The sequence below is a fragment of the Secundilactobacillus mixtipabuli genome (assembly GCF_002217925.1).
Classification (GTDB): domain Bacteria; phylum Bacillota; class Bacilli; order Lactobacillales; family Lactobacillaceae; genus Secundilactobacillus; species Secundilactobacillus mixtipabuli.
In genome coordinates this window covers 172,321-274,675 of the sequence record NZ_BCMF01000004.1, presented here as the reverse complement: position 1 = coordinate 274,675, position 102,355 = coordinate 172,321, and the positions used below count along the sequence as shown (strand labels likewise).

Here is a 102,355-nt window from a genome sequence, read left to right as displayed (position 1 = left end):
TGTGCGGCATCAAGTGCCAAAAAACAGCTCGGCTTTGCTTCGCTATCACTTTAACAAAAAAAGTGGTGTATTCAACTCCGTCGAGCTGAATACACCATTTATATTAGTAAGTTTTGTGTTTAAAGTTGCCGACCACTTAAAAATGGTGTACACTCCTATACGTGGTCAACCACATATTAATTACACAAACATCAAAGGAGACAATTAAATGTCAAAAGTATTAGTCATCAAAGCACACCCATTCAACGGTGATAAATCACGGACAATTAAAACATTAGACACCTTCCTAGAAACTTATCAAGCAAAGAATCCTGACGACGAGATTGAAAGCTTAGATCTTTTCGCCACGAATTTTCCAGAACTGGATGGCAGTATGATGGCTGCTTGGGGCCAATTAGCCAATGGAACTGCCTTCACAGACTTACCTGCTGACGTTCAAAAGGTCATGGGGCAGTTTAATGATGCTTTAGCACAATTTAAGGCCGCTGATAAGTTGGTCATTGCGAACCCAATGTGGAACTTAAGTATTCCTGCTCAATTGAAGAGCTGGATTGATGCCATTACCGTGGTCGGTGAAACTTTCCGGTACACCGCAACCGGTCACGTGGCATTGTTGCCTGAAAAGCCATTCGTTCACATCCAAGCTGCCGGTGGCAAATATGAAGGTCAAGACCTTGGTACCCAATATGTTCAAGCTGCACTTGAATATCTCGGCGCTAAGCGGTTTGCTAAAATCGGTGTTGAAGGGATGGATCACTTCCCAGACCAAGCTGATCAAATCGTTGCGGCAGCGCAAGAAGAAGCAAAGACAGTTGCCTCGAAGTTCTAGAGTGTAAAACTGGGTGATGAGGCGCGCCTTTAAAAGTAGCTATCTACCCTGGCAAACATGATTAGATTACGTAAAATGAAAGATCAAGGATCAAATATAGCGCTTAAAATAGTCGGTGGTTTTCTTATTCAGAAAGCCATCGACTTTTGTTATGGAACAGATTCTATTCAGCCCCACAGTCTACTTATCAAAATGGTATTGAGTTATCCAGTTCTCGGACACTTCATTGAAATTTATTGAGTTGCACCACGTAGTTAAATTGTAGGTAGAATCTATTGGCTACAACAAATGAAATTAGCAGATGCAGGAATTAATGAAATTGGTCGTGCAAGAGCACTTTTTGTATTTCCTGAGATACAACTATGCTAGAATAAAAATAGTTTGGATGGTTGATGTGTTGACGGATATCAATAATGTAAAAAACATACTTAAAACCATTTTTAATAGACGAGATAAATGGCAGTTAAGTCATCGACGAAAAAACTTAATTGCACTTGCTGAGATGGGGATTGATGAGAAGATTGCTCTGGATACCGTTTATCAGGATTTAACCTATAGGGACTACAGTTCTGGTCCATTACCAGATGATCATCATCCACCGATTCCTGGAGAAGTTTGGATCTTTGGACTTAACATTTCAGATGAGTTATGTTATTTGAAATTTCAAGACCGCCCTAACGGCGTTGTTATGTGGACTTCATTACATCAGGCAGAATACCCACTTGAGTTTCCGTTTAAAAATAATGAGGAAGGAAGTGGTTCTAATGGCGCGTAAAAAAGAATTTTATAATCCAGAATTAGAAATTACCGAGATCTATACTGAAGTATGGCGTTCAGAGATAGTTAAAGTTAGAGATATTAACGATTTAATCGTCAGAAACCATTACTGGGAAGATGCTTCCGGTGAGCTATGGGGCGATTTTGATGACCCAATGGAAAACGTTAGAAATAGTTTTAATGCTTATCGTGAACGGCAAGGTTATCTGACACCGGATGATATTCGTACGTTGCGTCAAAAGTTAGGCTTATCTGTTAGACAGTTTGCTAATGAGCTTGGTATTGGCTCTTCCACTTTAACTCAGATTGAAAATAACCAACGTTTACAGGTGAAATATCAGGAAAAACTATTTAGAGCAGCCGAAATGTTTTATCAAAATGGTCAGTGGCAACAATTTGTTAATCAAGGCGAAAAACCTTTGATAATGAATGATTTAAATCAGGGAACCTATTATGCCAGCGAAGACGTGTATCAAACCCAAGAATTTAATCAAAACCTTTACCAATTTAAAGGGTCGTTAGGAGATGTGGCATAATGACGATGTTACAATTTAATGGTTATCGCGTAACGAAGATGCAGTATCAGCGAAATGACAGCTATCAAAGGGGAGAAGCCCCAATAAAATTTGATCCACAAATAAAAGCGACGGATAAAATCGATCAAAATCATATTGACGTGACACTTACATTATCTGTTGGCTCGCTTAATAATAAGGCGATTCCATTTCAGGTCCAGTGCGCAGTAGCAGGTCAATTTACTTATCATCCGGATGAAGATAGTTCCGGTATTGGCGTGGATAGTTTAATCCGCAATAATGCCGTTGCAATCCTTTATCCATATGTTCGGGCAATTGTGGCGACCTTAACGACGACCTCTAATGAGTTCCCAGGGTATGTCATGCCAACAATAAATGTGGCTGAAGTGCTTGCTCACCAGGATAATTAATAGGGATTTAAGCGTAATAAAAAAACCATTCCTTAATTGGAATGGTTTTTAATTTACATTGCTACATTGTTTTTAGATTAGCACAGATTTTATCTGCAACTTTCACAAAAATAGCCTGTTCTTCATCAGTCAGACCCTTGATCGATTGTTCTTCAGCAGCGTCACAAATTGCTTCAACTTGTTTGGCTAGTTTTAAACCGGCTGGCGTGAGCTGTACCAGCGTCACTCGTTTGTCTTGTTCTGATTTATGGGTTTCTGCTAGTCCAGCGTTAACTAACCGTCGAACTGATTTAGCCACAGTTGAATGATCAACCTGCATGGCCTCTGCTAGGGCATTTTGTGCCTGCTGACCGTTACGAGCGAGGGTGATGAGAATAGTATCCTGCCCAGGATATAAGCCTAAAGCGCGGATGTCCTTATCAATCAGTGATTCATGCGCATTAACGATACGTAAAGCTGAAGCGCCAACTGGATAGTCATCAAAAACAAGCATTATCATTTCCCCCTCGTTAGTTCAGTTGCCGACCACAAGAGTGTATCAAATTTCGGCTTAAATATCAATGTGATACTGGTTCTGATCCTTTGTGGTCGGGTGAGGTCAAAAGAAGCCCCAGCATTGTTTGTGCTGGAGCTTCTTAGGTATTGCGCTATTCTTCAAACTTACCCGTATCTTCATTTAACTGACTGCTAATATCATGGATTTGATCATAACGATAGGTGCTGTCGTATTCTTGAGTGTCTTTATCGTAGGCCTTGACCTGCAAAACATCCGTGTGCGGCCAGCTGACAACGTAAGTATAGTCATCGTAGTCAAAGCCGTATTGATCAGCAATGGCATCAATACCCGCTTGTTCGTCGCCGTGGTATTCCTCTTCGAAGTGACCATAGTTACTGTCACTTGGTGTTGAGTCGTCGGCATCTTTATTACTGTCACTGTCGTTATTATCATTAGAATCCGAATTTTGAGTAGCAGCATCCGTGCTGTTACCGCTATCCGGTGTTGATAAGTCGACTTTGATATTCTTAGACTGGGTCGACACTAAGTTCTTTGTGACTGATTTACCGTCAGCAGTGGAGCCGGAACTGGACAATTTGAACGTGTACCGGCCAGGAAACAGTGGACCAGCTTTATAAGAATAATGATCGTTGCTGGCAGTGGCAACGTTGAGGCCATTTAAGCTGATGGTTGCCTGATCGACATTTGTCTGAACAGTAGGGTACATTGCGACAACCTGCAGTTTATAAGCTGGGAAGAAGAGTAAATGATGGCCCTTAGTTACCAGCTTGAAAGTGCCATCGCTGGTTTGGTCGTTGTTCATTAAACTGGCTTTCATATCAGCGAGATAACGCTTATCCGAGTTCAAATAACTCATAAACGGGGCAATGGATTTTGAATTAATTTCCAAGCTAGGATCAGTCGTTGTCATGTACTTAACCGTCGCGTCAGTATCGTTGTCATGCATGGCGGTGATCATATCATCGACTTGTTTGGATTTACTGTATTTGCCGGCACCATAGAAGTAAGTACCGACTAGGATCAAAATAACTAAAATAATCAGACTGATCCAGATTTTCTTTTTACGGGAACCCTTTTTCCGCTTTCGGTTCCGTTTCGGTGCCTTTTTAGTCACGGTAGGATCAGTTTCAAGTGGTTCGGCCGGTTTTGAATCAGGTTCATATGTTGGTTTTACTTCATTATTAGTCGGCTCATTCGTACTGGTCGTTACGGGCTTTAAGCGATAACCGCAGTTTTGACAAAATACATCATCGGGACTTACTTTCGCCCCGCAATTTGGACATGTTGACATATTGCTCACCTCTGAGATTTAAATTGATTGAAGATGTAACGATAAGCATTAGGTAAAGCCCGGTTCCAGTACGGCCAGTTATGATTGCCAAAGTGGTCGACCTGATAGGTTGGTTTGATCTGATGCTGTTGCAACTGTTTAACAAATAGATTAACGTCAGCGATTGGCACCGTCGTATCAAGCGCGGTGGTCTCAATGTAAAAATGAGCTGGCGATTTTTCCTGGTTTAAGTAGTTCGCCAAATAACGGCTTGGCTGAGCTTGTTCAAAGACCCGCTGGTTAAAGGCGCCATTGATTTTAAAGGCATCCACTTGCGCATTAGTTTGCACGGTTGGTGGCACCTTTTGCCAGATGGCCGGTGAAATTAACGCGTCAACTGAAAAGAGGTGCGGATGGCGGAAAGTCAATCGCGCAGCACCATAACCGCCCATTGAAATGCCACCGATCGCCCGTTGTTTCTGACCGGCTAGCTGGTACGCTTTGGTTGCTTTAGGAATGAAGTTATTAATGATAGCAGATTCCATTTTCTCTTTAGTGGTATTTAAGTAGAATGAATTACCACCATCGGGGAAAATTGCAACCACGGGTAAATGCTTTTGAGCCACCAGTTGATCCAAATAAGCTTTGGACCGCGCTTGTGCAGTCAAATTGGTTTCATCGCCGTAAAGCCCATGCAGCATGTAGATGACTGGGAAATGCGTCCCTTGTTGCTTTAAACGGTCATAGTTCCGTGGCAAATACACGCGGTACCGCCAGTTTCGGTGCAGTTGCGAACTGTACATCGTCCGTGACAGGACGCGACTAGGTGCTGGTTCCGCGGTGGCTTGTTTTTGACGTGCAGCCGGTTTTGGCTTCTCAGACTGTTGGGTAGTCTGTTCCTGTTTTGAATGATTCTGGCCAGTTTGTTTTGCTGGTGGATTTAACGAATGCACCAGCCCGCCAAGGATTACCCCAATAATCACGATGGCGCTGACAACAACTACCCAGAGGCTTCTTTTCATGACTAATCCCCCTCATAACCCTGTCAAGAATCGAAAACTTAATATTAAGATAATTCTACGTGAATGATAAGAACGTTTCAAGACTAGTGGAAATAGAATATAATAGACGATTGTCTAATTACGGTATGAAACCGCTTTATTTACCATTGCCCATATCTTGGTTAATTTACGGAAAGAAAGTCAAAAAAATTTCTAAAAAATTATTACAATTTGAGGAAAACATAACGCCTCTCTGTGGGCGATGGAAACGTTATCGACTTTAGAAGATGGGAAAGGCATGAGTAAACCGGCCGACTTTGTGTATTAGTAAACGTGCATTTTGTTCTATAAGTGATATGATATGTCAGAGATAAGCTTTCTTTAAGTAAGCAGATTGATTTTATAAAGCTGGATGATTATGGCTAACGGATTGACTTTGCTGTCTTAAAGTAGTACACTCTGTAACCTTATGTTTATTTTATGATTCATATATGATACAGTATTCGGACAAAACTAATTAATGAGGGAGTAAACTAACATGAAAAAACATCTTTTAGGCGCATTTCTACTAGGATTAACTGTAGCAGGTACTTTGGGAACAGCAACGGCATTTGCTGATGATACGACACCCGCAGCTACACCAGATAATACACCTGCCGCTGCAGCTGATAGTACCAAGGCAACGACCAACGGTGATATCAGTTTTGGTGCAGGTACATTAAGTTTGAAGAATGTAACGGCTTCTGCATCGCTTCTTGATCAAAAGGGACTTTCAGTTAGTGACGTTTACTTAAATGGCGTCAATGCCAGTGCCCCGTTAACTGCAACGGTTGAGGACTTTCTTGGGAATGATGGTACTTGGACCTTGATGTTATCCCAGGATGGCTGGCAGGCAAGCAGTGCAAACTTGGATAAGACCGCCCAAATACTAAAAAATACTGGCACGCTGTCCATTGCATCTGATGAAGGTAGTAAAGCTAAAGCAAGCGATATTCCTGCTGATGGGACGGCTACAGAGTATGCAACGGGCTCAGATGTCATCACTGAATTACCAAGTAGGCTTACCTTTAACTTACCTAAGCAGACTAATGTTCAGACTGGGAAGTATACTAATACGCTAAACTGGTCATTAAACGATTCTGCTTCAGCCACTCAAGAATAGGTTAAAAGATGAAAAGAAAACGATTTTTAGAGAGTATCTTTGCGCTTGCAATGATGACCATGTTCTTCATGATGCCAAGTAAGGTTCATGCTGCTAGCAGTGGCTTTTCAGTCCAGCCGATGACGTCACAATTACAACGTGATAAGTCCGAGTCGTACTTTGACGTGATCGTGAAGCCCAATCAATCAACTAATTTAAGGGTGAAATTGGTCAATCACACGAAGCAAGCAGTTAAGATTAAAGTGGCTATTCATCCGGGCCAAACGAATAATAATGGGATCGTTGATTACAGCGGGCTACAAAAAAAGGATCGCACGCTTCGGTATGATTTAGCGCGGTATTTAAAGGGGCCCAAAAAGGTCACGGTGCCCGCAAATAGTACCCAAGTTTACACGGCTAAGTTAACGATGCCCAAAAATCAGTTACCAGGTTTAATGGCCGGTGGACTAACTTTTAGTCCAGAAAATTATACGACCAGTACGACGAAAAACGCTAAATTATCGATTACTAACCGGTTCAGTTATGGCATTGCCGTCATTACGCGTAATCGGAATCGAACTTGGCAACCGCAACTAAAGATTGGCCAAGCAAAGGTTACTCAGCAGCAGGCTAAGAACACTTTAGCCGTGCCGATGCAAAACGTGAAAGCGACCTTTTTAAACCAGCTTAAGGTTAGTGTAACAGCGACTAACAAGCGCACTCACAAAGTCTATAAGAGAACATCTGACGCAATGCAGATGGCCCCGAACTCACACTTCGACTACCAGGTTAAGTTACCAACGAACGTGGCAGCGGGGCATTACCGGGTGAAAACCACGGCATACTACGTGAAGGATGCAGCTGGGAAATATACTGATTCCAAGGGTACCCACTACAAATATAGAGGAACGCGCCAGTCTAACGTAACAGTGACGGCTAAGCAGAGTCGAGACTTGCAGAAAAAAGCAAGACAGGCACGTGGGGGAACCCCATGGTTTGTTTATGCGATTATTGCTCTGGTGGTCGTATTATTAGCCATCATTGGCACTTTAGTGGCACTTTTGTTGAGAAAGAAATCGAAAAAATAACTTAAAAGGGGGGCGAACGATGTTGAGATTGAGAAAAAATGATCTTCAGTACATTGTTGGCCCTCTTTGTCTTGTTTTTGTTCGGCAGCGGTCAACCGGTCAAAGCGGCCAGTTACGATGATAATACGTTGGTCTCTTACGGGATCCCAGACAATGTCGTTCAGGTCATGCTGAATAACAGTATGTATGCAGATGGTCAATCGCCAACGCAAAAGGGACAGACACCCGATCAATTTACGATTAAAAACGTTACGCAGCTAACAACAATTAGTCTGGCTAATCGCATGGGCGCCTCTCATTCGACCGCTAACAGTACGGTAGCTGATTGGGTTGCAAGTGGCACGGCTAATAGTTTATATGATATTAGTGCTAATGTGTACGCACAAAATACCGAAGACAAGGTTACTGGCGATAGCGGTAGTCTGGCAACCAAGGCGTTAGTCTTTGATGGTCACACGTTGACGGATCAGTATCACCCAGCGTTTAATATGTTGATGCAGATCGTTGCCTCAGCAAACAATGCAACAACAGTTGATTTGACGGGTGTGACTTCAGAGGTAACAGATACAACGTTGGCTCAGTCATTGATTAGCTTGTTCCAGACGCCCCGTTTGACGTCGATTAATAAGTTATTACTAGGTGATAACAATTTGACTGATGCAAGTCTTTATATAATGGGACAGACAGTCATGAATGTAACAGACGCACAGAACTTAACAAGTCTGGATCTATCAAACAACCATATTACTCAATTAGCTTGGGGGCGGAATTTTCCAATTACCCAGAAGCTTACCGATTTGAATATGTCTGGTAATTCGGTCAAAAAAATTACTGATACGTTAGATCACTTTCTCCAACCAATTGTTAATCATTACGGAACGGCTGACTTGAGTACCAGTGATTTGGATGCTGGTGATTGGAACACTATCGATTACATTGTTTCGTTGCTCAATATATCGAGTGGCGTCATCAAGCTGAGTGATTCTTCTATCAACGCTGTCGCTACATCAAATACACATAAATTGAATAATCAAGCGATTCAAAATGCAATCCCGCAACTGACTGACGCAACAATTGATGACTTATTAAACGATAGCAGTGTCAAGTTAAGCGATACGACCAAAGCTAAGTTACAGGACCAGAAGGCCATTAACCAAGGCGGTGGAACTTCAACTGCTGAAAACAGCGTGGCGGTTTCCGGTGAACTTGATTTCGGAACCAACGTTCTCAATAGTCTAGATTCAAGTTTCACTGCCAAGGATAGTTTGACCTTAAACGCAACTATTTTACCAGGTAGTCAGCTGACCGCTACAATGGACGACTGGAAAGTACAGGATGGCAGCTCATCATTTAAGGGGAATATTATCTTTCCCGCAAACAGTGCCTTTAGTGGCAATACGAATCTGAACGCCGATACACCGGCTGTTTTGTATACCAATAATGGTAGTGATCCTGAGAAGCTTTCATCAACGTTAACGGGGCTGACCCTCAAGATACCCGAAGATCAGCGTTCTGCTGTTCGGGCTAAGAGTTATCAGACATCCATTACTTGGCACGTTGATGCTCAGCAGTCAGCCAACCAACAATAATAAAAGCTGTTAAGTAAAATTCATGTGATTTTTACTTAACAGCTTTTTTAATTTTCTCATGAGATTTGGCCTGTGCGCTGTAAAATAGTCGATATTTGGTGTTAATGGTGCTTAAATAAGAACGAGATGGGGTGATGGTATGATGCCAAAGTTAGGTTTAAAAGCCAGTACATCGATGGCGCAAGTTAATGAGCGATTACAATACCACCCGGCAGTGTTTGAATTCTACACGGATGAGCACGATATGACTAAAAATGGTCTGACGCACTTAGAAGAAATGATCAAATATGTCCAGTCATTTGGGATTAGTCAGATTGTGATTCATCATCCGATGGCTTATGCTCACCATCATAATGAAGTTGCCGTTTCAGCACTGAAGGATCCGGCTGGCTATCAGTTCATGATGAGCAGCGCGGAAGCCTTGATCGAATTAGCGCGTAAACTAAACGTTCAGGTGCTGATCCACGGTGGTTATTCAGATAAAGAAGCAGTTGTTAATTCTTATGGGGATTTTGCAACCGCCCGGCAAGTTATTTTTGCGCGGTTAGATTATTTCCAGAAGATGGGTGGCGACCACGTGATGTTTGAAAATTCAATTTCGCCAGCCTTTGATTACGGCGATGAAACCATTGAAGAAACGGTTATAGCGCACCATTATCGGTTATGCTATGACATTAGTCACGGCTTTATTGTGCTGCACGGTAACAATGAAAAGTTAGTCAAAAGTATCGCTCGATTGGCACCGCAGACGGTTCACTACCACTTGGTTGACTCTATGGGTCAGCATCATGATAGTTTAGAGTTAGGTAAAGGCAAAATCGACTGGCAGCAGGTGATGAAGGTTATCAATCCTAAAGCTACCAGCATTTACGAAATTGATTTGGCGGATCAAAACGATAGTCGGGAAATGCGCGCCAGCCATGAGTATTTAGCGCAGCTACTGACAACTCAGCAAACACATTAGGAGGAGCTATGACACGCTGTGACTGGGCAGAAAATGCCAATGAATTAATGACGCACTACCACGACTATGAGTGGGGTGTGCCCACTAAAGATGAACGAGAAACGTTTGAGCTGATGACACTAGAAATGATGCAGGCGGGATTAAGCTGGCAAACCGTTTTGAATAAGCGGGAGCACTTCCGTGAGGCGTTTGCTGGTTTTGACGTGAATGAAATTGCTCAGTTTAACGAAGCTGACGTGGCCAGGCTGGTCAATGATGCAGGGATTATTCGTAACAAATTAAAAATTGCCGATACGATTCATAATGCTCGGCAACTCGTCAAATGGCATCGCGCAGGCAAGACGATGAACGCATATTTGTGGTCATTTGTTGACGGGCAGCCCATTATCAACCGCTACTCAACAGCAGCTGATGTGCCAGCACAGACACCGTTATCCCAGCAAGTCAGTAAGGCACTAAAGCAGGCGGGTTTTAAGTTTGTGGGACCGACGATCGTTCAATCTTGGCTGGAAGCACTGGGAATTTTAGATGACCATCTGGCTAAGTGTACGGTAAATCATTTAAGTGAATAATCAGCGTCAATCAAAACAGTTAAAATTTAGTGTTGTTCGGTGAGATTAATTGACCTTTTTGGATAAAATCAGTAGTCTATGACTAATAACTTTATTCCTAGGAGGTGTGTCTGTTTGCGTTATCAAGGATGGTTAACTTGGGTGACTCTCGGTTTAGCAGTGGCGTTCGTGCCAATGGCGGTAGATTCAAAACCGGCGCCGATCCAATTTGGCAGTCAAATCAATCAGCTAGTTGAACGCGTTGACCCTAACTTTAACAAAACGACTCAGCAGACACAGCAACGGGCAATCTCGACCAATGAAACGCCGATTGAATCGATTGTTCAAAATCGTCAGCTCTCGCGAACTTATTATTATCACTTTGATACGAATGTGTCGGCGAGTGCTAAAGCGGTCTTCGAGAATGCTGTCGCGGTTTATAACCAGACTGGGATTGTTAAATTAGTGCCTGGAACTGGAACGGATCGGCAGAATTCGATTACCTTCTTCGTTTACTCAAAACAAATGCCAAGTAGCGGGGGCACGACCATGATTGAATCAGGACATGGTGGGCCGCAAATCATCCAGCAGACTGGTTGGAACGCCTATACAGCTAATCATGCGCGGGCGGGTCTGAACGTTTACTATCCGGCAGCGGCAATTCGAAAATCAGTCGCCATTCATGAGTTAGGCCACGCGTTGGGGCTAGACCATAGTCGTTACCGCAATTCAGTGATGTATCCAGTCGATCAGGGCAATACCGCCTTATCAGCTGGTGATATTAACGCCTTAAAGACGATCTATGGTACGGGGGCGAAATAGGCATGCGCGAATCAATTAAGCAGCATAGCGAAAAATGGCTGGTTATTTATCATCTTATTGTGGCTTTATTGGCAATCGCTTCTAGCGTCCTTGCCATTTTGATGATGCTAAATATTAAGGTTGGCCTGGCTGGAATGGTTGCGTATCAAGTCTTATTGGCCTTCTTCGTGATTGATTACATCATCAGATTGATCTTTACTCAAAATCGAAAATGGTTCTTGATCAATAACGCCTTTGATCTGCTGGGCATTTTACCCATGCATCCCGCGTTTTCGCTCTTTCGGCTAGCAAGAATCTTTCGCATGATCCGAACACACCACCTCTTTTGGCGGTTGGGGATCTCTGGCAAATGGACCCGTGATTTTCACCGCTTTACGTATGATACTGGTTTTATTTACCTCTTTACGATCAGTGTGGTCATCATCTGTTTGAGCGCACTACTGTTTTCCATCGTGGAACACCAAACTTTGTCGGAGTCATTATGGTGGGCCATTACTACCGCAACCACGGTCGGTTACGGGGACGATTCACCACGAACGGCTTGGGGCAAGCTCATTGCGACAGTTCTCATGTTAGGCGGGGTCGGCTTTATTGGTTTGCTGACCAGTACAATTACCGATTTCTTCACGGATCGGACGGGGCAAGCGGATGAGCAACAGCAACAAAATGAAGCATTAACCAAGCAGATTCAGCAGTTAACCCGAGAAGTTTCACGGTTATCTAAGAAAGTTGATCAACTAAAAAAATAAAAAACAGCACAGACACTTCATCGAATGAGAAGTGTCTGTGCTGTTTTTATGTAGGCTGATTTTACTGGTAATCATTAATACCAGTGATGAGCTTGCCAGAACTTTTTAGCTTTGGTCCAAGAACCATAACGGCCACTGACATATTTGTTAGCGACTTTTTCTTGGTTAACCGGGCTGTAATTACCATGCAGGTAAGCCTTCAGTAGTTGATAACGACCGTAACAGTTACCGTTACGAGCCGAGTAGCTATACCGGGATTCGCGATAGGCGATCCAATTCTTAGCTTTTTTTTGAGTTGACGATAAGTTAGCGTTAATTTGTGCGATCTGTTTAGCTTGGCTAGCAGAAACTTTGGTTGAAGCTTGTGCCGTCGTTGTCTGTGACTGTGTACTGATACTTGATGTCACGTCGGTGCCCATTCCAAAGGCGAATCCGAAAATCAGTAACAATGCTGCTAGTTTCATTTTTATATTCGCTTTTGACATATCTTGAAAGATCCCCTTATTTGTTTTCACTGTTAAATAGCATACACGTGAAATGTTGCAGTTGTGTTAACTGATAATTACCAGGAGATTAAGTTATATGACAATCGTTAATTTCCTTAATGCTTTATTGAGCCAAGTTTCCGTTTATATACAGCAAAAGAGGTTCTAGACCGCAGTCTAGAACCTCTTAAATAAAAGACTTAATAATGGTTATTTTGATTCACCAGTTTGTGGATCAAACCCCTTTTCAGCAGCGCGTTCACGCAAACCAGTTTCAATATCTTCAAGTGAACGGTTACGAGTTTCAATCGCCTTCTTGTGTACGAACCAGATAGCGAATACACAGAAGAGCCCATAAACGATAAACAGACGAGCGATACCTTGGCCTTCAGGGTTGGCAACACCCTTAGGTTCGAAGGCAACCAATAAAACAGTAAAGGTTTCAGCAACACAGAAGTTAGCGAACCAGTTCACTGCGGCACCGAATGAGTTACCTAGCCCACGGATGTTCAGTGGGAAGGCTTCACCAATCATCAGCCACATGACAGGACCCCAAGTTGCTGAGAAGAAAGCGATGTAAAGGGTTAATGAAATAACGCAGACCCATGAACCCAAGTTCCCATTGCCAGCGTGTAATAGTAACATAGCAGTTGACATGGCGAACAGTGAAGCAGCCATCCCAATAGCACCACCGATCAGCATCTTCTTACGATCGACTTTATCCATGATGGCGACAGCTACAGCAGTAACGATAACGTTAAAGATCCCGATAACAATGTGTGATTGAAGGGCAAAGTGAGTGCTAAATCCAGCTGAAATGAAGATTGTTGGGGCGTAGTACAGAACGGTGTTGCAGCCCATGACTTGTTGCAAAATAGCTAACCCAACAGCCATTACCAAAACTGGCCGGGCAATTGGTCCAAACAATTCGCTCCAACCACCTGAAGGAATCTCAGCCTGAACTTTGATATCGTGTAGTTCCTTTTGAATCACATTTTCATCAGAACTGAAACGACGCAAAACGCTAAGTGCACCAGCTTCATCTTTCTTTCGAACAAGGAAACGAGGTGATTCAGGTAAGTAGATGGAACCAATCCAGAGGATGGCAGCAGGTACGGCTGCTAACCCTAACATCCAACGCCAACTGATACTTTCTGAAAGGTTTAAACCACCTTGAGGTGAGAACCATTCGTTAAAGACGTAGGCGAAGAAGATACCGGTCATAACCATTAATTGGAACAGCGACCCAACAGTACCACGCTTATCAGCTGGGGCAAGTTCGGCTAGGTAAGTCGGAATTAATGATGATGCGGCACCAACGGCAATACCCAAGCAGAATCGGAAGGAAACCAGTGAAATGTATTCTGGTGAAAAGGCAGAACCTAAAGCAGCAAAGAAGAAGATAATTGCTGCTGTAATAAGTAAGTGTCGACGACCAAACCTATCTGACAGTGGACCAATAAAGGCGGCACCGAACATGGCACCAATTGAAGTAGATGCTGTAAGGAACCCATATTGGAATGACCCATTTGCAATACTTAATTCGTGACCAATGAAGAGCATGGCACCGGAAATAACACCGGTATCATAACCGAAAAGCAAACCACCCAAGGCACCAAAGAAGTAGATGACGCTTATGGGCATGTGATGCTTAGTAGCTGCGTTTGACATAGACAAATCCTCCAATCAAGAGATAACACTTGTACGTTGCGGAAAATAATAGCAGTAAACGCTTACATAAATAGCGCTTTAAAAATGAGATAACACAGTGTGAGTGGTTGTTGATAGGTTGGTTTAAGAAAGCAACTAACCAAAAAGAGTATAACCACCTGTCATTTAAAATGCAAGCCCTTTCATAATGAATTTAAGAGGGATTCAGCGTCTTAAGCTGGAATAGTCAGTTGAAGTTATGATGAACGATTTTATGTAACTAAGAAAAATTCAGTTAAAGATAGCCATAAATACGTTAATCTGATTTACATAATGGGCAAAAGAGTTGCCTAAAATTTACCATAAAAAACTGGTGACCAGTCAAGAAAATACTAGTCACCAGTAAGTTTAGCGTACATTAATACCGTTATTCAGCGCTGATGTTAACTTCAATATTACCGCGAGTGGCTTTTGAATATGGGCAGATGGTTTCAGCAATTGCCATGTATTTTTTGGTTTCAGCTTCGTCCAAGCCTTCAATATGGCCAACAAGTTCAACACCAATGTGGAAGTCAGGGCCGTCTCCTTCTTGAAAGAGGGATACCTTAGCCCGAACGGTTGGTTCACCGGAGACACCTGCTTGTTGCAACGCGATGTCTAAGGCACCGTTAAAACAGGAAGCAAATCCCGCAGCAAAAAGTTGTTCAGGGTTAGTTGAATCCTTATCAACACCCGGAGTGCCAATCTTAAAATCCCATTTACGATCATTTGACCAAACTTCACCTGCACGGCCACCCTTATTCGTCATTGTTGTGGTGTATAGTTTTTTTGCCATTCGGATTACCTCATTTCAAGAATTAAGTTGTGTACAATTTAAATTATACTGATTTACATTAAAATTGCAATAAAAGCGCTTACTATTTTAAAGTTTTCTTTAAGCGGATTGGAAACTGCCCGGAAAGCTGGAAAATTTATGTCACAATCTTTAAGTGATACAATTAAATTAAGTACATTTTGAACAATTGTTCAAAATTAATGTGGAGAGGAAGGGATAAAACCGATGTTTTTATCAATGGAACACCTCAACAAAACATACAGTGGCGGTAAAGTTGCCGTGGAGGATTTTAACCTAGAAGTCGAAAAGGGCGAGTTCGTCTGCTTCATTGGGACTTCGGGATCCGGTAAAACAACGACGATGCGGATGATCAACCGGATGTTGCAGCAAACCTCCGGTACCATCAAGATCAATGGTGAAGATATTAGTCAGATGGACCCGGTTAAATTACGGCGAAAAATCGGCTACGTGATTCAAAATATTGGCTTAATGCCACACATGACGATTCGACAAAATATAACGTTGGTGCCACGGTTACTAAAGTGGCCGCAAGATAAGATGAATGAACGTGCCAAAGAAATGATCAAGCTGGTTGATTTACCAGAGGAATTCTTGGATCGCTACCCCTCTGAACTTTCTGGTGGGCAGCAGCAAAGAATTGGGGTTGTCCGCGCCTTAGCAGCGGATCAGGATATCATTTTAATGGATGAACCCTATGGGGCGCTGGATCCGATTACCCGTGAGTCATTGCAGGATCTGATTAAAGACCTGCAGACCCGTCTGGGTAAGACGATTATTTTTGTGACTCATGATATGGATGAAGCGTTGACGCTGGCAACCAAGATCGTTGTGATGGACGGTGGCAAGATCATGCAGGTTGCTTCTCCAGACGAAATTCTGCGCCACCCAGCAAATGAATTTGTTGAAAACTTGATCGGAAAAGACCGCTTGATTCAGGCACGGCCAAGTATTACCACCGTTGGTCAGGTTATGTTGAAGAACGTGGCCTCAATTACGCCAGACCGTTTATTGAAGGAAGCGCTAAAGTTAATGCATGATCGTCGGGTTGACTCACTGCTGGTGACTGACGACGGCGGTACGCTGAAGGGTTATTTAGATATTGAAGATATTGATTATAACTTTAAAACTGCTACAAGCGTAGGCGATGTCATGCACAATGACGTGTTCTACGTTAAATCAGATTCACTGGTTCGTGATACGGTTGAACGGATCTTGAAGCGGGGCTTTAAGAACGTTCCCGTCGTTGATAATCATAACCGACTCGTCGGCATCGTTACCCGTGCAGCGTTAGTTGATATTGTTTACGATGCGCTGTGGGGTGAAGAAGATAAAAAGGATGATAGCGAGGACACCGCAACTGCTTCGACAACAGTTGACCAAGGTGGTGACGCTAAATGATGCACTTTTTGGCCGTTTACGGCGTGTCTTTACTTGGTAAAACCTGGCAGCATCTCTATATTTCAGGCATTTCACTGGGATTAGGTGTGCTGGTGGCGGTTCCACTGGGTGTTGCGCTGACCCGAACGAAACGGACAGCCAACATCGTGGTCTCGATTGCTAGTATGTTACAGACGATTCCCGCGTTAGCGTTGCTGGCGTTCATGATCCCAATTTTTGGGATCGGTGCTAAACCCGCAATCGTTGCGCTGTTCATTTACTCACTATTGCCAATTTTACGGAACACCTACATTGGCATGAACGACGTGGACCCGACATTGAAAGATGCGGCAAAGGGTATGGGTATGACCAGTTGGCAATCCATCATCAAAGTTGAAGTGCCCTTAGCTGCACCAGTGATCATGTCGGGAATCAGATTGTCTGCGACCTATGTGATTGCTTGGGCAGCCTTGGCATCCTACATTGGTGCTGGCGGTTTAGGTGACTTTATTTTCAACGGCTTGAACCTGTACCGGAGTGACTTGATCTTAGGCGGTTCAATTCCCGTGATTATCTTGGCACTGGTGGTTGACTGGCTTTTAGGTAAAGTCGAAAGTGCGTTGACACCGCGGACAACAGAAGGATAGGAGGGAGAAACCGTGAAAAACATCAAAAGATGGCTGTTCATACTAGGCTTCTCCTTACTTGGTGTTATTGGACTAGCTGGCTGCGGCTTTCCTGGTTTGGCTGGGAGTGGCAACAACACGATTAGAATTGCCGCCCAAAATACAACTGAACAGCAAATTATGTCCTACATGATTCAAGATATGATTGAACATGACACTAAACTGCATACCACAATTATCAATAATCTGGGTTCAGCTAACGTGTCATTTAATGCGTTGAAGAATAACCAAGCGGATATTTCGGCCATCCGTTATGTGGGTTCTGATCTGACAACGATCATGAACCGTAACGTTGACCGTAATCCTGCGCGGGCAACTAGAACGGTAAAAGACTACTTTAAAAACAAGTATCATATGACTTACTTCGACTCATACGGTTTCGCTGATACGTACGTCTGGATGGTGACGCAAAAGACCGCTAAAAAGTATAACCTAAATAACGTGAGTGACCTTAAACCAGTCGCTGGAAAGATGAATGTCGGGATTGACCAAATCTGGCTGAATCGGCGAGGCGATGGCTACGACGGCTTCCAAAAGATGTATGGCTATAAGTTTGGCGCGGTTCACCCCATGCAAATCGGACTGGTCTACGATGCTGTTGCAGCGGACAAGATGGACGCCATTCTTGGTTACTCAACCGATGGCCGGGTCAACAGTTATCACTTGAAAATGCTAAAGGATGATAAGCACTTCTTCCCACCATATACCGCGAGTGCGGTCGCAACCAATAAAGTGCTGAAGCAGCATCCAGAACTCAAGCCTGTGATCAATAAACTCAGTGGCAAAATTGATTTGAAGACGATGCAAAAGCTGAATTATAAAGTTGACAATGACTTGATGGAACCGGAAGTTGTTGCTAAACAATATCTGGAACAGCATCATTACTTTGAAGGGAGTGGCGATTAATGGCAAATATGAATCTTTGGGAACAGCTGCTCTACTATTACGGCCATAATGGCGTATACGTGCTGTCTCAGTTTAACCGACACTTTCTGATTTCCATTTATGGCGTTTTATTAGCAGCTATCGTTGGTATTCCGATTGGAATTTTCATCGCGCACCACACCCGCTTAAATGGCGTGGTCATCGGGATCGCCAACGTGATTCAGACGATTCCTTCCTTGGCGATGCTGTCAATTATCATGATTGGGTTAGGTTTAGGGGTCAACACCGTTATCGTAACGGTGTTCCTGTACTCGTTGCTGCCAATCATTAAGAATACGGATGCTGGTATGCGCAATGTCGATCCGGCACTGTTGGACGCCGGAACCGGTATGGGAATGACGAGGATTCAGCTATTACGGCTGGTTGAACTGCCATTATCGATGTCAGTTATCATGGCTGGTTTGCGGAACGCGCTAGTCTTAGCAATTGGAATTACCGCCATCGGGACCTTCGTGGGCGCCGGTGGTTTAGGTGACATCATCATTCGTGGGACGAATGCCACGAATGGGACGGCCATTATCTTAGCGGGTGCGTTACCAACCGCGTTGATGGCGATTATTCTTGACCTAGTGTTAGGCTGGGTGGAGAAAAAGGTGGATCCAACGGCATAGAAGCAAGGTGCGGAAGCGGGCGCTTAGAGAGCGGAGTGTAAGTTAACTCTGGTAAAAATCCCGGGTTTGGATTTATACCAGAGTTGGCTTACATGCAGCTCTCTGCCCGCTGGAGCCCAATTAGGCTATGATGCCAAAAACAGCCATAAATCCTGAACCTGAATTTATGGCTGAAGTCCCTTACATGCAGCTCTCTGCTCGGAGAAGCCCGATTAGACATGGTTGCCAGAACGCTCTACTAATTAAATAAATAAATAAGGCAATTGAACTATTTGAATAGCTCAATTGCCTTATTTTTAACCCTTAAATCTTCTCAACACTCAAAATCTTTACCTGATAACTGCCATTTGGTGAACTAATGGTCACAGTATCACCAGTCGTATGGTCGATGAGCGCTTTTCCTATCGGCGATGACAATGAAATCTTATTGTGGTCAATATCTGCTTCCGGATTGCCCACTAGTTCAAAGGTTTCTTCAGATTGATCATCTTGGAATTGTAGGGTAACCCGTTTGCCGATTTCAATGACGGCGTTATCGGCTGGTTCATAAACCTGAGCGTACCGGAGCTGTTTTTCTAAATAACGGAGCCGGCTTTCCAGATGACGAAGATCACGTTTGGCCGCGCTGTATTCAGCATTTTCGGATAAATCACCCAACGCACGGGCTTCCGAAAGGGCCTTGATTCGCCCCGGTCGTTCCTTTTTAACTGCTTCGATTTCAGCAGCAATCTTGTCATAGCCAGCTTGAGTGACTTTGTTAAAGTACGGTTGCATACGAAAACTCTTTTCTACTCAATTTTTGCCCCAAGGACGTGTTCAAAGTGGCCTAACGCCCAGTCTTGTCCAGCTGGTGTTAAGGCTGCCACGCCATCCTTGTGGACAACGATGTTATACCCTAAATTATAAGCATCAACTGCAGTGTGCAGGACGCAGATGTCCGTGCAGACACCCACTAGATGAACGGTATCTACGTGACGTTCACGTAATCGGATGTCTAAATCAGTTCCCGCAAAGGCGCTATAGCGGGTTTTATCGTACATATAAACTTTTTCATCGTTTTGATGTTCTTCAAACCAAGGCTTGAGCTGACCGTAAAATTCCCGGCCCCAAGTTCCGCGAACATTGTGCGGTGGAAATAACTTCGTTTCAGGATGGTAAGGATCATTTGGCTTATGAACGTCTGTGGGCAAAATCACCCAGCTGCCGTCCGCTTCAAACTGATTGGCCAGTTTAATAATTGCTGGTTCTAGTACTTGACCCGGTTTACCACAGGTCAAAGCACCGTCATCATGGACGAAATCATTGGTGTAATCAATAATGAGTAACGCTTCGTTTGCTGCCATTTTGTGCCTCCGAAAGTTTAGTCAAATTGACGCAGAAATTCTGATAACTTACTCAGCCCTTTTTTCAAAGTGACTTCATCAGTACAATACCCTAAACGCGCGTGTCCTGGCAAGTCAAAACGCTCTCCTGGCACCAATAAAACACCGGTTTCTTTTAGTAATCGTAAGCAAAAGCTTTCGGTAGGCTCTGGAATGTCTAATTTGATACATGAAGTGGAAACTGCTTGAGGGAAAATGACACTGACTCTTGGCTCATCGGCGACCCAATTTTTGAAAATTTCGAGGTTATGCAAGACGATCTTTTGATTGCGTGCCAGTAATTGATCCCGGTGCTGGAGAATGTAAACGGCCAGAATATCATTCCAGACACCACCGCAAATCATGGTATAGTCGCGGTATTTGCGGAAAATATCAGTTACCGTGTTATTTGCGACGGTCCAGCCAATTCGGACACCTGGGAAGGAGTAACTCTTTGACAGAGAATTGGTTGCAATGCCACGATCGTATAGATCGACAATTGAGGTGAAGTTCTCCGGCTGATCTAGGGGCAAGTAAACTTCATCCACCAGAACGTAGGCGCCAACAGATTTGGCGATTTCAACGACTTGCTGCAAGAAGGTTTTATCCAGCAGGGTACCAGTTGGGTTATTCGCATTGTTTAAACAGATCATTTTGGTATTTGGCCGGACAAGCTTTTTGAGCTCCTCGATATCAGGATACCAGCTATCAGCTTCGTGAATGTGCCAGAGATCAACTTCGGCACCAAGTGATCGTGGAATATCGTACAACTGCTGGTACGAAGGGTACTCACTAATGACGTGATCCCCTGATTCAATCAAGGAGTAGAGTGCCAGATAGTTAGCGCCAGTAGCACCGTTAGTCTGCAGGACTTGATCAGGTTGAACGTGGTCGTAGAGGTCACTCACTAACTGTTTGAAGCTGGGTGATCCCTCAATCCAGCCATAGTTCATTTTAATCTGATTTAGTTGATCGTATAAATCAGAATCCTGGTCACCGTTCATGGCAAGGAGTTCTGAAATAGTCATTGAAGAAATGGTACTTTGCGAAATATCATATTTGGCAGATTTTTCCCACTGGTTAAGCCAGTTTTCCACCCCAAATTCTGCGATTTTCATAGGTTGTACTTCCTTTTTAATTATTTGAAATAAGCGATGATTTAGGCAAATAAATGTCTGACAACTCTGGTAATTCAAGGGAAAATTGAAAAACGACGTTGTTGACTCAATTAACAATAGTGTACAATAGAATGGACTTAGAACCAAAGGGGGGAGAACATTGTCGAGTGCAATCCGTAACAGAATGCAGTTACATCAACAAAATATCCAATCAGTTCTGGCTGAAGTTTTTAACCACCAGCCGATTTCAAGAATCGAAATATCAAGGAATTTAGCACTCAACAAATCCACGGTCTCCGCTCTATACAGGGACTTGAAGGAACAGGGCTACGTTGAAGAACTGGGTGAAGGTGACGCTTCAAACGTGGGTGGCCGTAAGCCGGTGTTACTGGCTATCAACAGGCGGTACGGTTACACCATGAACTTTGATTTCGGTTATCGCCATTTACACGTCATGCAAAACAGTTTGTCAGGCGATGTCTTATCTTATCGACAAGTAGACGTTAAGGGGTTAAAAATTAAGCAGATCCTCCCTCTAATCGATCATGAATTAGAAACTGCCTCGGCTAAAGATAACACGATTCACGGTTTACTGGGAATCAGTTTCGCCATTCATGGGACCGTTGATCAAAATCAGGTGACCTATTCTCCCTTCTTAGATATGGAACACGTGGATTTAGCAGACTACTATACGCAAAACTATCAGGTACCGGTTTTGCTGGAAAACGAAGCCAACGTTTCAGCGGTTTACGAGCGTGATTTTAATAAGGAAAACGACCACTTAGAAAACATGGTTTCGATTAGTATTCACCGTGGTATCGGTGCTGGGCTGATCATTGATCAAAAGCTGCATCGCGGTGCTCATGGTGAAGCGGGTGAAATTGGCCGATCAGTTTCCATTGATGGTAATTGGGATGGTGCGCCAAGAAAAGTCGAAGATTACTGTTCGGAAGATGCCATCATTAACCAGATTCAGGATGAAAAACAGGCCAGCAACATGACACGTGACGACGTTGTGCGGTTATTCAACGAAGGCGACGAGATTACTAAGACCGCACTGGATACTTTTGTAAAAAGCGTGGCAGGCATCATTTATAACGCAGCGAACAACTATGATCCAGATATCGTCTTCTTGAATTCACCTTTACTGGAAGTGTTACCGGAGCTGGAACCTCGAATTGAAGAATTCTACGCACAAATGGCACCATCAATACGTGTTCCCATCAAGCTGACACAGAATTCCCACCACGCGACCTTGCTGGGTGGCTGTTCCTTAGTTACCCGCGAAGCGCTTGGAATGGAAGATGCTAAACTTAATTTTAGTGCCCAGACGGCAACAATTTAATGAAATTCAGGGTCATCTACGGATGATCCTGAATTTTTTTTGCGGTTTTTAAGCCCGTTATGTAAGGGCTTACGCCGGTTTAAGCCAAGTTGGCCATTGATAAGGGCTTGTATTTTTTAATGTAAGCGCTATACTATGTCTTGTGAGTTGGTTGTTTGAACAAACTAATCTAAAATGATTTAAATTGAAAACTATTTAGGAGGCTTCTTCATGGCTGAACAACTATGGGACATGAACAAAATTAATTATGTTGGTAACTCAAATTTAGGTTCTGGTGCTGAATTTCATTATTACAACCCAGACGAAGTTATCGGTGGCAAGAAGATGCGTGACTGGTTACGCTTCTCTGTAGCATACTGGCACACATTTGATCAACGTTTGGTAGACCCATTCGGTGATGGAACAGCAGAACGTCCATATGACAAGTACACTGATCCAATGGACAACGCGTTAGCTAAAGTTGACTACGCCTTTGAATTTTACGATAAATTAGGTAATGACTTCCTTTGCTTCCATGATCGTGACTTAGCGCCAGAAGGGGACACATTACGTGAAACCAACGCTAACTTGGACAAAGTCGTTGACCGGATCGTTGAAAACCAAAAGACCACTGGCATGAAGGTATTATGGAACACTTCAAACATGTTCACTAACCCTCGTTTCGTTGCCGGTGCTGGTACTTCACCATACGCTGACATCTTTGCGTACTCAGCTGCTCAATTGAAGCATAGTTTGGAAATTGGTAAGCGGGTCGGCTCTGAAAACTATGTCTTCTGGGGTGGCCGTGAAGGTTACGAATCACTTTGGAACACCAACATGAAGCTCGAACAAGAACACGCAGCTAAGATGTTCCACATGGCTAAGGATTACGCTAACGAGATTGGCTTCGACGCACAAATGCTGCTCGAACCAAAGCCAAAGGAACCAACGACTCACCAATACGACTTTGACGCCGCAACCACTATCGCATTCATGAAGGAATACGATTTGGATAAAGACTTCAAGCTGAACTTGGAAGGTAACCATGCTAACTTGGCTGGTCATACTTATCAACATGAAATCCGGGTTGCCCGTGAAGCTGGTTTACTGGGTTCATTGGATGCTAACCAAGGTGACAAGTTGATTGGCTGGGATATTGATGAATATCCTTCAAACCTTTACGAAACAACCGCTGCAATGTACGAAGTTCTTGAAAACGGCGGTATCGGCCCTCGCGGTGGTTTGAACTTCGATGCTAAGCCTCGTCGTTCATCATTCGAAGCAAACGACTTGTTCTACGGCCACATTGTAGGTATGGATAGCTTTGCTGCCGGCTTACGTGTTGCTTCTAAGATGAAGGAAGACGGCGTTCTTGACAACATCGTTAAGGAACGTTACAGCTCATACAATTCTGGCATTGGTGCCGACATCGAAAGTGGCAAGGCAACCTTCAAGACCCTTGAAGATTACTCACTGGACAAGACCCAAGCTGAATTACGTGCCGCAACTTCGTCAGATCACTTGGAACAAATCAAAGATACCATCAACCATTACATTGTTAACGTTTTAGGCAAATAATGTGATTTAAAGAAGCAGCCAGTGGACCGATTGTCTGCTGACTGCTTTTTTATTGGTACAATTGTTATAAAGGAGCGAGATTATGAACGAATATGTATTAGGGGTCGACTTGGGCACCAGTGCCGTTAAGGTTTCAGCGATGAACCGTGATGGCGAAATTGTTGCCCAGCAAAGTTTCGACTACCCATTGATCCAATCGCACCCAGGTTACAGCGAACAAAATCCAGAAGATTGGGTTTCAGGAACGACGGTAGCAATCGTCAGGTTAATTTTAGACGATCACATCAAACCCGAGGAGATTTCAGGTATCAGTTTTTCTGGTCAAATGCACGGATTGGTTTTACTCGATGCCAATAACCAAGTTCTGCGACCAGCTATTCTTTGGAATGATACGCGGACATCTAAACAGTGTCGCGAGATTGAGGACAAACTGGGTTCAGAATTTGTCGATATCACGAAGAATAAGCCGCTGGAAGGTTTTACGTTACCTAAGATGCTTTGGGTTAAAGAAAATGAACCAGATATTTGGTCACAAGCCAAGACCTTCTTGCTGCCAAAGGATTACGTTCGATATCGGATGACCGGTAAGCTTGGCATGGATTACTCAGATGCCACAGGGACTGTTTTATTGGACGTTAAGGACGGCAAGTGGAGCCAAACAATCTGTGACGCCTTTGATATTCCAATGTCCATGTGTCCACCATTAATGAAGTCCATTGATTCAGCCGGCAACGTCACCAGCAGCTACGCGGTCTTCTCAGGACTGGATACCCACACGAAAGTCTTTGGCGGTGCCGCTGATAACGCTGCCGGTGCTGTTGGTGCAGGCATTCTGTCACCTAACATGGTGCTTTCAAGTATCGGGACTTCCGGTGTTGTGCTGAAGTATGAAGAAGATCCAACCGTTGACTATCACGGCGTGCTTCAATTTGAAGATCATGCCATTCCGGATTCATATTACTCAATGGGTGTGACCCTCGCTGCGGGATATTCACTGAATTGGTTCAAGCGGACCTTTGCCAGCGATGAATCCTTTGACGACATGGTGGCCAGTGCTGCTGACTCCGGCGTTGGCGCAAACGGGTTGCTATACACGCCTTATATCGTGGGTGAACGGGCACCGCACGCGGATGCTGATATCCGGGGGAGTTTCACTGGTGTTGACGGGACCCACAAGAAGTCAGACTTTGTTCGAGCTGTTCTGGAAGGCATCATCTTCTCGTTTAAAGACATCATGGATATTTACGACGAGAACGATAAGCAATTTGATACGGTTGTTGCTATTGGTGGCGGTGCTAAGAGTCCACTGTGGTTGCAAATTCAAGCTGATATCTTCAATAAGAAGGTTGTTAGCTTAACCAACGAGCAGGGCCCTGGTATGGGTGCTGCAATGATTGCCGCCGTTGGTTTGGGCTGGTTCAAGAACTTCCAAGAATGTGCTGAAAAGTTCGTGCATTTCGGCAAAACGTACCTGCCAAACCCTGATAACGCTAAGAAGTATGATCAGCTGCACAAGATTTACGCGCAGGTTTACGAGCAAACGAAGGGCATCAGTCAGCAGTTGCTGGCTTACCGGCGGGAGAATAACTAAGGCTTAGAACTTTAAAGCACCAGCATGGTCGTCTGTGAGCGACTATGCTGGTGCTTTAATATTGGCTGTCTTAGTGTGACACGGCATAAAACAGCACCCTCGCTAGGCTACGGCGAGGGTGCTGTTGTGTGTGTGAGTTGTATCATTTTTATTGACTAATTAATCCGTATAAGTTTAAAGTGTGAAGTTACCTGAACCGCCATTCAACTTAAACGTCTTCACTTCACCGTTAGCATGGAAGTTGACGGTTGAAGAACCCTTTAAGCCATCTGAAGTGACAGTTAATGTGTTTCCTTGACGCTGAGCTTTAACACTACCTACTGGCTTGCCCTTTTGATCAACAACGCGAGTAGTAGCGGTGTTGCCATCTGCTAGTTCATAGATGTTGATGTCAGGAGCCTCTGTGTAGTCGTACTGTGCGTGTTCAGCACCTGGGTGACGCAAGATAATACTGTTATCTCTTGCCAGAACAGGTAAGTTCAGCATGTCATAGTTTTCTGTGAACCACTGACCGTTTTTAACGTGGTAGCTCTTTTCGGTTAAAATGTTGGTCCAGTTGCCTTCCGGCAAGTAATAGGTAACGTCACCTTCAGCATTGAAGATCGGCGCAACCATCAATTTACTACCTAACATGTACTGCTGTTCAAGATGATAGGTATTGCGATCGTTTGCATATTCGAGGAAGAGTGGTCGCATTAATGGGGTACCAGTTTCATGAGTATTAACAGCTTCGTCAAAAATGTAAGGCATGAGTGAGAGCTTTAAGTTAACGAATTTGCGGGTATTATCCACAGCTTCTTCATCAAAGACCCACGGCACCTTGTACTGGCCTGAACCATGGTAACGTGAATGAGAACTTAAGAGGCCAAATTGTGTCCAGCGTTTGTAAAGGTCTGGCGTTGCTTGTTCTTCAAACCCACTGATATCATGAGCCCAGAAACCAAAGCCGGAAAGTAGGAATGACAGGCCGCCGTGCAGTGAATCAGACATTGACTTGTAACGGCTGAGGCAGTCACCGCCCCAGTGGACAGGGAACTTCTGAGAACCGACAGTTGCTGAGCGGGCAAAGACGACTGCTTGGTCAGCACCCTTTTCTTGCTTGATAATGTCGAAAACAGTTTGGTTATATTGATACGTATAGTAGTTGTGTTCACGCTTAGGGTCAGAACCATCGAAGAAGACAGCATCCTCAACGGGGATTCGTTCACCAAAGTCGGTCTTGAAGCAATCGACACCCATATCGAGGAGTGCTTTTAGCTTACCTTGGAACCACTTGACGGCATCGGGATTAGTGAAATCAACGAACCCGTTACCAGCTTGCCAAAGATCCCATTGCCAAACAGTGCCATTTTCACGTTTGATCAAATAGCCGTTGTCTCGAGCTTCTTTGAAAATTGGTGATTTTTGGGCAATGTATGGATTCAACCAGACACAGACTTTAATCCCGCGATCATGAATTTTCTTGATCAAACCTTCTGGATCAGGGAATTGATCACGATCCCAAAGCAAGGTCGACCATTCGAAGCCCTTTTGCCAGAAACAGTCAAAATGGAAGACATCGAGCGGAATCTTTCGTTCGTGCATGCCGTCGATGAATTTTAGAACGGTTTCTTCACTGTAATCAGTGGTGAATGAAGTTGACAACCAAAGACCAAACGTCCAAGCAGGTGGTAATGAAACCTTCCCCGTTAAACGGGTGTACTTATCAAGAACACCTTTAGGAGTGGGACCGTCGATCACGTAGTACTGAAGAGATTGACCTTCAATACTGAACTGGGTCCGATCAACGTTTTCTGAAGCGACTTCAAAGGAAACGGTCTCCGGCTGATCGACAAACACACCATAGCCTTCGCTGCTTAAGTAGAAAGGAACGTTCTTATAGGCTTGTTCAGAACCGGTACCACCATCTTTGTTGACAATATCGACCGATTGCCCGTTCTTAACGATGGCGCCAAAACGTTCGCCTAAACCGTAGATCAACTCATCAACACCCATTGAAAGCTGTTCTCTCATGTAGTGTTTGCCAGTTGACTTATCTAAGATCACGCCTTCAGCTTTTTCCATCGATTTAGTAATCGTCTTACCGTTACGTTGGAAATCAAGTTCGAAGTGACCCTTAAAGGGTGCTTTAACAGCTAAATCACCAGACTGATAAGTAATTTCCTTATCGCCAGTAGTGATTTTTACGTTTGGATGTTCATTTTCCAATTCAAATGAAGGCCCTTTTTCAGGCTGGTCAAAGTGAATCAGTTTAACACCAATCACACCTTCCATAGGGGAAGTGAGTTCAATGGTAGACATCCCGAGGTTTAATTCATCACCGCGTTCGTTAATGTATTTAAATGGGGCGTAAAGCGTTAATTGATCACCATCTTGCTTAACGTCGAAAACTTCTTTTGGCGACTGGATCTCATATTGAGGTCGGTCTAGCCAATAACCGTTCGTAAACTTCATGGAAATTGCACCTCTATTAGTTAGTTTAGAAATTGAACTTATTAATAATCGTGTTTAGTGTAACCGGATTCAATGACTTTGTCAACGCTTTCATCAAGTCAAAATATTTATTTTAGGCTATCCATAGCGGCATTATAGGAAGCCTTTCAAATGATAACGACTTTTAGAGCAAAGCATCTATTGACGTGTGTAAACGGTTACAGTATGATTTGATTTGAAAATTGAATTTATTGATAATCATATTCTGTTTAAATACGAGGTGTTCATTATGAGTCAAAACGTCTCACAGCCCGTAGAAGCGGCGACCGAACAAAAGAATCAGGTACCGTGGAAAGAGCGTTTTTCCTATAGTCTAAGTGATTTTGCGTGCAACTTATCCTTTCAAATGGTCGGCACTTACTTAATGATTTTCTATACTGATACATTTGGTATCAGCGCTGCAGCCGTAGGGACTTTGTTTCTAGTTGCCCGGATCGTCGATGCGTTTGATGGGCCATTCTGGGGGATCATGATTGATCATACCCATACTAAGTGGGGAAAGAGCCGGCCATATTGGCTATGGTTCTCGATACCATTTGCCGTTTTCTGTGTCCTGGTCTTCACGACGCCGAACTTGAGTGTTACGGGTAAAATTATTTGGGCTTACATTACCTATATTGGTGTTGATGTCCTGTATTCAGCCGTCAACATTCCCATCACGTCAATCTTGCCATCATTAACAAGTAACCCTCAAGAGCGTGTGACTTTGTCTACCATTCGTCAATTTATGGGGACTGCCGGGGCAACGATCATCACTGGTATTACGTTAGGGATGGTTGCTTTTATTGGCGGTTCAACCACCAGTAAACGTGGCTGGTTCATTTGGGCTTTAATCGTTGGGATTATTGTTGTGTTAATCTTTGCTGTCGTCTTCAAGAATACCCACGAACGGGTACAAACTAAGAGTTCACGTCAGTCTATTCCAATCAAAGAATCTTTAAAGGCCCTTAAGCAAAACTGGCCTTGGGCAATCATCATCTTTATCAACTTTATTTATTGGTTAGGGATGCAAACCCGTTCACAAGTTACGGTGTACTTCTTTAAGTACAACATGCATGATGCTGGTTTGGCTTCATTGGTACTGAGTTTACAGTTAGTTGCCTTAGTTGCCGTTGTTTTAACACCGTTGACTTCTAAATTGATCGGTAAGCGAAACACTATGTTAGGTGGGATGATCTTAGCCTGCGTTGGCCAACTTTTGCTGGACTTAGGTGCTTCACACCTGAGCGTTGGTATGATCGTCTTCGCAACTATCATCGGCTACCTTGGTACTGGTTACGTTTCAGGCTTGATTGCTGTTATGTTGGCTGACGCCGTTGATTACGGTGAATGGAAGAACGGTGTGCGTGCTGAAGGAATCGTCACTTCATTCTCAAGTTTCTCAGCTAAGCTGGGTATGGGGATTGGCGGTGCGATCACTGGTGCAATCCTTTCTTCAACGGGCTACGTTGCCAACCATGCACAAACCGCAACTGCTTTACACGGTATTGAAATGAACTATATTTGGGTACCGCTTCTCGGATTTGGACTATCCGCTATCGCATTATTGTTTTATCATGTAGATGGCATTGAAAAGAAAATGCAGCGTGATTTAGCAGCTAAGCATGCTAAGGAAAATGCTGAAGCAGAATAATGATGAGAAATGAGCGATTTGGATGATTATTAATAAAGACATTATGCGCGGCTATAATGAGCGTTCAGTACTGGCAGAGATCATTAACAACGGGCCGCTATCACGGAATGAAATTTCCCAAAAAGTGGGCCTCAATAAGGTGACTGTTTCTGATATTGTTGGTCAATTATTAGAACGGCAATTTGTGAAAAGCCTGGGCGAAGGACACGCCAACACTGGCAGCAGTGGACGAAAGCCCGAACTGGTTGAGTACAACGCTGAGTTTGGTTATACCGTGAACTTCAGTATTTCCGGGTCGCAAATCGAAATGCTGGCGACTAAGTTCGATGGCCGCGTACTCGAATATAATGTTGAACAGATTAATCATCAGCCCATCTCGATTATTTTGAAAAAGATGGATGATCTTATAGCACAGTTACCGGACTTTCACCTAGTAAATGGCCTCCAAGCTATTTCAATTGCAGTCTTTGGTGTGGTCTATGAGAACGAAATCCTTCATTCGGATTTTATCGATTACGATGACGTTGACCTCGTTGGGTATTTCCGGGACAAGTATGGTGTGCCCGTGATTATTGAAAATGAGGCTAACCTGTCAGCAATTTTTGAAGAAGATTATAGCAAACAGGAATTACAAAACTTAATTTCAATTAGTATTCATGAAGGTATTGGTGCTGGTGTAATTATCGACGCTCACCTCTATGCTGGTAATTACGGCCAGGCTGGTGAGATTGGCCGGATGCTGATTCCAGATTCTGGAAAAAGCCAGGTACGGTTAACTAAATTACCAACCTTCGAGTCCGAATGGTCTCTGAATGCGATTGTTGCTAAAGCCTGTGTCATTAAGCAGAATAAGGATTATAATCTGGCAATGCTGATTGAGGATTATAAAAACCATGATGACCAGATAGCAAAACTCATTGATTCATTTTGCTATTACCTCGCTATCGTCACTAGTCATTTGATTTCTGCCTATGATCCGCAAATGATCTTCTATAATTCACCGTTAATCGACAGTCTGCCAGAAATTTTGAAGAACGTTCAAATGAAACTCACCTTTTTGCCTTTGGTGCCACCATTGGTTATGTCAAAGGATGTGCATTATGCGACGCTACTAGGCGGGGCTTCAATGGCAATCCATAGCGTGCTTCATATGAACGGTACTAGACTGATCCTTCATCATTAATCAATCGGATAATCTAATCATTTTTTAGAGGAGCTTAAATACCCACATGAGATAGGTATTTAGGCTCCTTTTGTCTACTAATAGGAGGAATGAACATGCAAGTACCAGAAAATTTTTTATGGGGTGGCGCGATTGCTGCTCACCAAGCTGAGGGTGCTTATAATACTGATGGAAAGGGCTTAAGCGTTGCTGACGTCATGACGGCGGCTGGCAATTTTGATGAACGGCGAATCACTAACGGCGTGAAAACCGGTGAATTTTATCCTAATCATGAAGGCATTGATTTTTATCATCAATTTCCAGAAGACATTAAGTTGTTTGCTGAAATGGGGTTTAAGTGTTTCCGGACGTCAATCGCCTGGTCGCGAATTTTCCCCAACGGTGATGAAGAGGAACCCAACGAAGCTGGTTTGAAGTTCTACGATCGCTTATTTGATGAGTGCCATAAGTATCATATTGAACCAGTTGTGACACTGTCACACTTTGAAATGCCCTATCATCTCGTGACTGAGTATGGCGGTTTCCGCAGTCGAAAGGTTTTAGATTGTTTCGTTCACTTTGCTCAAGCTGTGATTACCCGTTATCAGCACAAAGTTAAATATTGGCTGACGTTCAACGAAATTAATAATCAGACTAACTATGACCGCGCTTTTACCCTGTTCACTAACTCTGGTGTCCAGATTCATGAGGGTGAAAATGCTGAAGCAGTGATGTATCAAGCAGCTCATTACGAAGTGGTTGCTAGCGCTAAGGTGGTTAAATTTGCGCATGAATTAAATTCAAACTTATTAATTGGCGCTATGGTTGCTTTTTCGCCAGTTTATCCAGCTACCGACAAACCAGATGATCTGTTAAAAGCACAACGTGCAATGCAAAGTCGGTTTTGGTTCTCTGACGTTCAGGTCGAGGGCAGTTACCCAGCCTGGTTGCGCAAGTATCAAGCCGCAAAACAGTTTAATTTGGATATCACAGATGCCGATTTGGCAGTGCTGAAACAAGGCCAAGTAGACTATCTCGGGTTCAGCTATTACATGTCATTTGCGACGGCCGCTCGTCCGGGTGAAGATGAGTTCTATTCGTATAACGAAGCGACTGATCTTGTGGAGAATAAGTACGTGCCGAAATCTGACTGGGGCTGGCAAGTTGATCCGAAGGGCCTCCGTTACGCTTTGAACTGGATGAACGATCGTTATCATTTGCCGTTATTTGTGGTGGAGAACGGCATCGGAGCAATCGATAAGTTAACAGTCAGCCATCAAGTCCACGATGATTACCGGATTAAGTATTTGCGTGATCACATTAAGCAAATGGAACTGGCAATCAACGATGATGGTATTGACGTAATGGGGTACACACCTTGGAGCGCGATTGATATCGTTTCCGCAAGTACCGGTCAATTATCCAAGCGCTACGGGTTTATCTACGTTGACCGAGATGATCAGGGTAATGGTTCTCTGAAACGTTACCGCAAGGATTCGTTTTACTGGTATCAAAAGGTGATTTCAACCCGTGGTGAGAAATTAGGTGATGAATATGCTGACGATTCAAAATGATAGTGGTTTATTAGCAGTTGATATTGGTGGCACGTCGGTCAAATATGGCTACTGGATAAAGCAGGAGATGCAAGATCTTGGAAAATTTGCTACACCTTCAACCTGGCCTGAAATGAAAGCGCAACTTCTAAGTCTGCCTGAGCAAATTGCTAAGCCGATTCACGGGGTTGCTGTCAGCTTACCTGGCAGCGTGAATGTGAGCACCGGCCAAATTTCTGGCGTTACCGCGGTCCCCTACCTCACGGATTTTCCCATTCGCGATGAACTAAGTGAAGGATTCAAACGACCTGTGACGATTCAAAATGATGCGAATTGTGCTGGGTTAGCAGAGGCTTGGATCGGTAACGCTAAGGATGTATCGTCAGTGGCTTTGCTGGTTATTGGTACGGGTATCGGCGGCAGCCTGATTCAGGATGGTAAGCTGTTAACTGGTCGTGATCATTTTATGGGGGAATTCGGCTATAGCATTATGGATGGTAATGATAGAACATTGAGTGATCTAGCCAGTCCAGTGAAAATGGCACAGCGGTACACCCAAGCCAGTCATTCAACCCAAATCGTTGAAGCACCGGAAATTTTTGAGCGGGCTAAAACGGGTGACCTTTTAGCAAATGATTGTCTTAATAACATGCTTCGCTGGTTAAGCTTAGCAGCGTATAATGTGATCACCAGTTTTGACCCTGACCGGTTGTTGATTGGTGGCGGAATTTCAGTTCGAGATGATTTCTTAAAGATGTTTCGAAACCGTGTTCACACCCTGTTAGTTAAAAAAGGGGCAACCGTGACAACCGATATTGATCGCTGCCGTTTTTGCAATCAATCAAATTTGATTGGTGCTGTTGCCCAGTTTCAAAATGAATACCCTGAGACTTCAACCGTTCATTAGGGCTTTAAAAATAGTTTGGTAGCTGTCAGAGTTTAATGCAAACAAGTGCTGTCCCGATTTGAGTAACGGGGCGGCGCTTGTTTTGTCCTAACAGAGTGATTTAAGGTGCTCATTTTGAAAGTTTAAATTAAAAGTTAAGATGCCCAAATATTGATAGCTATTTTTACTTCTAGTAGTATACTTTGTGCATTAATAAGTTTGTGGAAAGTAGGGGAGTATTATCGATACAACGCTTGTCTTTCAGTTGCCAGTTTATATTGACTGGTTCGATCGTCATAATCAGCGGCATCTCACAACCGGCCAGCAGCTGGAGATGGCTATTCACGAACTCCTGCTTTCGCAAAGTCCATGGACGGATGAATGGCATACTGATGTACCGTACGCAGCTGGTAACCAACAGGGTACGGCTAAGTTGGCAGCGGTGCGGGCTGATCATCAGCATCACCGAGCAATCTTGACGATTCGATACCGTCAGTCAATGAGCAGCGGCGATAACGGTTATCAGTTAGCGGAAATTGTGGCTGTTTTTCTAAAAACAGTGATGAATCGTTTCTGTCAGCGAACCGTTTTCGGGGTTCAAAATGCACGTCTTGCTATACGCATCGCTTAATTTCTCCGTCCTCGACACTCGTTAATGTTTTGAGTTGCCATACATTAAAAATTAAATCTGGAAGTGATTGAGTGATGTCTCGACTGAGTATGGAACCCGAGGAGATCATCGAACAATTTGGTTTGCCATCAGTAAAGCATATTATTGCGTCATTAGCCATACCACAAGCTACTTTAGATAAAGAGATTGCTTGTGCAAAAGATTACCATAAGCAGGGTAATAACCCACCAAGTTATCTGAGTGTTCGTAGTATCAGTGAGGTGATCGAAGACGAGTATGATAACTTTGTTGAGCGATTATATCGTCAAGGTGAAACTGAGATAGCCTATGATGATCTGCTGAATTCGTTTAAACAACAGCTTAATCGGCAGTTAGCGGGATTTGTGGTTGTTAAAAATACGGGTCGGGCTTATGTTCCCGATGAAAACGATCAAACGGCCTTGAAGCTTTAAAAACTAAAAGAACCAGTGATGTCTGCCAAATTGGCAGGTCGTCACTGGTTTTTTAGATTGTAATGGCACGGTTATTTAAATGGGCACGAATTGCCACAAATTTTGAATTAGCGATTTTTTCAGTTTGATTGGTCCAGCAGTCATTGACGATTACCCCGGCATCATCGTACCCAATCATGGTCAGCGCATGCGTGTGAAAGCCATCAAATTCACCGACCCAGACAACTACAGGATGATCTTGGTCGATTTGGGCCTTTAAAGCTGGTAAATCAGCGCCCGTTAAATCAGTAGCGTGGCCAGCATATTTGCTGATTAAAGCCGTCAAAGCGGGCGGGTAAATGCTATTGCCGTTTTCCGTAAAGGGGTCGCCCACAAACCCCTTGTTACAGTCAGTACTGTCATAAGGCATTTCTTTTGCGAGCTGGACTTTATCCACTCGCGCGCCTGTGTATTGCAGGAGCATGGTCACCGCGGTGATCTCACAGCCGGTGGGTAACTCCGGACGTTGGGTAATCAGTGGCACATTTAATTTTATCATTTAACTGCAACCTTTCTTTTTTAAAAGCATACCAAATTCGTTCCACTAGATAAAGCAAATGCCTTGTAAAGGGCTTTTTAAAGGTTCAGAGAATGAATAACCTCTCATGAGATTAAATAAATATTAAATTAATATGTGTATTTACTCATAATTGTGATAAAATATCAGTAACGATGTTGATATTTAGATGAGTTGTCTAGGAGGAAAAAATATGAAGTTCAATCCAAAATGGGCAGTTACCGCTAGCCTAGCAGGCTTAGCGCTAGTACTCAGTGCTTGTGGATCTGGTAACAGTTCAAGTGATAAGCAGACGTTTACGATGCCGACTGACAGTGAACTCTCAACGGTCGACCTTTCGAAGTCTACTGCTTTAGGAACGTTTGACATGTTAAATAATACCAACGAGGGGCTTTACCGGCTGGGAAATCACAGTAAGCCTGAAACCGCTTTGGCCACCAAGCTGACCCAGACTAATAATGGCCGTCATTACGTCATCGATATTCGCCACAATACGAAGTGGAGCAACGGTGACACGGTGACCGCCAAAGACTTCGTTTATTCGTGGCAACGGACGGTGAATCCCAAGACTGCGTCACAGTATTCGTACCTGTTTAGCGGGATCAAGAACGCGGATGCGATTTCCAAAGGGAAGATGGCACCAAGCACCTTGGGGATCAAGGCAACTGGCAAGTATCAATTAACCGTTGATCTGGATCACCAGATTCCATACTTCAAGCTGTTACTGGGGTTCCCAGTCTTTTACCCGCAAAACCAAAAAGTCGTTGAGAAATACGGCAATGGTTATGGGACTAGAAGTGACCGCATGGTTTACAACGGCCCTTATAAGCTAACCCATTGGAACGGGACCGGTACTACTTGGACGCTTTCAAAGAATAATAGTTACTGGGATAAGAAAGCCGTTAAGATGAGCGCTATCAAGTACCAAGTTGTCAAAGATAACCAAACGGCGCTGAACCAGTACAACTCTAAAAGGTTGATTGGTGCACCATTGACTGGTAACCAAGCTAAGAATCTCCAAAGCAACAAAGATTTGATTTCACGGCCACAATCAAGCAGTTACTACCTGGCTTTGAATCAAAATATGAAGTTATTTAAGAATTTGAAGATTCGTGAAGCTATTTCGATGGCTATCGATCGTCAGCAAATCACCAAGAAGGTTCTTGGCGATGGTTCGATTGTCAATAATAGTTTTGTTTCTAAGGGACTCGCTACTAATCCTAAGACCGGTAAAGACTTTACTTCAGATACTACTGCACCTGCATCCATGAAATATGATCCTGCTCAGGCTAAAACTTTATGGCAACAAGGACTCAAAGAAGTCGGGATCACAGATCCTAAGTTCACCATCTTAGGCGCTGATAGTGATGCTGGTAAGAAGGTTACGGAATACTTGCAAAACTCATTGGAGAAGAATCTGCCAGGCTTAAAGGTTTCCGTTTCAAATATTCCGTTCCGTACCGTTTTGGCCCGTCAGGCTTCACGGAATTACCAAGTCACCTTTGCTAACTGGTTCGCGGACTTCTCAGACCCAATCACGTTCTTGAACATTTACACCAAGAACAACCCAAGTAACATTTCTGATTGGTCTAACAACACCTATGATCAATTGATCAAGGCTTCCTCAACAACGGATGCTAACAAGCCAGAGCAACGTTGGGACGATCTGGTCAAAGCTCAAAATATCCTGTTGAAGGATCAAGGAATCACACCACTGTATCAATCATCAGCGCCATGGCTCTTTAACCAAAACGTGAAGAACGTGGTCTACAACTCAGCTGGTGCTAACTACAACTACAAGACGACGTATATTAAGTAGAAAAAACTAAGTCAGCCACGTTCCATTTACTAGGCGATTTATGACCACTTGAAGCTAGGTGGGCATAAGTCGCCTAGTTTTTTAGTTAGATAGGAATAAAATACGACAGTTGCATCAGCAACTGTCGTATTATTTACAATATTTTTGAATGGAGCCATAAACGAGTCCATTTGAAAACTATTTATCTGATAAATAGAAAATGATTAAATTTATCCGTTCACGATTAGATGAATTTTAGCTTATTTTCCTGACCCTGCCAGCATCATAAAGATAAATGTCGCCATCATAGAGCAAAGCGTCCATAAACCGTAGTGATGTTTATGAGCTTTACTGCGATCTTTACGAGCGAAATCGAAGCCCCAAACGAAAACTAAAATCAATAAAATGAAATCAGACAAACCAGATAATATGTACCATAACGTTTGCATTTGTATTCTCCCCTAATTGCGGTTCCCATGGTTAAAATAATTTGACGTATTAATTCAACTCATATCATATCACAAATTAATCTTTTATACTAATAAATAACAACGGCTATTGACTTATCCGTATAAAATCCTATACTAGTCAATGTAAGCGACTACATAAAACGTTTACATAAGTACGTTCGGTAATTATTATATCATTTATATGAGGGGTGTTTTGTTTTGAAGAAAGTTTCGAACGGCTTCATTTATACTTTCGGTGCACTTGGTGGCCTGCTCTTTGGCTACGATATTGCATCGGTTTCAGGAGCAATTCTATTTATTCAAAAACAACTTAACTTAGGTCCTTGGCAACAAGGCTGGGTTGTTAGTTCTGTTTTGATTGGTGCTATTATTGGTGCTCTTGCAACAAGTAAGTTTTTGGATACGTACGGTCGTCGCCGTCTATTGATCTGGGCTTCAGTTATCTTCTTCATTGGTGCGATAACTTCTGGCTTTGCGCCTGACTTCTGGGTATTGTTATTTACCCGAGTTATTCTAGGTATTGGTGTTGGGATTACGTCAGCACTGATTCCAGCTTACCTGCATGAACTTGCACCTAAGCGGATGCACGGTGCCGTTGCGACCATGTTCCAATTGATGGTTATGATCGGGATTTTGCTTGCTTACATTTTGAACTACAGTTTCGCTCACATGTACACTGGCTGGCGTTGGATGTTAGGGTTTGCTGCTTTGCCAGCTGCCATCCTATTCTTCGGTTCTCTGTTCCTGCCAGAAAGTCCTCGTTTCTTGGCTAAAGTTGGTCGAGTTGACGATGCTCGTAACGTTTTAATGGGCACTAACAAGGGCGATGTCAAAGCCGTTGATAAGGCATTGAAAGAAATTCAAGAAAATGCCAAAATGCCAACAGGCGGTTGGAAAGAACTGTTTGGTAAGGGTGTTCGTCCAGCTTTGATCACTGGTTTAGGTGTGGCTCTTTTCCAACAAGTTATCGGTAGTAACAGTGTTATTTTCTACGCACCAACTATTTTCACTAAAGTTGGTTGGGGAGTCATTGCTGCCTTACTGGCACATATTGGTATTGGTACCATTAACGTATTAGTTACGGTTCTGGCTATGTTCATGATGGATAAGGTTGACCGTAAGAAGATGCTAGAATTTGGTGCTGCTGGTATGGGTCTATCTTTGCTGGTTATGTACACCATTTTGAAGTTTGATAATGGTTCTAAAGCCGCTGCGATCGTTAGTGCGATTGCGCTGACCGTTTACATTGCCTTCTATGCAACGACTTGGGCACCTGTTACCTGGGTATTTATTGGTGAAGTCTTCCCACTAAATATTCGTGGTTTAGGTACTTCACTCTGTGCTGCGATGAACTGGTTAGCCGATATGGTTGTTTCACTAACCTTCCCAATGATGTTGAGTGCATGGGGACTAGACAACGCCTTCTTATTCTACGCGGTCATTTGTGGAATCGCTATTATAGTCGTTCACAAAGAGTTTATTGAAACCCGTGGGAAATCATTGGAAGAGATTGAACTTGACCTTCACAAGGCTTCGGGTACACTTGATGCAAGTAAGGTTGCTGGTCGTTAAGCTTAATTGACAATGGTCTAACGATTGAATTTAAATTAAAGAAGGGATCAACTCGTCATGGGCTGATTCCTTTTTTGGGTCAAAGCAAAAAATTATCCAATAAATTTAGCTGCCTAAACCACTGTTACAATAGTATTTTTGATAGCTTATTGATTAGTCGTAAAAAAGAAAACGCTTGCGTCCGTATAAAAAATGACGCACAATGATGATAAATATTTTTAGCGAATAGCGTTTCAGTAGAAGTAAGGAGCTATGACATGACAAACAAACAGTGGAAATTAAACGCCCATTTTTACAAAGACTTTGAATTTTGGATCGCACTTGTTGTGATGGTTGCTGCTGGTTCAACAATTATTCACGAAACGGTGTCAAACCTCTATTTTTGGCTGGATATTGCCATGATCCTATTAGGTATTGTGACATTAGTGGATTCGATGATTTTACATCGTAAGCAGATCAAAAACTAAGAGAGTGTGAGACAACTCGGTAGATTCCAGAATACAAGACAGATAGCCCTCGTCCCGACAAAAATCATCAGGACGAGGGCTATCTGTCTTGTATGGCCGGAATCTGAGTTGTGGAGCCGATTTAGGCAATATGAAAGCGACGAATAAAAATAAACTGACCTTCATATTCAAGTTAAAAGACTAGCTTAAATCTTTGTCAATATGGACTTATGGCACATCCGCAGAGGCTTTTATTATTCAATCGTTAAATCGGCATTAAAACTTAAATTGATAACCAATTTCATACGATTTGGTTTCACCAGGGAGCAGGGTCGTATCGCCCAAGTTTTCAAATCGGGTTGCATCAGAAAGGTTCTGAGCTTCAAGGGCAATGCCCATATGAGGTGCACCGTGACCCAGCGTTAAGTTCATATCTGGTGTAAATGAGTTAGCTGTGAAGACAACTAAACCGTTTCGTTTCGAATGAAGGGTAACTGATCGATTAGACTGAGGATCAGTCAGAGTTGCAATGCGCTGATCGGCATCTGGGACAACTTCAAAAATATCATCAAAGCCCTTTTCGTTAGTGTTCTGCATGCCATCAATTGCTTCGCCTAATGCGGTTGGACTGGTGAAGTCAAATGGTGTTCCGTGATTGTCTAACAGGCGACCAGTTGGAATCTTCTCGGAGTCGACGTCCATATGACGGGGGCTATTCAGAGTAAGCACCTGGTGGCGAATATCTTTTTCGCCACTTAAATTAAAGTAAACGTGGTAGGTCGGATTAAAAATGGTTGGCGCTTCAGCTTCAGCTGAGAAGTTCACCACTAATTGATCGTCGTTACCAAGGGTGTACTTAGTTGAAACCGTCATTGCTGGGAAATCACCCTTTTCAGTGGCTGCAAAATGATGCGTCAAAGTTAAAGTGGCTTCCTTTGCCGTGCTAGAAAGTTCGCCATCCCAATTGACTGAATGAAAACCGTTTGGGCCACCATGAAGGGTGTTTTGCCCCTCATTAGGTGTGACCTTCGTTGTTTTGCCGTTGATGGTAAATTGGCCTTGCTTGATACGGCCACCGGCTGTCCCAATCATCATGTTGACGTAGAATGGATTGGCATAATAATCAGCAGTTGTGGGATATTCTAGTAAAATATTGTGCTTCTTGCCCCCCTTATCAGGTAGCAGCATTTCACGAATAATACCGCCTTGGCTTAAGACGGTCACAGTGACACCGTTATCATTGTTCAAGTGGAAGGCAGTCACTTCATGCCCGTTGTAATGATCGAACAGTTCTTGAGATGTTTCCAAAATAATCACTCCTCATTTTTAATTCGGTTAGCAATCGGGCACGCATGATTTAGAAAAGTTAAATTCATCTGTTCCCCAAAAAATTGGTAACCAGACAAATTATTTCGTTCAAGACCAATTATCGCCTCGATAACTTTGTGAAATATGGTAATATAATATTGATTACGTCTAAAAACATAAATTCTTTGCGTATAAATGTCAAGAAGTTATAATTTATTAGACGAATAAGACGTACACAAACTAATTGGAGCTAATAGGATGCAAGCAAAATACGAGAAAGTCGAAGAAGAATTAAAAAAGAAGATTTTATCCGGCGATTATAAAATCGGCCAAAAATTACCTACTGAAATGGAATTAATGAATCAGTTCGATGTCAGTCGTTATACGATCAGACGATCAGTTGGCGACTTGGAGAATCAGCACCTCATCTATCGGATTCAAGGCGGCGGCATGTACGTTAATGATTGGCAAAGTGCTAAAGCGAAGAATACTAACAATAATCGCATGATCGGCGTGATTGCGACTCATATCGCAGATTATATTTTTCCTAGCATCGTTAACGGTGCTGACCAGATCATTTCGGATAACGGCTATGCAATGCTGCTGGCCAATACGCATAATGATCCTAAACGGGAACGCAAATCAATCATCACAATGCTTGAAAGCAACGTGGCCGGGCTCATTATTGAGCCGACTCAAAGTACGGTGCTGTCACCTAACCTTGATCTTTACAGCAAGATTAAAGAACTCAACTTACCCGTAGTTTTTATTAACGCGGAGTATCAGCAATTGAACGGTATTTCTGTCACCACTAACGACGTTGATGCGATGAAGAGGATGACGGATTATCTGATTGATCAAGGGCATAAAAAGATCTTGGGTGTGTTTCAGATTGACGATTTGCAAGGTGTTAACCGAATGAATGGGTTTATTAAAGCCTACCAAGGAAACGCTGACAAGAAGTTGGAAAGTAACGTGATTATGTACCGCACCACAGATCCGCTGAAAAAAACACTCGGCCAAATTGAACGGGTGATTACCACTGATGATCGGCCAACGGCGATCGTCTGCTATAACGATCAGTTAGCCATTCAGGTGATCGATTTAATCAAATCGCTGGACTTAAAGGTTCCCGATGATATTTCAATCACTGGTTTTGATGACTATCGGTTAAGTCGCTATATTGAACCCGCCCTAACGACGATGGTGCATGAGAAAGAAAAAATGGGTCATGACGCGGCAGGGCTGTTGATTAGCATGATCGACAAGCAACCAGTCAAGTCGATTGTTTATGATCCGGAATTGATTATTAGAAAATCGGTGAAAATTTTAAAGTAGTTACAAGTAAAAACGATAGGGAACGCCTCACACAGCTTCATTGTTGTGTGAGGCGTTTTTTAATAAAATAGTTAAATTATACGTATAAATGAAATACCCGTTGATTCATGCTAATAAATAGTTTACAATGAATTTTGTAAGCGATTTAGTTTTTACGATTGAATGTAAAATATCTGGAGGATTTAAGTAATGAACAACCAAGTCAAAAATAAAATTGTGGCTGGTGAAACTGCGCTGGGAATCGAGTTAGGTTCTACGCGAATTAAGGCAGTTTTAGTAACCGACGATTTCCAGACGGTTGCGTCAGGTGACTTCAACTGGGAAAACGAATTGGTCAATAACATTTGGACATATCCGATTGAGAAAATCTGGAAGGGTATCCAAACCAGTTACCAATCAATGGCCCAAAGCGTTACTAGTCAGTATGGCGTTCAACTCACAAAAATCGGCAGCATTGGTATTTCTGCTATGATGCATGGCTACATGCCATTTGATAAAAAGGGCAACTTATTAGTTCCTTTTCGGACTTGGCGGAACAACATCACTGAACAAGCTGCTGATGATTTAACCAAATTGTTTGATTTTAATATTCCACAACGTTGGAGTATCGCACATTTATACCAAGCCATTTTAAATCAAGAAGATCACGTCAAAGATGTTGATTTTATTACGACATTAGCCGGTTATGTTCACTGGAAGTTATCCGGTGAAAAAGTGTTAGGTATTGGGGATGCATCAGGTGTTTTCCCAATTAATGATGCCGAAAAGACTTACGATCAGGACATGATTGATAAGTTTAACCAGCAACCATCAGTCCGTCAGTATATTTGGAGCTTAAAAGACGTGTTGCCAGCCATTAAATTGGCCGGTGAGAGTGCTGGCAGTCTTACGGCTGAGGGTGCTCAGTTACTTGATTCAAGCGGCAAACTTGAATCCGGTGCTGTGATGGCACCGCCAGAAGGGGACGCTGGTACTGGGATGGTTTCCACGAATGCTGTTCGTAAGCGGACTGGGAACATTTCAGCCGGCACCTCTGCCTTTTCAATGGTTGTCTTGGATCAGCAGGTTGATAAAGTTCACCGTGATATCGATATGGTGACAACACCAAGCGGTGATCCAGTAGCGATGGTCCACACCAACAACTGTTCCTCAGATATTAATGCCTGGGTTGAATTGTTCAATCAATTTGCTAAAGAAATTGGGATTGATTTGAAACCAGACGAATTGTACGGTGCGCTGTTTAACAGTTCGACTCGCGCTGAAGCGAACGCCGGTGGCCTGTTAAGTTACGCTTACCTGTCTGGTGAAAATATCACCAAGATGCCAGAAGGCCGGCCAATGGTTGTTAGAACACCAAACAGTCGGTTCAACTTACCAAACTTTATGAAGACGCATCTCTATTCAGCATTTGCGCCGCTCAAGATCGGTAACGATATTCTTTCTAAGGAAGAACATATTAAAGCTGACGTGTTTATTGCTCAAGGTGGTCTATTCAAAACACCTAAAGTCGGTCAGCAGGTTTTAGCTGATGCACTGGATACGCCAATTACCGTCATGAGCAATGCTGGTGAGGGTGGCCCTTGGGGCATGGCAATCTTAGCTTTGTTTGCTAAAGACAATGCGGATAACTTGAGTTTGGCTGACTTCTTGGATAAGAAGGTTTTCTCAAATCCTGAGAGTACCACCGTTGAACCAAACCCAGAAGGCGTTAAAGGCTGCAACGAATTTATTGAAGCCTATAAGAAAGGCCTTGTGGTTGAATCACAAGCCGTTAAATCAATTGAACTTTAATTAAGGAGTGAAGATATTAAAATGCTAGAAGATCTTAAGCAAGAGGTTTATGAAGCTAACATGCAGCTTCCTAAACTTGGGTTAGTTACTTTTACTTGGGGCAACGTCTCAGGGATTGATCGGGAAAAGGGTCTATTCGTGATTAAGCCATCCGGTGTTGATTACGATAAGCTCAAGCCTTCCGATTTGGTTGTTGTGAACTTAAAGGGTGAAGTTGTTGAAGGCGAGATGAACCCGTCCAGCGATACACCAACCCATACGTACCTGTACAATCACTTCCCAAAGATTGGCGGGATTGTTCATACGCATTCACCTTGGGCAGTTTCATTCGCTGCGGCTAAGATGGATATTCCAGCAATGAACACCACTCACGCCGATACATTCTTTGGTGATGTTCCGGCAGCTGATGCCCTCACCAAGGAAGAAATCGAAGAGGATTACGAAGGCAATACGGGTAAGACCATTGTCAAAACTTTTGACGAACGTGGTCTTGACTACGAAGCCGTCCCAGCTGCTCTTGTTAGCCAGCATGGGCCATTTGCTTGGGGTCCAACACCAGCTAAGGCGGTTTATAATTCCAAGGTATTGGAAGTTGTTGCTGAAGAGGACTTCCACACCATGGCATTAACCCATCAGAGTTCTGAATTACCTCAGTACCTGCTGGACAAGCATTATTACCGTAAGCATGGTGCTAACGCCTACTATGGTCAAAACAACGCGCATTCAAAGGATCATGCCGCTCGTTCATAAATTGATGCTATCAAATAAATTAAAAAAGGAGATTCATTTGTTATGTTAAGTACCCCAGATTACAAGTTTTGGTTTGTTACAGGTAGTCAATTCTTATATGGTGACGAACAATTAAAGTCCGTTGAAAAAGATGCCAAAGACATCGTTGATAAGTTAAATAAGTCAGGTAACTTACCTTACCCGATCGAATTTAAGCTGACTGCTACAACCGCTGACAACATTACTAAGTTAATGAAGGATGCCAACCATGATGACTCCGTTGCCGGTGTGATTACTTGGATGCACACCTTTAGTCCTGCTAAGATGTGGATTCGTGGGACTCAATTATTGCAGAAGCCGTTGCTGCACTTGGCTACTCAATACTTGAACCACATCCCATACGAAACCATTGACATGGACTACATGAACTTGAACCAAAGTGCTCATGGTGACCGCGAATACGGCTATATCAATGCCCGTCTTCGGATGAACAATAAGATTGTTTACGGCTGGTGGGGCGATGAAGAAACCCAAAAGGAAATCGCTGACTGGCAAGACGTTGCCGTTGCTTACAACGAAAGCTTTAAGCTGAAAGTTGTTCTCTTTGGTGACAAGATGCGTAACGTTGCCGTTACTGATGGTGATAAGATCGAAGCCCAAATTCAACTTGGCTGGACCGCTGACTACTATGCCGTTGGTGACTTAGTTGAAGAAATGAACAAGGTTTCCGATGCTGACATCAATAAGAAATATGATGAATTAGCTAAGACTTACACCATGAACCCTGGCGACAATGACAAAGCCTTCTTTGAAGACCACGTTAAGTACCAAATTCGTGAATACTTTGGTTTGAAGCGCTTCATGGATGCCCATGGATACACGGCCTTCTCAGATAACTTTGAAGACTTGTACGGCATGAAGGAATTACCTGGCTTGGCTACTCAATTATTGATGGCTGAAGGCTATGGCTTCGCCGGTGAAGGTGACTGGAAGACCGCTGCTCTTGACCGCTTAATGAAGATTATCAGCCACAACAAGCGGACTGCCTTCATGGAAGACTACACCCTTGATTTACGTAAGGGCCACGAAGCTATCCTTGGCTCACATATGCTTGAAGTTGACCCAACCTTAGCAACTGACAAGCCTAAGATTGAAGTTCACCCATTGGACATTGGTGACCGTGAAGATCCTGCTCGTTTAGTCTTTGCCGGTGGTGAAGGTGACGCGATCGATGTTACCTTAGCTGACTTCGGTGACGAATACCGGATGGTGATGTATGAAGTTGATGGTCACAAGGCTGCTGACATGCCTAAGTTGCCTGTTGCTAAGCAAATGTGGACACCTAAAGCTGGCCTTAAGAAAGGTGCCACTCAATGGATTCAAAACGGTGGTGGTCACCACACGGTCTTCTCATTCGGTGTGACTGCACAACAGATGGAAGACTTCGCCAAGATGGTTAGCCTTCACTTAGTTAACATCAAATAAGTATTAGTACGATAGCATAACAAAAGGTCTGGAAATTAATTTCCAGACCTTTTTTGTGGTTTCAGACGCGTTTTGATTAGCTATAGAATAGCTTCATTTCAATGTCTTGGTTGTAATTGCCAAATCCCTTGCCAAAGATGGTGCAGCCACCATTATTTTTGGCATTTCGTTTGATGCCATAGCGAACGGCGAAGGTTTGCTTATGGGTATCAATGTCCTCTAAAGAGACGTCCGTAAAGGGCTGACCGTCCAAATAACTGCCGTCATGGGTCAATCTCAGCGTTTTCATGATGCCGTACTGATTAACGTTGTCAGGCACCCATTCAGGCGTATATTTGCCACGGGTATCGGAAAAATCACCCGGAGAGGTCCAAGTACCAATCTCAGTTCCGTTGATATAAAACGTAATGTCTGAAGGCCAGACGTTATTAGAAAATGGAAATTCAGATCCTAACTCCATTGATAAGTCTAACATCTCAAGTTTGTCATCTTTAGTCAGGTAGTCAGGAAATTGATATTCGACAAAACCGTTGCACCACCAGACCATTCCGGCTGACATCCGATCTGGATCCATGAAGTAAGCGGGATTATCGACCTTGCCAATGTAGTCAGTTTTACCGGCTAAACCGCAAGAAGGCTGCACGGAGAAATTGGTGAAGTGGCCAACGGGAACTTGGGTATCGTAGGATTCAAACTCCGGATAAATGGTTTTGGGAAAATGGATGTTAATTTTGTCCACCGTTAACCGGGAGACTTTGTTATGACCGATTCGTTCAAACTTGATGATACCGGCGTCAGCAAGTTTGTTAAGGTGCTGCAAAACGATGGTACCGCTTAGATTGAGTGCTGACGATAATTCTCTCACACTCATTTTACGGACGGACAATTCTTGAATAATTTTAAGCCGAACAGGGCTTGCTAAAGCTTTATAAACGGGTAATGAACTTTTGGAAATATCAGATTCCATGAGGCCGCCTCCAATGTTAATTTATTTGTTAAAACTAGAAATTTATTTATCTTAAAAGGGTAAAACAATGCTCAATATAATACTAACAATGTTTTGGTTGTTTTTAAACAGGAATTGAAAATTATTTTTTAAATCCTAAATTAAATTTGTCGGACTTATTATTGAGGTCTTTAATAAGCGGTAGTCATCAGTTTACCCCCATAATTGCTGTATAAATACGGAAATGTTGTGAATAAGAATAAAAATCAAACTAATCATTCCACTTAAGAAGAAGTTATTTGAATAAAAATTATGCGATAAATAAATTAATAATTTTTATATTTATCAGTATAAAAATAGGCGTTTTGTTTTTTATTAGGATACCATTTGCGATTTTTTAATTTTAAAGAATGTTTTTGTTGCTCAAAAAGCAAAAAAATACGAAAAACATCAAAAAGGATGTTGTAATCGCTTTCTGCTCATCATATGATAATCACGTGCACAAGAAGGAAAACTACGTAGTTAAAAAATCTTGAGGAGATCATAAACATGGCGTATACAAATCAATATATTAATCCGCTTATTGTTCAACGCGCAGATCCATATATTTATAAACACACCGATGGGTACTATTACTTCACAGCATCAGTGCCTGCCTACAATTTAATTGAAATCCGCCGAGCTAAAACATTAGCCGGATTAGCTCATGCCGCACCAAGAACCGTTTGGCGCAAACATGAAAACGGTCCCATGAGCCAACTGATTTGGGCACCAGAAATCCACTATATCGATGGCAAATGGTTCATTTACTTTGCTGCAGCTGAAACGACAGCGTTAGACGAAAATGGTATGTTCCAGCACCGGATGTTCTGCATCGAATGCGACGAAGAAAATCCAATGGCCAGTGAAGATAACTGGATCGAACGTGGGCAAGTCAAAACGAACATGGATACCTTCTCGTTAGATGCCACCTGCTTTGAAGCAAACGGTAAGCTCTACTATGTATGGGCGCAAAAGGATAAAGCCATTCGCGGTAATTCAAACTTATACATTGCTGAAATGGAAAATCCATGGACGTTGAAGACTGATCCAGTCATGCTGTCAAAGCCAGAATATTCTTGGGAAGTTAAGGGCTTTTGGGTTAACGAAGGACCAGCTATTATTCATCGAAATGGCCGTTACTTCTTAACTTATTCTGCAAGTGCGACTGATGAAAACTACGCCATGGGAATGTTGACCGTCAACGATGATGTTGATTTGTTAGATGCTTCTAACTGGTCAAAATCAAAGGAACCGGTATTCAAGAGTGACTTAGCTACTCACCAATACGGACCAGGCCATAATTCATTCACGGTTGCCGAAGATGGTAAAACCGATATCATGGTTTATCACTGCCGCGACTATACCGAGATCAAGGGTGATCCGCTGTACGATCCTAACCGTCATACCAAAGTTCAAGCGTTTACTTGGAATGACGACGGCACCCCACATTTCGGCAAGCCCGTCCCTTACAATTACGAATAGAAAGAATAGGAGTGAAATATCTTGGAAAACGAAGTTCAAACTAGTAAAAAGAAGGATTTCTGGGGCTTCCCCGTTACCCACTTTACTTACTTCTTCATGTGGCAAATTATCAATGGTTATTTAACACTTTGGATGGAACAAGTTGGTCACTTAAACGGAACTACTGCCGGATTTGTTTTCTCAATGATGGCCTTCATGTCGTTGGTCTTCCAACCAATCTTTGGGGTTATTTCCGATAAATTAGTCTTTAAAAAGAACTTATTAGTTACGATTGCGATTGCTGCTATTTTAATCGGCCCTTACTTCCAGTGGTTATTCTTACCGCTCGTACACATTAATGGTGCTTTAGTTGCCATTATCACTGGTATCTTCTTGAGTTTCGTATTCAACGGTGGTGTTTCGGTTGTTGAACAATACGTTCAACGTGCCAGTCTTGCTAACGGTTTTGAATATGCTCACTCACGGATGGGTGGTTCATTAGCCGGTGCCTGCGCCTCATTCTTAGGTGGTAAGCTCTTCCTATGGAGCCCTAACTCAATTTTCTGGGCATGTACTGTAATGGGTGCCATCTTGACATTCACCATCGTTTTCAGTGATAAAATTCATATGGAAAACGCTGCTGCTGCCGGTGACACGACTGACTCACTTGACTGGGGCTTGATCGGTAAGATCTTCAGAATCCGTAACTTCTGGATTCTATCAATCTTCTATATCGGTACTTCAGCTTTGTACGATGTGTTCGATCAACAATTCATCATCTTCTTCAAGACATACTTCAACAGTGGTGCCGCTGGGACAACCGCATACAGTTATATGACGACTGCCCAAATTGCATTGGAATTCCTGTTAATGTTCCCAATGCCTTGGTTGATTAACAAAATCGGTTCACGTAATGGTTTGATTGCTTATGGTGTTATCTTAGCTGTACGTATTATTGGTAGTGCACTTTCACCTAGTGTTGGTTGGGTTATCTTCCTTCGTTTGTTAGCCGGTTTCGAAATGCCTTTGGTATTGACTTCAATCATGAAGTACATTGCCGGTGCCTTCGATATCCGTGTGTACGCTACGGTTTACGCGTTAGCTTCTAACTTCGCAAAACAGATATCTGTCTTTATCTTCTCTACTGTTGCTGGTAACTTGTACGACTCAATTGGTTTCCAACACACTTACTTCATTATCGGTGCGATTGTTGCTGTGACAACAATCTTTGCTGCATTACTCTTAACTAAAGAGGATCCTGTGGCTGCCGGTGAAGTTGATGCGCCAGGTAGTAAGAAATAACGATGATTAAGCCTTGAGATCTCAGAACTTGTTCTGAGATCTTTTGTGTATAATGGAACTGATTTTAGAATAAGTAAGCTGTAAAGGGAGTGCTTAACGTGAAGTATCGCCATTTAGGTAAACAGGGTATTCAAGTCAGTGAGCTGGCGCTGGGGAGTTGGATGACGGATGTTAGCGAGCCTAGTAAACAAGAGATAGCCGCTGAAAGTATTAAATTAGCCTACGAAAGCGGCATTAACTATTTTGATTGTGCCGATGCGTATAGTGGTGGCGCGGCTGAACGATTCTTGGGTAAAACGCTTAGTCAGTTTCCCCGGAAGGAGCTGGTCATCTCTAGTAAGGTCTTTTTCCCAACCGGTAATGGTGTAAATGATCAAGGTCTGTCCCGCAAGCATATTATGGAATCCGTTGAGACCTCACTAAGCAATATGCAGACCGATTATTTGGACCTGTACTTTTGTCACCGATTTGATCCTGAAACGCCACTGGCGGAAACGCTGCAGGCGCTGAGTGATCTAGTGGACCAGGGTAAGATTCTCTATTACGGGGTGAGCGAATGGCGCCCCGTGCAAATTTTGGAAGCCCAGCTCATTATTCAGGAGCGGGGGTTGCACCCGATGGCAGTTGTTCAACCCCAATACAATATGTTTGATCGTTACATTGAACATGAGCTGTTGGATGTCTGTGGCAAACTCGGTTTGGGCGTGGTGCCATTTTCACCGCTTTCTCAGGGATTGCTGACAGGCAAATATCGAAAGGGTCAACCGATTCCAGCTGGATCACGCGCAACTTATCAAGATCAGATCAAGGCACTTTTAACGGCTGATAATTTGGATAAAGTTGAGACATTAGTGGGGATGGCGAATGAACTAAATACTGATCTATCAACATTTGCATTGGCCTGGGCGCTTCGAGATCCGAGAATTTCCAGTTTGATCACCGGCGCCAGCAAACCCAGCCAATTGAAGAATAATTTGAAAGCAATCGACCTTCACATTCCAGCCGAATTTTATCCACGGATTGACCGGTTATTTGGCTTCAAAAAGTTTTCAAGAAAGATTGGTTAGTGGATTTAAAGCTGGGCTTAAAGAGATGAAATTTCCAGCCTTGACAATTATTTCAACGAGTTCTACCATGAGGATATTATAATTATTGTATGTTGATGAGAAGAGTAATTAGTTTTTAATTTTGAGAGAGTGCCGTTCGGTGAAAAGGCATAATGGAGACTAACGAAGATGAGCTCTGAGTACTAAACGCGTTCACGCGACGTTTACGGTTGACAGGCCGTTATCCCTGTACCGCTTGTTTGAGCGGACTGAGGCAGTTTTGATTAACTGCGAATTTAGGTGGTACCACGACTATTGATCGTCCTTGTTTAATAACAAGGACTTTTTTTATGTCGAAATTCATTTCATTCAAAGGGGAGATACATGATGCGGATTGATGCAAAGGAAGAAAAGACATTTTTGAAGAAGGTATTAGCTGCTTATCACTTTTCTGATGAGGACGGTGAATTTCTCGCTGATACTTTAGTTGATGCTGACTTGCGTGGTATTTCATCACACGGGATTCAGCGGATTACTTGGTACACGAACATGATCAAAGAGGGAACCATTGATCCAACCAATAAACCTGAAATTCTCAGAGAAACACCTACCAGTTTGTTGGTTGATGCGAATAAAAACATGGGTCAAATCGCGTCTGGTTTTACCATGAAGCGGTTGATTGAAAAAACCAAAAAGTTAGGGGTTTCCATTGCCGTTATCCGGAACTCTAACCACTTTGGCACTGCCGGCTATTATGCTCGGATGGCCGTTAAAGAAGGCCTGATTGGGATTGCTACCACTAACACGCGGCCACTGGTGCTGCCAACCAATTCCTTGGAAGCCTTCTTAGGGTCTAACGCTTTTGCGTTTACATTTCCAGCGGAACCGCACCCATTTGTCTTTGATGGCGCGACCTCAGTGGTTTCAAGCGGTAAGATTCAAGTTCTAGCTAAAAAGGGTGAGAACATTCCTGGTGAATGGGCTGTCGGTGCGGATCGGAAAGTTGATCAAGATGCCCAGCGCGTTGAAGATAATTTATCAACCATTGCCTTTAGTGATGACCGTCCCGATGGCGGTGTGCTGACGTTGGGTGGTAATTTAGAAAACAACTCTAACTACAAGGGCTTCGGCAACTCCCTGGTTGTTGAAATGCTGACGGGTATCTTAGCGCAGGGTTCCATTTCCGCCGATACCAACAAAGGCAAACACGATTTCAGTCAATTCTTCATGACCATAGACCCATCGCTGTTTGGTGACTTGGATACTCTGAAGGCAAACGTTTCAAAGATGTTTGATCGAATCAGAAACTTGAAGCATTTGCCGGGTACAGAGATTAAAATTCCCGGTGATCGTGAATATAAACGCTACGCCGAAAATCAAAAGCAAGGTGTCTTAATTGACGACAAGACGGCCGCAGAACTGGCTAAAATTGGTGATGAAGTCGGTGTGAAAGTACCAGAAGCTTTGTAAAATAGTTATAGGCATAATAAAGCCCTCGCATTCAGATTGCGGGGGCTTTTCGTTCAAAGAGAAAGGTGTAGCGTACAAACGAAAATGATAGGATTACTTAAAGATTCTGACGACGTTTCTTGGTGCCAGCTAGGCCAAAAAGCGACGCAAGTAGGCCTAAGAATCCAACGGCTGCAATGCTTTGGGCTGAGGATTCGCTAGTTTGAGGTAATGTCTGCTCGCCAGCTGCTGGGTTACTGCTCTTGGTTTGACGAGTAGTGACCGTGCCTGCAGAAGAATTGGCAGTGGTTGTCGGCGTTCCTGCAGATGCACCTTGAGTCGTAACGTTATTAGTGCCACTTTCGGCACCAACTTCAGTGTTAGTGACAGTACCGTTGTCACCACCGGTTACAACGTGGCCTTGGTCAGTGTCATTATCTTCAGGGATGTTGACGTTTGGTTCATTAGTATCTGGGACCTCGTTGTTTGGCACATCGGTAATGGTTCTGTTGTACTTCAGTGGGACGGTGGTATTTGGTTCATTTGGCACAATCAGATTTTGATTTGGAACTAAGGTGTAGCCAGGAATATCAGTTAGACTACCAAAGCCAATTGGTTCGCCAGGATTACCAGTTAAGTGGATTGGATTACCAATTGGATCACCATTTGGCCCCTCTGGTTGAAGCGTAAAGGCGATGGCATAGAGGGGCTGGTCAACCTTAGTTTTGATACCATTGTCAAGGCCTACTGGGTAGTAGCTAACCGTAACAGTTTGGTTCTCACCACGTGCCATTGCTCTGGCTGGAACGGTTTCCTTGTCTGGTGCATAGCCTTGGATAAATGGACTAATAACTGATGGTACTTGTGCATTCGTTGTCGTCCAGTCGTTATTATAAGTGACGGTTTTAGTCAGTAGGTCTTCGGTGCCAGTTTGAGTGAAGGTGACTGATTGATTAAATGAAGGGGCAATAGTTGCTCCGCCATCAGCATAGACATAGTTGATGGTTCGGGTGGCTGTATCAGTGAGCTTGGTTGGATCAGCATCATAAGGCTTATCTGGCGTAACGGGGACAATATGTTTATAGCCGTAAATCACGGTACCGTTATTACCGGCGGTTTCCAGAGTGCCATTTGCATGAAGACCAGTATCCATTATTTTGTGAAATACGTAACCGTCAATTGTCTCCTGTTCAGTGGCGTACTTATCACCTGGTTGAACGGATTCTCCCGTGGCAATCGGCGTACCATCAGCATGGGTATAAGTTGGGTTACTAGTCAGCAGCACAGCATTGCCGTTATCTTCGTCAACGTATTCGACATTCACAGACGAAGATGTGAAATACGTAAAGGAGTCGAACCGGAACTGCTGTAAGTTTTTTGCCCCAGCGGTACCGCCAGAAATTAGAAAAGCGGCAGCCGATTGAGCTGTCCAATCAGTAATTTTGTGTGTCCATGTTTTACTCTCAAAATTGATTGTCATAGTCTTTGAAGGGCCATCATAGGAAATAGTGATTTGCTCAAACTGACCACTAGGCTGATTGATAGGCTTTGCTTTACCAGTAGGATCATCTACCGGATCATAAGAAGTTACCATATTATTTTCAGTAGTAGGATCCGTATAGATAAACGCACCAAAGGGTTCACCGGCACCGTAGACATAAGCATCGCCATCTGGATCCTTTGGTAGCGGATTTTGGCCAAATTCACTTGGATCGGCTTTAGCGTAAGATTTCATTTTTGCATTTTGTTCATCTACAGCGTTGAAGAACGTATCGGCTTTCCAGCCAAAGGCACCCTCTAAGCCACCGATACCGACACTGGCACCTTGACCGCCCACTTCGTCAGTATTGCCGTCATGAAAAGCAAAGGCAACACCATCACCGCCGCCAAGTTCGCCAGCGTGCCATCCGGGCTTTTGAACTTCATCGCCAAGATTCAAGCCGCCTTGAAGTTCAAAACTTTGATTGAGGTCGACCTTATTTTTCAGAGTGGCGTTACCATCCTGATTAAAATCGTCCTTGGTTAAAGTAAGAATTCCAGTGCTGGGATCGTAACTTGCCGTACCGTTGACATTAAAGTAGTCCAAAAAGTTCTCATTAGTGACGGTAACATTAGTTGATGCGGTAGGGTCTACGGCAGTAATCACTTGCGCCTGTCCAGTTGACTGATAAACGTCAGCTTTAGCCTGTTTGGTGGCTTCAATCGTTTCTGCTGAAGCGTTCCCCAAAATAGTCTGTGCAACTGCTGGGGTTACAAGTGTAGTAGTTGCATCATGGGTAGTTGGAACCGTATTTGCTGGTGTTGATTCCGTCTCAGTAGCAGCTGAAGATGGATTAGTCGATGTTGTAGGAGTAACCATTGCGGTTGTTGCGGTTTGCTGTGTTGTGACGCTAGAATCAGTTGCCGCTTGTGCTGGTAAACTTTGAACACCTACAGCAATACCAGTCACAACAATTAAAGCAGCAAGCCAACGTCCGTTAGCCTTGTACAATTTAACGTGTGTTGTCATTTCTGTCTGTTCGCTTGCATGTAAATGACGAACAGCCCCCTTGATCTTTTCTGACATGTGAATCTCCCCCTTTTGTAAAATTCAAAGTCTATCTAATTGAAATTTTCAAAAATCATACTTGTGATCACCTTTATTTTAAAGGTTGGATTTGAGCATGACAAGCAGTTAATTCGCTGTTTTCTGGCCAAAGATAGCTTGTTAGTTACGGGTTGAATTTTCACTATCATTGACGGCTGTGAAAGCTGATTAAATAGGGATTTTACGGGTGATTGAGACGCTGCAAATATAATTCAGGCGATCATCAGCAAGGTTCTCTATTTTTTGCCAAAATATCAAAAAAATGGGATAGCGTGTATGAATGATTACGCAAGACTTTTTAACATTTAAAAAAGAGATTTAGGCATCTGGAAAATGGTGAGAATCACGACTTTGCACAAAAAATGACGTCGGACTTTATCAATCGAAAACCTAACGTCATTTTGTCATCTTATTTCTGCGTCAATCGTTGAACATCACGAACAATCATCAACTCTTCATTAGTTGGGACCACCATGACGGTCACTGGTGCGCCATCTGGACTGATAACCTGTTCTTTGCCACGAACCTGATTACGGTCATGGTCGATTTGAATGCCAAAGTAGCTTAACTGATCGACAATCTTTTGCCGCATGTCGATGCCGTTTTCGCCGGAGCCGGCGGTAAAAATCAGCGCATCCAGACCGTTTAATTCAGCGATGTATGAACCGATGTAACGAACGATCCGGTTGGCATACATATCTAGCGCTAATTTGGCCTGGGGATTCGTCTCTTGAGCAGCTTCCAAATCACGTTGATCTGGTGACAGTTGGGAAATTCCCAAAAGACCGGATTTTTGATTCAAAATATCAATCATATCGCTCATTTTAAGACCCATTTTTTCAGCTAAGAAGGTGACCAGCGATGGGTCGATATCTCCTGAACGGGTGGCCATCATGACACCAGCCAATGGTGTGAAGCCCATGGAAGTATCCACAACCTTACCGTGGTCAAAAGCCGAGATGGAAGAACCGGAACCCAAATGAAGCGTGATTAATTTTAAATCTGAGAGGGGCTTGCCCAGCAGTTCAGCAGCTCGCTTTGAGACGTAACGATGGCTGGTACCATGGGCACCGTACTTGCGAGCACCGTATTTTTTATAGTACTCGTAAGGAATTGGGTAAAGTGCATTGATTTTCGGCATATCAGTATAGAGTGCGGTATCAAAAACGGCGACTTGAGGCACATTTGGCAGTAATTGCTGAAAAATTTCGATGTACTGTGCTTCGATTGGATTGTGTAGCGGGGCATATTGTGACAGCTCGTGAATCTGTTTCAGCGTGGTGTCGTCCACTACGGCTGAATCCGAGAACACTTCACCGCCAGCTACAACCCGATGACCAATCCCCGCAATTTCGTGCAAGTGTTTAACGATTCCCGCGTCTTTTAAGTGGGAAAGGACCATTGCAGCTGCCAAACGATAATCGATATTATCCTGGGTCACTTCGTACTTGTCGGCATCGGGCCGCTTAACGGTAAAGACTGAACCGGGCAAGTTCAAACGATCGACCAAACCTGAAGCGATCACCGTTTCTTCTGGCATCGAAAATAGTTTCCACTTTAAAGTTGAACTACCTGCGTTGACTGCTAAAATTTTTGTCATGATATTCCCACCTCATTGTTTTCTATAAACTAAGCATAAGTCTAGTTTAGCGGAGAATGAAACCGTTTTCAAGCAAAAGCAAAAAAGGATTCCAGCAGTCGGCCGGAATCCCATGGTATGCGATTTTTAATTGAAAATGATTTTCATTATTGGTTATAAGCTTCAACGACAACTTGGTCCGGATAGACGGTTAATTGACTAATGCCGCCATTTTCAGGGTAGTTGCCCGTGGTATCCACGCCCAGGTAATCAATAATTGTGCGAATTAACGTCCCGTGACTCACAAGCAGGATGGTTTCACTGCTCACACAGTGCTCCCGTAGCACGCTGAACCCCATTTTAATGCGCGTTAACACCTCATCATAGTCCTCCGCAGTGTGTGAGGGGTCACTGTGCTTCATCGCGTCGCGGGCCTCTTTAAGACCGCCAATCGCCATGAGGTCAGCTTGGCTATGCTTTCCGTACGGTGCCGCAATGCCAGCCCAAATATCGTCGGAGTTCAGGCCTTCGAAAAAGCCAAAGTTAACTTCACGAAATTCTGGTAGTTGGGCAACTTCTTGAGGCGTTTGCTGGAACTGGCTCAAAATAATATCACGGGTATTGACCGCCCGACCAAGGTCCGAAGAAAAAGCCCGTGTAAAAGTGATACCCTGCAACCGGTCAGCAGCTTCTTTTGCCTGCTTAATTCCCTCATCAGATAGATCTGAGTCGATCCAGCCTTGCATACGATTAAAACCGTTTAATCGTGTACTCCCATGACGCACCAGGTAAACCGTGAATGAGTCCATAATGACTACCCCTTTATCCATAATTTCCCTCATTGTGACGGAAAAAGGACTGATGTGCAACCGGGAAAAATTTTTAATAAATTTAATTAAATTCTAATTTTACGTTGATAGTGAAGGCATCAGGTCTATACTAATAAACAAATATGGAGGCGTTGGTATGAAAATTACAATTTCATTAGCACAAATGGACATTCACTTTGGTCAACAGGCAGCAAATTTTGCTAGAATCGAGTCGTTTGTTGCACAAGCCGCAAACGAACAGGCGGATATCGTTGTTTTCCCAGAAATGTGGAACACAGGTTATGATCTTACCCGTTTTGATGATATTGCTGACGCGGATGGAGCAGAGACGAAGAAACTTTGTCAGAGTCTAGCAAAGAAGTATCATATCATGATTCACGCTGGGTCCGTCGCCACAAAACGGCACCAGCAATTTTTTAACACCACGTACGTTTTTGACGAAAATGGCCAATTACTGACAACTTACGATAAAGTGCATTTATTTGGCCTCATGCATGAAGATGATTTTTTGGCTGCTGGTAACCAAAAGAACCGGTTTGAGGTAAAGGGGACGCCAGCAACAAGTGTGATTTGCTATGATATTCGGTTCCCAGAATGGTTGCGAACACTTTCTTTGTCAGATAGCCGAATCATTTTTGTGCCGGCAGAATGGCCAACGTCTCGAATCCCGCAGTGGAAGAGGTTATTAGCTGCTCGCGCAATTGAAAACCAGTGCTTTGTCGTTGCCGTGAACCGAGTGGGCGCGGACCCCGATAATGACTTTGGCGGTAATTCAGTGGTCATCGATCCGCTTGGGAATGAACTTTTGACCCTTGGTAGTGAAGAAACGTTAAAAACGGTTACGATTGATATTTCTGAGACGGATGAAGCGCGCGGTTTCATGCCGGTTTTTGCTGATCGCCGACCTGATCTTTACGAATAACATCACTTATTAATCAGCGTTATAATGATTATTGTACAGATTTAAATTTCGAGGAGGATTTTCATGGCAAAAGTAGAAAGTTTTCAGCTGGATCATACAAAGGTTAAAGCACCTTATGTTCGTTTAATTACGGTAGAAAAGGGACCAAAGGGCGATGCCATTACGAACTTTGATTTACGGTTAGTTCAACCGAACGAGAACGCGATTCCAACGGCTGGCTTACACACTATCGAACATTTATTAGCTGGTTTGCTTCGTGACCGGATGGACGGCGTTATCGACTGTTCACCATTTGGTTGCCGGACAGGGTTTCACCTCATCATGTGGGGCGAACCTACAACCACTGAAGTTGCTAAAGCATTAAAGAGTTCCTTAGAACAAATCGCCAATGAGATTAAGTGGGAAGATGTTCCCGGAACTGATATCACCAGTTGCGGTAACTACCGCGATCACTCATTATTCTCTGCTAAGCAGTGGTCTCGCGACATTCTTGCAAAAGGAATTAGCGATGATCCATTTAACCGTAACGTGATCTAGTGAGTTAAATTACTCGGTAAGTTTTAAAAGCAGGTCGTCGCTATTTTGTCAGCGACTACCTGCTTTTGTTGTTTTGAAATTCATTATTTTAAATGACGGATCCCGAGACGCCACATCAGAGCGGCTCGTTTTTGGAATAAAAAAAGAACCCATCGACTTAGTCGGTGGGTTCTTCTAATTACTTAAACGAATTAAGCAACAGTAACGTTGGCTGCTTGTGGGCCGCGGTCGCCTTGTTCTACGTCTAAGGTTACATGTTGACCTTCTTCAAGAGTCTTGTAACCATCAGCATTGATAGCTGAGAAGTGAACGAAAACGTCTGAGCCGTTTTCCAAAGTAATAAAGCCAAAACCTTTGTCGCCGTTAAACCATTTTACAGTACCTTGTTCCATAAGAGTGAAACCTCCGAGCGCATAGCGCAATATATTTGTGTATCTGAAACTTTAGAAATCGGGGAAGTCATTCTTACGAACGTCGTACCAAAATTTCGAAGTATTAAATACATTAGTTGTAAGCTTACCAGCTATTGGTGGGAATAGCAAGGGCTTAACTTCGAATTATTTGAAATTGTCTAGTAATTCATCGAAATTTAGACGTCCAATCGTTACTCCCCCGTTGGTTATAGCATAGAGAAAATAATTGAAACTTTTTTTGTTATTTGAGGAAATCATGATTTTATGGGTCTTTGAAGCAAATGACTGATTAGTCATTTGGATGCAAGCGGCCTTGATTAAGTTCGACGATTTCGCCGGTTTGATTATAGACCATTTCCTCAGCCAAATTCACGATGCGATCCCCAATCCGTTCTAGTAGTTTAGTGACCATGAGATAACTGGCACCGGCTTCTGCTACTGCTGGATCGTTTTTGATTGCAGCGGTGATGTTACTTCTGATTTTATCAAATTTAGCATCAACATCCTGATCCTGGTTGGCAACGGTTTGAGCCTGTTCCATATCGATACTTTGGAATGCGGCTAAAGCTTCTTTTAACATGTTACGAATCATGTTGGTTAGGGACGCGATTTCGTTTTCGACGTCTTTATTTCGGTGAGAGCCTTTTACCCGAATAGTTTCTAAAGCGATGCCCGTGGCATGGTCCCCAATTCGTTCTAGATCCGAACTAGCTTTTAAAATCGTGATCACATTTCGAAAATCGTCAGCCACTGGTTGTTGCAGCGTCATGAGGGTGAGAGCCTGCTTTTCAAGGTCAACTTCATTACCATTAATTGAATTATCTTGTTGAATCAGGGCTTGAGCAGCGTCCTTGTCATGGTTAATGTAGGATTCAGTTGCTTGTTCGATTTGGCCGCTTACAGCATCACCCATTTGCTTAAAAACGGTATACAATTTTTTTAGTTCAGTTGTAAAAATATTATTCATTCACTTTTCACTCCTAACCGAATTTCCCATTGAGGTAGTCACTAGTGGCCTGTTGGGCGGGCTGTGTGAACATCTTTGAGGTAAGGTCAAATTCAATAAGATCGCCGTTTAACATGAAAGCTGTTTGGTCGGCGATTCTTGAAGCTTGTTGCAGATTATGGGTCACGATAATAATGCAGTAGTCTTTTTTTAATGTCATCAACGTTGATTCGATCTGGGCGCTGGAAATTGGATCCAGCGCACTTGTGGGTTCATCTAACAAAATAATGTCGGGTTGAACGGCTAATAATCGCGCAATGCAAATGCGTTGTTGCTGACCACCCGAAAACGACATGGCGTTTTTATCGAGATCGTCCTTTACTTCGTTCCAAACGGCAGCTTGTTTAAGCGCACGTTCCACTTGTTCATCTAAAAAACGGCGGTCAGTTTGACCAGTCAGTTTTAAGCCATAAGTAACGTTATCGTAAACGGAGAACGGGAAGGGGTTAGGCTGCTGAAAAACCATGCCGATTTTTTTGCGCAATTCGACGAGGTTGGTTGTTGGTGCGTAGATGTCTTGTTGATGAAATTGAAAACTGCCCGTAATCGTGGTGTCTGGAATTAAATCGTTCATGCGATTTAGACAACGCAGAAAGGTTGATTTTCCACAGCCAGACGGTCCAATCAGTGCCGTAATGCTGTTGTCAGCAAAGCTCAAATCAATGCCGTGAAGTGCTTCTTTTTGACCGTAGGCGAGATGAACATCTTTTGTTTCGAGAATGACAGTCATAAGCGGTTCATCCTTTCCTTAACCAAAGTTACCGGTGACGTAATCATGTGTGGCTTGTATCTCGGGGGTTTGAAAAATCTTTTCCGTTTGATCATATTCGAGGACGTGACCTAAATGAAAGAACGCCGTGTAAGTACTGATCCTGGAGGCTTGTTCCATGTTATGAGTCACAATGATAATGGTATATTTTTTAGTGAGCTCCTTTAACGTGACCTCTAGCTTGGTAGTCGAAATGGGATCCAGTGCGCTGGCGGGTTCGTCTAGTAAGAGAATATCGGGTTTCATCGCAATCGCCCTAGCGATGCACAGTCGTTGCTGTTGTCCGCCTGATAAAGAAAGTGCACTTTTATTAAGGCTGTCTTTGACCTCATCCCATAAAGCAGCTTCTTTCAGACTGGTTTCTACCCGGTTACTTAACTCTTGCCGGTTGGTAATGCCGGCTGCTTTAAGCGCAAAGGTAATATTTTCAGAAATTGATTTTGCGAAGGGATTGGGCTTTTGAAACACCATACCGATGTGCTTACGTACTTCATACACGTTGACTTTAGGACTATTGATATTAGTGCCCCGATACCTAATTTCACCGTCTACTCGGGCAATGCGGTCATTCATTCGATTAAGGGCACGTAAATAAGTTGATTTACCCGACCCTGATGCGCCAATCAGTGCCGTAATTTGAAAGCGGGGGAAACTCAGGCTAGCATTGGTCATGGAAGGTTGCTGGTTATGCCCGTAATAAACCTGTAACTGTTTGGTGGACAAGGCAATTTCTTCAGGAGGGATGATAATGTGAGTTTGATTCAAATCGTAGGCTTCCATAACGGTTACTTTCCTCCAGTCATTTTTTTATACAGATGATTCCCAATGGCTCTAGCACCAAAGTTAAAAATTAGAATGACGATGATCAACACAGCTGAGGCACCGGCTGAAACGCTGACAGCGTCGGGAGTAACACCTTCAGTGTTGACTTTCCAGATATGGACGGCTAATGTTTCGGCAGGCCGCATTGGATTGAGGAAACTACTCCCATCGGTGGGATTCCAATCTGCATAATTCAGAATTGGCGCACTTTGACCAGCCGTATAGATGAGGGCTGCGGCTTCACCAAATACCCGTCCGGCACTAAGAATGATACCGGTTAGAATGCCCGGTAGAGCAGCGGGTAAGATAATGCCCCGAATGGTTCGCCAGTTGGATAGGCCAAGTGCGATCCCTGCCTCACGTTGACTATCTGGTACAGCGTGTAATGAGCCTTCAATGCTCCGAACGAGCAGGGGGAGATTGAAAAAAGTTAACGCAATGGCACCTGAAAGAATGGAAAAGCCGATGTGAAAGCTAATCACGAACAACAGGTAGCCAAACAAACCAACGACAACCGAAGGCAGTGAGCTGAGAACCTCGATAGCGGTCCGAATGAGCCCGGTCCGCCAATTATTACCGGCGTATTCTGACAAATAAATGGCGGAGCCAAGCGCTAGAGGAAACGAAATCAGGAGTGTTAAGACTAGCAGGTAAAGCGAGTTAAATAATTGGTCACGGATACCGCCACCGGCACTAAATGAGCTGGATGGCGAAGTTAGAAAGTGCCAGCTGACGTGGGGAAAGCCACTGAAAATAATATCCCCGAGTAAGAAGAGCAAAATTAAGACAACAATTAAAACGAGAAAATTAATGAGTTGAGTGGCGATCCGATCTGTTTGATTGGGGGTCATGACTTAATTTCACCTCGTTTTCCGATGTAGCGGATGAGTAAATTGAATACTAAGGACATCAATAACAGAATTAAAGCGAGTGACCAAAGCGCGTTGTTGGGAAGAGTACCCATAATGGTGTTACCAATATTAGTCGTTAGCTGACTGGTCAATGTTGACGTCGGCGTTACCAAATTATGAGGCATTAACACGGCGTTACCGATCACCATCTGGACGGCTAACGCTTCCCCAAACGCTCTTGCCATCCCGAAGATGACTGCCGTGAGCAAACGTGGCATGGCAGCGCGCAAAAGAACTTTATAGATGGTTTGAAACCGGGTAGCACCTAACGCTAGGGATGCGGAACGAAAATAGGTGGGGACTGCACGCAAAGCGTCTACTGCTAATGAAGAAATCGTCGGTAGCACCATGACAAATAACACGATGGTACCAGCCAGAATACCCGAACCAGTGCCACCAAACAGATGACGAATAAACGGGACGACTACGGTCAAACCAATAAACCCGTAAACGACGGATGGAATTCCAACCAGTAATTCGATCACCGGTTGCAGAAATTTGGCCCCGGTCTTAGGCGCGATATCCGTCATGAAAAGGGCAACCGCAATTGCAAATGGGGTGGCTACCAAGGCGGCCAAGATGGTCACACTAAACGAGGTTACAATCATGGGTAATGCACCGACTTGCGGTTGGCCATTAGCACTTAAAGTACCAGGATTCCACTGCTTGCCTGTAAGAAATTGCCACAGGCTAACGTGGTTAGTTGTAAACGTGGCGATACCGCGAGAAGTAATAAAATACAGAATACTGACGACGAGAGCGATGATCACCGCAATACAGGTGTAGCTAATGATTCGGCCAATAACGTCTTCACGGGATGCCTTGGATGGTGCGTTTAATTTCTTTTGAATTTCATCCATTTAAAATCCTCCAATCATTAATGTAGGACGCATGTTTCAATGCCAGCAGGAACGGTAAAATTCGTGCTGGTGGGCCATAGTTAAGCGGAAAATCAGGGCGAGTAGTCATCGCCCGATTTTCCGCTAGTTTGGTTATTAAAATGAAACTATTTTGTAACGACGTTCTTCGCGTTCTTAGTGACTTTCATATCGTGAATACTGATATAACCGAGCTTTTTAACCAAGCTGCCTTGAACCTTAGAACTGTTCATGTACTTTAAGAAGCCTGCGGTTGCTTTGTTTGGTTGGCCCTTGGTATACATATGTTCATATGACCAGATAGTCCATTTATTGGTTGTAACGTTAGCGTCAGTTGGTTTTACGTGATCAATGGAAACGGCTTTAACTTTGTCATTAACATAAGAGAATGCTAAGTAACTGATAGCCCCTGGTGTGGTTGCAACTAGTTTTTGAACGGTACCATTGGAATCTTGTTCTTGAGAGGTAATCGCTTTTTTGCCCTCTAACACAGCACCTTCAAAAGTTGCGCGAGTTCCTGAACCTTGGGCACGGTTGATGACTGAGATCTTTTGATTTTTTCCGCCAACTTGGTTCCAGTTCGTGATTTTGCCGGTAAAAATATCGCGTAACTGTGCCATCGAAAGGTTTGTGACACCCGTTTCAGGATTAACGACTGGTGTCATGCCAACAACGGCAACTTTGTGGTCGACCAGTTTGTCAGCTTTGATACCAGATGACTGTTCCGCAAAAATATCCGAGTTTCCAACTTGAACTGCACCTTGTTGAACTTGGCTCAGACCAGTACCAGAACCGCCACCTTGAACGGTAAGGTTGACGTTTTTATTTGATGCCTGGTAGTCCTGGGCAGCTTGTTCAACTAATGGCTGAAGAGCAGTTGAACCAACGGCTGTGATCTTGGTGACCTTTGCAGCCTTAGTGCTATCAGAAGCTGACTTCTGACTTGACTTTGAACCGCAACCTCCTAATAACAGGCCAGCAAGACTAAAGGCAACTACTGTGGAAATCAATGTTTTTTTATGCATGAGCATATTCCCCTTTAAATGTATTGTGTCCTAGAAAGGTTAATTCCTAAGCACAAAATCAGTATAAAATGCTCTCGTAAAGTTAATGTATAGGTCATGTAAAGTTTATGTAAAACGGGTTTTGTTAGTTGTTGAAACGTGGGATAACTATATGTAATAACAGAAATGAAAAGAGGAAGCCTCATGGAAAGAAGCATTTTACTGATTAGTGATAACGCTAATCTCTTAAAACGGCTGAAACAGATCATGACTGAATGGCAAGTCATCAGCAGCCCCACTTATTTACCAGACTTCTTATTAAATCGTGATAACCAAACGTTAATTATTTTGGATTTAGACCAGTTCAATACGCTGGGTCAGCGCGTCGATACCCTGGTCCTAATGCGTCAGCAGTTTCGGGGACCGTTACTTGCAGTCCACCGAAAAAAATTGGGTGTAGCCATGACCTGTGACGTGTTTGACCGGTATCATTTTGATGAATTATTATCTTTGGACATGGCAAACCGTGAGCTTCGAGCACGCATTCAACAGAAAATTTGGCGCTATTACCAACCCCAAGAAGATAATCGGGAAGTTCTTAATACAGGCCAGCTTCAAGTCGATTTTCAACACTACATGGTTACGGTTAACGGTAAACAATTAACGATGGGGCCAGTGGATTTTCGATTATTAGTCTTTTTTATGCAGCATGAAAACGTGGTGCTGACCCGGGCACAAATTGCGGAAGGGGTTTGGCGTAACGGTCGGGATTCAACCATGAGAGCAATCGATTCACACATCAGCAAATTACGGAAATTAATTGAAGCAGACCCCAAAGCGCCCACGTGTTTAAAGACGGTTCGTGGTTTCGGCTATATCTTTGAAAGCCATACTGAAGGGGACACAAGCGAGAAAGTAACTGCTATAATGAAGCCAAATAGTTAGACTAAAGGGGCGGTTTTATGGCAGATTATATCCACGAAATGAGGGCCTTAGTGGGCCACCGACCAATGATTTTAACGACGGCAGCTGGTGCGTTGCTGGATGATCAGAATCGGTTATTATTGCAGGAACGAGCAGATACTGGCGATTGGAGTTTTCCGGGTGGGTACATGGAATTTGGTGCCAGCTTCAAGGAAACCTGCAAACGCGAATACCTTGAGGATGCGGGAATCGAGGTTGAGCCAATCAAATTACTCGACTTGTTTGACAAGGATTTTTACACCTACCCGAATGGCGATCAAACGCAGCTGATTACAGCACTGTACCTGGTTCGTCAAACAGGCGGCAAGCCACTGGATCACGTGACCAATGAAACGACACAGGTGAAGTATTTTGATTTGAATCATTTACCCAAACTGTTTAATGAGCAATCAAAGAAAATGGCGCAAGCAGTGATTGAGGAGGTCAACTCATGGCAGGCGGATTAATGTTAACGCAACACAAACCTTGGCACACTGAAGGCTGTGTGATAGAAGACGGCACCGCAATCGTTAATGCGAACGGGGAAAAAGTTGACGAAGCAAACGCTCTAACAGCTGTGATGGTGAGTCAAGAATATACGGATGATCAGGGCGAACACCTCTATCAAATAGGGAATGATCGCTATCTTCTAAAGAATGCGGTCACATTGAATCCGGATTTGTGGCAGAAAGCTCTTCGGGCAGGTCAAGAACCATTTAGTCTGAACGCCGAAAACATCAACCAAGTTTGGTGGGGCATGCAAAGCGGCTGTGAACCGGCGGCTTTGCTGGAAGGCCTTCATCTTAAGGGCTACGCGATCGAGCTAGATTACTTAACCTTCCTAAAGGAAATGCCCAGAGCAGCGGATTTCAACCCGAACCATGGCTTTGGCGGCGAGCCTGACCAGGATATGCCGGGCCACTTTGAGGCCATTTATCCCAAGCCGTTAGTAGCCTGGGCGCAAAAGTACGCACCTGTACGCGATGTCAGTGGCTTGACGGCCGATGAAATGCCCGCTTTACTGCAACAAAAAAAGCCCTTGGTGGCATACGTCACTGTAGGCTTTGAAACCCCAGAATGGGGCGACTATTCATTTGGACGGGCAATGGGTAATAACCACGCTGTCCTTGTTGATGGTTATTTTGGCGAACTATTGCACGTTTCAGACCCGATTGATGGTCGCTACTGGCTTAGCTTGGCTCGCTTTAAACGCGCTTATGATGCTCGCCGATGGGCAGTTGAAATTGGTTAGATTCCTAGCTGGTCTTGCAAACGGGCGATGTCCGTATCATGGTATTCAGCTTGATAGGCTTTCAGCGCATCGTGAAGACTGAGGCGAGGATTACCCTTTCGATCAGTAAGGGTCGTTGCGTGTGTCAGTACGCTTAAAATGGCTTCTTCAACGACTGAAACGGTCATGCGGAAGTAGCGGTCGATTTTGTCATCAGTGATGGCGGCCTGAGTCGTTAACTCGGACTTGGGGTAATGGGCGATTCGGTTAGCCGTTGAAAAGGCCAGTACAATTTCACCGCTGCCATTACCAATGAACGCGCCGGTTCGAGTGATACCCACGCTGGCACGCTTGGCAATTCGAGTTAATTGACGTGAATTAAAGGGAATATCAGTTGCCAGAATGGTGACGATACTGCCCTTTTCTTTTTGCTTTTTTTCTGCCTTAAAAGCGTCAAGTTTCTCGCCAACTGGGACGTTATAGATGTTCAGATCACGCAAGAAGCCGTAGTTAGACAGCACTAAAGCGCCCATGGTAAATGATTTGCCATCGATTTGAATGACCCGGCTAGCAGAACCAATGCCGCCCTTTAAATCATAGCAGCTCATGCCAACACCCGCGCCAACCGTTCCTTCTTCAAAGGACTGACCAGTGTGGTGCAGCGTGTTTAAGACGTCTTTTTTGGTCATGAAAACATCGCGGATATCGTTAATATCGCCATCATTGCATTCCATAATCACGGGATTGACCGTGCTGGTGGTGTCACCAATGTCTGGGTTGTCAGCCATCATGTCCTCAGCTAATGCTGTCTCGGCGGTGCCCACAGCAAACGTATTCGTCAAAACAATGGGCGTTTCAAGGGTGCCGAGTTCATTGATCTGAACCAGGCCAGTGCTTTTGCCGAAGCCGTTGATCACGTGAGCAGCAGCGGGTAATTTATTCAAAAAGACGTTGTCGGCAGCGGGTTTAACCACGGTGATCCCAGTATGGTGCGTGCCACTATTAAAGGTGGTTTGCCCAACGGATACGCCCGGAACGTCAGTGATTAAATTCAATGAGCCAGGGACGGAATCCGTGCTGACCTTATCTAAAAATGGTTTTGAGAGTCCCAAAAAAAATTCCTCCTTTGATTGCTAAATGACAGCTTTGAAAGATAATAAAGCGGTAACATAATTATCATCATTATAGCAACTATTCTATAAAGTGGTTATGGTGGCTGCTGATCTTCACGCGAATTTCCATAAAAAGACCCATAAATGATAATTTCGACTCGAAAATATGATACAACTAGACTAATTAAATTTAAGGAGGGATTCTTTTGCTGAAACAAGATGGCCATTCACACACAGAGTTCTGTCCGCACGGTAGCGGTGATGATGTGGAAGCAATGATCCAAAAAGCAATTCGGCTTGGCTTTAAGAGCTATAGCGTGACGGAACATGCGCCACTGCCACCAGACTTTAAACAGGAGTATGCAGGGCTTGAAACCGGTTATACGGAAGCGTCGATGGCGATGAGCGATCTGCCAGCCTACTTCAAAAAAGTCCAACGGATGCAGGCCAAATACGGCGATAAAATTCACATTAATGTGGGCTTTGAGGTTGATTTCTTACCGCATCACGTGCAGTGGACCCGGGATTTCTTGAATGAGTACGGCCCGCAAACTACTGATAGTGTGCTGTCCGTTCACTTTATGCAGGGTAAGGATAACCAATTTTGGTGCGTTGACGATACTCTTGATGATTTTGAAAAAGGACTGTTAAAACCGGCTAAAGATGGTCAGGCACTCTACCGTCATTATTTTAAGGCGGTTACTGAAGCCGTTAACGCCGATCTTGGTTCGTATGCCCCGAAACGAATTGGGCACATTACCTTGATTAAAAAATTTCAGGACTATTTCGGACTGCCGCGGACATACGACCGTGAAACCCAGAGTGTGATCAACGCTTTGCTGCAGGCGGTTAAGCAGCGAGGAGATGAACTCGACTACAACGCTGCGGGTTTGTACAAGGAATTCTGTAACGAAACTTACCCTGATTTTGATATTCTAAAACAAGTGCAGCAAATGGCCATTCCGTTAGTCTATGGCTCCGACGCACACAGTATTAAAGAAGTGGGCCACGGCTATCACACGTTGATGGCTCTCATTAATTTAAAATAATTTTTAGAGTTCAGGAATGCGATTAAACTGGGGTAAATTGCGCTAAACACTAGAATAATGGTTATTTAATTTAACAAGTAGCGTTGACAAATTAAAATTTGGTGTTAAATTATATACAACATTAAAACTAAATGACAAAATAAGTTGTGATTAGAAAAAGTAGTTGAACACCAATGTGAAGAGAGCTTGGGCCGATGGAATCCAGGTGATTGGGACAACGAAACACCTCTATGAACTGATCAGCTGAATTAAGTAAGCTGCTCCGCATGTTTAGCGTTATCAGGGTTACCTTAACTGTTCTTGAAGTCTCTTCAACGACTAGTTATTGGCAACGTAAGGCCGTCATCGTGAGGTGGCGACAAATTGAGGTGGAACCGCGATTTAAATCGTCCTCGTAAACTAACTAGATTAGTTTGCGAGGACTTTTTGTTTATCAGAAAGGAGAACAGCATGATTAAAAACCGAAATTTACCAAGTGGCACGCGAGACGAATTTGGTCCCCGAGCGGCTGTTAAGGAAAACATTTCAAGCCAACTTTTTTCAATCTTTAAGCAACGTGGTTTCACCAAATTAACCACGCCGATCCTCGAATATGCGGATGTTTTTAAGCCGTTGAATTTAGCTAATTACCGGCCGTATCAATTACTTGACGAGCAGGGGGAGGCCTTGGTGCTAAGACCCGATTTAACCCTACCAGTAGCACGAATGATGAGTACCACGGGGGTTGAGTTACCGGCCAAATGGTATTACGGCGGTGATGTCTTCCGAGTGAAAAAGCAGTTATCCGGTAGTTACAACCAAGTGACGCAAGCTGGTATTGAGTTAGTTGGGTATAGCAGCATCAAAGGGGAGTTGGAGTGCTTAACGATTGCACTAGCGGGTTGCCAGGCAACCGGAATTAAAGAAATGACCTTGGAACTAAGTGATGCTCGATTCGTTGAGGGTGTTTTAGCAGCTTTACCGGTACCAGAGCCAACTAAGGTAGCTCTCAAGCAGGCGTTGTTTACCAAGAACCTGACCGTTTACAACCAAATTTCGGAACTACTAGCCGACACCGAGTTTGGTGAATTCCTAAGTGAATGGCCGTGGCTGTTCGGCGATTTCGATACGGTCATGAAGGTGGTTCAGCGGCTACCCAAGATTCCGAAAGTACAGACGGTAATCGACAGTCTTAACGCTGTTAACCAGTTTATCAAGCAGATGGCGCCGAATCAGCACGTGGTTCTCGACCTCAGTATTCCGTCGCCACAGACGTACTACACCGGAATGGCTTTCCGGGGATACACTCAAAATGCATCGGACTACCTGTTCAGTGGTGGCCGATATGATGACCTGCTAACGAGTTTCCAGCAGATTAAAGAACCTGCCGTTGGATTGGCGTTCGATGTGGACGCGTTGGCTGATCGGGTACCGTTACCGGATACAGCCAAGCAGACTTTAATCTACTTCGATTCGGCTCAATGGCAGGAAGCTGAAGAGGTGTTGCAGGAGACGCCCAACAGTACCTTGTGTCTGGCAGATAGCCGGGATGAAGCTAACCGAATTGCAGTTAGTAACAATCAGCGGCTGTTGAATTTAACGAAAGAAGGTGAGTAAATGCCAATCAAGATTGCTTTAACTAAGGGCCGGGTGGAACAGCAAGTGGTGCCACTGCTTGAAGCCAGCGGCATCGACTGCAGCGGGATCCGCAATAAGGGCCGGCGGTTGATTTTTGATGAAGATCCGGTGTACGAGACCATCTTAGTCAAAGGACCTGACGTTCTCACGTATCTCAACAGCGGATCCGTCCATCTGGGGATTGTCGGCAGCGACATCTTAGCTGAACAGAACAACACCCAGTACGCCATGCTAGACCTTGGCGTTGGTCGTTGTCGATTCGTGTTGGCATCCACCGGTGACTTCGATCCCCAGCAAGTCCGCCGGAAAATCATTGCCACCAAGTATCCCAATATCACGAAGCGTTACTTTCAAAGTATTGGTGAGGATGTTGAGATCATCCGCATTGAAGGTTCGGTGGAACTAGCGCCGTTGATTGGTTTAGCCGATGCCATCGTTGATATCACCGAAACTGGGACAACGTTACGAGAAAATAACCTTCACGTTTACGCGGAACTGCAGCCGGTCAGCACTCAGCTGGTGGTCAACCGCCTCGCCTTGAAACAGTATCAGTCAGAAATTAGAACCCTCGTTGAAAACCTACAAAAAGCCAAACTTAATTTAGGAGTGAATGAATAATGAAAATTTTAAAAAACCAAACCTTAGACCAATTGCTCGAACAAGTGGACCGTCAAACGGACCAGCAAGCTAACCAGCCAAAAGTTGAAGCGACCGTTTCTGGCATTATCGCCAACGTCATTAAGAATGGTGACCAAGCACTGAAAGAATACAGCCGTAAGTTCGATAAGGTTGAATTAGATGATTTACGAGTGCCGCAAGCCGACATTGACGCTGCTTATGAGAACGCAGATCAAGGCTTGATCGACGCGTTGAATTTAGCCAAAAATAACATTGTTAGCTATCACCAAAAAGAAATTCAAAACGGCTTTGTGGACGCTGAGCAAAAAGGCGTTGTCCGCGGTGAAAAAATCACGCCGCTAGCTGCCGTTGGTCTCTACGTTCCCGGTGGTACTGCTGCGTACCCGTCATCTATTCTGATGAACGTCATTCCTGCCAAGCTTGCTGGTGTGGGCAAAATTGTCATGGTCACACCGCCACAAAAGGACGGTATCGGCCAAGCTGTTTTAGCTGCCGCAAAGATTGCCGGTATCGATGAAATTTATCAAGTCGGTGGTGCACAAGCCATTGCTGCCTTAGCTTATGGTACCGAAAGCATTCCTCGTGTGGATAAGATTACCGGTCCTGGTAACATTTTTGTTGCCGTGGCTAAGAAGCAGGTCTTCGGCCAAGTCGATATTGATATGATTGCCGGGCCATCAGAAATTGGGGTGATTGCGGATGATTCAGCTAACCCAAAGGAAGTTGCAGCCGACTTACTTTCTCAAGCGGAACACGATAAGTTAGCACGGCCAATGATGGTCACGCCTAGTGAGAAATTTGCTGAAGCGGTCAGTGATGAAATCGACCGTCAAGTCAAGACGTTGCCACGTGAAGAAATTGCCAGTGCTTCGGTTAAGAATAAGGGGTTCATTGCCGTCGTTGACGACCTGGATGAAGCCTTTACCGTCATGAATGCCATTGCCCCAGAACACTTGGAAATTGAATTGGAAGACGCCATGCAGTACCTGAACCAAATTAAGAATGCCGGTTCCGTCTTCTTAGGCTTTAACGCCTCAGAACCCGTGGGTGATTACGTTGCCGGTCCTAACCACATTTTGCCAACTGGCGGGACTGCTCGGTTCTTCTCACCACTGGGGGTTTCGGACTTTGTTAAGCGAATTCAGTTCGTGACTTACTCGCGAGATGCTTTGAAGAAGGAAGAAAAGGCCATCACGACGTTAGCTCGGGTTGAGGGCCTTGAAGCCCACGCACGTGCCGTTGAAGCACGGTTTAACTAGGAGGCACACGATGAGAGAAGCCACGGTTAAGCGCAATACGAACGAAACACAAATTGAACTGAGGTTGAATTTAGACAATTACGAGACGATCAAAATCGACACTGGCATCGGTTTCTTGGATCACATGCTGGATGCCTTTGCCCGTCACGGCCGGTTTGGACTTGTGGTGAAGGCTAACGGTGATTTAAACGTTGATCCCCACCACACGACTGAAGACGTGGGGATTGCCTTAGGGATGGCCCTGAAGCAGGCGTTAGGTGATAAAGTTGGCATCGAACGGTTTGGCTCAGCCCTGATTCCCTTAGATGAAACACTCAGCCGGGTGGTCATCGATTTATCAGGTCGCAGTTACCTGGTCTTTAAAGCGGAACTGACGAATCCTAAACTCGGCGATTACGATACTGAAGTCACAGAGGATTTCTTCCAGGCCTTTGCCTTTAACGCTGAATTGAATTTACACGCAGAAGTGTTATATGGCCGCAACACGCACCACAAAATTGAAACGTTATTTAAGGCATTAGGCCGTGCGCTGCGAGCAGCCGTGACCCTTAATCCTGAAATCAAAGGGGTGCCATCGACTAAAGGAGTGATTTAATGATTGCGATTATTGATTACGACACGGGTAACACCAGAAACGTCAAAAAAGCCATGGATTTTCTAGCAATTCCCAACACACTATCCGCTGATCCGGCGGTGATATCAGCAGCTGATGGGCTGATTCTGCCAGGGGTCGGTGCGTTTGGTAAGGCGGTTGAAGCCCTGCAGGAACGGGAACTGATACCAGTCATTAAACAGGCAGCCAAAAAGGGGACCCCCATTTTAGGTATCTGCCTAGGCATGCAGCTGCTGTTTGACCGCAGCTTTGAATTTGGCGAAACGGCTGGACTAGGGTTGATTCCTGGTGAAGTGGTTGCTATTCCCGAAGATCTCGGCGTTAAGGTGCCTCATATGGGCTGGGATTCGAACATCGTGACGCAAAAAGATTCGATTGCTAATGGTTTTGACCAGGAAGCCACGTATTTCGTTCATTCCTACTACGTCAAAACGCAGCCGCAATACATCTTGGCCGAAAGTGACTACGGCGTCAAAATTCCTAGTATCGTGCGTAATCAAAACGTGATCGGCATGCAATTTCACCCAGAGAAGAGCGGTCGAATCGGTTTAAATGGTCTGGCTGCGTTTAAGGAGTTGGTATCTAATGGAAATTATTCCCGCAATTGATTTACGAAATCAGCAAAGTGTCCGCCTGTATCAGGGCGACTTTGAGCAAACCACGCTGATTTCGCAAGATCCGTTACAGCAAGCAAAACAAATTGAAGCCGCCGGGTTGAAGCGACTTCACCTAGTTGATTTAGACGGTGCTAAAAGCGGCCGGCCAGTTAATCGGGAACTGATTAAACAGATTTGTGCCGAAACCGCTTTGAAAGTTGAAGTTGGCGGTGGTATCCGAACGTTAGCTCAGATCAACGGTTACTTGACCAGCGGTGTCTCAAGGGTCATTCTCGGTTCCGCTGCGTTGACGGACCCCAAGCTTGTGCAAGCAGCCGTTGATCAATTTGGCAATGACCAAATCGTTGTTGGGATTGATGGCAAAGACGGCAAAGTGGCGATTTCTGGCTGGCTGGAGAAAAGCGATGTTTCTATGAGTACCTTGATGACATCGATGATTGCTGTTGGCGTGGTGAATTTTATCGTCACGGATATTACCAAAGACGGGACGTTGAGCGGCCCCAATGTTGCATTGTTAGCAAAACTGCAACAGAATTTTCCGACCGCACAAGTGATTGCCTCTGGTGGCGTGACCACCGTTACCGACTTAAACAACCTCGGCAACGCTGGCATCAAATCAGCTATTGTCGGGCGTGCGATGGCCACCGGTGACCTGACATTGAATACGTTAGCGGAGGTGTCCGCGGATGCTGGCTAAACGAATTATTCCGTGTTTGGACGTGGATCACGGCCGGGTAAAAAAGGGCGTTAACTTTGTTCATTTAACCGACGTCGGTGACCCGGTGGCGATTGCAGCGGCTTATGAGAAGCAGGGTGCCGATGAATTGGTTTTCTTGGATATCACGGCAACCAACGAAAAGCGTCCAGCAATTGTCGATACGATCGAGAAGGTGGCTGGCCAAGTGTTTATGCCCCTGACAGTCGGTGGCGGCATTCACAGCGTTGATGATATGCAGCGGCTGTTAAAAGCAGGAGCTGATAAAGTGGCATTGAATTCCGCAGCGGTCCGTGACCCATCACTTATTTCAAAGGGTGCTGAAAAATTTGGTGCACAGTGCATGGTGCTTGCCATCGACAGTAAATGGGATCCTGACCAAAAGCGTTATCGGGTTTACATCAATGGTGGCCGTGAAGCGACGGACTTGGACGTTATCGAATGGGCCAAACAGGGTGTTTCAGCCGGCGCCGGTGAACTGATGGTGACCAGCATGGATAAGGATGGTACGAAAACTGGTTTTGATATTCCGTTATATCAAACTCTCACAGCAGCGGTGAACGTGCCCATCATTGCCTCAGGCGGCTGTGGCCGAGTGAGCGATTTTAACGCTGTCTTTAAGCAGACGGATGTTGATGCAGCGTTAGCAGCCTCTGTTTTCCACTTTGGCGAATTTACGATTCCGACCGTTAAACAGGCTTTGAAGAAGGATGGAGTGACCGTACGATGACGTTGAAACCTAATTTTGAAAAATATCCTGATGGGCTTGTCCCGACCATCGTGGTGGACGATAAGACCCAGCAAGTGTTGATGATGGCTTATATGAATGAGGCTAGCTATCAATTAAGCCTGGAGAGTAACCAGACCTGGTTTTGGTCTCGCAGCCGGCAAGAACTGTGGCACAAAGGGGCGACCAGTGGCAACACGCAAGCGATTGTATCGATTCAAATCGATTGTGATGAAGATACCTTGTTAGTTCGTGTAAATCCAGCTGGTCCGGCTTGCCATACCGGTCAAACGAGTTGCTTTTACCGTGATATTAAATTGAATTCAGCAGGAGGGCAATAATATGCAAGATTTAGATGCGCTTTATCAATTAATTTTAGACCGGAAAAATAACCCTAAGGAAGGGTCATACACCGACTACCTGTTTACTAAAGGTTTGGATAAAATTTTGAAGAAAGTCGGCGAGGAATCAACCGAAGTGATTGTAGCTGCTAAAAATGATAGCGACGATGAATTCGTTTATGAAGTTGCCGATTTAGCCTACCACGTCCTCGTTTTGATGGTTGATCGCGGGATCAGCGTTGATCAAATCAAACGGGAATTATCGGAGCGTGAAGGCCTGATGAGTAAAACAAAGGAACGCCGGGACATTAAAGAGCTGTAGGAGGTTGCCAATGGTTAAAAAGTCGATTGCAAATTTGAAGCCCTATATCCCCGAAGAAACAATGGCTGACATCAAAAAGGAACAGGGCTTAACCCACCTGGTCCGGTTGTCAGCGAATGAGAATGAGTGGGGGACCTCACCGAAAGTGACCCAGGCCATTTTAAATTGGGGTGTGAAGGATGCTAACCGCTATCCAGACAGTGAAGTCACTGGGTTGCGACAGGCCATCGCTACGGGATTAAAAGTTGCGCCAAATAAGTTAGTTTTCGGTGGTGGGTTAGATGAAATTATTCAATTATTATCTCGGACCCTCATCTCGACTGGTGACGAAGTCGTGTTGACCCAGCCCACTTTTTCAGAATATGCCCTGCACGCAAAAATTGAAGGCGCCAAGCTTGTTAACGTCCCAGTTGACTCTTCAGGTGTCACTGATCTAGCTGGAATGCTGGGTAGCATAACACCGGCAACGACAATGATTTGGTTATGCAATCCGAATAATCCGACAGGCACTTATGTAACCCATCAGGCCATTGCTGACTTTATGACTAAGGTGCCGCGATCGGTTACCGTTGTGGTAGACGAAGCTTACATTGATTTTGTGACGTCAGAAAAACCAGCTTCAGTGGTTGATCTGTTGTCTGAATTTGATAATTTGGTTGTTTTGCGCACCTTTTCTAAGGCATATGGGCTGGCTAATTTTCGGGTTGGTTACGCAGTTGTGGCACCCCAACTGGCTAAGATATTGCAGACGGTGCGATTGCCATACAATTTAAGTACTTTCGCAGAAATTGCTGCCAGTGCCGCCTATTCAGATCAAGAATTTGTGCAGGGTGTCGTCACTGCGGTGGCAAAAGAACGTCAAAAATGGCAAACTTTTTTGACAGGGTTAAAACTTGTCAGTTATCCGTCGCAAGCAAACTTTGTCTTCTTTAAAGTTAAGCGTGCAGCAGAACTAAGTACGGAACTTCTTCGTCATGGGTATCTTGTCCGGACTGGATTAGGCCCCGATTGGTTACGGGTTACCATTGGTAAACCCGAGGATAACCAGCGGGTTCAGAATTTGATTCAGCAATTCGTTCAAAAATAAATTATAAAAAAGTGCGACTAAGTCTGGTAAAATAACCAATTTAGTAGTACTTTTTTGTTGTTATATCGTATCTGATATTGTTACAATTGAACTGACCTTTTTATAAATCTATAACAATCATAATTGGATATTTTTGAAGGATAGCGGATACTGTTAGGAGGAACGGGAACATGGCACAGACTGCATATATTTCGCTGTCTTGTCTGCCATTACCGACTTTCATTGAAGGTCGCCAGGTCGAGCTTAAACCTGATGGTAGTAAGATAAATCAAGTTCACTTGGAATACTTTGTGTTCGCTTTCGTACGCCAAGGGCGCTTGAATATCGTTCAAGATGGTGTGGAACAGCAGGTTAACGATGGGGAAGTCTTCATCATGACACCGGGTTACCACAAATACGAGTGGTGGGCTGATGATGAGTCGGTCACCTTAGATTGGATCTACGCTTATGTTACCGGTGACTGGCACGTTCAATCTTCGTTAACACCGGCGAAAAATTCCATGACAACCTTAATGCTGCATCCGCCAGTTCCGGTACAGACGCTGTTTTTGATGCAGCATCGGCCAGTAACGGAACCGGAACGGGTCTATTCGATGGTTGATCAGTTAGTTTCTAAGGAATTGAACTGTAATTCGAAACAGTTCTTTGAGGCTCAAGAACTGTTCATTAAGTTGCTTGCATGCCTACAAACGCAAGACAATGCTAAGAATGAATTAACCCAGATGTCCTTATCGATTCAGAAATTCCTTAAAAAGAATTTTAATAAGAAAATTACGGCTGCAACGTTAAGCGAGCAGTTTAATGCCCGGCCAAATTATATCGTTCGTGTACTGCGTCAGACGATTGGCTTATCGCCAGCTGAGTTTTTAATGCAGTATCGGATGGAAGAAGCTGCGCAGTGGTTGCTGAATACGGATGCTTCGGTGGAAGATATCGCACTGAACGTGGGGTTCCAAAATATCTATTACTTTTCAACTTCGTTTAAAAAATACACCGGGATTTCACCAACTAAGTACCGCCAGAGTGCAAAATAAGAGTCTATTAAACTATGTAAAAGGGAGTAACAGGATGATTGCCATGCTGTTACTCCCTTTTTGTGGCCTCAGCTGAAAATTAGAATTAAATTAAAATTTCGAGTGAAAATGTGTTGACATTATTTTCAGATAATGGTTTAATAACTGCATAGATATTTTAATCATTTTCTCATTTTATCACATAGCTCTCATAATGAGAGGCAAAAAGAGAGGTCTTACATATGGAAAGTACACAAGCAGCAACAGCTGACAACGAGAAAATGTCAGTCATGGATTACGTCTATAAGGTTTCGGCAGGTGTTTCAAACGCCGTTTTGGTTATGTTGGGGATTGGGTTGTTAACCCAATCAATCGCTAACTTCGTTCATTGGCAAGCGCTATTTCAGGTTGGCTCAATTGCTCAATGGTTACTGGCACCAGCGTTTGGTGCCGCCATTGCATCTCAAATGAAAGTGAACACGCTGGTTCTCTTCAGTGCCATGATTTCTTCAACGGTTGGTGCCAACGCCGTCTACTTTACTGGTACTGCGATGCACGCCGCAACCGCTACTGGTAATAAGATGGTTGAAGCAGCCCAATCAGGGATCTTCACCACTGGTCAACCAATCAGCGCCGTTGCCGCCGGTTTAGTTGCCGTATTAGTTGGTAAGTATTTGACCGGTAAGACACCACTGGACATGATGCTGGTGCCATTAGCTGCCACACTTGTTGGTTCAATCGCAGGCCTTGGCTTAGCCAGTGTTACCACGCCTGCTTTGAACTGGATGAGTGCTTTCATTGCCCAATCAATGCAAGTTAACCCAGTTGTTGGTTCCGTTTGTGTTTCGCTTGCTTGGTCACTGTTCCTGATGACACCCGCTTCTTCAGCTGCTTTGTCAGTTGCTGTTATGCTGTCGCCATTAGCAGCTGGTGCCGCTTTGGTTGGGACTACCGCTCAATTCGTTGGTTTCACAGCTATCTCATGGCGTCAAAACAAGATTGGTGCTAACATCGCGCAAGGAATCATCACACCTAAGGTTCAATTTCCTAATCTGTTGAAAAACCCACGCTTAGCAATTCCATCGTTCGTTGCCGCTGGGGTTTGTGCACCGCTGGCAACCGTTTTCTTCGGCTTCAAAGTTTCCTACACACTTGGTGGTTTAGGGTTGAATTCATTGATTGCACCAATTAACTTGGCTTCAAGCAGTATGCCAATGTTCATCGCCTACATGGTAATGGCCGTTTTGGCACCCGCAGTTATCGCACTTGTGGTTTACCGCTTGCTCGCAGCTGTTGATTGGGTTCGAGATGAACAGCTTCATTTGGAGATCGTTTAAATTTTATCGATATCAAAAAGCACATGACATCACGTCATGTGCTTTTTTAGTCGATTCGTTTCTTCTTAATGTAATAGATAACAATTAATAAGGCGACGATGAACAAGCTGACAATCAGGATCAGCATTGAAGCCTCTTCGAACCAGCCCATAACAGTTTTCCAATGAGTACCGGCCAGACAGCCAGCGTTAATTAACACCGTGTTCCAAATGAGGGTACCTAAAGTCGAAAGGGTGACGAATGACCAGAATGGGTATTCTGCCATTCCGGCTGGAATAGAGATCAAGCTGCGTACCACGGGAACGAAACGGCCGTAAAAGATGGCCAGACCGCCGCGACGGTTAAAAAAAGTACTGGCACGTTTAATATCCGTTTGTTTTAAATGCAGCAGCCGACCTATTCGGGTAGCCACAAATCGACTGAGGCGTTCAACGGAAATCAGCCGGCCAATACCATACAGGAGAATGGCACCTAAGAGTGAACCAAACGTTGCGGCGATGATGGCTCCCCAAATGGTGAGGTTACTGGTGAGGGTTAAAAAACCGGTAAAAGTCAGAATCACCTCGGAGGGAATGGGTGGGAAAATATTTTCCAGCGCAATCAAACAAATAATGGCCAGATAACCGTATTGATCAATGAGGGTCATGATAGTTTGAGTATTCATAGTTGCGCTCCTTAAAACGTAATAGAAGTTTCTCTTCCTAGTAGTTTATCGGATTTCCCTGAGCTGGGTCAATTTAACCGCTTAAAGCTTAGGCTTTCTTAAGCATTTAAATGAGTGCTGAGTGCCGATGGATTGGTTAAGATTCGAACTCTGATTGCCCCATCAATGCTGCTGATCTCTTGAATTAAACGGTTGGTATCTTCAGCGGTTAAGTGGGGCTTGAGTAGATCAATATTGACTAACATGTACCCATGTTCTCCCCGCATGTTGCTGATCATTTCTAAAACTGGAACGTGATGCCGACTTAAGATGGTTGCAATATCATTCCAAAAAGCACTTCTCGATTTAAAGAAAACGGTTAGTCGGTGGGGACTGTTAAACGGTAAATCAGCCGTGGGAAAATTAACTGAGGCTCTAATCACACCTGTTTCGAGGAAGTCACGCGTATTTTGCAACGTGAGGTTGGCACTTTGAGATAGCGCTTCAACGGTGTTACCACCTAGGTGCGGCAGCATGACGACGTGTCCTTGTTCCCGTAATGCAGTCGTCGGGAAATCAGTGATGTATTGCTGAAATTGCCCCTGATTGAGTGCGTCGATAACGGCTGCGTTATCAACCAGCTCACCTCTGCCGAAATTCAAGAGGACAGCGTTGTGACGCATTGATTTGAAACGGTCGGCATTCATAAGCCCCTCGGTGGTTTCGGTTAAAGGTAGTAGCAAAACAACGAAATCCGCGGCTGCCAGGACGTCTTCGATGGTTTCCAGTTGCTGAACAAATTGCAAATTTTTAGGACTACGATTATAACCAACCACTTGCATACCTAAATGATAGCAGCTGTCAGCTAGGCGTTGACCGATTGCACCAAGACCTATGATACCAATTGTTTTGCCGTAGAGTTCGTGACCAATGAATTGGTAGCGGGTGGCTTCTGCCTGCTGTTGAAGGTGATCGCCCTTTAAGCCCGCGGTGTGATTGATTGCTGCCTGTAGCGGACGAGCAGTGGTGAATAGGACTTGGAGAACTAGTTCTTTAACGGCGTTAGCATTGGCGCCGGGCGTGTTGAAAACAGCCGTGCCATTTTGAGTGCAGGCATCAATATTGATCGTATTGGTGCCGATTCCTGACCTAGCCACCAGCAAAAGGTGCTGCGTGATCAGCTCATCAGGAACTTTGGAGCTGCGGACAAGGACGGCGTCAGGGGTATCGGTATCTTTAACCTGGAAAATATCTCCAGCAAACTCATTTACACTAAATTCATCAATAGCTTTTACTTGGTACATCATTTTTCCCCCAAAATCAATTTTTATGTATAATAATCTCAACTATTATAAAGCGGGAGTGAGACAGATGCATATTAATTACGTGAAACTTTCCAAAGATCAGCCAACGATTGGGGAAGGCGGTCAGATTAAAGATACCAGGTTCGGTCAGTACGTTGAAATCGGCAGTGAAAATTTCATCGACAATAGTACTATAGATGATTACACGTATACCGGTCAATTATGTTTTATTCAAAATAGTGAATTGAAGAAGTTCATCAGTATGGCTGCCATGGTTCGTATTGGGCCGACCAACCATCCATATAATCGCCCAAGTCAGCATATTTTTGCTTATAACGGGACGGGTTACGGTTTCGGTGAGCCAGATAAGGCCTTCTTGGAGCAACGCAAGGCATTAAAAACGGTGATTGGTAACGACGTTTGGTTAGGCCATGATGTGGTGGTTCAAGCTGGTGTCACGGTTGGTGATGGTGCGGTGATCGGTGCCGGTGCGGTGGTTACCCGTGACGTTGAGCCATATACCATTATTGGCGGTATCCCCGGGAAGAAGATCAAAGACCGTTTCCCGGATGAAATTAAAACTGATTTAGCAAAAATTGCGTGGTGGAATTGGCCCCGTGAAGAACTCGAAGCCAACTACGCGGATTTCCGGTTACCGATTGAAGAATTTGTTGCCAAACACTTATAGTCGTGATTTAGGGGGGATTTTAATCCGGTGCCGGCCGGGTTAAAATCCCTTTTTGGTTTGTTTAAAAAAAGAATTCGCCGAAAAACCGTTGCGTCAATCATAAAATGAGACTACCTTAAGAATTAAAAAACCTAAAAAGGGGGCAGATCATGACTGAAGATGAACAGCACGTTGCCATGCAACTCATTTTGGCGGCTGGAGACGTCAAAAAATTGTCTTTTGAGGGGATTACGTTGGCAAAGAAGGGACAGATCCAAGCAGCCCGAATCAAATTTGATGAGGCAGAAAAAAGGTTAGGCGAAGGACATCAGGCCCAAAGCGACTACATTAGGACTCACGTTAACTCTGATGCGGGACTAACGTTACTCATGGTCCACGCTCAGGACCACTTGAGCATGGCCATGACGACAATTGAACTGGGTCGCGAATTAGTTGCAGTTTATGAGCGCCTTGATCAACTTGAACATTAGTTAGGACGAACTATCTTGTATTATTTAGTAGAATCGTTCTCAATTAGTTTGAATAACGACCAATTAGATGATAATATAAAGATGAAAAGCAGACAAAACCGAATAAGGGGTCGTGAATTTGGAAACTATTAATAATAATCGTTCTGTTTTAAAGAACTTGATTTTAGGCTTTCAGCATTTGTTGGCGATGTACTCGGGCGATATTTTAGTCCCATTACTGGTTGGCGGGGCACTTCATTTCAGTGCCGCTCAAATGACTTATTTGGTTTCAATGGATATCTTTATGTGTGGCATTGCCACTTTGCTGCAGCTAAAGCGAACACCGTTAACTGGGATCGGCTTGCCGGTGGTGCTGGGATGTGCGGTTGAATACGTTGCCCCTCTCCAAAGTATCGGTAATCATTTTGGCTGGACTTATATGTACGGTGGCATTATTGCGGCGGGCGTCTTTATTATATTGATTGCTGGGCCGTTTGCCGGTTTAAGACGCTTCTTTCCGCCGGTAGTAACGGGTTCTTTGATCACGTTGATCGGGTTTACGCTGATTCCTGTGGCGTTCCAAAATCTCGGTGGTGGTAACGCCACGGCTAAGGATTTTGGCTCACCATATAATCTGACGCTAGGTTTTATAACAGCGTTAGTCATTATTGTGATCAACATTTGGGGTAGAGGATTTATCAAACAGATTGCCATTTTAATTGGGATTTTAGTGGGTACTTTGCTTGCTATTGCCTTAGGTAAGGTTGGGTTTGCACCAGTGAGTGCTGCCCATTGGCTGCAACTGCCCCAACCCTTTTACTTTGGGGTACCGCACTTTGAATGGTCATCCATTGCAACCATGATTTTGGCTGCCGTTACTTGTATGATCGAATCAACGGGGGTGTACTTTGCACTGGCTGAGATTACGGGCCGTGATTTGGATACGAAGGATTTGAAGCATGGGTACCGTTCCGAAGGATTAGCCGCAATTCTTGGTGGGATCTTTAATACGTTCCCCTATTCTACTTTCTCACAAAACGTTGGTATCGTTCAGTTATCTGGTATCAAAACGCTACGGCCAGTTTATTATTCAGCTTTCCTGTTAATTTTCTTGGGTTTGATTCCTAAGTTTGGCGCAATCGCAACCTTAATTCCTGCTTCTGTATTGGGTGGCGCGATGTTGATCATGTTTGGCATGGTCGGGGCTCAAGGGGTAAAAATGTTAATGAAAGTTGAGTTCAATAATCGCAACTTACTGATTATTGCCGTGTCAGTTGGGTTAGGCTTAGGTGTCACGACTCAGCCAGCACTGTTCCAGTTCTTACCAGCTGAAGTACAAACTATTTTGAGTAATGGCATGGTCGTGGGAAGTTTTGCGGCGGTTATACTGAATGTATTACTGAATAATACGGCACTCAAACACAAAGTTGAAGACTGATCAGTCGTTTTAGTGAGGGCTAATCTCTGGCAGAGAATGTAAACCACTGTTAAACGGTGGCTACTAAAGGATAAAGCGAGTAAATCTCATTAAATTCTAGTTGAAAGCGGTGGCGAAATCCGCTACTATAAGTTTGCTAAACACTTGTTGGCATACGATTTTGCCGTCGTGTGCGAAATAAGGGGCTGCAATAACTGGAAGGTTGTTGCAGCCTCTTTTGAAAAGAATCAGGCGGTTAGTTCCTACACGAGGTAAAACCCACCGCTTTTTAATGATTATTGATGCGGTTATATGGTATCCTTATGGATAATATAATAAAGGAGTATGACTTGTCATGAATAATATTTACTTAGCAGCGCCATTCTTTAGTGATGGTCAAAATGCGCGGGTCAATGAAGTTGTCAATTTATTACGCGCCAATCCTACTGTTGCGGAAAACGGTATTTTTATCCCTTCTGAACATCAGCATGATGATTTGGAGTTTGGTTCTTTTAAGTGGCAAGTTGCGACATTTAATAGTGACGTCCGACAGGTTCGTAAAGCGAATGCCGTCGTGGCTATCTTAGATTATCAATTCGAAGAAACTAAGGAGAATGAACCAGACTCTGGTACCATTTTTGAAATTGGTGCAGCATGGCAGGCTGGTGTTCCGGTTGTTCTCGTCCAGTATGATGAAAATAAAAAGATCAATTTGATGCTGGCACAATCTTATACTGCCTTCTTTAATGGCAAAGAAGCAATTCAGGCTTTGAAGTCGTATGACTTTAATAACCTGCCTCAGCACTACACTGATAAAGAAGTGTTCTAATTTGAGGTTAAAGCCAATAAAAAAGCTGGCCGCTAAAGCGACCAGCTTGAATAATGGCTCTATGTGCATTCACCAAAAGTGAATAATAGGGACTTGGTGATATGTACGCTTGATTTGTCATCTATTATATTAACATGAGGGAATGCTCAAATTCAATAGATTTTGAAATCGCAAAGAAATTGTCATGAAGATGAAAAGATGAACCCTGAAAGACTACCTTAGATAGTTTTTCAGGGTTCTTTTGACTTTAAAATTAGTTCAAGGCATCGTGGACCTTTAACGCTAACTTGGCACGATTAATGTCGGTTTTATCTAGGGTGTTAAACCCGTTCTTACTTGCTTTCACCTTACTGTAATTATAGATGTTGGGTGTCGAACTGTTAGCAGCCATTGCATCATGGGCGTTTGCGGAGTGTTGCAGTCCCAGAGAATGGCCCATTTCGTGCGCGATGATATTCGCGTATTTAAAAGTGCGTGCCTTAGTATCGATGTGCTGAGCTACGATAGCGTGCTTAACTGAATTAATCTGTTTTTGAGCCTGATTAATTTGGGTAGCACGATAGGCGTTGTACTGACGTGCAAAATTGGCGCGGTTAGCAATCCTATGTCCGTAGGCTTGAATCCGATGGTTAGCACTAGTGACGGCTGCCAAAGTGTTTTGATTGATCATTTTGTTTCTGATCGAATAGAGCTGCTGGTTATAATCGGCTTGTTCTAATGAGATTTGGTGCTGAGCTGGTTTCCACCAAGCATCCGCAGATGTATTTTTTCCGGTCATGCCGATAGTTAGCGTATGACTGCTCTTAGTACCATTAATAAACACCTTACGGCCTAGTTTCTGATTCCAATAGGCCATTGCTAACTGCGTACTTTTTTTAATTTGCGAATCGTTGCTGGCAACATAAACCTTAGTAGTTTCCTGCCGGGTTAAGGCCGTTTGCGAGGCATAGTTTAAGCCATAGCGGCTGGCCAGCGCCCTTGCATTGTACCGATAAAAGGTCTTGCTTTGGTTTAAGCTGGCTGAACTAGGCGTGAGTGTCGCGGCATGGGCTGTCGTTCCCTGTGCTGAAAGCGGCAGCACGATAGCGGTTACCAAAGCGATGACCATAGCAAAAAAAGGTTCTCGTTTCAAAGATAATGCCCCCCCTAAAATAATCCCTATTACTTGCAGTCACTTGTATTGCAAGTGATTATATTGTATATGATAAGTTTTGTTTGCTCAATGAATATGCGCTTTTTTCGAAAGGTGTATGACCTTTCTATGAAATTGGCTTAAATGGCCGTTTTATCCTGTAAAATAAGGGTAAACGGAGGTGTTGACCTATGACTAAAATACTGTTGATCAATGCTGGAAGTTCCTCTCTGAAGTGGCAGTTGGTAAAAATGCCGGCTGAACACGTTATTGCCTCGGGTCAGGTGGAGCGACTTAATTTACCGGGCACGATTGTAAAGGTTGAAGTTGGCGGCAAGAAAACGAAAGAAGTTGTTGAGACACTTGATGAAATCACAGCTATCGACCGGGTACTTAAACGCTTGATCACAGTGGGTGGTGTTGAGACTTTAGATGAAGTTGAAGCGGTTGGTCACCGGGTGGTTGCAGGCGGCACCCTTTTTAAGGGCCCAGTTAAATTGATTCCCAGTCGGATTAATCAATTAAAAGAATTGAGCGAACTGGCACCTCTGCATAATCCGCTGGAAGTGAAGTGTATTGAGCTATTGGCACAACGGCTATCTGGTGTGCCGCAATATGCGGTATTTGACAGTGCCTATTTTCACGGATTACCAGAGAAAACGGCGATTTACGGCATCCCTTATGAATGGACTAAAAAATATCAAATTCGACGGTATGGCGAACATGGCATTTCCCACCAATTTTTAGCGCAACAAGCTGCTGAAATGCTGGATAAACCACTCAGTGAACTGAATTTGATTACCATGCACTTAGGTAGTGGGGCTTCAATCACTGCTGTAAAGGATGGCAAGCCATTTGATACGTCGATGGGATTGACCCCTGTTACGGGTGTAATGATGGGGACTCGGAGCGGTGACGTGGATCCGACTTTAGTACCATACCTCATGAAACGTTTAGACTTAGAAACACCGGAAGTCGTCATCCAAGAATTGAATGCGTCCTCGGGTCTGCTCGGCGTTTCAGGCGTGTCCTCGGATATGCGGGATCTGCACGAAGCAGCCAAGAAAAATTCCCGGGCAAAATTGGCCTTAGATATGTTTGTTACCCAAGTGGTTAAGCTAGTTGGTGGCTATTATACGGAAATTGGTGGCGCGGATGCACTGGTATTTGCTGGCGGTATCGGTGAAAAAGATCCGGAAATTCGCCAAGCCATTATCGATGGGCTAAGTATTTTAGGCATTAAGATCGATGCCACTTTGAATGTGGCAGGTAATACGGGTTCTTTGGAAGCCACTGATAGTCGTGCGAAAGTGCTGCTTATTCCAACAAATGAAGAACTCGCAATGGCGCGTGGCGTACAGCAGCTGATGGAGAATGAAGGTTGAAGTGAGTTTTTAAAGTAGACAAGGCCTGTTCCGACAAATTTGCCGGAACAGGCCTTATTTTTAATACACTCATGATGTGGCTAAGTTTTGCTACATGCTCATAACGTTTTGATCCAAGATTGAGCCGCCATTAATTCCGCTTGTGAGAGGTGGTGGGACTGATGATGCTTGAAAATTTTAATATCGGCGTGAGCATCGGTGAGCTGCTGGGTCAATTGATCGAAATTGTCTTCGGCAACAATTGGGTCCAAATCGCCATAGGTTGCAAACGCCCGATGGTGTTCTAGATTAACTGCCTGCTTAGGCGGTGTGATCATCATCGGATGTAATAAAACGGCGGTTTTAAATGACGTTGGCTGATTTAACCAAGCGTAGGCTGCAATGTTAGCACCATTGGAGAAGCCCAGAACGATCAGTTGACTGGCGTCGAGCTGATAACGGGCCGTTTCTATCTCAATTGCGTGTAATAACCAGGTTGTTTCCTGTGCTAAATTAGCTAAATCAAACGTGCCGTCTTTGTGGCGAATGAAATAACGGTTACTGCCGTTTTCGTTGATTCTGCCACGGATGCCGAGTTTAGGGTGTTCTGGAAATAGAAAAGTGGCGATTGGGAGTAAATCACTTTCATCCCCACCCGTACCGTGAAGCATCAGTATGGGGGCTAAGTTAGTCTTGCCGGGGAAGAAGGCGCTGTGAATATCAGTTGTCATGGGTAGCCTCCTCAGAGTTAAAGGGTGTTAAGTTTGCTTCAATCATAGCTCGCTGATCTTCTAAAAAGGGTGGCAGTTCGAGGTGAACGCCGGCTTCTTCATAGGTTTCATCGACTAAGAAGCCGGGACCATCAGTAGCAATTTCAAATAGGACTCCTGGGGCCGCACGAAAGTATTCGGACTGAAAGTAGAAGCGCTCAACAAAGTCAGAATCATGGAACCCAGCCAGCTGAATGCGTTGGATCCAGTAGTTCAACGTCTCGGTATCCGGCGTTCTAAAAGCCAGGTGGTGAACGGAACCATAACCTTGAATACTGTCAGGGAGAGCTGCACTGATTGCGATAATCACTTGTGCACCGTGACCACCGTCATGAAGTTCGTAAAGGGTCTGTGAGCCCTCTTTTTCGCGTTTAGCGAAGCCCATAATAGTTGTTAAAATCGTGCCCAGGTTCTCGGGCTCTGAGAGGGTGATCGTTGTTGGACCGAGTCCCCTAATTGCAACCTCGCTGGGGATGGGACTGTGGCGATAGGGCGTCCCACCAGACAGGCCAGCGTTGTGCTCATCCGAAACTAACTGATAGCGTTGATCATCAAAATCGTAAAAAGGAAGTGTTTTGGCACCGAATTGTTCCTGAATAGGATCAGTATTGATACCGTAATCATCAAATCGTTTTGCCCAATAGTCTAGTGAAGCATCAGTGGGGACTCGAAAGCCAATTCGAGAAATACTATTTTTGCCATAGCGGCCCTTACCGATGCCGGGAAAATCGAAGAAAGTGAGGTCGGTACCAGCTGTCCCCATGTCGTCAGTAAAGTAGAGGTGATAAGTGGTGACATCATCTTGGTTAACTGTCTTTTTGATTAAATGCAGGCCTAAAACTTCAGTCATAAAATGAAACATTTTAGGTGCACTGGAGGTAATGGCTGTGACATGGTGTAAGCCAATTAAATCAGTCTTTCTCATAAGTCGTTCTCCCGTTGAATACTTGATTTTGAACGTATTATGACAGATTATTAAATTGGGCACAATGATATTGGCTTGGAAACGTCTCTAATCGCTTGCCTCCACACCTTGTCTTAATCAGGTTACAGCAAGCAGAGACTTGTGCATAAGCCACTTAAAATATAAATCCAAGCCCGGGATTTTTATTTCAAGTCCCTTAAGCTTCAGTCTCTAACCGCTTGCTTTCACACCTTGTCACACAACAGTAAAAGAACTGTAATTCACATGTTTTCACTCTGTTTCATTGATGCGTTACACTAGATGTAATTAAAAAAACAAGACTAAGGGGATTTACATGAAAACTAATCAAATGATGAAACAAATTATTGCCGGTTCATTGGCACTTGTTAGTGCATTGACGATTGGAACAACAGCCTTTGCTGCTAAGACCAAGATTGCTGATGTTTCACAATATCAGGGGAATATTAACTGGTCGAAGGCATCTAAAGATCTGCGGATGACGATTATTCGGGTTAAGCACGGTAACCCTGGCGACTCAGATTACCGTATTGATACCAAGCGTGATGTGAACGCGAACGGTGCACACAAGTATGGCACACCATTTGGTCAATACGACTATACCGAATTTAACAGCACGACTGATGCGGTAAATGATGCCCGTCAATTCTACGCACTGTCCAATAAGAATGCTAGATTTTACGCTTTGGATAACGAACACCGGGTATCAGGCGCCAAGGGCCACGAACAGACCTACGTTAATGCTTGGTATAACACAATGCGGAGCCTGACTAAAAAGCCTCTGGTTTATTACTCATACCAAAGTTATGTCAGCCTGTATAAAATTAATTCATCTAAGTTTAATGGATCATGGATCGCCAACTACTCACAAAAGCCTAACGTCCCAACTGACCTTTGGCAATATACGAGTTCTGGCTCAGTTTCAGGAATCAGCGGCCGAGTTGATTTAAGCCGGACAGTGGATAATTCAACGGTGACGAAGTGGTACACTAACACACCAAAAGACAGCTACTTTACCAGTGTTAAAAACGGCCAAAAGTTACGGATCACTCGTAATATTGGCAAATACCAGACCGCTAATTTAAGCGGTAAAAAGGGTAGCCTGAAGTACAATACGATTGTGACTGCAAAGGCAATTGCACGTTCAAACGGCGGTACCTACCGCATTCAATTGAGCGATGGCAGTTACATCACAGCTAACCAGAGTTATGTTCAAGTTCAGTAAATGATAAGTGTTTGAGGTCACCGTCCAGTGGGCGGTGACCTTTTCTTGTACAGCGGTTAAGGTGCTCTATTCTAAATGCGCACCTTGATTTATGACATTAGAATGTTATGATAAAAATAGCGTTTATTCTGAGAGGACAATGATTATGTCATTAATTAAAGTATCTCAATCGAATAGCCGATATTACTTTTGGTTTTTCCAGTATTGATCTGTGAAGAGCCAGGAGCATTTTGTGATTGAATGCAAACGACCACGCAGATCAAAGCTTGACTGTGTGGGGTGAGACTTTAAGACCTGTACAGTCAAACGGCTGTATGGGTCTTTTATATTATAAGGAGTGTGTGATTATGAGTCGATTGTCAGAAAACATGAAACACGAGTTAAAACAGATCCAGCCATCATCTATTTTAAAATTTAACCAGGAAATTTCTAAAGTACCAGACATGGTGAAATTAACCATTGGTGAACCTGATTTTAATACGCCTGACCACGTTAAACAGGCGGCAATTCGAAGCATTGAAAATAACGAGAGTCACTACACTAATTCCCGGGGGACTGAAGGCCTTCGCCAAGCTGCTTCAAAGTTTTTAAATGAAAAATACAACGTGAACTATGATCCAGAAACGCAAATCCTAGTGACAACGGGCGCAACAGAAGGGATCTTTTCATCGTTGACTGCCATGCTTAATCCTGGCGACACGGTGATTATTCCAACGCCAATTTTTCCACAATACATTCCGGTTGCCATTCTGAACGGCGCAAAGCCAATTTTCCTTGATACCTCAGATAACGGGTTTATTCTTTCACCAGAAAAATTACGGGCGACGATTGAAGCTAATAAGGATACGGTCAAAGCCGTTGTCCTTAATTTCCCTTCGAACCCAACTGGTGTGACTTATAATCGGGCAGAATTACAGGCCTTGGCCGACGTTTTGAAGCAGTACGATATTTTTGTTTTGAGCGATGAAATTTATTCAGAACTCACTTACGGTGAACGGCATGTTTCCATGGGTGAACTGCTGCCAGAACAGACCGTTTTGTTAAATGGTGTGTCAAAATCTCACGCGATGACTGGCTGGCGAATTGGCCTTGTGTGCGGGCCCGTTGATGTTATTTCAGAAATTGGTAAAGTTCATCAGTTTGCCATTACATCAGCTACGGCTAACGCACAAGCAGCAGCTGAAGAAGCCTTCAAAAACGGTCCTGATGACGGGGTTGCGATGCGTAAGATTTACCAGCAACGCCGTGATTTATTATTGGCAGGCTTGAAAGCAGCCGGTTTTGAATGTGCCAACCCTAAAGGGGCCTTCTACATTTTTGCCAAAATTCCAGCTAACCTCAATCAAGACAGTGTTGCTTTTTGCTACGACTTAGCTAAGGAAGCTAAAGTGGCCGTCATTCCTGGAGCATCATTTGGCCCTGGTGGAGAAGGGTATGTTCGAATCAGTTACGCTGCCAGCACAGATGATTTAAAGAAAGCGGTTGAACGGATTCAAAAATACGTGGATCAGCATTAAAAAGAAACAAATGGGGAAAAGAGGAAAACACAGTGAAATTTTTGTTATATCACGCTCGTGAAGATGAATTAGTTGCTGTTAAAGATTGGATGAAGGCTCATCCAGATGTTCAGGTGGACACTAATGATGTTCCGCTGACAGAAGAAACGGTTGAGTTGGCTAAAGGATATGACGGTATTGTTATTCAGCAACATATCCCGGTAGACTCGCCTAAGATCTATCAGCGGCTGCATGAATTTGGAATTAAACAGCTGACGTTACGAATCACTGGCTATGAAATTGTTGATTTGAAGTTAGCTGCAGAAAACCAGCTCGTTGTCACGAATGTGCCGGCATATTCACCTCGGTCCGTTAGTGAATTGGTGCTTGCTCACGTGATGAGATTAGTTCGTCATTTAGGCATCGCCCAAGCACGTGAAGCTCACCATGACTTCACGTGGGATGGCTTGGAAGCTAACGAAATTCATAACCTCACAATTGGTATTATTGGCGCGGGTAAAATTGGCAGTGCTGTTGCCCGGATATTTAAAGCACTTGGCGCAACTGTGATTGCTGCCGACCCGATTCACCGGCCGGAATTAGGTGACACCTTAACGTATACCGACCACGAAACCGTCTATAAAACGGCTGATATTGTGACCATGCATACACCCTTAACGGCTGAGACCCATCACATGATCGATAAACACGTCTTTGACATGATGAAACCCTCTGCGTTCTTTATCAACGCGTCCCGGGGGCCGGTTGTGGTGGCCGATGATTTAGTGGCTGCTTTAGAGAATGGTGACATTGCTGGCGCCGGCATTGACACGATTGAAGGCGATAGCCAAATCTTTAGTCAAGACTGGTCTAATAAGCAACTAGATAATCCGCCATTGGCGAAGTTGCTGACGATGCCAAATGTTAGTGTCAGTCCGCACGTTGGTTTCTACACTGATGCTGCGGTAGCCAACATGGTGGAAATTGCTTTGGATGATGTCTTGACCATCGTGAAGGGTGGCACATCCCGCCATCAGGTCACCGAATAATTTAAATGATTACAAAACGCCCTTGCTAGTGCAGAAAGGGCGTTTTTTGTTCATGATTAGTGTAAAATATTCACCAAAAGATGGAAAAGGATGGTGGTCACAATGACGCTGCCACAGGCATTTTATTTTGAGGCAGGTAAACCAGCCGTATTATTACTGCATACGTTTTCCGGTACGCCCAATGATGTTCGGGTGATGGGACGCGGCCTTCAGAAAATAGGCTATACGGTTTTAGGGCCTGTGTTTACGGGCCATGGCACGGCAGATCCACAGCAAATTTTTAAAACGGGTTCGCCAGAAGACTGGTGGCAGGATACCAGCAATGCTGTTTCTCAGCTGATCAGCGATGGGCACGGTGAAATAGCTGTTTTTGGCGAGTCCCTTGGTGGTTTGTTTGCGTTGAAGGCCTTAACTCAATTTGATGAGGTCGTGTGCGGTGGGACAATTGATACACCGCTTTTTCCGGTGGATACCAGTCGAGTGGCAAAGCGCTTCTTAGAAGAGTGTCAGAATTGGTATCAGAAAATGGCGCTGCCAGCCGATGAAGTGGCGGTTAAAATGCAGTTCTTGAATCAGCATATTGGCAAAATGCTGGCGAGAATTGGTGACTATACCGCGCCGATCCACGATGGAATCAGTGGCTTAACGAAACCGGTATTCGTGGCGCAAGCTGATGCGGATGAATTGATCGATCGCGACATGGGTCAACGGTTAGCCAGTTATCTAGCACCAACTGCCGAAGTAACGTTCCGTCATTATCCTGACGCACCCCACGTGATGACCTATAGTCCGCAGGGCCGTCAATTGACTAAAGATATTGGTGAATTTTTGCAAAAGAATTTGCCGATTGAGGGCGTTTAATTATATCAGACTTAATCAGGTCTATTCCGAATCATTGGGATAGGCCTTTTTTACGTGCAATTCAGAATAAATTTTATCTCGTCACATGGATCATTAGCTGTCATGTTACTCGCTAAGAGTAACGAAAGAAGTTTCTCCAATTTTTTTAAATTTTTGGAAAAAACTGGTAAACCAAAACGGCCGAAAAACATTGAAATCAAGCGCTTTCAGCGTACTATTAATATTAGAAACAATCTTAATCAGGAGGGGGCCGAGTAGGATGGCAAAACGACGTGTTTTAAGCAAAAGCAACTATTTCTGGGGGAGTTTAGTGGCTGCAGTAGTTTATGGGATTAATCAATTACCTAAATTAGCGTACGCCGCTACTAACCAAGGGGTTATAAAAATCGATCGTCAAGATCTAACCGAGGCGGTCTTTATCGGTACCGGATTATTAATTTGTCTATTAGGATTAGTTGAGTGGGACCATCTGTGCGCCCGCCATCTTCACACGCAAAACGAAAAATCAGAAGAGAAACTGACTGAATCAACAACAGTCCAAAGATAAGTGAGGGATAAAAATGAAAAGAATCGATTTAACTAATCAACGTTTTGGCCGTTTGACTGTTCTTGGTTTTGCAGGAAGAGGAAAAAACGGGAATGCACTATGGAATTGCCGTTGTGATTGCGGCGGTGAAATTGTTGCTGACGGTTATCTGTTACGGAAGGGAAGTACAAGAAGCTGTGGCTGCCTGCGCCGTGAACGCGGCCGTGAAGCCATGAGAACTAACACCCGGTTAATCGCTAATTGCGGTAACGTCAGCAACCTTCAGCAAGTTGATGGGACGAGTCTCGTTTCGATTATGAAGAAGCGTAAGACTAATAAATCAGGCGTAGCCGGTGTTTCCTTTGATAAGCGTTCAAAACGTTGGATTGCCCGCTTGATGGTTCGCGGACAGTATGTTTTGAATCATAGCTTCGTTACTTTTGAAGATGCGGTTGCGGCGCGTGAAAAAGCAATTGATGATCATCTGAGTGAAGAGCTAGTTCAAAGAGTGACGGTGAGTCAGTAAATTTATCTAAGTAAAAAAATGACCAGTTGAAAAAATCAACTGGTCATTTTTTATAATACTGTTAGTTAAAGCAAGCAACACTAAAAGCATTCATTTCTCATCGATTTCAGAAATGGATGCTTTAAACTATACTTTTGTTCCGAGATTAATTTTACCCGATAAACTGATGAAGTAAGCCGCTAAGCCAGTCAATTGATTGCCACCACTGCCAGTATCTGATGCGCCGTGCTGGAATGATTGACCAATATTGGCGATCGCTTCACGTGGGCTTTGATTATTGCGTTGCGAGTCCTTTGAAGTGGCTTCTGTGGTGTAAGACTGACCAATTTTTTGCCGGCTGTTTTGACCGTTATTCTGATTAGTTTGCGCTGCTTTTTCAGAATCTTGGTTGGTGCGACTATTTTCAGTGCTATCGGTGGTGCTGTTTGCTGCCTGACGAACGGGCAGAGAAGCAGCCCCAAGTTGGGCAACGACAGGCATCGTACGACGATTAAAGGGGTTAGACTGTCGAACTGGTTGACTAACCTTAACGTTTAATGTCAGATGATTGTCATTCAGTTGACTGTTACCCTTCACGTCATTGCTTAAAATAGCGAAACCGTTTCGTCGCAACTGATTGAGCGTTTGCTGAATTTGGGGACGAAGGCTGATCCCAAGCGGGCCGCTAATCGTCAGCTGACTCAGTAAGCTGCCAGTTTCCGTGACAATGTTCACGGTTGCTGTTGGCATTGCTACAGGACTTGGTGCGATAACGGCTGTCGTAGAAGGAGCCGTGCTGGTATTGTTGATATCAGTGCCGGTACCCGTTGTATTAGATTGACCGGAGTTAGGCTTGCCCTGACCCGTTCCAAAGGACTGTTCGCCGTAACCGCCTAATTTCATTGCAGGTAACTGATCACGTTGAACAAAGATACTGAAACTGTATTTGCCGGTCTGGCCAATTGGCGCTGTTTTTGACGTCACAACCCAGTTGCTCGTATCCAGCGTGCTGGTTTGTCCAGGTTCTGGTCTGTAATAGTAAGTTACAACCTGAGTATTGGGTACAGAACTTGATTGTGCTGTCTGCGTAATAATCCCAGTTGTATCGCCACTAACATGATCGATGGTGTAGCCAGCAAAGGAGATCAAATTGGTATCAGTCGTGTAAAGCTGTCCCTTGGTTGCATAGTTAGTTGGTAACGAGTAGGTCCAAAGTATTTTGGCAGGATCAGTCACATCAACGTACCGGACGACAATTGGTGAAAGCGGCTTGTAGTATAAGTTAGCGATCCGAGTGTCCTTAGGATAGTTATCCGGAATGGCTGAATCGACGTTACCAGCAAATGAATAACCGGGAATGTTTTTAACTAACGCAGACTTGTCCTTAATGGGTGAGCCAGCAGCACCCTGGAGTTCACTTGAAAAAGCACCGTTGTTAATTGGGGTGTTGGTGACACGATTAAAAGCGTTGACCACTAAATGACCAACTTGATCAGTATTGTCCGTGCTTTCGCCACTGTTCTGCGATAGCTGTTCTTGTGCAGCAGTCGGAGCCGTTGTTTCAGTACTTGGCGCACTGGGTTGCGTTGAATCGTTAACCGCTGTGGTGGTTGCTGGGGCTGATTGAGGATCAGGGGAAGTGGCTGGCACACTAGTAGATGATTTAAGGGTTGCTACGCTAGAAGAACCTGGAGTTACAGACGCAACAGAGGCTGCATTCTGCGTTTCTGTTGCCTGGACAGTCATCTGCTGTAGCTGAAAACCAGTTAAAATAGTTGCTGAAAATAGGCACGTTGCTAACCATTTATTTCTTGCTGATCTGCTAAGTCTCATGAACGCCACTTCCTTTCTATTCGTTGTTTGAATCCTGACTTGGAAATAATTCTGGTAATTTTTTGCGCTTAACGTCTAAAATTAAATCTGCTAGGTTAGACCAGTCAACGGGGGTTGGCGGATCCTGCCAGACTACCTGCGTCTGTGTGACTTTCTTTGAGTGAAAATCGGAAATGTAGATGTCGGTGTCGTCTGCTAGCTGCGTATCGATAATGATGTGGGCGTGATTAAAAGCGCTAAGTGATTGAATAACATAATTGGTATAAAGAGTCCCTTGAGAAAAGTCAACGCAAATGTGAACCTTGTCTCGCATTAATTCGGTTGGAATGGCATTGATCAATGCGAACATGTAGCTGAAGTATAAGTTAACAGCCATTTTTTGCGTGAGATGTAAGTCCTCCCGCCGTTGCAATTTGGTAATGTTATGTGAAACCACAACGTCAAATGAAGGATAAAGTTCTGCAAAGAACTGAACTTGTTCTGGATTAATAAAAGTGGTGGGCTCAATGTAGAACGTTGTGAATTGAAAATGAATACTGAGTAAACTGTCTTCTAACCGATTATCGTCGATTAAATGGGTCGTCAGTAAAACGTTATTAGCTTGCATTTCTGCCATAAACTGCTTGGTTAGTTCATCAACAGCTGGAATATCAGCCGCAAGTTCTCGCATGCTCTCAAATCCCAAGTAGCCCTGCGCAATGAGAAAACTGTAAAGGTAGTTGAATTCTTCTTCAGTCAGTTCCAATTGGTCGGAAAGCAGTACCTGAAGTTTTTTCATCATGGCGTCTTTTGATGCGGAAGCTTTTACCTGAAGTTGCTGATCAGTGCCAATAGAGTTGGCATTAAGCATCCGTAACAACCAGATTCGTAAGAAGGTCGATAACTTGGTTTCCTGTGTCGGGCTTAAGGTATGAGGCAGCTCGGCTTGAATAGCTGACACCATGTCGTCAATCAACGGATTGAGCGGTTCAAAGGGTTCTGAGACACCGTTATATAAGGTGTAATAAAGTTGGAATAGGTGCAAGCGAACAGTAAATTCTTTACCGGCATACAGACTGCTGGCTTGGAAAAAATGGTGTTTTTCCAAAACAGCTTCAAGTGAATCCAATGAGCGGTAGAATACGGAACTACTCATGTAGTTGTTGGCAACATATTCCTTTTTAGTATACAAGTGATTGTAAAAAAACTCGTATTCCAAGGCTGTAAAAAGCGGTGCTCGATTTAAGTAGAGCAACGTGACTTTCTGCAGAATGTAAGAAGTTAGTCCAAAGGATTGCCACATCCCCTTATTGGGTTCATCTAAGTAACTGGGCGAACCTTCCGAAACAACGGCTAAATCAGCGTTCATTGTTTCGAAATACTTATTCAGCTGATAATTAGTTAATGAAAGTGACTGAGCCAGCTCTTCTTTGTTCAAAGTCTGATCAGTCTGTTGGGTGAAACGAGATAAAATATCGAAGCAAATATTATCATTCTTCGATAATAAAAAAGTATAATCCATGGCAGCCATTCCAATCATTCAAGCTCGATTATTATTCCACCCTAAATTATAACTTATTATAGTATATTTGCGCGAAATAATCTGGTTTTCTGCCTAATCCGTTTCCCCACTTTTTTTAAAAAATTTAAAAAAAGTGGGAGACGCCAAGTGTTGAATTTACGGGGATTTCAAGCCATAATTAGTCTTGTATTAAAGGAGCTCTTGCTTAACGTTTCTGCATGGCTAACGACCTAGAAATTAGCTAGGGGATTTAATACAAGGGTAATCATTACAGTGAATCGGTATGACGTGTTAATAAATGAATCGCTTGGGAGCGATCAATTCACAGCCGAGATTGATATTGGAGAGAATATTGATTTCAACATGACTGCTGGATCCTTCATTTATTCAAGTGGTACCAATCAGTAATGAAGTTGTACTTATCGCGACGTGGGGGCGTGACGATAAGCTGCAGCGTAGATAGAAGTGTTTGGTGATGACGAATCATTTAAACATTAGTGGTAAACGTTCCAACCTAACATAATTGATTCGCGTTTAGGTGTTTCGATTATGATAGTTCTTGCAACAAGTATGACTTTGCTTCGCGTTCCCCAACAACAGTAAAGTTCGAACATTTTTAAACAGGTGATTGACGCGTAGGGACGTTGATCACCTGTTTGGTTCCATACTAAAAAGAGACGAGTGTGTGACAAAACTCGGTAGATTCCAGAATTTAACGCAGAACAAGCCTATTCCGGCGAACTTTGTCGGGGTAGGCTTGTTCTGCGTTAAATGGCCGGAATCTGAGCTTTGGCGCACGATTAGACTACATTGAAGTGATGAACCAAAGTGTGATCCTAACGAATTTTAGTTAACAAGTTAATTGAAATACTTACCAATAGAGACTTATGGCACAACCTTGTTCCTTTTGTTATGGCTGATACAATCACTTTCTGATTAATCTTACGCGATAAACAGCATCGATCGCATTCAATTGATCAATGATCACGGCATCTTGTTTTTGTAGATGGTTCACGTCAATGATTGTATAAGCTACTTTGTCCTTAGCAGCGTTACTCATATTTTCAATGTTAATGTCAGCATTTGCTAAAATCGTGGCAATCTGGCCGACCATGTTAGGGATGTTTTGGTGCATGACCGTGATCCGATATGGTGTCCCAAATGGTACTTGCAAATTAGGCAAGTTAACACTGTTTTGCACGTTACCGGTTTCCAGAAAATGCATAATTATTTCAGCACCTTGGACAGCACCGTTGGTTTCTGCTTCGCCGGTAGAGCCACCGATATGGGGAGTGACTACAACATCCTTACGGTTTAAAATCTCATCGCTGCCAAAATCAGTAAAATAACCCTTTGCGTGACCGCTATCCAGTGCCTTTAGCATTTCAGTATTATTCACGATACCGCCACGAGCGAAGTTGAACACGGTGACGCCATCCTTCATTGCTGCAAATTCTTTAGCACCGATCATCCCGGTTGTTTCATCATTTTTCGGTACATGGATCGTGACATAATCGGCATTTTTGAGAGCGGTAGTCAACGTTTTGGCTCGGTGGATATCAGTAGAAATTCGCCATGCGGCATCTGATGATAGATAAGGATCGTAGGCGATGACTTTCATCCCAAGCTGACTGGCTGCATTGGCTACCAATGAGCCAACGTGGCCAACACCGATCACAGCTAACGTTTTTCCCAGCAGTTCTTGACCGTTAAACTTGGTCTTATCGTGTTCAGTCCGTTTTGAAATATCGGCACCGCTATTATGAGCCGCGTAATCAGCAGCTGCAAATAAGTTCCGTGAGGCGGCAATGAGCATGGCGATCATCAGTTCCTTCACCGCGTTTGCGTTGCTCCCTGGGGTGGTAAAAACGGCCGTACCGTTAGCTGTCGCCCTGTCGATAGGCACGTTATTGAAGCCGGCACCCGCTCTGGCAATGACTTTTAAATTCTTGGGCAGTTCTTGCTCGTGCAAGTTAACCGAACGGATGAGGTAAGCATCTGCGTCATCAGTTTGATTAATTTGATATTGGTCAGTAAAACGATCCAGACCAGCTTTCACAATGGCGTTATACGTTTTAATCTGATACATAACTAACATCTCCTACAAATTCTTTTCAAAGTGATAAAGCTCATTTACAAGGGCTTCAACCCCTTCAAACGGCATGGCGTTATAGAGGCTGGCTCGCAGGCCACCAACGCTACGGTGGCCCTTTAAATTCAATAATCCGTGAGCAGTTAAATCAGCGATGGCGGCTTGATTAGTTTGGGGATCATTCGTCATGAAAGGCACGTTCGTCAGTGAACGATCTTCATGCTTTACGGGGTTGTTGAACAGTTTTGACTGGTCTAAAAAGTCGTACAGTAAACTGGCTTTTTTCTTATTTTGAGCTTCCATTGCTTCAATACCACCGATTTTTTTTAACCATTTTAAGGTTAAGCCCGTCGCATAAATGTTGAAGACTGGCGGTGTGTTTGGCATGGAATTCTTTTTAGCGAAGAGCTGGTAATTAAAGACACTTGGAATATGGTCAACGTTTTGAATTAAGGCTTTTTTCACGATTACAACTGTCACACCTGCGGGGCCGAGGTTCTTTTGGACGCCGGCAAAGATCAGGCCGAAGTCAGTCACGTTATAGTGCTGAGCCATAATGTTGGAAGACATATCAGCTACCAATGGTGTGCCGTTAGTTTGCGGTAGATCATGATAAGCTGTCCCCTCAATCGTGTTATTGGTACAAATATGCAGATAGTCATAAGTATCGACGGGAAGAGTTGAAGTCCGGGCGGGCAGCCGGTCGTAGTGGGTGCCCTTAGTGGAAGCGAGGGTGTCGACTTGGTAGCCTAAGTTGGCGGCTTCTTCACCAGCTTTAGCAGCCCAGTGGCCGCTATCTAATAGTGCAATGCGGTGGTGCTTCGTAGCTAAGTTCATTGGCACGGCTGCAAATTGGCCGGTTCCGCCGCCTTGGAAGAACAGAACAGCGTAGTCTTCGGGGATATCCATGAGATCCCGCAGATCTTGCTGAGCGGTGTTGATGATGTCGTCGAACAGGGCGGAACGGTGTGAGATTTCCATGATGCTCATACCTGTTCCACGCAGTGAGGGCAGTTCAGTTTGAATTTGTTTGATGACTTGGTCTGGTAAAGTGGCTGGACCAGCGGCAAAATTATAAATGGTCATGAAATATTCCTCCAATAAAAATTAAAACCCCTCACAGCAATGACTGTGAGGGGGTGATTGATTACAGGTATAGCGGTCTCACAGCTGAATTTGAATTCGGAAATTCATCTGTGTGAGACCAATCAGGGTACGTCAAGATGGGTCTACACAGATGTGACTGTAGACCAGGAGGATGATACTGTTTGCTGATTGTTAAGTTTGTTCATATCATTAAGCCTCCCTTTCTTTAATTAAAATTTAACAGACGTTGGAAAACTTGTCAACGCAATTTTTTAAGTTTGTTTGCTAGGAGAGGGAAATGGAAGCGATTTACTATCATTAATGGAAATGTCGGGCAGTCAGCGAACTTTTTAAACATTGGAATTGTATGAGGATAATTGATATGATGAAAGTACTAGTTATTGATGCGCAGAAGAAACCATTATTCATCAAGAAATGAGGATACCGCATGACTGAATTTTATTTTATTCGCCACGGTCAGACTGAAGCGAATGCACTGGGTCTGAAGCAGGGGATCATTAATTCTGAAATCACATTATTGAATGAAACTGGGAAAAAACAAGCCCAACACTTACACGATGCCTTTGACGTTCAATTTGCGGACCAATTGCTTGTCAGTCCGCTGACCCGCACGTTGGAAACGGCGGCCATTGTGAATGAAACCGCCAATTTGCCCCAACAAACTGATCTACGCTTGCTGGAAATCTCATACGGTCAGTGGGATGGTTTGAAGAATCGAGATCTGGAAGCAAAATATCCAGCAGTTTTTGATTCGGTCCTTCACGACGTCTTGCCAAGTTATACGACTTACGCGACAGAGGGTGAAACCTTTGACCACGTTGTCGACCGAGTAACGGATTTTATGACAGACTACGCTGATCGGTTTACCGCTGGTAAGTACATCGTGGTTACCCATGGTTTTACGGTTAAAGCTGCCGCCTTAGCCGCTTTGCAGCCAACTGACCCAATGACACTGCCAGAGCCCGATAACACCAGTGTGACAAAAATCAGTTTGATTGATGGTCACTATTATCTTTGGTATTATAACCGGCTGTTTTAATTGATTGAGCAATTAAAGGACTTTGACCATGTTATACCAAGTTTCATCAGCGTGGGTAGAGGCTGAAACACCTTCATTAACGTAACCGTTGTGTTCGTAAAAGGGGATCAGTTTTTCTAAACAAGTTAAGGTAATCGCTTCGCGGTGCTGAGCACGTGCCACTTTTGCCAGCTCGGTCAGCAGGCTGCTTCCCAGACCCATGTTGCGGGTACTTTTAGCGACTGCTAAGCTGAGAACGGTTTGATAACGGTCCGTTGGGCGGTTGGCTTCCAGATGATCAAAAAGGTCGTCGCTAATGTAACGGTCA

101 protein-coding genes and 1 other annotated feature (1 of these 102 cut by a window edge) are annotated in these 102,355 nt (G+C 44.0%); of the genes, 66 read left to right on the top strand and 35 right to left on the bottom strand.

The window, feature by feature from the left end; translation table 11 throughout:
• The 5 genes from IWT5_RS12380 to IWT5_RS05205 all read left to right on the top strand — a co-directional run.
• Positions 1-208, top strand: a 208-nt coding sequence (locus tag IWT5_RS12380) for a hypothetical protein (protein ID WP_225360230.1), incomplete at its 5' end; no start/stop codon positions are given.
• The gene (locus IWT5_RS05220) at positions 209-829 is read left to right on the top strand and encodes an FMN-dependent NADH-azoreductase (RefSeq protein WP_089108901.1); all 621 of its coding nucleotides are present in this window, start codon (positions 209-211) and stop codon (positions 827-829) included.
• A 301-nt stretch (positions 830-1,130) separates the two neighbouring features.
• On the top strand, positions 1,131-1,604 hold the full coding sequence (locus IWT5_RS05215; protein WP_225360229.1) for a hypothetical protein: 474 nt from the start codon (positions 1,131-1,133) through the stop codon (positions 1,602-1,604).
• Complete coding sequence (locus tag IWT5_RS05210; RefSeq protein ID WP_225360228.1) at positions 1,594-2,142, top strand: helix-turn-helix domain-containing protein; 549 nt, start codon at positions 1,594-1,596, stop codon at positions 2,140-2,142. Before IWT5_RS05215 ends, IWT5_RS05210 begins: the two co-directional genes overlap by 11 nt.
• Positions 2,142-2,552, top strand: coding sequence for a protein-export chaperone SecB (locus IWT5_RS05205; protein WP_089108899.1), 411 nt, complete (start codon positions 2,142-2,144; stop codon positions 2,550-2,552). Before IWT5_RS05210 ends, IWT5_RS05205 begins: the two co-directional genes overlap by 1 nt.
• Before the next feature lie 61 nt (positions 2,553-2,613).
• Here IWT5_RS05205 and IWT5_RS05200 read toward each other — a convergent pair whose 3' ends face one another.
• The 3 genes from IWT5_RS05200 to IWT5_RS05190 all read right to left on the bottom strand — a co-directional run bounded on the left by IWT5_RS05200 (position 2,614) and on the right by IWT5_RS05190 (position 5,361).
• On the bottom strand, positions 2,614-3,045 hold the full coding sequence (locus IWT5_RS05200) for a MarR family winged helix-turn-helix transcriptional regulator (protein ID WP_159459290.1): 432 nt from the start codon (positions 3,043-3,045) through the stop codon (positions 2,614-2,616).
• Between the two features lie 154 nt (positions 3,046-3,199).
• On the bottom strand, positions 3,200-4,360 hold the full coding sequence (locus tag IWT5_RS05195) for a TcaA second domain-containing protein (protein ID WP_089108897.1): 1,161 nt from the start codon (positions 4,358-4,360) through the stop codon (positions 3,200-3,202).
• Positions 4,361-4,365: 5 nt separating this feature from the next.
• On the bottom strand, positions 4,366-5,361 hold the full coding sequence (locus IWT5_RS05190) for an alpha/beta hydrolase (RefSeq protein WP_089108896.1): 996 nt from the start codon (positions 5,359-5,361) through the stop codon (positions 4,366-4,368).
• Positions 5,362-5,878: 517 nt separating this feature from the next.
• Between IWT5_RS05190 and IWT5_RS05185 the strand changes: the two genes are divergently transcribed.
• From IWT5_RS05185 to IWT5_RS05155, 7 genes are all read left to right on the top strand, one after another.
• Positions 5,879-6,502 (top strand): hypothetical protein, encoded by a 624-nt coding sequence (locus IWT5_RS05185; RefSeq protein WP_089108895.1) that lies wholly within the window; start codon positions 5,879-5,881, stop codon positions 6,500-6,502.
• A gap of 8 nt (positions 6,503-6,510) precedes the next feature.
• Positions 6,511-7,569, top strand: coding sequence for a DUF916 domain-containing protein (locus IWT5_RS05180; protein WP_089108894.1), 1,059 nt, complete (start codon positions 6,511-6,513; stop codon positions 7,567-7,569).
• Positions 7,570-7,607: 38 nt separating this feature from the next.
• Positions 7,608-9,158 carry a leucine-rich repeat domain-containing protein gene (locus tag IWT5_RS05175; protein WP_089108893.1) on the top strand — a complete coding sequence of 517 codons (1,551 nt, stop codon included), beginning with the start codon at positions 7,608-7,610 and terminating at the stop codon, positions 9,156-9,158.
• 139 nt (positions 9,159-9,297) lie between these two features.
• Positions 9,298-10,122 (top strand): sugar phosphate isomerase/epimerase family protein, encoded by an 825-nt coding sequence (locus tag IWT5_RS05170; protein ID WP_089108892.1) that lies wholly within the window; start codon positions 9,298-9,300, stop codon positions 10,120-10,122.
• Between the two features lie 8 nt (positions 10,123-10,130).
• On the top strand, positions 10,131-10,694 hold the full coding sequence (locus IWT5_RS05165) for a DNA-3-methyladenine glycosylase I (RefSeq protein WP_089108891.1): 564 nt from the start codon (positions 10,131-10,133) through the stop codon (positions 10,692-10,694).
• Between the two features lie 114 nt (positions 10,695-10,808).
• A complete protein-coding gene (locus tag IWT5_RS05160; RefSeq protein WP_225360227.1) occupies positions 10,809-11,495 on the top strand; it encodes a matrixin family metalloprotease in 687 nt (228 codons plus the stop codon).
• Positions 11,496-11,497: 2 nt separating this feature from the next.
• The gene (locus tag IWT5_RS05155; RefSeq protein WP_089108890.1) at positions 11,498-12,244 is read left to right on the top strand and encodes a potassium channel family protein; all 747 of its coding nucleotides are present in this window, start codon (positions 11,498-11,500) and stop codon (positions 12,242-12,244) included.
• Positions 12,245-12,318: 74 nt separating this feature from the next.
• On the opposite strand, the gene IWT5_RS05150 is transcribed toward IWT5_RS05155, so the two are convergent.
• From IWT5_RS05150 to IWT5_RS05140, 3 genes are all read right to left on the bottom strand, one after another.
• Positions 12,319-12,729 (bottom strand): aggregation-promoting factor C-terminal-like domain-containing protein, encoded by a 411-nt coding sequence (locus tag IWT5_RS05150; protein WP_089108889.1) that lies wholly within the window; start codon positions 12,727-12,729, stop codon positions 12,319-12,321.
• Between the two features lie 210 nt (positions 12,730-12,939).
• Complete coding sequence (locus IWT5_RS05145; RefSeq protein WP_089108888.1) at positions 12,940-14,400, bottom strand: sugar porter family MFS transporter; 1,461 nt, start codon at positions 14,398-14,400, stop codon at positions 12,940-12,942.
• Positions 14,401-14,806: 406 nt separating this feature from the next.
• Positions 14,807-15,214, bottom strand: coding sequence for an Ohr family peroxiredoxin (locus IWT5_RS05140; RefSeq protein ID WP_089108887.1), 408 nt, complete (start codon positions 15,212-15,214; stop codon positions 14,807-14,809).
• Positions 15,215-15,439: 225 nt separating this feature from the next.
• Between IWT5_RS05140 and IWT5_RS05135 the strand changes: the two genes are divergently transcribed.
• The 4 genes from IWT5_RS05135 to IWT5_RS05120 are packed head-to-tail and all read left to right on the top strand — an operon-like array spanning position 15,440 to position 18,854.
• A complete protein-coding gene (locus IWT5_RS05135; RefSeq protein WP_089108886.1) occupies positions 15,440-16,633 on the top strand; it encodes a betaine/proline/choline family ABC transporter ATP-binding protein in 1,194 nt (397 codons plus the stop codon).
• Positions 16,630-17,259, top strand: a complete 630-nt coding sequence (locus tag IWT5_RS05130; RefSeq protein WP_089108885.1) for an ABC transporter permease — start codon at positions 16,630-16,632, stop codon at positions 17,257-17,259. Before IWT5_RS05135 ends, IWT5_RS05130 begins: the two co-directional genes overlap by 4 nt.
• A gap of 12 nt (positions 17,260-17,271) precedes the next feature.
• Positions 17,272-18,204 carry an osmoprotectant ABC transporter substrate-binding protein gene (locus IWT5_RS05125; protein ID WP_089108884.1) on the top strand — a complete coding sequence of 311 codons (933 nt, stop codon included), beginning with the start codon at positions 17,272-17,274 and terminating at the stop codon, positions 18,202-18,204.
• Positions 18,204-18,854: an ABC transporter permease gene (locus IWT5_RS05120; RefSeq protein WP_089108883.1), complete on the top strand. Its 651-nt coding sequence runs from the start codon at positions 18,204-18,206 to the stop codon at positions 18,852-18,854. The genes IWT5_RS05125 and IWT5_RS05120 overlap by 1 nt, the downstream gene beginning before the upstream one ends.
• A 303-nt stretch (positions 18,855-19,157) precedes the next feature.
• Here IWT5_RS05120 and greA read toward each other — a convergent pair whose 3' ends face one another.
• From greA to IWT5_RS05105, 3 genes are read right to left on the bottom strand one after another with little or no spacing between them, the layout of a single operon-like run.
• Entirely contained in the window at positions 19,158-19,628 is a 471-nt protein-coding gene (gene greA, locus IWT5_RS05115) for a transcription elongation factor GreA (RefSeq protein ID WP_089108882.1), read from the bottom strand.
• Between the two features lie 14 nt (positions 19,629-19,642).
• Entirely contained in the window at positions 19,643-20,197 is a 555-nt protein-coding gene (locus tag IWT5_RS05110; RefSeq protein ID WP_089108881.1) for a cysteine hydrolase family protein, read from the bottom strand.
• 17 nt (positions 20,198-20,214) lie between these two features.
• Entirely contained in the window at positions 20,215-21,333 is a 1,119-nt protein-coding gene (locus IWT5_RS05105) for an aminotransferase (protein WP_089108880.1), read from the bottom strand.
• A gap of 160 nt (positions 21,334-21,493) precedes the next feature.
• Between IWT5_RS05105 and IWT5_RS05100 the strand changes: the two genes are divergently transcribed.
• The 3 genes from IWT5_RS05100 to xylB all read left to right on the top strand — a co-directional run bounded on the left by IWT5_RS05100 (position 21,494) and on the right by xylB (position 25,826).
• The gene (locus tag IWT5_RS05100; RefSeq protein ID WP_225360225.1) at positions 21,494-22,678 is read left to right on the top strand and encodes an ROK family transcriptional regulator; all 1,185 of its coding nucleotides are present in this window, start codon (positions 21,494-21,496) and stop codon (positions 22,676-22,678) included.
• Between the two features lie 210 nt (positions 22,679-22,888).
• Positions 22,889-24,235: a xylose isomerase gene (gene xylA / locus IWT5_RS05095; RefSeq protein WP_089108879.1), complete on the top strand. Its 1,347-nt coding sequence runs from the start codon at positions 22,889-22,891 to the stop codon at positions 24,233-24,235.
• A gap of 82 nt (positions 24,236-24,317) precedes the next feature.
• Positions 24,318-25,826: a xylulokinase gene (gene xylB / locus IWT5_RS05090; RefSeq protein ID WP_089108878.1), complete on the top strand. Its 1,509-nt coding sequence runs from the start codon at positions 24,318-24,320 to the stop codon at positions 25,824-25,826.
• 174 nt (positions 25,827-26,000) lie between these two features.
• Here xylB and yicI read toward each other — a convergent pair whose 3' ends face one another.
• Positions 26,001-28,280 (bottom strand): alpha-xylosidase, encoded by a 2,280-nt coding sequence (yicI, locus tag IWT5_RS05085; RefSeq protein WP_089108877.1) that lies wholly within the window; start codon positions 28,278-28,280, stop codon positions 26,001-26,003.
• A 268-nt stretch (positions 28,281-28,548) separates the two neighbouring features.
• On the opposite strand from yicI, the gene IWT5_RS05080 reads away from it, so the two are divergent.
• The 6 genes from IWT5_RS05080 to IWT5_RS05055 all read left to right on the top strand — a co-directional run bounded on the left by IWT5_RS05080 (position 28,549) and on the right by IWT5_RS05055 (position 34,636).
• On the top strand, positions 28,549-29,952 hold the full coding sequence (locus tag IWT5_RS05080; RefSeq protein ID WP_089108876.1) for an MFS transporter: 1,404 nt from the start codon (positions 28,549-28,551) through the stop codon (positions 29,950-29,952).
• 22 nt (positions 29,953-29,974) lie between these two features.
• Complete coding sequence (locus IWT5_RS05075) at positions 29,975-31,135, top strand: ROK family transcriptional regulator (protein ID WP_089108875.1); 1,161 nt, start codon at positions 29,975-29,977, stop codon at positions 31,133-31,135.
• 89 nt (positions 31,136-31,224) lie between these two features.
• Entirely contained in the window at positions 31,225-32,688 is a 1,464-nt protein-coding gene (locus tag IWT5_RS05070; protein ID WP_089108874.1) for a 6-phospho-beta-glucosidase, read from the top strand.
• Positions 32,663-33,574: an ROK family protein gene (locus IWT5_RS05065; RefSeq protein WP_225360231.1), complete on the top strand. Its 912-nt coding sequence runs from the start codon at positions 32,663-32,665 to the stop codon at positions 33,572-33,574. Before IWT5_RS05070 ends, IWT5_RS05065 begins: the two co-directional genes overlap by 26 nt.
• Positions 33,575-33,818: 244 nt before the next feature.
• Positions 33,819-34,184: a PIN domain-containing protein gene (locus tag IWT5_RS05060; protein WP_089108873.1), complete on the top strand. Its 366-nt coding sequence runs from the start codon at positions 33,819-33,821 to the stop codon at positions 34,182-34,184.
• 71 nt (positions 34,185-34,255) lie between these two features.
• Positions 34,256-34,636, top strand: a complete 381-nt coding sequence (locus IWT5_RS05055; RefSeq protein WP_143443083.1) for a hypothetical protein — start codon at positions 34,256-34,258, stop codon at positions 34,634-34,636.
• 52 nt (positions 34,637-34,688) lie between these two features.
• Here the strand turns inward: IWT5_RS05055 and IWT5_RS05050 are convergent, their stop codons facing one another.
• On the bottom strand, positions 34,689-35,174 hold the full coding sequence (locus tag IWT5_RS05050; protein WP_089108871.1) for a C39 family peptidase: 486 nt from the start codon (positions 35,172-35,174) through the stop codon (positions 34,689-34,691).
• Positions 35,175-35,385: 211 nt separating this feature from the next.
• On the opposite strand from IWT5_RS05050, the gene IWT5_RS05045 reads away from it, so the two are divergent.
• Positions 35,386-37,011 carry a peptide ABC transporter substrate-binding protein gene (locus IWT5_RS05045; RefSeq protein WP_089108870.1) on the top strand — a complete coding sequence of 542 codons (1,626 nt, stop codon included), beginning with the start codon at positions 35,386-35,388 and terminating at the stop codon, positions 37,009-37,011.
• 239 nt (positions 37,012-37,250) lie between these two features.
• Here IWT5_RS05045 and IWT5_RS05040 read toward each other — a convergent pair whose 3' ends face one another.
• Positions 37,251-37,439 carry a hypothetical protein gene (locus tag IWT5_RS05040; protein WP_089108869.1) on the bottom strand — a complete coding sequence of 63 codons (189 nt, stop codon included), beginning with the start codon at positions 37,437-37,439 and terminating at the stop codon, positions 37,251-37,253.
• Positions 37,440-37,658: 219 nt separating this feature from the next.
• Here IWT5_RS05040 and IWT5_RS05035 point away from each other — a divergent pair, with 219 nt between their 5' ends.
• Both IWT5_RS05035 and IWT5_RS05030 read left to right on the top strand, forming a co-directional pair.
• Positions 37,659-39,032: a sugar porter family MFS transporter gene (locus IWT5_RS05035; protein WP_089108868.1), complete on the top strand. Its 1,374-nt coding sequence runs from the start codon at positions 37,659-37,661 to the stop codon at positions 39,030-39,032.
• Positions 39,033-39,289: 257 nt separating this feature from the next.
• Positions 39,290-39,499, top strand: coding sequence for a hypothetical protein (locus IWT5_RS05030; protein ID WP_089108867.1), 210 nt, complete (start codon positions 39,290-39,292; stop codon positions 39,497-39,499).
• A 255-nt stretch (positions 39,500-39,754) separates the two neighbouring features.
• Here the strand turns inward: IWT5_RS05030 and IWT5_RS05025 are convergent, their stop codons facing one another.
• Complete coding sequence (locus tag IWT5_RS05025) at positions 39,755-40,795, bottom strand: aldose epimerase family protein (protein WP_439959080.1); 1,041 nt, start codon at positions 40,793-40,795, stop codon at positions 39,755-39,757.
• 249 nt (positions 40,796-41,044) lie between these two features.
• Here IWT5_RS05025 and IWT5_RS05020 point away from each other — a divergent pair, with 249 nt between their 5' ends.
• The 4 genes from IWT5_RS05020 to araA all read left to right on the top strand — a co-directional run bounded on the left by IWT5_RS05020 (position 41,045) and on the right by araA (position 46,129).
• Positions 41,045-42,124, top strand: coding sequence for a GntR family transcriptional regulator (locus IWT5_RS05020; RefSeq protein WP_089108865.1), 1,080 nt, complete (start codon positions 41,045-41,047; stop codon positions 42,122-42,124).
• Positions 42,125-42,313: 189 nt separating this feature from the next.
• On the top strand, positions 42,314-43,915 hold the full coding sequence (locus tag IWT5_RS05015) for a xylulokinase (RefSeq protein ID WP_089108864.1): 1,602 nt from the start codon (positions 42,314-42,316) through the stop codon (positions 43,913-43,915).
• Between the two features lie 21 nt (positions 43,916-43,936).
• Complete coding sequence (locus tag IWT5_RS05010; protein WP_089108863.1) at positions 43,937-44,665, top strand: L-ribulose-5-phosphate 4-epimerase; 729 nt, start codon at positions 43,937-43,939, stop codon at positions 44,663-44,665.
• 42 nt (positions 44,666-44,707) lie between these two features.
• Complete coding sequence (gene araA, locus IWT5_RS05005) at positions 44,708-46,129, top strand: L-arabinose isomerase (RefSeq protein WP_089108862.1); 1,422 nt, start codon at positions 44,708-44,710, stop codon at positions 46,127-46,129.
• Positions 46,130-46,205: 76 nt separating this feature from the next.
• Here the strand turns inward: araA and IWT5_RS05000 are convergent, their stop codons facing one another.
• Positions 46,206-47,096, bottom strand: coding sequence for an ArsR/SmtB family transcription factor (locus tag IWT5_RS05000; protein ID WP_089108861.1), 891 nt, complete (start codon positions 47,094-47,096; stop codon positions 46,206-46,208).
• Positions 47,097-47,624: 528 nt separating this feature from the next.
• Between IWT5_RS05000 and IWT5_RS04995 the strand changes: the two genes are divergently transcribed.
• The 4 genes from IWT5_RS04995 to IWT5_RS04980 all read left to right on the top strand — a co-directional run bounded on the left by IWT5_RS04995 (position 47,625) and on the right by IWT5_RS04980 (position 52,396).
• Positions 47,625-48,599: a glycoside hydrolase family 43 protein gene (locus IWT5_RS04995; protein ID WP_089108860.1), complete on the top strand. Its 975-nt coding sequence runs from the start codon at positions 47,625-47,627 to the stop codon at positions 48,597-48,599.
• A gap of 21 nt (positions 48,600-48,620) precedes the next feature.
• The gene (locus IWT5_RS04990; RefSeq protein ID WP_089108859.1) at positions 48,621-49,880 is read left to right on the top strand and encodes an oligosaccharide MFS transporter; all 1,260 of its coding nucleotides are present in this window, start codon (positions 48,621-48,623) and stop codon (positions 49,878-49,880) included.
• Between the two features lie 98 nt (positions 49,881-49,978).
• On the top strand, positions 49,979-50,947 hold the full coding sequence (locus tag IWT5_RS04985; protein WP_089108858.1) for an aldo/keto reductase family protein: 969 nt from the start codon (positions 49,979-49,981) through the stop codon (positions 50,945-50,947).
• A gap of 366 nt (positions 50,948-51,313) precedes the next feature.
• Positions 51,314-52,396 (top strand): Ldh family oxidoreductase, encoded by a 1,083-nt coding sequence (locus tag IWT5_RS04980; RefSeq protein WP_089108857.1) that lies wholly within the window; start codon positions 51,314-51,316, stop codon positions 52,394-52,396.
• A gap of 97 nt (positions 52,397-52,493) precedes the next feature.
• Here the strand turns inward: IWT5_RS04980 and IWT5_RS04975 are convergent, their stop codons facing one another.
• The 3 genes from IWT5_RS04975 to IWT5_RS04965 form a co-directional block, all read right to left on the bottom strand.
• Positions 52,494-54,941: a lectin-like domain-containing protein gene (locus tag IWT5_RS04975; protein ID WP_089108856.1), complete on the bottom strand. Its 2,448-nt coding sequence runs from the start codon at positions 54,939-54,941 to the stop codon at positions 52,494-52,496.
• Positions 54,942-55,371: 430 nt separating this feature from the next.
• Complete coding sequence (locus IWT5_RS04970; RefSeq protein ID WP_089108855.1) at positions 55,372-56,562, bottom strand: acetate/propionate family kinase; 1,191 nt, start codon at positions 56,560-56,562, stop codon at positions 55,372-55,374.
• 146 nt (positions 56,563-56,708) lie between these two features.
• Entirely contained in the window at positions 56,709-57,371 is a 663-nt protein-coding gene (locus tag IWT5_RS04965) for a histidine phosphatase family protein (protein ID WP_159459289.1), read from the bottom strand.
• A 136-nt stretch (positions 57,372-57,507) separates the two neighbouring features.
• Between IWT5_RS04965 and IWT5_RS04960 the strand changes: the two genes are divergently transcribed.
• A complete protein-coding gene (locus tag IWT5_RS04960) occupies positions 57,508-58,293 on the top strand; it encodes a carbon-nitrogen family hydrolase (protein ID WP_089108853.1) in 786 nt (261 codons plus the stop codon).
• A 63-nt stretch (positions 58,294-58,356) separates the two neighbouring features.
• Complete coding sequence (locus IWT5_RS04955; RefSeq protein WP_089108852.1) at positions 58,357-58,830, top strand: S-ribosylhomocysteine lyase; 474 nt, start codon at positions 58,357-58,359, stop codon at positions 58,828-58,830.
• A 191-nt stretch (positions 58,831-59,021) separates the two neighbouring features.
• On the opposite strand, the gene IWT5_RS04950 is transcribed toward IWT5_RS04955, so the two are convergent.
• From IWT5_RS04950 to IWT5_RS04920, 7 genes are all read right to left on the bottom strand, one after another.
• The gene (locus tag IWT5_RS04950; RefSeq protein ID WP_089108851.1) at positions 59,022-59,222 is read right to left on the bottom strand and encodes a cold-shock protein; all 201 of its coding nucleotides are present in this window, start codon (positions 59,220-59,222) and stop codon (positions 59,022-59,024) included.
• A gap of 310 nt (positions 59,223-59,532) precedes the next feature.
• Positions 59,533-60,210, bottom strand: coding sequence for a phosphate signaling complex protein PhoU (gene phoU / locus IWT5_RS04945; RefSeq protein ID WP_089108850.1), 678 nt, complete (start codon positions 60,208-60,210; stop codon positions 59,533-59,535).
• Positions 60,211-60,223: 13 nt separating this feature from the next.
• Positions 60,224-60,979: a phosphate ABC transporter ATP-binding protein PstB gene (pstB, locus tag IWT5_RS04940; protein WP_089108849.1), complete on the bottom strand. Its 756-nt coding sequence runs from the start codon at positions 60,977-60,979 to the stop codon at positions 60,224-60,226.
• An 18-nt stretch (positions 60,980-60,997) separates the two neighbouring features.
• Positions 60,998-61,798, bottom strand: coding sequence for a phosphate ABC transporter ATP-binding protein PstB (pstB, locus tag IWT5_RS04935; RefSeq protein ID WP_089108848.1), 801 nt, complete (start codon positions 61,796-61,798; stop codon positions 60,998-61,000).
• Between the two features lie 5 nt (positions 61,799-61,803).
• Positions 61,804-62,691 (bottom strand): phosphate ABC transporter permease PstA, encoded by an 888-nt coding sequence (pstA, locus tag IWT5_RS04930; RefSeq protein WP_089108847.1) that lies wholly within the window; start codon positions 62,689-62,691, stop codon positions 61,804-61,806.
• The gene (gene pstC, locus IWT5_RS04925; protein ID WP_089108846.1) at positions 62,688-63,611 is read right to left on the bottom strand and encodes a phosphate ABC transporter permease subunit PstC; all 924 of its coding nucleotides are present in this window, start codon (positions 63,609-63,611) and stop codon (positions 62,688-62,690) included. The genes pstA and pstC overlap by 4 nt, the downstream gene beginning before the upstream one ends.
• 146 nt (positions 63,612-63,757) lie before the next feature.
• Positions 63,758-64,654: a phosphate ABC transporter substrate-binding protein gene (locus IWT5_RS04920; RefSeq protein ID WP_089108845.1), complete on the bottom strand. Its 897-nt coding sequence runs from the start codon at positions 64,652-64,654 to the stop codon at positions 63,758-63,760.
• Positions 64,655-64,837: 183 nt separating this feature from the next.
• Here IWT5_RS04920 and IWT5_RS04915 point away from each other — a divergent pair, with 183 nt between their 5' ends.
• The 3 genes from IWT5_RS04915 to IWT5_RS04905 are packed head-to-tail and all read left to right on the top strand — an operon-like array spanning position 64,838 to position 66,848.
• Complete coding sequence (locus IWT5_RS04915) at positions 64,838-65,578, top strand: response regulator transcription factor (RefSeq protein ID WP_159459288.1); 741 nt, start codon at positions 64,838-64,840, stop codon at positions 65,576-65,578.
• Between the two features lie 17 nt (positions 65,579-65,595).
• Complete coding sequence (locus tag IWT5_RS04910; RefSeq protein WP_089108843.1) at positions 65,596-66,063, top strand: NUDIX hydrolase; 468 nt, start codon at positions 65,596-65,598, stop codon at positions 66,061-66,063.
• A complete protein-coding gene (locus IWT5_RS04905) occupies positions 66,048-66,848 on the top strand; it encodes a C39 family peptidase (RefSeq protein WP_089108842.1) in 801 nt (266 codons plus the stop codon). Before IWT5_RS04910 ends, IWT5_RS04905 begins: the two co-directional genes overlap by 16 nt.
• On the opposite strand, the gene IWT5_RS04900 is transcribed toward IWT5_RS04905, so the two are convergent.
• On the bottom strand, positions 66,845-67,939 hold the full coding sequence (locus tag IWT5_RS04900) for a DmpA family aminopeptidase (RefSeq protein ID WP_089108841.1): 1,095 nt from the start codon (positions 67,937-67,939) through the stop codon (positions 66,845-66,847). The genes IWT5_RS04905 and IWT5_RS04900 overlap by 4 nt on opposite strands.
• Positions 67,940-68,148: 209 nt before the next feature.
• Between IWT5_RS04900 and hisJ the strand changes: the two genes are divergently transcribed.
• The 13 genes from hisJ (at position 68,149) to IWT5_RS04835 (ending at position 79,275) form a co-directional block, all read left to right on the top strand.
• A complete protein-coding gene (gene hisJ, locus IWT5_RS04895) occupies positions 68,149-68,988 on the top strand; it encodes a histidinol-phosphatase HisJ (RefSeq protein ID WP_089108908.1) in 840 nt (279 codons plus the stop codon).
• A 137-nt stretch (positions 68,989-69,125) separates the two neighbouring features.
• Positions 69,126-69,385, top strand: a binding site (T-box leader).
• Between the two features lie 53 nt (positions 69,386-69,438).
• Positions 69,439-70,584: an ATP phosphoribosyltransferase regulatory subunit gene (locus IWT5_RS04890; protein WP_439959079.1), complete on the top strand. Its 1,146-nt coding sequence runs from the start codon at positions 69,439-69,441 to the stop codon at positions 70,582-70,584.
• Positions 70,585-71,223 carry an ATP phosphoribosyltransferase gene (gene hisG / locus IWT5_RS04885; protein WP_089108840.1) on the top strand — a complete coding sequence of 213 codons (639 nt, stop codon included), beginning with the start codon at positions 70,585-70,587 and terminating at the stop codon, positions 71,221-71,223.
• Entirely contained in the window at positions 71,223-72,503 is a 1,281-nt protein-coding gene (hisD, locus tag IWT5_RS04880; RefSeq protein WP_089108839.1) for a histidinol dehydrogenase, read from the top strand. Before hisG ends, hisD begins: the two co-directional genes overlap by 1 nt.
• A 10-nt stretch (positions 72,504-72,513) precedes the next feature.
• The gene (gene hisB, locus IWT5_RS04875; protein ID WP_089108838.1) at positions 72,514-73,098 is read left to right on the top strand and encodes an imidazoleglycerol-phosphate dehydratase HisB; all 585 of its coding nucleotides are present in this window, start codon (positions 72,514-72,516) and stop codon (positions 73,096-73,098) included.
• Entirely contained in the window at positions 73,098-73,724 is a 627-nt protein-coding gene (gene hisH, locus IWT5_RS04870; protein ID WP_089108837.1) for an imidazole glycerol phosphate synthase subunit HisH, read from the top strand. Before hisB ends, hisH begins: the two co-directional genes overlap by 1 nt.
• Positions 73,702-74,430 carry a 1-(5-phosphoribosyl)-5-[(5-phosphoribosylamino)methylideneamino]imidazole-4-carboxamide isomerase gene (hisA, locus tag IWT5_RS04865; protein WP_089108836.1) on the top strand — a complete coding sequence of 243 codons (729 nt, stop codon included), beginning with the start codon at positions 73,702-73,704 and terminating at the stop codon, positions 74,428-74,430. Before hisH ends, hisA begins: the two co-directional genes overlap by 23 nt.
• Complete coding sequence (gene hisF, locus IWT5_RS04860; protein ID WP_089108835.1) at positions 74,420-75,178, top strand: imidazole glycerol phosphate synthase subunit HisF; 759 nt, start codon at positions 74,420-74,422, stop codon at positions 75,176-75,178. Before hisA ends, hisF begins: the two co-directional genes overlap by 11 nt.
• A gap of 2 nt (positions 75,179-75,180) precedes the next feature.
• Positions 75,181-75,516 (top strand): phosphoribosyl-AMP cyclohydrolase, encoded by a 336-nt coding sequence (gene hisI / locus IWT5_RS04855; RefSeq protein ID WP_089108906.1) that lies wholly within the window; start codon positions 75,181-75,183, stop codon positions 75,514-75,516.
• A 1-nt stretch (position 75,517) separates the two neighbouring features.
• Entirely contained in the window at positions 75,518-75,838 is a 321-nt protein-coding gene (hisE, locus tag IWT5_RS04850; RefSeq protein ID WP_089108834.1) for a phosphoribosyl-ATP diphosphatase, read from the top strand.
• Between the two features lie 10 nt (positions 75,839-75,848).
• On the top strand, positions 75,849-76,925 hold the full coding sequence (gene hisC / locus IWT5_RS04845) for a histidinol-phosphate transaminase (RefSeq protein ID WP_089108833.1): 1,077 nt from the start codon (positions 75,849-75,851) through the stop codon (positions 76,923-76,925).
• A 170-nt stretch (positions 76,926-77,095) separates the two neighbouring features.
• A complete protein-coding gene (locus tag IWT5_RS04840) occupies positions 77,096-77,959 on the top strand; it encodes a helix-turn-helix transcriptional regulator (RefSeq protein ID WP_089108832.1) in 864 nt (287 codons plus the stop codon).
• Between the two features lie 221 nt (positions 77,960-78,180).
• Positions 78,181-79,275, top strand: coding sequence for a PTS sugar transporter subunit IIC (locus IWT5_RS04835; RefSeq protein WP_089108831.1), 1,095 nt, complete (start codon positions 78,181-78,183; stop codon positions 79,273-79,275).
• A 46-nt stretch (positions 79,276-79,321) separates the two neighbouring features.
• On the opposite strand, the gene IWT5_RS04830 is transcribed toward IWT5_RS04835, so the two are convergent.
• Together IWT5_RS04830 and IWT5_RS04825 are read right to left on the bottom strand one after the other, a co-directional pair.
• Positions 79,322-79,939 (bottom strand): DedA family protein, encoded by a 618-nt coding sequence (locus IWT5_RS04830; protein ID WP_089108830.1) that lies wholly within the window; start codon positions 79,937-79,939, stop codon positions 79,322-79,324.
• Positions 79,940-80,037: 98 nt separating this feature from the next.
• Positions 80,038-81,222: an NAD(P)-dependent oxidoreductase gene (locus IWT5_RS04825; protein WP_191981282.1), complete on the bottom strand. Its 1,185-nt coding sequence runs from the start codon at positions 81,220-81,222 to the stop codon at positions 80,038-80,040.
• A gap of 67 nt (positions 81,223-81,289) precedes the next feature.
• On the opposite strand from IWT5_RS04825, the gene IWT5_RS04820 reads away from it, so the two are divergent.
• The 4 genes from IWT5_RS04820 to IWT5_RS04805 all read left to right on the top strand — a co-directional run bounded on the left by IWT5_RS04820 (position 81,290) and on the right by IWT5_RS04805 (position 84,605).
• Positions 81,290-81,910 (top strand): DapH/DapD/GlmU-related protein, encoded by a 621-nt coding sequence (locus tag IWT5_RS04820; protein WP_089108828.1) that lies wholly within the window; start codon positions 81,290-81,292, stop codon positions 81,908-81,910.
• Positions 81,911-82,059: 149 nt separating this feature from the next.
• Positions 82,060-82,380: a PTS lactose/cellobiose transporter subunit IIA gene (locus IWT5_RS04815; protein ID WP_089108827.1), complete on the top strand. Its 321-nt coding sequence runs from the start codon at positions 82,060-82,062 to the stop codon at positions 82,378-82,380.
• 118 nt (positions 82,381-82,498) lie between these two features.
• Complete coding sequence (locus IWT5_RS04810; RefSeq protein WP_439959078.1) at positions 82,499-83,797, top strand: nucleobase:cation symporter-2 family protein; 1,299 nt, start codon at positions 82,499-82,501, stop codon at positions 83,795-83,797.
• A 334-nt stretch (positions 83,798-84,131) separates the two neighbouring features.
• Positions 84,132-84,605 (top strand): nucleoside 2-deoxyribosyltransferase, encoded by a 474-nt coding sequence (locus tag IWT5_RS04805; RefSeq protein WP_089108825.1) that lies wholly within the window; start codon positions 84,132-84,134, stop codon positions 84,603-84,605.
• Between the two features lie 253 nt (positions 84,606-84,858).
• On the opposite strand, the gene IWT5_RS04800 is transcribed toward IWT5_RS04805, so the two are convergent.
• Positions 84,859-85,737, bottom strand: a complete 879-nt coding sequence (locus IWT5_RS04800) for a matrixin family metalloprotease (RefSeq protein ID WP_089108824.1) — start codon at positions 85,735-85,737, stop codon at positions 84,859-84,861.
• Between the two features lie 191 nt (positions 85,738-85,928).
• Here IWT5_RS04800 and IWT5_RS04795 point away from each other — a divergent pair, with 191 nt between their 5' ends.
• Complete coding sequence (locus IWT5_RS04795) at positions 85,929-87,122, top strand: acetate/propionate family kinase (protein WP_089108823.1); 1,194 nt, start codon at positions 85,929-85,931, stop codon at positions 87,120-87,122.
• 98 nt (positions 87,123-87,220) lie between these two features.
• Here the strand turns inward: IWT5_RS04795 and IWT5_RS04790 are convergent, their stop codons facing one another.
• Both IWT5_RS04790 and IWT5_RS04785 read right to left on the bottom strand, forming a co-directional pair.
• Positions 87,221-87,832 (bottom strand): alpha/beta hydrolase, encoded by a 612-nt coding sequence (locus tag IWT5_RS04790; RefSeq protein WP_089108822.1) that lies wholly within the window; start codon positions 87,830-87,832, stop codon positions 87,221-87,223.
• Positions 87,822-88,796, bottom strand: a complete 975-nt coding sequence (locus tag IWT5_RS04785) for a ring-cleaving dioxygenase (RefSeq protein WP_089108821.1) — start codon at positions 88,794-88,796, stop codon at positions 87,822-87,824. The genes IWT5_RS04790 and IWT5_RS04785 overlap by 11 nt, the downstream gene beginning before the upstream one ends.
• Positions 88,797-89,130: 334 nt before the next feature.
• Between IWT5_RS04785 and IWT5_RS04780 the strand changes: the two genes are divergently transcribed.
• The 6 genes from IWT5_RS04780 (at position 89,131) to IWT5_RS04755 (ending at position 94,497) form a co-directional block, all read left to right on the top strand.
• Positions 89,131-90,039: a GH25 family lysozyme gene (locus IWT5_RS04780; RefSeq protein WP_089108820.1), complete on the top strand. Its 909-nt coding sequence runs from the start codon at positions 89,131-89,133 to the stop codon at positions 90,037-90,039.
• Between the two features lie 347 nt (positions 90,040-90,386).
• Complete coding sequence (locus IWT5_RS04775) at positions 90,387-91,556, top strand: aminotransferase class I/II-fold pyridoxal phosphate-dependent enzyme (protein ID WP_089108819.1); 1,170 nt, start codon at positions 90,387-90,389, stop codon at positions 91,554-91,556.
• 32 nt (positions 91,557-91,588) lie between these two features.
• The gene (locus IWT5_RS04770) at positions 91,589-92,584 is read left to right on the top strand and encodes a D-2-hydroxyacid dehydrogenase (RefSeq protein WP_089108818.1); all 996 of its coding nucleotides are present in this window, start codon (positions 91,589-91,591) and stop codon (positions 92,582-92,584) included.
• Between the two features lie 90 nt (positions 92,585-92,674).
• The gene (locus IWT5_RS04765; RefSeq protein ID WP_089108817.1) at positions 92,675-93,445 is read left to right on the top strand and encodes an alpha/beta hydrolase; all 771 of its coding nucleotides are present in this window, start codon (positions 92,675-92,677) and stop codon (positions 93,443-93,445) included.
• Positions 93,446-93,704: 259 nt separating this feature from the next.
• Entirely contained in the window at positions 93,705-93,992 is a 288-nt protein-coding gene (locus IWT5_RS04760) for a hypothetical protein (protein ID WP_089108816.1), read from the top strand.
• A gap of 13 nt (positions 93,993-94,005) precedes the next feature.
• A complete protein-coding gene (locus IWT5_RS04755) occupies positions 94,006-94,497 on the top strand; it encodes an alcohol dehydrogenase (RefSeq protein WP_225360224.1) in 492 nt (163 codons plus the stop codon).
• 126 nt (positions 94,498-94,623) lie between these two features.
• Here the strand turns inward: IWT5_RS04755 and IWT5_RS04750 are convergent, their stop codons facing one another.
• The 4 genes from IWT5_RS04750 to serC all read right to left on the bottom strand — a co-directional run bounded on the left by IWT5_RS04750 (position 94,624) and on the right by serC (position 100,988).
• Positions 94,624-96,309, bottom strand: a complete 1,686-nt coding sequence (locus tag IWT5_RS04750; protein ID WP_089108815.1) for a hypothetical protein — start codon at positions 96,307-96,309, stop codon at positions 94,624-94,626.
• 16 nt (positions 96,310-96,325) lie between these two features.
• Positions 96,326-97,819, bottom strand: a complete 1,494-nt coding sequence (locus IWT5_RS04745; RefSeq protein WP_159459287.1) for a BglG family transcription antiterminator — start codon at positions 97,817-97,819, stop codon at positions 96,326-96,328.
• A 916-nt stretch (positions 97,820-98,735) separates the two neighbouring features.
• On the bottom strand, positions 98,736-99,899 hold the full coding sequence (locus tag IWT5_RS04740; RefSeq protein WP_089108813.1) for a phosphoglycerate dehydrogenase: 1,164 nt from the start codon (positions 99,897-99,899) through the stop codon (positions 98,736-98,738).
• Positions 99,900-99,911: 12 nt separating this feature from the next.
• A complete protein-coding gene (serC, locus tag IWT5_RS04735) occupies positions 99,912-100,988 on the bottom strand; it encodes a 3-phosphoserine/phosphohydroxythreonine transaminase (RefSeq protein WP_089108812.1) in 1,077 nt (358 codons plus the stop codon).
• Positions 100,989-101,436: 448 nt separating this feature from the next.
• Between serC and IWT5_RS04730 the strand changes: the two genes are divergently transcribed.
• Positions 101,437-102,048 carry a histidine phosphatase family protein gene (locus tag IWT5_RS04730; protein WP_089108811.1) on the top strand — a complete coding sequence of 204 codons (612 nt, stop codon included), beginning with the start codon at positions 101,437-101,439 and terminating at the stop codon, positions 102,046-102,048.
• 12 nt (positions 102,049-102,060) lie between these two features.
• On the opposite strand, the gene IWT5_RS04725 is transcribed toward IWT5_RS04730, so the two are convergent.
• Positions 102,061-102,355 carry the 3' portion of a GNAT family N-acetyltransferase gene (locus IWT5_RS04725; protein ID WP_089108810.1) on the bottom strand. The gene runs 191 nt beyond the window's last position, so the window shows 295 of its 486 coding nt (coding positions 192-486); the start codon falls outside the window, past its right edge; its stop codon occupies positions 102,061-102,063.

Excerpts from the sequence above, each read along its gene's own strand:
- IWT5_RS05220 (WP_089108901.1), top strand. The coding sequence starts at position 209 with ATGTCAAAAGTATTAGTCATCAAAGCACACCCATTCAACGGTGATAAA.
- IWT5_RS05215 (WP_225360229.1), top strand. The coding sequence starts at position 1,131 with ATGCAGGAATTAATGAAATTGGTCGTGCAAGAGCACTTTTTGTATTTC.
- IWT5_RS05210 (WP_225360228.1), top strand. The coding sequence starts at position 1,594 with ATGGCGCGTAAAAAAGAATTTTATAATCCAGAATTAGAAATTACCGAG.
- IWT5_RS05205 (WP_089108899.1), top strand. The coding sequence starts at position 2,142 with ATGACGATGTTACAATTTAATGGTTATCGCGTAACGAAGATGCAGTAT.
- IWT5_RS05200 (WP_159459290.1), bottom strand. The coding sequence starts at position 3,045 with ATGCTTGTTTTTGATGACTATCCAGTTGGCGCTTCAGCTTTACGTATC.
- IWT5_RS05195 (WP_089108897.1), bottom strand. The coding sequence starts at position 4,360 with ATGTCAACATGTCCAAATTGCGGGGCGAAAGTAAGTCCCGATGATGTA.
- IWT5_RS05190 (WP_089108896.1), bottom strand. The coding sequence starts at position 5,361 with ATGAAAAGAAGCCTCTGGGTAGTTGTTGTCAGCGCCATCGTGATTATT.
- IWT5_RS05185 (WP_089108895.1), top strand. The coding sequence starts at position 5,879 with ATGAAAAAACATCTTTTAGGCGCATTTCTACTAGGATTAACTGTAGCA.
- IWT5_RS05180 (WP_089108894.1), top strand. The coding sequence starts at position 6,511 with ATGAAAAGAAAACGATTTTTAGAGAGTATCTTTGCGCTTGCAATGATG.
- IWT5_RS05175 (WP_089108893.1), top strand. The coding sequence starts at position 7,608 with ATGATCTTCAGTACATTGTTGGCCCTCTTTGTCTTGTTTTTGTTCGGC.
- IWT5_RS05170 (WP_089108892.1), top strand. The coding sequence starts at position 9,298 with ATGATGCCAAAGTTAGGTTTAAAAGCCAGTACATCGATGGCGCAAGTT.
- IWT5_RS05165 (WP_089108891.1), top strand. The coding sequence starts at position 10,131 with ATGACACGCTGTGACTGGGCAGAAAATGCCAATGAATTAATGACGCAC.
- IWT5_RS05155 (WP_089108890.1), top strand. The coding sequence starts at position 11,498 with ATGCGCGAATCAATTAAGCAGCATAGCGAAAAATGGCTGGTTATTTAT.
- IWT5_RS05150 (WP_089108889.1), bottom strand. The coding sequence starts at position 12,729 with ATGTCAAAAGCGAATATAAAAATGAAACTAGCAGCATTGTTACTGATT.
- IWT5_RS05145 (WP_089108888.1), bottom strand. The coding sequence starts at position 14,400 with ATGTCAAACGCAGCTACTAAGCATCACATGCCCATAAGCGTCATCTAC.
- IWT5_RS05140 (WP_089108887.1), bottom strand. The coding sequence starts at position 15,214 with ATGGCAAAAAAACTATACACCACAACAATGACGAATAAGGGTGGCCGT.
- IWT5_RS05135 (WP_089108886.1), top strand. The coding sequence starts at position 15,440 with ATGTTTTTATCAATGGAACACCTCAACAAAACATACAGTGGCGGTAAA.
- IWT5_RS05130 (WP_089108885.1), top strand. The coding sequence starts at position 16,630 with ATGATGCACTTTTTGGCCGTTTACGGCGTGTCTTTACTTGGTAAAACC.
- IWT5_RS05120 (WP_089108883.1), top strand. The coding sequence starts at position 18,204 with ATGGCAAATATGAATCTTTGGGAACAGCTGCTCTACTATTACGGCCAT.
- greA (WP_089108882.1), bottom strand. The coding sequence starts at position 19,628 with ATGCAACCGTACTTTAACAAAGTCACTCAAGCTGGCTATGACAAGATT.
- IWT5_RS05110 (WP_089108881.1), bottom strand. The coding sequence starts at position 20,197 with ATGGCAGCAAACGAAGCGTTACTCATTATTGATTACACCAATGATTTC.
- IWT5_RS05105 (WP_089108880.1), bottom strand. The coding sequence starts at position 21,333 with ATGAAAATCGCAGAATTTGGGGTGGAAAACTGGCTTAACCAGTGGGAA.
- xylA (WP_089108879.1), top strand. The coding sequence starts at position 22,889 with ATGGCTGAACAACTATGGGACATGAACAAAATTAATTATGTTGGTAAC.
- xylB (WP_089108878.1), top strand. The coding sequence starts at position 24,318 with ATGAACGAATATGTATTAGGGGTCGACTTGGGCACCAGTGCCGTTAAG.
- yicI (WP_089108877.1), bottom strand. The coding sequence starts at position 28,280 with ATGAAGTTTACGAACGGTTATTGGCTAGACCGACCTCAATATGAGATC.
- IWT5_RS05080 (WP_089108876.1), top strand. The coding sequence starts at position 28,549 with ATGAGTCAAAACGTCTCACAGCCCGTAGAAGCGGCGACCGAACAAAAG.
- IWT5_RS05075 (WP_089108875.1), top strand. The coding sequence starts at position 29,975 with ATGATTATTAATAAAGACATTATGCGCGGCTATAATGAGCGTTCAGTA.
- IWT5_RS05070 (WP_089108874.1), top strand. The coding sequence starts at position 31,225 with ATGAACATGCAAGTACCAGAAAATTTTTTATGGGGTGGCGCGATTGCT.
- IWT5_RS05065 (WP_225360231.1), top strand. The coding sequence starts at position 32,663 with ATGAATATGCTGACGATTCAAAATGATAGTGGTTTATTAGCAGTTGAT.
- IWT5_RS05050 (WP_089108871.1), bottom strand. The coding sequence starts at position 35,174 with ATGATAAAATTAAATGTGCCACTGATTACCCAACGTCCGGAGTTACCC.
- IWT5_RS05045 (WP_089108870.1), top strand. The coding sequence starts at position 35,386 with ATGAAGTTCAATCCAAAATGGGCAGTTACCGCTAGCCTAGCAGGCTTA.
- IWT5_RS05040 (WP_089108869.1), bottom strand. The coding sequence starts at position 37,439 with ATGCAAACGTTATGGTACATATTATCTGGTTTGTCTGATTTCATTTTA.
- IWT5_RS05030 (WP_089108867.1), top strand. The coding sequence starts at position 39,290 with ATGACAAACAAACAGTGGAAATTAAACGCCCATTTTTACAAAGACTTT.
- IWT5_RS05020 (WP_089108865.1), top strand. The coding sequence starts at position 41,045 with ATGCAAGCAAAATACGAGAAAGTCGAAGAAGAATTAAAAAAGAAGATT.
- IWT5_RS05015 (WP_089108864.1), top strand. The coding sequence starts at position 42,314 with ATGAACAACCAAGTCAAAAATAAAATTGTGGCTGGTGAAACTGCGCTG.
- IWT5_RS05010 (WP_089108863.1), top strand. The coding sequence starts at position 43,937 with ATGCTAGAAGATCTTAAGCAAGAGGTTTATGAAGCTAACATGCAGCTT.
- araA (WP_089108862.1), top strand. The coding sequence starts at position 44,708 with ATGTTAAGTACCCCAGATTACAAGTTTTGGTTTGTTACAGGTAGTCAA.
- IWT5_RS05000 (WP_089108861.1), bottom strand. The coding sequence starts at position 47,096 with ATGGAATCTGATATTTCCAAAAGTTCATTACCCGTTTATAAAGCTTTA.
- IWT5_RS04995 (WP_089108860.1), top strand. The coding sequence starts at position 47,625 with ATGGCGTATACAAATCAATATATTAATCCGCTTATTGTTCAACGCGCA.
- IWT5_RS04980 (WP_089108857.1), top strand. The coding sequence starts at position 51,314 with ATGCGGATTGATGCAAAGGAAGAAAAGACATTTTTGAAGAAGGTATTA.
- IWT5_RS04975 (WP_089108856.1), bottom strand. The coding sequence starts at position 54,941 with ATGTCAGAAAAGATCAAGGGGGCTGTTCGTCATTTACATGCAAGCGAA.
- IWT5_RS04970 (WP_089108855.1), bottom strand. The coding sequence starts at position 56,562 with ATGACAAAAATTTTAGCAGTCAACGCAGGTAGTTCAACTTTAAAGTGG.
- IWT5_RS04965 (WP_159459289.1), bottom strand. The coding sequence starts at position 57,371 with ATGGATAAAGGGGTAGTCATTATGGACTCATTCACGGTTTACCTGGTG.
- IWT5_RS04960 (WP_089108853.1), top strand. The coding sequence starts at position 57,508 with ATGAAAATTACAATTTCATTAGCACAAATGGACATTCACTTTGGTCAA.
- IWT5_RS04955 (WP_089108852.1), top strand. The coding sequence starts at position 58,357 with ATGGCAAAAGTAGAAAGTTTTCAGCTGGATCATACAAAGGTTAAAGCA.
- IWT5_RS04950 (WP_089108851.1), bottom strand. The coding sequence starts at position 59,222 with ATGGAACAAGGTACTGTAAAATGGTTTAACGGCGACAAAGGTTTTGGC.
- phoU (WP_089108850.1), bottom strand. The coding sequence starts at position 60,210 with ATGAATAATATTTTTACAACTGAACTAAAAAAATTGTATACCGTTTTT.
- pstB (WP_089108849.1), bottom strand. The coding sequence starts at position 60,979 with ATGACTGTCATTCTCGAAACAAAAGATGTTCATCTCGCCTACGGTCAA.
- pstB (WP_089108848.1), bottom strand. The coding sequence starts at position 61,798 with ATGGAAGCCTACGATTTGAATCAAACTCACATTATCATCCCTCCTGAA.
- pstA (WP_089108847.1), bottom strand. The coding sequence starts at position 62,691 with ATGACCCCCAATCAAACAGATCGGATCGCCACTCAACTCATTAATTTT.
- pstC (WP_089108846.1), bottom strand. The coding sequence starts at position 63,611 with ATGGATGAAATTCAAAAGAAATTAAACGCACCATCCAAGGCATCCCGT.
- IWT5_RS04920 (WP_089108845.1), bottom strand. The coding sequence starts at position 64,654 with ATGCATAAAAAAACATTGATTTCCACAGTAGTTGCCTTTAGTCTTGCT.
- IWT5_RS04915 (WP_159459288.1), top strand. The coding sequence starts at position 64,838 with ATGGAAAGAAGCATTTTACTGATTAGTGATAACGCTAATCTCTTAAAA.
- IWT5_RS04910 (WP_089108843.1), top strand. The coding sequence starts at position 65,596 with ATGGCAGATTATATCCACGAAATGAGGGCCTTAGTGGGCCACCGACCA.
- IWT5_RS04905 (WP_089108842.1), top strand. The coding sequence starts at position 66,048 with ATGGCAGGCGGATTAATGTTAACGCAACACAAACCTTGGCACACTGAA.
- IWT5_RS04890 (WP_439959079.1), top strand. The coding sequence starts at position 69,439 with ATGATTAAAAACCGAAATTTACCAAGTGGCACGCGAGACGAATTTGGT.
- hisG (WP_089108840.1), top strand. The coding sequence starts at position 70,585 with ATGCCAATCAAGATTGCTTTAACTAAGGGCCGGGTGGAACAGCAAGTG.
- hisD (WP_089108839.1), top strand. The coding sequence starts at position 71,223 with ATGAAAATTTTAAAAAACCAAACCTTAGACCAATTGCTCGAACAAGTG.
- hisB (WP_089108838.1), top strand. The coding sequence starts at position 72,514 with ATGAGAGAAGCCACGGTTAAGCGCAATACGAACGAAACACAAATTGAA.
- hisH (WP_089108837.1), top strand. The coding sequence starts at position 73,098 with ATGATTGCGATTATTGATTACGACACGGGTAACACCAGAAACGTCAAA.
- hisA (WP_089108836.1), top strand. The coding sequence starts at position 73,702 with ATGGAAATTATTCCCGCAATTGATTTACGAAATCAGCAAAGTGTCCGC.
- hisF (WP_089108835.1), top strand. The coding sequence starts at position 74,420 with ATGCTGGCTAAACGAATTATTCCGTGTTTGGACGTGGATCACGGCCGG.
- hisE (WP_089108834.1), top strand. The coding sequence starts at position 75,518 with ATGCAAGATTTAGATGCGCTTTATCAATTAATTTTAGACCGGAAAAAT.
- hisC (WP_089108833.1), top strand. The coding sequence starts at position 75,849 with ATGGTTAAAAAGTCGATTGCAAATTTGAAGCCCTATATCCCCGAAGAA.
- IWT5_RS04840 (WP_089108832.1), top strand. The coding sequence starts at position 77,096 with ATGGCACAGACTGCATATATTTCGCTGTCTTGTCTGCCATTACCGACT.
- IWT5_RS04835 (WP_089108831.1), top strand. The coding sequence starts at position 78,181 with ATGGAAAGTACACAAGCAGCAACAGCTGACAACGAGAAAATGTCAGTC.
- IWT5_RS04830 (WP_089108830.1), bottom strand. The coding sequence starts at position 79,939 with ATGAATACTCAAACTATCATGACCCTCATTGATCAATACGGTTATCTG.
- IWT5_RS04825 (WP_191981282.1), bottom strand. The coding sequence starts at position 81,222 with ATGTACCAAGTAAAAGCTATTGATGAATTTAGTGTAAATGAGTTTGCT.
- IWT5_RS04820 (WP_089108828.1), top strand. The coding sequence starts at position 81,290 with ATGCATATTAATTACGTGAAACTTTCCAAAGATCAGCCAACGATTGGG.
- IWT5_RS04815 (WP_089108827.1), top strand. The coding sequence starts at position 82,060 with ATGACTGAAGATGAACAGCACGTTGCCATGCAACTCATTTTGGCGGCT.
- IWT5_RS04805 (WP_089108825.1), top strand. The coding sequence starts at position 84,132 with ATGAATAATATTTACTTAGCAGCGCCATTCTTTAGTGATGGTCAAAAT.
- IWT5_RS04795 (WP_089108823.1), top strand. The coding sequence starts at position 85,929 with ATGACTAAAATACTGTTGATCAATGCTGGAAGTTCCTCTCTGAAGTGG.
- IWT5_RS04790 (WP_089108822.1), bottom strand. The coding sequence starts at position 87,832 with ATGACAACTGATATTCACAGCGCCTTCTTCCCCGGCAAGACTAACTTA.
- IWT5_RS04785 (WP_089108821.1), bottom strand. The coding sequence starts at position 88,796 with ATGAGAAAGACTGATTTAATTGGCTTACACCATGTCACAGCCATTACC.
- IWT5_RS04780 (WP_089108820.1), top strand. The coding sequence starts at position 89,131 with ATGAAAACTAATCAAATGATGAAACAAATTATTGCCGGTTCATTGGCA.
- IWT5_RS04775 (WP_089108819.1), top strand. The coding sequence starts at position 90,387 with ATGAGTCGATTGTCAGAAAACATGAAACACGAGTTAAAACAGATCCAG.
- IWT5_RS04765 (WP_089108817.1), top strand. The coding sequence starts at position 92,675 with ATGGTGGTCACAATGACGCTGCCACAGGCATTTTATTTTGAGGCAGGT.
- IWT5_RS04760 (WP_089108816.1), top strand. The coding sequence starts at position 93,705 with ATGGCAAAACGACGTGTTTTAAGCAAAAGCAACTATTTCTGGGGGAGT.
- IWT5_RS04755 (WP_225360224.1), top strand. The coding sequence starts at position 94,006 with ATGAAAAGAATCGATTTAACTAATCAACGTTTTGGCCGTTTGACTGTT.
- IWT5_RS04750 (WP_089108815.1), bottom strand. The coding sequence starts at position 96,309 with ATGAGACTTAGCAGATCAGCAAGAAATAAATGGTTAGCAACGTGCCTA.
- IWT5_RS04745 (WP_159459287.1), bottom strand. The coding sequence starts at position 97,819 with ATGGCTGCCATGGATTATACTTTTTTATTATCGAAGAATGATAATATT.
- IWT5_RS04740 (WP_089108813.1), bottom strand. The coding sequence starts at position 99,899 with ATGTATCAGATTAAAACGTATAACGCCATTGTGAAAGCTGGTCTGGAT.
- serC (WP_089108812.1), bottom strand. The coding sequence starts at position 100,988 with ATGACCATTTATAATTTTGCCGCTGGTCCAGCCACTTTACCAGACCAA.
- IWT5_RS04730 (WP_089108811.1), top strand. The coding sequence starts at position 101,437 with ATGACTGAATTTTATTTTATTCGCCACGGTCAGACTGAAGCGAATGCA.